This window comes from Fontimonas sp. SYSU GA230001 (assembly GCF_040066175.1).
GTDB lineage: Bacteria > Pseudomonadota > Gammaproteobacteria > Nevskiales > Nevskiaceae > Solimonas.
The window spans coordinates 1-115,343 of record NZ_JBEAAM010000014.1; the positions used below are offsets into that span (position 1 = coordinate 1).

The following is a 115,343-nucleotide window of genomic DNA, read 5'->3' on the forward strand; positions in this document are numbered from 1 at the left end:
AATCGGTCCATGCCGTAAACAACAGCATAGTCCCATTTTACACTACATCGCAACATCTGCATGCAGGGCGTCCAACAACACGATATTCCTCATACCCTTCTTTTTTTGCGCACCTCGCTTTTAGGACGGCGGATAGCGGAAGCCGCGGCGGCCCGGCAGGCGTGGCGTGCCGGGCGCCGCGCGTAGAACGTCGCTCCATGCATTGCCGCGCAGCAGGCGGTTGCGCCAGTCCCAGTGCGCGGCGGCGTCGGCTTCCATCCGGTAGTGCACTTCGCCGCCGACCAGCGCCGCGGCCGGCACGCCGGCACGCAGCAGCACGCGATGGCCGGGTAACGCCGGCACGCGCTCGCCTGGCAGCAGCGTGCCGGTGAGGTTCAGTGGATCGCAGCCGGCGACGACGACCAGGGCCGGATCGGCGTCGTCGCGGAAGCGGCGCAGCATCGCCGCGGCGTCGGCAAGCGCGAACTGCTCGCCGGCGCAGCCGCTGACGAAGCGGCCACCGCGGATCTCGCCGCGCGCTTCGAGCCGGCGCAGCACGTAGTGCAGCTCGCGCCACGGCGGCAATTGCGGCTCGCGCTCGACCAGCTTGCGGAACACGACGCCGTAGCGGCGCAGCAGGACGCGCGCGACGTACTCGACTTCCGCATCCGGCGCGGCATCGTCGCGAGTCGCTGTCCGCCGTGCGCGGGTCAGCGACCAGCGCCCGGCGCTTTCCAGGTTCTCGAAGGCGGCGCGCACGCCGCCGCGGCGCAGCCTCCGCGCCTTGAGGTCCGCCGGCGCGATCAGCGCGCGCAGGCCGGCGAATCCGTCCGCGGTGATCAGGCCATGGCTGACCAGTTCGCCGAGTGCTTCCTCGACCTGGCTGCGCAGCAGCCCGGTATCGGCGACCAGATCGACGAAGAACGACGCGCCGTGTGCACGCAATACGCCGAGCACGGCCCTCGCTGCGGCCGACAGCTCGGGCTCGGCGTCGGCCTGTGTCTGCCAGTGTGCGGCCTGCTCGCGCAGCAGCAGCATGATCGGGGTCGTGCGCACCGGGGCGGCCTTGCGTACATCGCCGTCCGGCGGGCGCTGCCAGAGCACGCGGCCGCTGGCACACAGCTGGTCGAGCCAGCCGGGGTCGTAGTGGCGCAGCCGCGCGGGCAGCACGTCCGCTTCCCAGGCTGCGGCCGCGACCGGACAGCCTTCGAGCTGTGCGAGCACGGCTTCGAGCGCCACCGGACCTTCGCGCTGCTCGCCGCCGGCGAGGCCGTGCCAGGCGAGCAGGAAGCGCATGAACGCCGCCGGGGCCACCGGCTCGAATTCCGCGCGCCGGCGATCGCGCGTGTAGCGATGGATGCGCGCGAGGCGCCGCCGTTCGCACCATTCCAGTTCACCGTGCCCGGTGAAGTCGCCGCGCATCACCGCGCCCTGCGCTTCGAGCGCGAGCAGCGCTTGCTCGACCTCGGCCGCGTCGATCGGCGCGAGCGGCACGGCGAGCTCGGCAGCGGTCACCGGACCGAGCAGCTCGAGTCGGCTGCGGATCAGTTCGCGCAGCGCGGTGGTCCGATCGACTGCTGCGCCCAGCGCCGGTGCGTCGCCGTGCAGCTCGGCGTCCGGCAGCGCGGTGCGCAGTTCACGCAGGCGCTCGGCGGCGACCCAGATGGCGCCGGAACCCGGCGCCGTCACCCGGGCCGCGCGCCGCGCGGCGAGCAGCGCATCCATCATCGGCGCCCAAGGCTTCATCTCGTCGCCGGTGAGGAAACCGTGCACGACCAGTGCATCGTGCAGTTCGTCGGCGTTGGCGGGCTCGGGCCACAGTTCGACGCGCACGCGCGCGATCGCGTCGGGATCCAGACGGCCGAGATCCGCGGCGCTTTCCGGTTCGTGGACGCCGCGCGTCCTGACGGCGAGCGTGCGCCGCTCCTCGGCGGCGCCGTCGTCGAGGAAGGCGTAGGGGCGTGCGTTGAGGATCGACTCGGACAGCGGCGACGGTGCAGTCAGGTCGCGGCAGACGATCTGCGTCGCACCGGATTCGATGCGGCGCAGCAGCGCGAGGAAACCGTCGAGGTCCATGACCTCGTGCAGGCAGTCGGTGAGCGCCTGCAGCACCAGCGGGTGGTCCGGCACCTCGCGGTCGCCGGGCAGGTTGTCCTGGCAGGCGACGGCATCGGGAAAGGCGTGCGTCAGCAGATCCTCGGCGTCCGAGCGCTGGAACTGCGGCGGCACGCGCGTGCCGTTGCGGTTGCGTGCCACCGCGAGCGCGACCGAGGCGACCCAGCGCCAGCGCGTCGGGAACATCGGCGCCTGCAGCACCGCCTGGATCAGCACGTCGCGCGCACTGTTGGAATGCAGGTAGCGGGTTACGTCCTCGAGCGGGAAGCTGTGCGTGGGTCCCAGCGACAGCACCAGAGAGTCGTCCAGTGCCGCGGCCTGCAGCTCGAAGTTGAACTGGCGGCAGAAGCGCTTGCGCAGCGCCAGGCCCCAGGCGCGCATCACGCGCGCGCCCAGCGGCGCGTGGATCACCAGGTGCGTGTCGCCGACCTCGTCGAAGAAGCGTTCGAAGACGATGCGCTCGCGGGTCGGCAGCAGGCCGAGCGCAGCCGTCGCGCTGCCGTAATAGGTCGCCAGCTGCTGCGCCGCCGCCGGCGCCAGGCCGAGGTCGGTCTGCAGCCCGTGCGCGCAGGACGCGACACCGTCGCGCAGCCGTTGCATGGCGGTTTCGCGCAGCCGCGACAGTGCGGCCGACAGTTCATCGCTGCGGCCGGGGGCTTCGCCGAACCAGAACGGCATGTTCGGCGGCTGGCCTTTCGCATCCTCGACGATGACGCGGCCGGTCTCGACCTTGAGGATGCGATACGAGGTGTTGCCGAGCTGGACGATGTCGCCGGGCAGACTCTCGAAGGCGAAGTCCTCGTTGAGTGTGCCGATGCGCAGGTCCTCCGGCGCGAGCACCACGTCCGAGTCGAACTGGTCGGGGATGGTGCCGGCATTGGTGACGGCGACGAGCCTCGCGCCGCGGCGTCCGCGGATCCGATGATTGACGGCGTCGTAGTGCACGAGTGCGCCGCGGCGTCCGCGGCGGGTGCTGTAGCCGTCGGCGAGCATGCGCACCAGCGCCTCGAAGCGTGCCAGCGGCAGGTCGCGGTACGGCAGGGCGCGCACGAAGCGCGCGTGCAGTTCGTCGAGGCGCCATTCCCGGCACGCGGCCTCGGCGACGATCTGTTGTGCCAGCACGTCGAGCGGCGCCTGCGGGATATGGATGCGGTCGAGTTCGCCACGCCGGGCGCAGTCGAGCAGCGCGGTGCACTCCGCCAGATCGTCGAGCGAGATCGGGAACAGCCGTCCCTTGGGGATCGCGCGCACCGCGTGACCGGCGCGGCCGACACGCTGCAGCAAGGCGTTGATCGAGCGCGGCGAGCCGATCTGGACGACCAGATCGACGTCGCCGATGTCGATGCCCAGTTCCAGCGACGCGGTCGCCACGAGCGCCTTGAGCTGGCCGGACTTCAGGCGCTGCTCGGCGTGCAGGCGGTGCTCGCGCGCGAGGCTGCCGTGATGCGAGGTGACGTGGTCCTCGCCGATGCGCTCGGCCAGATGGCGCGCGGCGCGTTCGGCCAGCCGGCGCTGGTTGACGAAGATCAGCGTCGTGCGGTGCGCGGCGACCAGTTCGGCGATGCGGTCGTAGATTTCGCTCCACACCTCGCTGGCCATCACCGCGCTCAGCGGCGAGCGCGGGATCTCGATCGCGAGGTCGCGCTGGCGGACATGGCCGGTATCGACGATCTCGCACGGCCGGTCGGTGGTGCCGACCAGGAGTTCGGCCATCGTCGCGATCGGCTTCTGCGTCGCCGACAGGCCGATGCGCAATGGTGGCTTCTCACAGAGCGCGTCGAGCCGCTCCAGACTCAGCGCCAGATGGGCGCCACGCTTGTTGCCGGCGACCGCGTGCAGTTCGTCGATGATCACGCTGCGCGTGGTCCGGAGCATGTCACGGCCCGAGTCGGACGTCAGCAGGATGAACAGCGATTCCGGCGTCGTCACCAGGATGTGCGGTGGTGCGCGGCGCATGCGCTCGCGTTCGAGACTGCTGGTGTCGCCGGTGCGCACGGCGTCGCGGATCGCGACGTCGCCCAGGCCCATGGCCTTGACGCGCGCACGGATGCCGGCGAGCGGTGCCTGCAGGTTCTTCTGGATGTCGTTCGACAGCGCCTTGAGCGGCGAGACATAGACGACGTGCACCGCGTCGTCGAGCCCGCCTTCGAGGCCTTCGACGACGAGGTCGTTGATCGCCGAGAGGAAGGCGGCCAGCGTCTTGCCCGAGCCGGTCGGCGCGGTGATCAGCGCGTTGCGCCGGCGCGCCGTGACCTGCCAGGCCTGCTGCTGGACCGCGGTCGGCTGGCCGAAGCAGTCGCTGAACCAGCCGGCGACGGCGGGGTGGAACAGCCCGGCCATCGGACCATCCGTGACGTTCCGGTTCTCGATCAGGGGGAGGTGTTGCTGCAACGGCATCGGGCGGGAGATCGGCGGTCCGCGGGCGGGCACTGTGCCACGCCCGTCGTCGCCGTGCCCAGGCCGGATACACCGGGCAGTATCGGATTCGACAAGCCCGGGCGTTTCTCGTAGTTTATGCTCCGCAGTCGTTTCAAGCAGCGCGCACCGTGCGTGGGTTCGCCCGGTTCATCCCGGCCGGATTTTGCCGATGCCTTCCTTGATCTCTGCACCCCGCAGGCGGGATTGCCTGTATTCACGCAAGGAATGTATTCATGAGCAACGTTTCCACCGGCACGGTGAAGTGGTTCAACGAGACCAAGGGCTTCGGCTTCATCACGCCTTCCGACGGCGGCGAAGATCTCTTCGCGCACTTCAAGGAAATCCAGGGCACCGGCTTCAAGACCCTCAAGGAGGGCCAGAAGGTCGAGTACAAGCCGCAGCGCGGCCCCAAGGGCATGCAGGCGACGCAGATCCGCGCGCTCTGACCAGTTCTTTCATGAAAAAACCGCGGCCAGCGCCGCGGTTTTTTTGTGCGCGTCGCCCGGTCGTCAGTGACGGCGTCCCTTGACCCGGACCTTGAAGTCCATGGCCGGGCCGGGTGTCGGTGCGGTCTTGGTCTTGAGTTCGTAGTTGGGCGGATCGAGTTCGAGGTCGAGCTTGTAGAACAGCCGTGCCATCGTCAGCGCGATCTGGATCTCGGCGAGGCTCTTGCCCAGGCAGGTGTGCGGACCGCGGCCGAACGGCGAGTAGGCGCCCGGCTGCATGTGCTCGGCGCGCGGCTTGGCGTAGCGATCGATGTCGAACCTGCGCGCGTCGGGGAAATACTCGTCCATGAAGTGCGGCACGCTGGTGGCGATATAGACCATCTCGCCGGCGTGGATCTGGTGGCCTTCGAAGACGAAGTCCTTGGTGGCCGTGCGCATCTGCGCGACCGCGATCGGGTACAGGCGCATGGTTTCGAGGATCGCGCCCTGCAGCGAGGGAATGCGCTTGAGCAGGTCCTCTTCCTCGATCGCGCCGTGGGCGAACAGTTCGTCCACTTCCTTGAGCACGCGCGCCCTGACGTCGGGGTGCTTGAGCACCGTGTAGGTGATCGCCGCCGTGGTGTTGGCGACGGTGTCGAGACCGGCGACGTAGGGGCCGGTCAGCGACACGATCAGGTCGGAGGCCGGCATGACGTGCGGCGTCTCCATGTGCGCGGCGAAGATGTCGTCGATCAGGTTCTTCTGGTCTTCCGGCACCTTGCCGTAGCGGGCCCGCGCCTGCTCGATCATCTTCTGGCCCAGCTCGAACACGCGCAGCTTGGCTTTCTGGTAGCGCGGATTCTTCAGCAGGAACTTCGGCCGCTGGCGCGTCACCAGCACGTTGAGGATGTACAGGATCATCGTGCGGATGTCCTTGACGTACTCCAGCGGCGCCGCGCCGGTCAGGATCGTGCCGAGCTGGTCGGTGACCATGTACTGCATCGCCTCGACGACCGGCACCTTGCGGCCGAGCTTCCAGTCGCGGTCGAGCACCCGGTCGGTGATCTCGATCAGCTCGTTGTAACGGCCCTTGATCGACTCCTTGGAGTAGCCGCGACGCATGATGTCGCGCAGTTCCTTGTGGCTCTCGCCGTCTTCGCCGGTGAGGATGCGCGTGGCCTTGTACTCGCCGACCAGGCCTTCCCAGAACTCCTTGGAACGCAGGCACTCCTTGCCTTCGCGCGTGCCGAGGAAGTTGGCGGCTTCGATGCCGGCGATGACCACGTACTTGTTGCCGAGGATCTCGAGGCGGAACACCGGGCCATACTTGCGATAGCACTCGACGAAGTACGCGGCCGGGTCCTTGGCCATGCCGACCAGGTTGCCGATGAACGGCAGACCGGGGACCCGCGGCGTCTCCTTGGTCGCGGACTTGTGGGGGGCCACGGTCTCGGTTGCGGCGGTCACAGGCGGTCTCCGGCTCGGCTTCCCGAATTTCGAGAAGCCATTTCGATAATTGCTGGGGCTGCGTTTTAGCAGACCGGTCGCGCCCGCGGACTCCCCCGAGTGGATGAGGCCGCGCCGGCGGCGGCCGTGCGTCCGCCGAACTATGGGACACTGCGATGCTCCAATGCGTACCTACGGACATGGGCGGAACATGAACAAGAGGACCTGGGCGGGCCTGATCATCGGCCTGGTGCTGTTGACGGCCGGTGCGGTTTATTTCTGGTCCCGGCCGCCGGTGCCGCCGCTGCCGTCGGCGCCGGTGCCCGCACTGCCCACGCCGGAGCCGGCGCCCGTCGCCACGGCGCCGGCACGGTCCGATGCGGCCGTTGCCGAAGCGGACGCGCCGGCGGAGCTGCCCACGCTGGAGGCCAGCGACGCGTCCGTGCGCGGCGCGCTGATCGAGGTGTTCGGTGCGCCGCCGGTCGAGGCCTATCTGGTTCCCGATCGCATCGTGCGGCGGCTGGTGGCCACCATCGACAGCCTGGACGCCGATCCGGTGCGTCCCAAGTCGCGTCCGCTGCCGCCGGTCGAAGGGCGGGTGCTCGTCGAGAAGGTCGGCGACACGCTGCTGCTGAGCCCGCGCAACGCCGAACGCTACGAAGCCTATGTCTCCGCGCTGGATGCGGCCGATGCGCGGGCCATCGCCCGCTTCTACCGCCGCTATGCGCCGCTGTTCCAGCGCGCCTACGAGGAACTCGGCTATCCGGGGCGGCGTTTCGACGACCGCCTGCTGGCGATCATCGATCACCTGCTGGATGCGCCGGAACCGCCGGAACCGGTCGAGCTGCTGCGGCCGAAGGTGCTCTACCAGTTCGCCGACCCCAAGCTCGAAAGCCTCTCCTGGGGGCAGAAGACGCTGGTGCGCATCGGCGCATCCAACGCGGCGGTCGTCAAGGCGAAGCTGCGCGAGCTGCGCGCGGCGCTGCTCGCTGGCTGACGGGTCGGTCTCAGGCCTGGCGCCGCCGTTCCGACCAGATCGCCAGAAAGGCGCGCAACTTGGCGCGCGCCGGCAGTCGCTCGTCCGACAGCGCGTCGAGAAAGTCCGACAGGCGCTTGGACTTGACGATCGTGTAGAGGGTCAGCGTCATCGTCGGCACGAACACGATGGCGAAATACAGCAGCCGGCGCAGCGCCGTTTCTTCCGTGTGGTCGAACAGGTTCATGCCGAGGAAGCCGGTGGCGACCGTGCCGATCAGGCCGAAGATCGTCACCACGGTCAGGCGCAGCACGGTGTTGGCCTGGCGGCGCAGCGAATCGCTGTCCAGATAACGGTTCATCTCCTCGATCTCGTCGCGCAGTTCCGCGTACAGGCGCTCGGTGCCGAGGTGCTCGCAGCACTGTCGATACAGCCCCTTGGCGAGCACCTGGTCGGAGACTTCGTGGAACCAGTAACGGTGCGTGAAGCGCAGGAAGATTTCCTTGAGCGCGCGGATGTCGCGCTTGAAACGGCGCACCGTCTCCGCGTCCTGGATATCGAGACGGTTGAGCGCCTGCAGCAGGCGGTCGGACAGCATGAACAGGGCCGCCTTGTGCAGGTGGGCGATCAGGAACACGAGGAAGTACTGGTGGCGAAACTGCTCCAGCAGCGAAGGTCCGCCGGCGATGAACGAGCTGTCCGTCGCGCCGGTGACCATCACGAAAGCCTCGCCACTGCACAGCACGCGCGTGCCGGCGCGGCCGGTGGACTGCGGGCTCCAGTAGCGGTCGAGGCAGTGACGGAACTCGAATTCGTAGAGTTCGCGTTCGCCGAACGGCAGCTGGTCGGAAGGGCCGGGCGGCGTGACGAAGGCCAGGCGCACGAAATCGGCGCGCGTCAGTGTGCGCGGATCGTCGAGGCTCAGGAAGGCGCACAGCGGCATGCGGTGGTATTCGACCAGCCGGTAGCGGATCGCGCCCTTGCGGTCGGAGTGGTGCAGCACCAGCGGGTCGAGCAGGAACTCCCAGTGCGAGGCGATGCACGGCGAGCGGAAGCGGCAGACGTAGGACAGGTATTTCCCGCGGTTGCCGAAGTCCGACGCGGCCAGCACCCGTCCTTCGGCATCGAGGCATTCGACCCGCCGCGGGCAATGTCCGCCGAGCCCGTCGGGCGTCCAGTAGGTCGGGTATGAGCGGCCCAGGCTGTAGAGGACTTCGTGGGCACGGGCGTAGCCGAGATCGTCGGCGCTGACCTCGACGACCAGCAGCACGATGTCCAGGTCGTAGAAGAAGTAGAGATCGATGTGCGCGACCTTGAGCGTCAGAAGCGCGCCGTCCCCGGCGGCGGTCACGCGCAGCGCCGCGACATCGCTGCGCCGAAACAGGCGGATCGGCGATTCTCCCGGCGTGGTCGCGCGGCCCTTGCCTTCGCCGTAGAGCATGCGCTGCACGTAGGGCAGAAAGGTCACGAATTCGCTGTAGTGCCGCTCCTGGAAGGCGTCGGGATCATCGGTGAACTCGTCGGCCACCGCATGCCAGGGGTTGTCCGGCGCGGGTTGCTCCAGCAGTTCCCAGTGGTTCTGGATCTGCGCGTCCTCGCGCAGCGGCATCAGCTGCAGCGGCCAGACGAGGATCTGCCGCAGGTGTCTGACCACGCGTGCATCGGGCTCGGCTGCTTCCGGCATGGCCCCCTCCATGTGCGTCGATGGCAGCATGGAATGCCGGCGCCAGGCTGACAAGCGTTCACGTTCCGGGCAGCTTGCGGCCCAGCATCTCGATCAGCCGGCGCTTGGTCGGGATCACCCAGTTCTGCTTGAGCTGCGGCGACAGCAGACCGGCGTCCTCCAGCTCGTCGCACAGATGCATCTGGTGGGCGAGGTCGAACAGATCGAGCTGGGCCGTGAACAGGCCGTCGTCGCCGACGGTGATGAAGGACACACCCGGGGTCTGGAAGTAGCCGCCGTCGGGCCGGCGTCCAGGGCCGCGGTTCCACCAGTGCGTGATGATGCGGTTGCCGTGCGTGGCGTAGCGCTCGATCGGGAAGCTCCAGCCCTCCCAGCCGACCCGCATGTCGCGGCCGTAGTGTGTCGCGCGGATCTCGTCGCGCGTGGACGCGCGCACGAGCATCGTGCCGGCGTATTCGCAGACGTACTCGCAGCGCTCGGCGTAGAACGCGTCAGCGATCCATTCCCACTCGTTGCGTCGCGCCGCCTCGACGAAGGCGTCCTGCATCGCGCGGGCGCGGGCCTCGACCTGCTCAGGGTTCAGCGGCATGGGTTCAGGCTCCCGCTTGTTCGAGTTCTTCGAGCGCGTCGCGGCTGTACACGGCAAGCCGCTGCAGGTGCGGCACGGTGTCGCGGCAGCCGATGAAGCCGAAGTTGAGCGTGTCGATGTAGCTGACCACGGTGATGTTGAGACCATAGCCGTGGAACGGGATGGACAGCGGGTAATAGGCGTCCATGCGGCAGCCGCGGAAATACAGCGGCTTGTTCGGGCCCGGCACGTTGGAGACGACCAGGTTGAAGGCCGGCCGCACGCGTCCGACCGCGCCGGGAATCTGCGACAGCAGCATCGGCGCCATCAGCAGCGAGCTGTACTGCATGATGCCGGCCGCGGTCATGCCCTGCAGCTGTTCCTTGGCTTCGCGCGTCGAGGCGACGATCGCGCGGAAACGTTCGACCGGATCGGCGATGTCGGTGCCCAGCGACGCGAGGATCGCACCGACGGCGTTGCCGCCGCCCGGATCGTCCTTGGGACGAATGTTGACCGGCAGCATCGCCGTCAGCGGCTGCGCCGGCAGCGCGCCCAGCTCGGCGAGCAGGCGCCGCAGCGCGCCGCCGCACAGCGCCAGCACCAGGTCGTTGAGCGTGCCGCCATGGCGATGCGCGACCTTCTTCAGGCGTTCGACGCCGAACTGCTGCGTGGCGAAGCGCCGGTTGCGGCTGATCTTGCTGTTGAGGATCGAGCGGGGTGCCTGCATCGGCGCGACCAGAGCGCCGCGCCTGCGGCTGAGCGTGTGCGACAGCGCGCGGGTGATGTTGCGCGTCGTGCCGGCCTGCTGGCGGACCAGGCCGAGCAGGTGTTCGAGGGTCGGCGCGCCGCCGGCCGGCTTCGCTTCGCGCGCCGGCGGCTTGAGCGCGAAGAACATCGGCTTATCACGGTCGCCGGCATCGTCCGACAGGCTGCGTGACAGCAGGCGGATGCCGGTGTAGCCGTCCACCAGCGCGTGATGCACCTTGAAGTACATCGCGAAGCGTCCGCCTTCGAGCCCTTCGATGAAGTGCACCTCCCACGGCGGGCGGTGGAAGTCGATGCTGTGGCTGTGCAGGCGCGACACGAGGATGCCCAGCTCGCGTTCGTCGCCGGGACTGGGCAGCGCCGAGCGGCGGATGTGGTACTCGACGTCGAAATGCTCGTCCTCGACCCAGGATTGCAGCGGGTGGGCGAGCAGGCCCGGATGGCGCAGCTTCAGGTTCCACGGTGGATAGGCCTTGGCTTCCGCGCGGATCTCGTCCATCAGGCGGCGGAACAGGTCGGGCGGCGCGTCCGCCGGCGGCGTGAACGGCATCAGCGCGCCGACGTGCATCATCGACTCGCGCGTCTCCGCCGCGAGGAAGGTCCAGTCGAGCGGATTCAGGCGTTTGATGACGGCCATGGCTTGGTCTCCCCGGGGCGGCGGATGCTGCCGGGTCGATCATAGTGCAGTGCCGCGGGGCGCGACGGTCGGCGCAGCGGGTTGCGGATCGCGCACGAAGCCGAGGCGGCCCGGCGCGTCCGCCGCATCCAGGCGCAACACCGGCAGCGCGCGCGCACCGCACTGGAGCCGCAGGTCGGTGAGCGCACCCGACGGCAGCATCAGCGCCGCGGCGAGTTCGTCCTCGCCGGCTGCGCGGTCGCCGAGGCGCAGGCGCTGCAGCACCCAGTCGAGGTCCTCGCCGTCGATCAGGCCCGGGCCATGCTCGGTGTCCAGCAGCACCGCGCCTTCCTCGTCGAGATACGCGGCGCGCAGGTTTTCGACCGCCCGGCCGGTGTGGGTCACCAGATGGCCGCGTCCGTCGTCACGCAACACCCACGGCGCATACTCGAGTTGCACGTAGGCGCGCTGCGGTCCGTTCTGGAAGTACCAGCACCCTAGCGCGTCGGCCGCGTAGTTGCGGTTGATCGCGTCGATGATCTGCGTCCGCGTGATCGGCTCGCCGCGGAGGCGCCAGCGGCCACGGCGGTCGAGGCCGAGCCAGCCGTACACGGCCGGCACGTTCGGCCATTTCGCCAGCGCGCGGACGACCCAGTCTTCCATGCGGTAAGAATTTCCTAGTGCCCGGACCCGCGCGGATGCTGGCGGGTTCTGCGAAATTTCGCTACAAACGCAGACACAAGACAGCATTCGGGGGGCAGGTCGAGATGTCCGACCGCACGACACTCAAGATCCCATCGCGTCCGGCCAGCCACTGGCCGGCGGGTATGCGGCTGCGCTTCCGTCCGGACGCCCAGCTGGCCGAGGGCCGGGAAGTATTGCGCGGTCGCCCGGTGCTGGTGCTCTCGGGCCTGCGCCTGATCGGTCCGACCGCGTCCGGCTACTCCTGGCGGCAGCAGGTGCTGGTGCTGACCACCGGCCAGATCGGCTGGGCACGCCCGGATCAGCTCGACTTGCCGATCGACGAGGCGCCGGCGGAACCATTCTGAGGCCGCTGCACGCGCGCCGCGGCGTCGGGCATGCGTTACCCTAGGGTGGCCTCACGACCACCCGTTCCGAGGAGTGACTCATGCCGACCTACACCCCGCCGCTGCGCGACATGCGCTTCGTCCTGCACGAGCTGCTCAACGTCGAGCGCGAACTGCGCGAGATCCCCCAGCACGCCGACATCGACGCCGCGACCATCGACTCGGTGCTCGAGGAGGGCGGCAGGTTCTGCGCGGAGGTGCTGTTTCCGCTGAATCAGGTCGGCGACCGCGAGGGCTGCACCTACCAGGGCGATGGCGTCGTCACCACGCCGACCGGTTTCAAGGAGGCCTACGCGAAGTTCGTCGAGGGCGGCTGGGGCGCGCTGGGCATGGATCCCGAGTTCGGCGGGCAGGGCCTGCCGCACGTGATCCACAGTGCCTTCATGGAGATGATGAACTCGGCGAACCAGGCCTGGAGCATGTATCCGGGCCTGTCGCACGGCGCCTACAACGCGCTGCACGCCTTCGGCACGCCGGAACAGAAGAAGATCTATCTGACCAAGCTGGTGTCCGGCGAATGGACTGGCACGATGTGCCTGACCGAGGCCCACGCCGGGACCGACCTGGGCATCCTCAAGACGCGCGCCGAGCCGCGCGGCGATGGCACCTACGCGATTACCGGCACCAAGATCTTCATCTCCGCCGGCGAACACGACCTCTCCAAGAACATCATCCACCTGGTGCTGGCACGCCTGCCGGATGCACCGATGGGCACCAAGGGGATCTCGCTGTTCATCGTGCCCAAGTTCCTGCCGGACGCCCGCGGTGAGCCGGGGCAGCGCAACGCGGTCAAGTGCGGTTCGATCGAGCACAAGATGGGCATCCACGGCAACGCCACCTGCGTGATGAACTTCGACGGCGCGATCGGCACGATGGTCGGGGCGCCGAACAAGGGTCTGAATGCCATGTTCGTGATGATGAACTCGGCGCGCCTGGGCGTGGGCATGCAGTCGGTGGGTCTGGCCGAAGTGGCCTACCAGAACTCGCTGGCCTACGCGAAGGAACGCCTGCAGTCGCGTTCGCTGACCGGGCCCAAGCTCAAGGACAAGCCGGCCGATCCGATCATCGTGCACCCGGACGTGCGTCGCATGCTGCTGACGCAGAAGGCCTATGTCGAAGCGGCGCGCGCGTTCTCGTACTGGGCGGGCCTGGCCATCGACCGCGAGCACAAGCACCCCGACGAGAGGGTGCGCAAGGACAACGCCGACCTGGTCGCGCTGTTGACGCCGGTGATCAAGGGTTTCATCACCGACAACGGTTACGAATCGACGACGCTGGCGATGCAGGTGCTCGGCGGCCACGGCTACATCCGCGAATGGGGCCTGGAGCAGCACGTGCGCGACGCGCGCATCAACATGATCTACGAGGGCACCAACACCATCCAGGCGCTGGATCTGCTCGGCCGCAAGGTGCTCGGCGACATGGGCGCCAAGCTGATGAAGTTCGGCAAGGCCATGCAGGAGGCGCTCAAGCCGTTCGGCGAGATGCCGCAGATGCAGGAGTTCCTGGCGCCGTTCAATGCGCTGCAGAGCGAGGTGCAGCGCCTGACGATGGAGATCGGCCAGAAGGCGATGAAGAATCCCGACGAGGTCGGTGCGGCGGCCGTGCCGTATCTGCGCACCATCGGTCATCTGGTGTTCTCGTTCGCCTGGTGCGGTGCCGCCGGCGTGGCGATGCGCAAGCTCGCCGATCCGGCCACGGCCGACGATCCCTTCTACAAGGCCAAGATCGCCACTGCGCGCTTCTACTTCGCCAAGCTCTATCCGGAGTCCGCCGCGTTGATCGCGCAGGCGCGCGCCGGCAGCCAGGCGCTGATGGCCTTCGACGAGGCGATGTTCTGACCGGCGGCCACGCCCTGCCACAGTTCGGCGCGCGGCGCAAGCTAGCCGATCGGCTAGGTTCCTTCGGCGCCGGCGTTTGCCTACAGTGCTCCCAGGCAGCACCGGCGGGCGCAACGCAGGACGCGGCAAAGCGCCAGTCTCAAGGTCCCGGACGGACCCGCAGGGTTGCTCGAGCTGTGACATCGGGGGATGCCGCGCGGACACCCTGCCGCGATCTGAATGACGAGGGCGTCCCGATCCGCACTCCCCGGCCCCCGGGAGGGAATTTCAAGGCGAGCTCCGGCTCGCCTTTGTTTTGATCCAGCCCTGTACGGGTTTGGGGGAAACTCCCGTTGCCGGGCCGCCGGCCCTTGGTGCTACTATCCGCGGCTCTTGTCGAGAGCCGGGCGCCGACCGCGTCGCGGCTCGCTTTCGTTACCCATTCCCCAGTCATAGGAAGGCACACATGTCCGAGAGCCTGTTTCGAGCTGCGATCCTGGCTCGCAGCGGATGGGCCGTTGCCGGTCTGCTCGTCACGTCATTCGCATTCGCCCAATCGACGGTGACGCGGGCGGTCAACGAACAGGTCGCGGCGGAGCAGGCCGCGCAGCAGACCCAGGGGCGCATCAATCAGCTCGACGACGAGACGCGCCAGGCGGTGGCCGAGTACCGCGCGACGATCCAGGAGACCGCCAGCCTGCGCCGCTACAACGCGCAGCTGGAGCAGACCCTGAAGTCGCAGCTGGAGGAGATGCAGACCATCCAGAAGCAGGTCGTCGAGATCGAGACGACCGCCCGCGAGATCGTGCCGTTCATGCAGAAGATGCTCGCCACGCTCGAAGAATTCGTGAAGCTCGACATGCCGTTCCTGCCCGACGAGCGTGCGCGCCGCATCGCCGATCTCAAGGACATGATGGCGCGCGCCGACGTGTCGATCGCCGAGAAGTTCCGCCGCATCGTCGAGGCCTACCAGGTCGAGATGGAGTACGGCCGCACCCTGGAGACCTACCAGGGCAAGATCGGTGAAAAGACCGTTGACGTGCTGCGCGCCGGCCGCGTGTCGCTGATGTACCAGACCCTCGACGGCGCCGAGTCCGGCTACTGGGATGTCGAGAAGAAGCAGTGGGTCAAGGACAACGGCTACGGTGATGCGATCAAGGCCGGTTTGAAGATTGCCAGGAAGCAGGCCGCGCCCGACCTGCTGACCGTTCCCGTGAGCGCTCCCAAGGAGGCCAAGTAACATGCTGCGCCACACCCTGAAGGGCCTGCTGGGCCCGGTGATCCTCGCTGCCGCTGCCGCCGCGCCGCTCGCGGCCTTCGCGCAGGCATCCAGCCTCGACCAGCTGCTCGAACAGACGCGCACCGCACGCGCCCGCGAGGCCGAGCAGAACCAGGCGCGCATCAACAAGTTCCAGCAGGAGCGCAACAATCGCGCCGCGATGCTGGCCGAGGCCAAGGGCGAGCTGGCACGCGAGAACGCGCGGGCCAACGCGCTGTCCGCGCAGTTCGACGCCAACGAGAAGAAGCTCACTGAGCTGCAGGCGGCGCTCGACGCCAAGCTCGGCAACCTCGGCGAGATGTTCGGCGTGGTGCGGCAGGTCGCCGGCGACTTCGCTTCGGTGTCCTACAACTCGATGATCTCGGCGCAGTACCCGGATCGTGAGGCGTTCGCGCGCAAGCTGTCGGAATCGAAGTCGCTGGCGTCGATCGAGGAGCTCGAGCGCTTCTGGTTCGAGATGCAGCGCGAGATGACGGAGACCGGCCGCGTCGTCAAGTTCCAGGCCAAGGTGATCAGCGGCGACGGCAAGGAAGAAGTCCGTCCGGTCGTGCGCGTCGGCGGCTTCACCGCGGCGACCCAGGATGGCTTCGTCAATTACCTGCCCGGCGAGAAGGAGTTCGCCGTGCTCGGGCGTCAGCCGGCCTCGCGCTTCGTCAAGCGCAACGTCAACCTGCTCGACGAGACCTCGGGCATGCACCCGGCCACCATCGACCCGACGCGCGGCACGCTGCTGTCGATCCTCGTGCAGACGCCCAAGCTCGGTGAGCAGATCAAGTTCGGCGGACTCGTCGGCTATCTGATCCTGGCCATCGGGGCGATCGGCCTGATCATGGCGGCGATCCGCTTCGCCGTGCTCAGCAAGGTCGGCGCGCAGGTCAACGCGCAGCGCAAGGATGCGAGCAATCCGCGCGACGACAATCCGCTGGGGCGCGTGCTGAACATCTATTTCAAGGACCCCAAGGTCGATCACGACACCCTGCAGCTGCGTCTCGACGAGGCCGTGCTCAAGGAGATGCCGGACCTGGAGAAGTGGCTGCCGGCGCTCAAGCTGATCGCCGCGGTCGGTCCGCTGATGGGCCTGCTCGGTACCGTCACCGGCATGATCCTGACCTTCCAGCAGATCACGCTGTTCGGCACCGGCGACCCGAAGATCATGGCCGGCGGCATTTCGCAGGCGCTCGTGACCACCGTGCAGGGCCTGATCGTTGCCATTCCGATGGTGCTGATCCATTCCTTCCTGTCCGGGCGCAGCAAGAACATCGTCCAGATCCTCGACGAAGAGGCCGCGGGCATCATCGCGGAGCACGCCGAGAAGCAGAATGGCCGGACCGCTTGACCTGTTCGCGGACGTCCGCGACCTCCTCGAAGTCGGGGGTCCGGTCGTGCGCGTGCTGCTCGGCGCGGCGTTCCTGCTGTGGATCCTGATCATGGAACGCTGGCTGTTCTGCCGGCGCGAGCTGCCCGGCCTGGTCGCGCGCATCCAGTCGGAATGGGACGCGCGCAGTGACCACTCGTCGTGGTACGCACGCCAGGTCAAGCGCAAGCTGCTGTCGGAGGCCACGCGCCAGATCCGCGGCAGCCTCGGCCTGATCAAGGCCGTGGTGGCGCTGGCCTCGCTGATCGGCCTGCTCGGCACCGTCACCGGCATGATCCAGGTGTTCGACGTGATGGCGACGCTCGGCAGCGGCAATGCCCGCGCGATGGCGTCGGGCGTATCGGCGGCCACCATCCCGACGATGGCCGGCATGGTGGTTTCGATTTCCGGTCTTTATCCGATCCTGTGGTTCGAAAAGGTGCTGGCACAGGAAACCAGCCGCCTCAACGACCACATGATCACGCATTAAGGTGTGACATCCATGGCCCGTAGGCACCGCGGCACCGACGAAGACGCCCAGATCGACCTGACGCCGATGCTGGACATGTCCTTCATCCTGCTGATCTTCTTCATCGTCACCACGTCCTTCGTCAAGGAGGCGGGCATCGATGTCAGCCGGCCCAGCGCGAAGACCGCCGAACGCAAGGAGCGCGGCAACATCCTCATCGCCATCCGGCCCAACGGCGAGATCTGGATCGACAAGAAGGTCGTCGATCAGCGCGCGGTGCGCGCCACGGTCGAGCGCCTGCACGCCGAGAACCCGGAGGGTTCGGTGGTGATCATCGCCGACAAGTCCTCGCAGACCGGCATCCTGGTCGAGGTCATGGACCAGGTCCGGCTCGCCGGCGTGTTCAACGTCTCGATCGCGGCCGACCAGGGCGGAGGCGGCTGATGAAGCGCACCGGGCTCGCCGTCGCCCTGGCGGCGCTGATCGCGTTTGCGCTGTTCTGGGTGATGCACCTGCTGATCATGGGGCAGACCGGCGCGCTGAAGAAGGATGGCTCGAATGCGGTGATCGACTTCGTCCGCCTCAAGCGCGATTCGCAGGTCGAGACGCGTACGCGCAGCAAGCCGGAGAAGCCGCCGCCGCCCAAGCAGCCGCCGCCGCCGCAGATGAAGGTACAGGCGCAGGCCAAGCCGGACATGGCGCCGACGCCGTTCAACGTCCCCAAGATGAACCTGCCGAGCACGATCACCGGCGGGCCGTTCCTCGGCACGTTCTCGGCGGGCGATGTGCAGGGCGACGCCGAGCTGATCCCGCTGGTGCGCATCGCGCCGCAGTATCCACGCCAGGCGATGCGCGACGGCATCGAGGGCGAGGTGACGCTGGAGATCACGGTCGGGCCCGACGGCACGGTCAAGTCGGCGCGCGTCAAGAGCGCCAAGCCGCGCGGCTATTTCGAGTCCGCCGCGGTGTCCGCGGCCTACAAGGGGCGGTTCCGCCCGAAGGTGGTGGACGGCAAGCCGCAGGAAACCAACGGCGTCTATACCGTCAAGTTCAAGCTGGGCGAACAGTGATGAAGCCGCTACTGCAGACGACGATGTTCAAGCCCGTGCTGGCGGCGCTGCTCGCCGCCGCCGCGCTGCTCGCGGCGCCGGTGACGGCCGTGCACGCGCAGGACGCGGCGAAGGAAGCGCCCAAGAAGCAGCGCAAGGCCTCCGGCACCCTGTCCGAAGGCACCTACCGCCAGCTCGAGCGCATCCACGATCTGATCGGCAAGAACAAGAACGACGAGGCGCTGGAGAAGTCCAAGGCGCTGCTGGAGCGCGTCGGCAACGACTACGAGCGCGCGGTCGTGCGCCAGACGATGGCGTTCATCTACATCTCGCAGAACAACTACAAGGCCGCGATCGCCGCGTTCGAGGACGCGCTCAAACTCGACGCGCTGCCGCAGCAGCCCTACGAGCAGATGCTGTACAACATCGCGCAGCTGTATTTCCAGGACGGCCAGACCGACAAGGCGATCGAGCGGATGGAGCTGTACTTCCGCGAGGCGACCGTCGAGCCGGTGGCGGACGCGCACATCCTGCTGGCGAGCGCGTATTCGGACCGCAAGCGCTACCGCGATGCGCTGCCGCAGGTGGACAAGGCCCTGTCGAAGGTCAAGGAGCCCAAGGAGTCCTGGCTGCAGCTCAAGCTGGCGCTGCACTACGAGCTCAAGCAGTTCCCGCAGTGCGCAGAAGTCCTGCTGCAGCTGATCTCGGTCGCGCCGACCAAGAAGGACTACTGGAAGCAGCTGTCCAGCATCCTGTTCGAGATCCAGAAGGACAAGGAGTCGCTGGCCGTGCTGGCGCTGGCCGACCGCCAGGGCTTCCTGACCACCGAGCCCGAGGTGCGCAACCTCGCCAACATCTACCTGCTGCTGGACATCCCGTACAAGGCGGCGCAGATCCTCGAACGCGGCCTGCAGCAGAAGATCCTCAAGGAGGATGAGAAGACGCTGCAGCTGACCGGCGACGCCTGGACGATGGCGCGCGACTACGAGAAGGCCGAAGCCGTGCTCAAACGCGCCGCGGCAATCGCGGAAGGGGGCGAGATCTACTATCGCCTCGGCCAGATCTACGTCGAGGACGAGCGCTGGAAGGACGCGCTCGATGCACTGGCCAAGGCGCAGGCCAAGGGCGTCAAGAAGATGGGCGATGCGGCCTATCTCGAAGGCGTGGCGGCGTTCCAGTCCGGCAACCGCAAGCGTGCGGTCGAGACGCTGCGCAAGGCGCAGACCTATGACGACAGCCGCAACGCGGCGACGCAGTGGCTCAATCACATCGCGCAGGTCGAGGAAGCCGAGGCGCAGGCGGCGCTGGCGGCGGCGGAGGCCAAGGAACAGAAGGCCGAGGACGCGGCCAAGAACTGATCGGTCCGCGCGCGTGGCGTCCTCGGCCCGCTCCCTGCAGCTCGTCGCGGCCTTCGCGACGGTGTACCTGGTCTGGGGATCGACCTATCTGGCGATCCGCGTCGGCGTCGCCGACCTGCCGCCGGTGCTGTTCGCCGGCGTCCGTTTCCTGATCGCCGCCCCCCTGATGCTGGTCTATGCCTGGTGGCGCGGTGCGCGCCTGCCACGCAGCGCGCATGACTGGGCGATCATCGGCCTGACCGCGCTGATGATGCTGGTCGGCGCCAATGGCCTGGTGACCTGGGCCGAGACCTGGGTCGAGTCGAACCAGACCGCGCTGATCGTCGCCACCTCGGCGCTGTGGATGGCCTGGTTCGGCACCTGGGGCGCAAGCGGCGAGCGCTTCTCGGCGCTGACGCTGGCCGGTCTGCTGCTCGGTTTCGGCGGCGTCGCGCTGCTGGTCGGTGCGGGCCTGACGCGCCAGCTCGCACCTTGGTATGCCTACGCCGCGCTGCTGCTGTCGCCGGTGCTGTGGGCGGGCGGCTCGGTGCTGTCGCGGCGCAATCCGCTGGGCTGTGCGCCGCTGATGGTCGCTGCGCTGCAGATGCTGATCACCGGCGTGATCATGACGGCGCTCGGACTGGCGCTGGGCGATGCGGCGCGCTGGCAGCCGACATTCCCGTCGCTGTCGGCGCTGGTCTATCTCGCGCTGTTCGGATCCTGCCTCGCCTACGGGGCCTACTTCTGGCTGGTCCACGAGGTCACGCCGGCACAGCTCGGCACCTATGCCTATGTCAATCCGGCGATCGCGGCGCTGCTCGGCTGGTGGCTGCTCGACGAGCACATGCAGCCGGCGCAGGTCCTCGGCACGCTGATCGTGCTCGCGGGCGTCGCGCTGGTGACGGTCGCCGCGCGCCGCAAGCCGGGCTGAGGCGATGCGCGGGTTCGTGCTCGCGGTGCTGCTGGCCTGTGGGCTGCCGGCGCAGGCCAGCCCGCCGCTGCGCATCGGCAACGGACCGGAGCCGGAGACGCTCGATCCGCAGCGTGCCGAGGGTGTGAGTGCGGGCAACGTCCTGCGCGATCTGTTCGAGGGGCTGACGGCGATCGGTGCCGACGGCCGGCCGCGGCCGGCGGCGGCCTCCGGCTGGACCATCAGCGCGGACGGCCGCCTCTACACGTTCCGGCTGCGCGATCACGCACGCTGGTCCAACGGCGATGCGCTGACTGCCGACGATTTCGTGACCGGACTGCGCCGTGCCGTGACGCCGGCGACCGGTGCGCCGTCGGCGCAGCTGCTGCGGCCGATCCGCCACGCCGCGGCCATCGCCGATGGGCGCCTGCCACCGGAGCAGCTGGCCGTGCGCGCGCTGGATGCGCAGACACTGCAGATCGAGCTGGAAGCGCCGGCGACCTACCTGCTCGGCGTACTCGCGCAGCCGCTGGCGTTCCCGGTCCACGCGCCGAGTCTGCGCCGCCATGGTGACGGTTTCGCGCGGCCGGGGCGGCTGGTCGGCAACGGCGCCTACCGCCTCGAGGACTGGGTCGTGCAGTCGCACATCGACCTCGTGCGCAATCCGCACTACTGGAACGCCGCGCGCACCGCCATCGAGCGCGTGCGTTACCTGACCACCGAGGACCTCCACTCGGAATACAAGCGGTACCGCGCGGGCGAACTGGACATCACCTACGAGATTCCGCCGGGGCAGGCGGAACGGATCCGCCGCGAGCTGCCCGGTCAGCTGCGCGTGGCACCGTATCTGGGCGTGTACTTCTACGGACTGAACCTGACGCGCGCGCCGTTCAGGGGCCGTCCGCAGCTGCGCCAGGCCCTGTCGATGGTCATCGACCGCGAACTGATTGCCACCCGGGTGCTCGGCGGCCTGGCGCTGCCTGCCCATGGATGGGTGCCGCCCGGCACGGCGGGCCACGAGCCGCAGCGTCCGGCCTGGGCCGACTGGCCCTACGAGCGCCGGGTCGCGGAGGCGCGCGCGCTGTATCACGCAGCCGGTTACACGCAGGCTGCGCCGCTCGACGTCGAGATCCGTTACAACACGCACGAGAGCCATCGCCGTGTCGCCACCGTGATCGCCGCGATGTGGAAACAGACGCTGGGCGTGCGCGCGCACCTGCACAACGAGGAGTTCAAGGTCTTCCTGTACAACCGGCGCCTGCGCCGCGACACGCAGGTGTTTCGCGCTGCGTGGATGGCCGACTTCAACGACCCGCTGAGCTTTCTCGGGATCCTGCACAGCGCGCACGGCAAGAACGACAGCGGCTGGTCCGATCCGTCGTACGACACGCTGCTCGAACGTGCGTCCGCGATGGTCGATCCGGGCCAGCGCGCGCCGCTGCTGGCACAGGCCGAAGCGAAGATCCTTGCCGAGGTGCCCGTCATTCCGATCTACTTCTACGTGTCCAAGCATCTGGTCAGCCCGCGTGTGCGCGGCTGGACCGACAACGTGCTCGATTACCACTACAGCAAAGATCTGTCCCTGCACTGATGGCCTACGCGACCGTGCGCCGCCTCGCAGCCGGACTGCTGACGCTGTTCGTGCTGCTGACACTGAGTTTCTTCCTGCTGCGCGCGGCGCCGGGCGGGCCGCTGGACCGCGAGCGCGCGCTGCCGCCGCGCATCGAGGCGGCGATCGCGCAGCGCTACCATCTCGACGAGCCGCTGGCCGCGCAGTACACCCGCTATCTCGTCGGCGTGCTGCGCGGCGATCTGGGCCCGTCGTTCCAGTACGACGGCTACCAGGTCGCCGAGCTGATCGGTGCCGGTCTGCCGGTGTCGGCGCTGCTCGGCACGCTGGCCCTGCTGCTGGCACTGCTGCTCGGCGTCGGCCTGGGCGCGCTCGCTGCGGTCCGTGCCGGAAGCGGGGTGGATCGTCTGGTGTCGGCGCTGGCCATGACCGGACTGGCGCTGCCCAACTTCGTCGTCGCGCCGCTGCTGATCCTGCTGTTCGCGCTGGGGCTGGGCTGGTTGCCGGCCGGCGGCTGGCAGCGCGGCGCGGCCGGCGACCTGGTACTGCCGGTCGTCGCGCTGGCACTTCCGCAACTGGCCTACGTCGCGCGGCTGACGCGCAGCGGCCTGATCGGTGTCCTGGATTCCGGCTTCGTCCTCGCCGCGCGCGCGCGCGGCCTGCCGCCGGCGCGGATCCTGCTCCGCCATGCGCTGCCGCCGGCGCTGTTGCCGGTGCTGTCCTACCTCGGCCCCGCCGCTGCCGGACTGATCACCGGATCGGTGGTCGTCGAGCAGGTGTTCGGCATCCCCGGCGTCGGCCGCTATTTCGTGCAGGGCGCATTGAACCGCGACTACACGCTGGTGCTGGGCGTCGTGCTGGTCTATGGCGCGCTGATCGTGCTGTTCAACCTGCTGGTCGATCTGCTCTACGGGCTGCTCGACCCGCGGATCCGCAGCCGATGAGCCGCTGGCCGCGCACGGTGCGCATGGCCCTCGCCGTGCTCGGCCTGATCGCGCTGGCGACGCTGATCGGCCCCTGGTTCAGTCCACATGCGGTCGATGCGATCGACTTCTCCGGTGCATGGAGCGCGCCGCCGCGGCTGGCGGCGGCGCACTGGTTCGGCACCGACAGCCTCGGCCGCGACGTGTTCGTGCGCACGCTCGCCGGCGGGCGCGTGTCGCTGCTGGTGGGTCTGTCGGCGACGCTGGTGTCGGTGCTGGTCGGTGTCGCCTGGGGCGCGGTGGCCGGCTACTTCGGCGGGCGCGTCGATGCCTGGATGATGCGCGCGGTCGATGTGCTGTACGCGCTGCCGTTCATGTTCATCGTGATCCTGCTGATGGTCGCGTTCGGCCGCCACATCGTCCTGGTGTTCGTCGCCATCGGCCTGGTCAACTGGCTCGACATGGCGCGTATCGTGCGCGGCCAGACCCTGGCGCTGCGCACACGCAGCTTCGTGCTCGCCGCGCAGCTGTGCGGCGCGCCGCATCGCGCGGTCATTCTCCGCCACATCGTGCCAAATCTGCTGCCGACCGTGATCGCCTGCGCGGCCCTGACCGTGCCGCAGGTGATTCTGATCGAGTCCTTCCTGAGCTTCCTCGGCCTGGGTGTGCAGGAGCCGATGACCAGCTGGGGCGCACTGATCAACGACGGCGCGCGCGACATGGAGCAGACACCCTGGGCGCTGGCGTTCCCGGCCGGCTTCCTCGCGGTCACGCTGCTGTGCCTGCACCTGCTCGGTGACGGTCTGCGGGCGCGCGGAGCCGTTCCGTGACGGAGCCACTGCTGCAGGCCATCGGGCTGCGGGTGCAGTTCGGCAACCGCACGGTGGTTGATGCGATCGATTTCGAGCTGGCCGCGGCCGGCGCGCTGGGGCTGGTCGGCGAGTCGGGTTCCGGCAAGTCGCAGACGGCGCGTGCGGTTCTGGGCCTGAGCCCGCGCGGCGCGACGCTCGGCGGCCGCATCCTGTTCGAGGGCGAGGATCTGCTGAGCCAGCCGGAGGCTGCGCGCCGGCGCTGGCGCGGCAGCCGCATCGCCGCGGTGTTCCAGAATCCGTCCGCGAGCCTGACGCCGCATCTGCGCATCGGTTCGCAGATCGGCGAGGTGCTCGAAGTCCACCGCCGGCTCACGCGCGCGCAGTCGCGGGCCGAGAGCCTGCGCCTGCTCGACGCGGTGCGGCTCGGTGACGCGTCGCGCCGCCTGCGGCAGTTTCCGCACGAACTGTCCGGCGGCCAGTGCCAGCGCGTGGCGATCGCGCTCGCGCTGGCGGCGCAGCCCCGGCTGCTGGTCGCCGACGAGCCGACCACCGCGCTCGATGCCACCACGCAGGCGCAGCTGCTCGATCTGCTGCGTGCGCTGCGCCGCGACTTCGGTCTGGCCTTGCTGCTGATCTCGCATGACCTGGGCGTCGTCGCCGAGCTGTGCGACGACCTCGCGGTATTGCAGGCCGGCCGCCTGGTCGAGCGCGGTCCGCTCGTGCGGATCCTGGACGACGCGCGGCATCCCTATACCCGCGTGCTGCTGGCGGCTGCCGACCCGCGCCGTCGCTGAGGGATCGCCCGGGGCTGTTGCGCCTTCAAGCAATTCCTCCATAATCTGTCCAAAGCATTGATTGGCGTCGGGCATCTCCGCTCGCGTCAGCGTCGTGACAGCGGCCGGTAATCTGCGGCCGCGTGTTCGGTCGGGGGAGAAATTGATGAGCAAGTGGGCGAATCGCCGCATCGTCGTTTCAGCAGCGGCCGCAATGGCGGCGCTTTACGGGGCTGCGGCGCAGGCCGTCAGCTTCAGTCTGCCGTGGGGCGAGGATGCCTCCATCGATGGTGTGCTCAACACCACGATCACCGTCGGCGCGTCGATGCGCATGCAGGAGCGGCACACCGACTACCTGGGCAAGGCCAACATCAATCCGGACGTCTGCGGCGGCATCAACCAGTCCTGCCAGGGCCTGTTCCGCGATCAGGGGCATCCGGGTGCCGCGCTGGCGGCCGCGCCGGGTCAGTTCAGCCCGAATTACGACGACGGCAACTGGAACTACGACCGCTACGACCTCACCTCGGGCGTCGCCAAGATCACGCAGGACCTGACGCTGACCTACGACAACTTCGGCCTGTTCGTGAAGGGCCTGTACTACTACGACTGGGTCAACGCGCGCTTCGACGAATACCACCCGAACCTGATCACGCGCGCCAACAAGGACAGCGTGGGCACGACCGACACCACCTTCGGCGACCGCCAGTACGGACCGGGCCGTCCCGAGAAGGTGCGGCGCCGCAACGGCAGCCTGCTGGGCCAGATCGGCACCGAGCTGCAGCTGCTCGATTCCTATTTCTTCGGCACGCTGCCGCTGTGGGGCGAACAGGAACTGTCCTTCAAGGTCGGCCGGCAGGCGATCAACTGGGGCGAATCCACCCTGCTGGCGCTGAACTCGATCAACCAGGCCAATCCGGTCAACGCCAGCAACTTCTACCGCGTCGGCTTCCTCGTCGAGGAGGTGTTCACGCCGGTCGGCATGATCTCGGCGTCGTTCGAACCGTTCTCGGGCGGCACCTTCGAGGCGTTCTACCAGTACGAATGGCTGCCGGTGGAGGCGCCGGCGCCGGGTTCGATGCTGCAGCTGTCCGACACGGTCGGCACCGACAACGCGGTCAACTACGCCTACGTCCACTTCGGCGGCGGCGCCGAGGATCCGGACGGCGTCGGCTACCCGCTGTTCAACCCGCTGTCCGGTGTGACCAACACCACGACCAAGATCGACCGTCTGCGTGACCTGGAACCCAAGGACGGCGGCCAGTACGGCGTCTCGTTCAAGTACTACGCCGAGAATCTGAACAACGGCACCGAGTTCGGTTTCTACTACATGAACTACCACTCGCGGCTGCCGTACGCGAGTTTCTTTGCGACCGCCGCGAGCTGTGCACGCCGCGAGGGCAATGCCCTGGGCATCGACGCCTACGATCCGATCAGCTTCCTCGCCGCCTGTCCAGACCTGCCGGTGCTGGCGCAGGCCACCGGCGGTGACACGGCGCTGTCCACCAGCAACGCGGTGCCGCTGGATACCGTGAAGCTGCTGGTCGAGTATCCGGAGGACATCAAGCTGTACGGCATCAGCTTCAACACGACCGCATTCGGCTGGTCGTTCCAGGGCGAAGTCGCCTACCGCCCGAACCTGCCGCTGCAGGTCGATACCGAGGACCTGGTGTTCGCGGCGTTCGGGCCGACCCTGTCGCGCTGCCACGATCCCAACCTGCAGCGCTCGCTGATCCCGGCCGGCGCGCTCGGCAACGCGCTGGGCCAGACCAACCTGATCTTCGGTGCGGTCAGCCAGCTGACCGGCGGCATCGTCGGCATCCCCAATCTGGTGCCGGTCGGCGTCAACGGCTGTTCGGGTACCACGGCCGGTGTCGGCGCCTATGTGGACAACGGCTACGACACCGCCACGCCGCTGGGCGGCGGCGAGGGGGTCTATGCCCCCAGCGACTATGTCGTGGACGGCAACGGCACGCCCGGCGCGTTCCGCGACACCTTCGATCTGGCGATCGGCCACGCGCCGGGCTCGGCGCGCTCGTTCCCGGCCTTCGTCACCGCCTACCGCGGCACGCAGGTCGGCGAGAACGCGCCCTGCTCGCAGGAATACATCTACGACAATGCCATTCAGCAGACGACCGGCTACGGCGCGGTGAACCGCGACGCCATCGCCAGTGGCGACGCTTCGCTCAATCCGAACTTCATTCCCTACACGCCGTCGAATCCGTGCTACATCCGCGGCTACGAGCGGCTGGAGGTCTATCAGTTCAATTTCGGCGGCACGCAGGTGCTCGGAGCGACCGACAACCCGATCGGCGCCGACCAGATCCAGTTCGTGTTCGAGACCGGCGCGACCTGGGTACCGAACCTGCCGCCGCTGGACCTGCTGCAGTTCGAGGCGGCCGGCACCTACTCGCATGCCAGCGCCGGTGCCGATGGCACGGGTGCCTACTGGACCAGCGAGCGCGAGCAGCGCCTGGCCTGTTCCTACGATCCGGTGACGCGCGCGCCGCGGCAGTCGTGCTCCTACGGCATCGACGGCCTGCGCTTCAATCCGTCGCAGGCGAACCTGGACCTGTACCCGGACAAGTTTTCCTGGGGCTACGTGCTGATCGCCATCATCAAGTACGAGTCGATCCTGCCCGGCATCTCGATGGCGCCGCAGATCATCTGGAAGCACGACGTCAACGGCACCGCACCCGGACCGGGCGAGAACTTCATCGCCGGGCGCAAGACCGCCGACATCCAGCTGGAGACGCGCTACAAGTCCAACTTCGGTTTCTATCTCGGCTACACCTGGTACACCGGCGGCGGCATCGCCAACCTGTACCGCGACAAGGACATGGCGCGCGCCTTCGTCAAGGTCCAGTTCTAGATGTCGTCCTGACGAGCCGCAGCCGTTCGGCGGGACGAGCATTCACCGGATGCTCGTCTTTTCCGCCTCACTGGCCGCGACTTTCAAAACAAGCAAGTTCGTAGGGCGGGCAGGGCCCCGCCTTACGAACTGAGCATCGGTTTGAGAAAGCGCCCGGTGTGCGAGGCGGCGACTTTGGCGATGTCCTCCGGCGTGCCGCGGGCGACGACGGTGCCGCCGCCGTTGCCACCTTCGGGGCCGAGGTCGATGATCCAGTCCGCGCGCTTGATGACGTCGAGGTTGTGCTCGATGATCACGACGGTGTTGCCGTGGTCGCGCAGGCGTTCGAGCACGGTCAGCAGCTGCGCGACATCGTGGAAATGCAGTCCGGTGGTCGGCTCGTCGAGGATGTAGAGCGTCTGTCCGGTGTCGCGGCGCGACAGTTCCTTGGCCAGCTTGACGCGCTGCGCCTCGCCGCCGGACAGCGTGGTCGCGTTCTGGCCCAGCGTGATGTACGACAGGCCGACGTCCATCAGCGTCTCCAGCTTGCGGTGGATCGACGGCACCGGCTTGAAGAACTCGCGCGCGTCCTCGACGGTCATGTCGAGCACTTCGTTGATGCTCCTGCCCTTGTACCGGATCTCCAGCGTCTCGCGGTTGTAGCGCTTGCCCTTGCAGGTGTCGCAGGTGACGTAGACGTCCGGCAGGAAGTGCATCTCGACCTTGATCACGCCGTCGCCCTGGCAGGTCTCGCAGCGTCCGCCCTTGACGTTGAACGAAAAGCGCCCCGGCGTGTAGCCGCGCGCGCGTGCCTCCGGCACGCCGGCGAACAGCTCGCGGATCGGCGTGAACAGGCCGGTGTAGGTCGCCGGGTTGGAGCGCGGCGTGCGGCCGATCGGTGACTGGTCGATGTCGATGACCTTGTCCAGCCGCTCGAGGCCGTCGATGCCGTCGCAGTCGGCGTGCTCGGTGGCCGCGCCGTTGAGCTGGCGCGCGGCATAGCCGTACAGCGTGTCGTTGATCAGCGTGGACTTGCCGGAGCCGGACACGCCGGTCACGCAGGTGATGACGCCGACCGGGATTTCGACCGTCACATCCTTGAGATTGTTGCCGCGCGCGCCGCGGATCGTGATCGCCTTGCCCGGCTGCACCGGTGTGCGCAGGTCGGGGATCTCGATGCGCGAGCGTCCGGACAGGTAGCGGCCGGTGATCGATGCCGCACTGCGTGCGATCTGGTCCGGCGTGCCCTGGGCGACGATCTGGCCGCCGTGCACGCCGGCGCCGGGGCCGATATCGACGACGTGGTCGGCATGGCGGATCGCGTCCTCGTCGTGCTCGACGACGATCACCGTGTTGCCCAGATCGCGCAGGCGGAACAGGGTCTGCAGCAGGCGTTCGTTGTCGCGTTGGTGCAGGCCGATGCTTGGCTCATCCAGGACGTACATCACGCCAACCAGGCCGGCGCCGATCTGCGAGGCCAGGCGGATGCGCTGCGCCTCGCCGCCCGACAGCGTTTCGGCGCTGCGCGCCAGGGTCAGGTAGTCGAGGCCGACGTTGTTGAGAAAGCCCAGGCGCGCCGAGATTTCCTTGACGATCTTGGCGGCGATCTCGTTCTTGTGGCCGGGCAGCGTCAGGCTGCTGAAAAAGCCTTCCGCGTCGCGCACCGACAGCGCGGTCAGCGCCGGCAGGCTGCGGTCGGCGACGAAGACGTTGCGCGCCGCGCGGTTGAGCCGCTCGCCGCCGCAGTCCGGGCAGGGCTTGTTGCTGAGGTACTTGGCCAGCTCCTCGCGCACCGCGTCGGACTCGGTCTCGCGGTAGCGCCGTTCGAGATTCGGGATGATCCCCTCGAACTTGTGCGTGCGCTGGACCACGCGGCCGCGCTCGTCCGGGTATTCGAACTCGATGCGCTCATCGCCGCTGCCATAGAGCAGCAGATTGCGCACCTTGTCGCTGAGCTTGTGGAAGGGTTTCTCGGGATCGAAGCCGTAGTGTTTCGCCAGCGAGGTGACGAAGTGCCAGTAGTACGGATTGCGCTTGTCCCAGGAGCGGATCGCGCCGGCGGCCAGCGACAGCTCGGGATGCGCGACGACGCGCGCAGGATCGAAAGCCTGCAGCGTGCCCAGGCCGTCACAGGTGGGGCAGGCGCCGTGCGGCGCGTTGAACGAGAACAGCCGCGGTTCCAGTTCCTCCAGCGAGTAGCCGCAGTGCGGACAGGACATGCGCGCGGAGAATGCCAGTGATCCCGCATCGCCGCCGTGCGGCACGATGTAGGCCAGGCCATCCGACAGGCGCAGCGCGGTCTCGAAGGACTCGGCGAGGCGCTGCTTGAGGTCAGGACGCACCTTGAAGCGATCGACGACGATCTCGACATCGTGCTTGAGCTTGCGGTTCAGTGCCGGCACCTCGTCCAGCTCGCAGACCTTGCCGTTGACACGCACGCGCACGAAGCCCTGCGCACGCGCCTGCTCGAAGACGTCCGCGTGTTCACCCTTGCGCCCGCGCACCACCGGCGCGAGCAGCAACCACGCCGACTCGGGCGGCAGCGCGAGCACCTGGTCGACCATCTGCGACACCGACTGCGCCTCCAGTGCGACGCCATGATCGGGGCAGCGCGCGGTGCCGACGCGCGCGAACAACAGGCGCAGGTAGTCGTAGATCTCGGTGACGGTGCCGACCGTCGAGCGCGGGTTGTGCGAGGTCGATTTCTGCTCGATCGAAATCGCCGGCGACAGGCCCTCGATCACGTCCACGTCCGGCTTCTGCATCATCGACAGGAACTGGCGCGCATACGCCGACAGCGACTCGACGTAGCGGCGCTGGCCCTCGGCATAGAGCGTGTCGAAGGCCAGCGAGGATTTGCCGGAGCCGGACAGGCCCGTGATGACGATCAGCCGGTCGCGCGGCAGGTCCAGCGAGACGTTCTTGAGGTTGTGCGTGCGCGCGCCGCGGATGCGGATGGTTTCCATCGGGTGCGGATCGTGGGGGGGACTGCAAAACGGGTACTATATGCGGCCTTCACGATTCCGGACAAAGCAGGTTTTGCGTGGCCCCGCGCCTGACGCCTCCCGTCTCCCGCCTCACGTCATGAATGCACAGGAGTGGCGCGCCGTCTTCGCGCTCGGCGCGCTGTATGCGCTGCGCATGATCGGCATGTTCATGGTGCTGCCGGTGTTCGCGCTGTACGCGCGCGAGCTGCCGGTGCCGGCGCAAGCCTGGCAGGCCGGCATCGCCATCGGCATCTATGGCCTGACCCAGGCCATCGTGCAGATCCCGATGGGCATCGCGTCGGACCGCTACGGCCGCAAGCCGGTGATCGTCGTCGGCATGCTGATCTTCGCCGCGGGCAGTTTCCTCGCCGGCAGCACCCGCGAGATCGAATGGATCATCGCCGGACGTGCGCTGCAGGGCGCCGGTGCGGTGTCGTCCGCGGTCGCGGCGTTGCTCGCCGACGTGACACGCGACTCCGTGCGGACGATGGCGATGGCGATCCTCGGCGCCGGCATGGGTCTGGCATTCGTGTTTGCGCTGGTGCTCGGCCCGGTGGTCGCCGGCTGGATCGGCGTCGATGGCATCTTCCTGCTGACCGGTATTCTGGCGCTGCTGAGCCTGCCGGTCGTTCTGCTCGGCGTGCCGACGCCGCCGCGTACCGTCGAGCGCGAGGGGGACCTGCGCACCGTGCTCGCCGATGCGCAGCTGCTGCGCCTCGATGCTGGCATCTTTCTGCTACACGCCTGCATGACCGCGGTGTTCACCACCGTGCCGCTGGCCATCGTCGAGACCCTCGGACTGCCGAGCGCCGAGCACTGGAGAGTCTATCTGCCGGTGCTGGTACTGAGCCTGGTGCCGGTATTCCCGCTGATCCGCTCGGCGGAGCGCGCCGGCCATTTCAAGCCGGCCTTCGTCGGCGCCATCGGCCTGCTGGCCGTGGCGCTGACCCTGGCTGCCGCGGGACACCAGAGCGTGGTGATCCTGGTCGGCGCGCTGCTGCTGTACTTCACCGGGTTCAATTTTCTCGAAGGCGCCCTGCCGTCACTGATCTCGCGCATCGCACCGCCCGCACAGAAGGGCGCGGCGCTCGGCGTCTATTCCAGCGCGCAGTTCCTCGGCGCCTTCGCCGGCGGCACGCTGGGCGGATTCGCCTTGCAGCACGGCGGCATCGGCGGCGCCTTTGCGGCGGCCATCGCCTTGCCGGTAATCTGGCTCGGCCTGGCGGCGAAGCTGGCGGCGCCGGTGCGGCAGGCGGGCGAGGGCGTCAGGGTGTGAGCACAGACTGGAGATAGCGACATGGCACGCGGCGTGAACAAAGTGATTCTGATCGGCAACCTCGGCAAGGATCCCGAGACCCGCTACTTCCCGAGCGGCGACGCGGTGGCCAACGCGACACTGGCGACGACCGAATCCTGGAAGGACAAGCAGACCGGCGAGATGAAGGAGGCCACCGAGTGGCACAACCTCGTGTTCCCGGGCAAGCTCGCCGAGATCGCCGGCAAGTATCTGAAGAAGGGTTCGAAGATCTACGTCGAGGGCTCGATCCGCACGCGCTCCTGGGAGAAGGATGGCCAGAAGCGCTACACGACCGAGATCCGCGTGCAGGACATGCAGATGCTCGACGGCAAACCCGGCGGTGGCACCGGCGCGATGGGCGAGGAGCGCGGCAGCCACGAGCGCCGCCCGGCGGCCGGTCCGGGTCGCGCACCGGCGGCGGCCGCGCCGGCCGCCGACATGGATGGATCGTTCGAGGAGGACGACATTCCGTTCTAGCCGGCATCGCCGGTGCGCGCCCGGTGACGCGCAGCACATGCCGACCCGTGCCGGACTCGCGGAGCGGCAGTCCGTTCGGCTAAGGTGGGTGCCCCGATCGCGTCAGCGGACCCCGCATGTCGTCAGCGCAGACTTACAAGATCGCCATCGTCGGTTCCGGTCCGGGCGGACTGTCGGCGGCGTGTCGCGCGGCCGAGATGGGTGACTCGCACGTCCTGCTCGAAGCACAGCCGCACCTCTCCAACACCATCTACCGTTACCAGAAGGGCAAGCACGTCATGGCCGAGCCCAACGTGCTGCCCTTGCGCGCGTCGGCACGGTTCGAGGCCGGTACGCGCGAGAAGATACTCGGCGAATGGAACGAGGATGCAGCGGCGCGCAAGATCAACATCCGCCATCGCGCCGAAGTCACCAAGATCGAGAAGCTCGACGGCCATTTCCGGCTGACGCTGGGCTCGGGCGAGCACGTGCTATCCGAAGCGGTGGTGCTGGGCATCGGCGTACAGGGCAATCCGCGCAGGATGGGTGTGCCCGGCGAGGATCTGCCGAACATCCAGTACCAGCTGGATGACCCCGACGAGTACAAGGGCGAGACGATCGTGGTGGTCGGCGCCGGTGACGCGGCGATCGAGAACGCGGTGGCGCTGGCCAGGCAGAACAGCGTCCACATCGTCAATCGCAAGAACGAGTTCTCGCGCGCAAAGGACGGCAACAACCAGCTGATCCTGAGCGCGATCGAGCAGGGCAAGCTGCGCTGCCACTACAACAGCGCGCCGGAAACGATCGAGGCGCTGCCGCCCGGCCATCCGAGCGGCAAGCCGATGCTGCTCAAGCTGAACTCGAAGGAAGGCACCGTCGAGATCCCGTGCGACCGCATCATCGCGCGCCTGGGCGCGACGCCGCAGCGCGAGTTCGTCGAGGCCTGCGGCATCCAGTTCCCGAACAAGGATCCCGCCGCCATTCCGCAGGTGTCGCCGACCTACGAGTCGAACGTGCCGGGGCTGTACATCATCGGTGCGCTGGCCGGCTATCCGCTGATCAAGCAGGCGATGAACCAGGGCTACGAGGTCGTCGAGTTCATCTGCAAGCGGCCGGTCAAGCCGGCCGACGAACCGATCCTGCGCGAGAAGTTTGCAGCCTTCTCGAAGGACCCGGACGTCGAAGCCTTCCTCGACGTGCTCAACCGCCGCTCGCCGGTGATGGCGGCGATGAACCGCCTGCAGCTGCGCGAGTTCCTGCTCGAGAGCCGCATCTTCGCCCCCAGGGCCGGCGAGGTGCTTTACCAGGAAGGCGACTACGGCAATTCCGTCTTCATCATCGTCTCCGGCGACGTCGGCGTGCGGCTCGACCCGCAGGATCCGGCCAAGCTGCGCACGATCAAGGCCGGCCGCATCTTCGGCGAGATGGCACTGATCTCCGGCCGCCCGCGCGCCGCGGCGGTGGTCGCCGGCAAGGACTGCGTGCTGATCGAAGTGCCGCGCCGGGCGATGCTCAAGCTGATCGCCGGCAACGAGCGCGTGCGCGAGTACATCGACCGCGTGTTCACGCTGCGCGCGCTGGAGCGCTACCTGCTGCCCGGCGCCGAGGATGCCCAGCTCAAGGAGATCGTCGATACGGCGAAGCTGTGCCAGTTCAAGGCCAAGGATCCGATCTACGCGGCCGGCGACGCCGCCGAGCACATCCACCTGATCCGATCCGGTTCGGTGATGCTGTCCACGCGGGTCGGCGGGCGCGACGTTGTGCTGCAGTATCTCGCCGCAGGCCAGTACTTCGGCGAGCTCGACGTCATCGCCGGCACCAGGCGCAGCTACGGTGCGCAGGCCGCGATCAAGACCGAGACGATCCGCATCGAGGCGAAACCCTTTCTCGACCTGCTGGCGAAGAATCCCGACATGCAGGCCGAGGTGCGCGAGCGCTTCCGCGGCCAGATCGAGCAGCGCCTGCAGATGGAGCGCGACCCGGAACGCGGCGCGCGCATCCACTTCCTGCTCGGCGAGGGACTGGGCGAGGCCACCGACGCGCTGCTGATCGACGAGTCGCTGTGCATCCGCTGCGACCAGTGCGAGAAGGCCTGCGCGGCGACGCACGGCAACGTCTCGCGCCTGAACCGGGAGGCCGGTGCGACCTTCGACAACCTGCACGTGCCGACCTCGTGCCGACACTGCGAGCATCCGCACTGCATGAAGGATTGCCCGCCGGATGCGATCCACCGCTCGCCCAACGGCGAGGTCTACATCCAGAACACCTGCATCGGCTGCGGCAACTGCGAGCGCAACTGTCCGTACGGCGTGATCCAGATGGGCGTGCAGTCGCCCGAGAAGCCGAGCCTGTGGCGCTGGCTGCTGCTCGGCCAGGGCCCTGCGCCGGGCAGCGAGCTGCACGACTATCCGAAGGGCTCGATCAAGAAGGCGGTGAAGTGCGACATGTGCGGTCCGCGCGCGGCCGGTCCGGCCTGCGTGCAGGCCTGCCCGACCGGGGCGGCGATCCGCGTCGGCCCCGAGGAATTCTTCGAGGTGCTGTCCGGTGGCGGAAGGTAGTTCCATGATCACCCGCCTGCGCGGCCTCGTACTGCCGCCGCCGCGCGCCGCGCGCCACGAATCCTTCCTCGTCTATCGCGGCGCGTACTACCTGCGTGTCGCACTGATGCTGTGCATCCTGTCGATCGTGCTCTACGTGCTGCACGATCCGGTCGAAGGCAGGAGCGGCAGCACCTGGCTGGGCTACGCGCTGGGGATCCTGGGCGCCGGGTTGATCGTCTGGCTCGCCTGGCTGGGGGTGCGCAAGCGTCAGTTCGTCGAGGCGCGCATGCCGATGCAGGACTGGGTGTCGGCGCACGTGTACCTGGGCCTGTCGCTGCTGGTGATCGCGACGCTGCACGCGGCCTTCCAGGTCGGCTGGAACGTGCACACGCTCGCCTATGTGCTGATGGTGCTGGTGATCCTCAGCGGCCTCTACGGCATCCTCGCCTACGCGGTGCTGCCGACGCAGATCACGGCCAATCGCGAGGAGATGGAATTCCGCGCGATGCTCGAAGAGATCGAGCAGCTCAACGAGTCGGCGCTGACGCTGGCCGACCGCATCGACCCGGAGACCCATGCCGTGGTCGCCCGTTCGGTCGGCAAGGTGCGGATCGGCGGTTCGGCCTGGGAGCAGCTCAGCGGCCGCTATCGCGCGGCCGATGAACCGGGCGCGCTGGACTCGTTCTTTTCGGTCAAGCGCAAGCAGCTGCAGGCGCTGGCCGCGGCGCCTGCCGCCGCTGCGGCGATGCCGCAGCGCGGTGGTCGCCAGGCGACGATCGCCTTCGTCGCCGACCAGCTGTTCGCGATGGGCAGCGGGCGGGGCGGCAAGCCGGATGCCAGCAGCGAGACCTTGCAGAAGCTGCTGCAGACCATCGCCAAGCGCAAGGCACTGCTCGAGCGCGTCAATCGCGACATCACGCTGCGCGCACGCCTCGCGGCCTGGCTCTACATCCACGTGCCGCTGACGGTTGCCTTGCTCGCGGCGCTGTTCGTGCACGTCCTGTCGGTGTTCCTCTACTGGTAGCGTGACCCGCCCGCATGATCCTGATCCGACGCTTCGATCCCGAGGGGGCGCGCACCGAGCAGGGCTGCGAGGGGTCGATCTCGATCGGCCGGGCGACCGACAACACGATCCAGCTGCCGGGTCTGCTGGTGGCGCTGCACCACCTGCGCGTGTCCCCCGCCGGCGGCATGCGCCTGCAGATGGACGTGCTCAGCACGGCCGGCGTGATCGTCAATGGCGCGCCGGTCCAGGGCACGACCGAGCTACTGCCCGGCGATGAACTGGGCATCGGCGGTCATCGTGTCCACATCGGCGTCGATGACGCCCGGTCCGCGCCGGTGCTCGAGGTCCACGAACACGACGCCAGGGCCGCAGCGGAGCGAACGGGCGGGCAGTCGAGCCTGGACCGGGCCGGCTGGCGCATGCGCCGACCGGCGCTGATCGGTCTGGGGCTGGTCCTGGTGCTGACATTGATCGTGCCGCTGATCCTGAGGGCGCTGCCGTTGCCGGTCTGGGTCGGCGACTGGGCGCCGAGCGAGCGGCTGTGGTCGTCCGGACGCATCAGCAATGCGCACGCGCATTTTGGCCAGCAGTGCGGCGTCTGCCACGAAAGCCTGTTCGTGCGCGTGCGCGACCAGGCGTGCCTCGGCTGTCATGCGACGATCAAGCATCACGGCGACGACGCGCAGGGGATGGCCGCCGCAGGGCTCGACGATCGCCGCTGTGCAAGCTGCCATTTCGAGCACGGCGACGCACACGCGGTGCTGCCGCAGCATCCGGCCACCTGTACGGGCTGCCACGCCACTCCGCAGGACTTCGCGGCGCTGTCCGGTGTCGGCGCGGTGACCGATTTTGCGCGCAAGCACCCGCCGTTCAGGACGACGGCCACGGTCCTCCGCGATGGACAGCGCGAAACGCGGCGCGCCGAGCTCACGCCCGGCACACGTGACCAGTCGGGGCTGATCTACCCGCACGACCTGCATCTCAACCCGAAGGGCATCCGCGGCGAGAACGGCAAGGAAGTGCTGCAGTGCGCGGACTGCCACCGGCCGGGTGCGGGCGACGTCGGTTTTGCGCCCGTGCGCTTCGAGCGCGATTGCCAGCGTTGTCACCAGCTCGACGTGACCCTCGGCGGCCTGCCGTTCCGGCTGCCGCATGGCGACAGCGATGCGGTGCGCAGCTTGCTGGAAGGCGCCGTCGGCATGAAGCCCGTCGCTGCGCCCAAGGCGGCCGACGTGCAGGGCGAAGACCGCCGCCGTCCCGGCGTGCGCGCCGAGCGCGGCGACGACACCGGTTCGGCGAGCGAGATCGACGGCATCTTCGAGCGCCAGGTGTGCGCCAAGTGCCACGAGGTCACGCGGACCGAGGGACAGGTCGTCGCGGTGTCCGCGCCGGCGCTGCGCCAGACCTGGATGCCGATGGCGCGCTTCACGCACGCACCGCACCAGTGGGTGTCCTGTGAAGTCTGTCACGCGGCGAGCACGAGTTCGGACTCGAACGACCTGCTATTGCCGCAGATCGAGACTTGTCGCGGCTGTCATGGCGGCGTAGGCTCGGACGGCAAAATCCAATCCACCTGCATCGACTGTCATCGCTTTCATCAGGCGGCGACGCTGTCGATGAGCAAGTTGCCGGGGAAACTTGCCAATGCGCAGACGTCGGAGATGGTGCGGTAGCGGTCAGGGAACGCTATGGGCAACGGCGACGCTCGCGTTGCTGCTCGCGGGATGTTCCGGTGGCGATCGGCCGAGCGAAGTCGGTACGTCGCCGGGCGTCGATGCGCGGGGGCGCCCGTGCAGCGGACACTGCCAGACCGACAATCCCCAGCGGCTGGACGTCGCCGACGTGCAGCGCATCATCGCCCAGGGCGTCGCCGAGGCGAACGCGCGCGGCAGGCCGGCGACCTTCGTCGTCATCGATCGCGTCGGCAACGTGCTGGCCGCGTACCGCATGCCCGGCGCACCGCCGCGCATCAACGTCACGTCCGGCATCTACGCGCCCACCGGGACCTTGATCAGCGGCGGTCTCGACAACGTCGCCATCGTGCCGACCGAGCTCGGCTCGCTGGCCAAGGCGCTGACCGCGATGTACTTCTCGTCCGAGGGCAACGCGTTCACCTCGCGCACCGGCGGCCAGGTGATCCAGGAACACTTCAATCCGGGTGAACCGCGCACGCCGGGCGGCGCGCTGTTCGGTGTGCAGATCAGCCAGCTGCCGTGCTCGGACATCTCGCGGCGCTTCAATGGCATCGGTCCCGATCCCGGTCCGCACCGCTCGGCGATCGGCTTCGGCGCCGATCCGGGCGGACTGCCGCTGTACAAGCAGGGCGTCACGGTCGGCGCGGTCGGCGTCATCGCCGACGGCGTGTACGGCGTGGACAAGGTCATCACCGATGACGACCGCGACGCCGATCCCGACGGCAACATCGACGAGCTGATCGCCACGGCCGCGACCTTCGGTTTCGGCGCGCCGCGCGACCGGCGCGCCGACGTGATCACGCTCGAGGGCAAGACTGCGCGCTTCGCCGACGTCGATTTCGAGGATCTGCGGACGTTCGGCCAGCTGCTGGCGCAGCAGACGCCGGCCTTCGATCCCTTGCCGCCGCTCGATGACGATGTCGGGCTGATCGCGATCCGCGGCTACGCCAACGCGCAGGTCGCAGCCGGCACGCGCTTCGGCTTGCCGGAATCGGGGATCCGCGCTGCCGATACCGTGACGGATGCGCCGGGGCTGGCCGCGGCGGACGGCTTCGTCATCGTCGATGAGAACAACCAGAATCGCTTCCCGGCCAGGGCCGGTGCCGGCGCCGGCGGTCTGACGAAGGCCGAGGTCGAGGCGCTGCTGGTCAAGTCGGTCGCACTGGCCAACCGCGCCCGCAGCCAGGTGCGCAGGCCACTCGGCTCGTCCGCCGGGATCCACCTGGTGATCGTGGACATCAACGGCGACATCGTCGGCGCCGCGCGCACGCGCGACGCGCTGGTCGATGCGATCGACGTCAACGCGCAGAAGGCGCGCAGCGCGCTGTACTTCTCCAAGGCCGGCGGTGCGCCGCGTCTGGCGGCGCTGCCGCCGGCGGAATACATCAATGCCGGTCCGCCGGCGCCGGGCGGCGTGCTGCCCGATCCGCCGACGCTGCGGCGCGAGGCCATCGGCCAGTACGCGTCGAACTTCCGCAACTTCCTCGGCGCGGAGTTCGGCGACTTCGCCTTCTCGACGCGCGCGATCGGACTGATCGGCCGGCCGTTCTATCCGGACAACATCGACGGCAATCCGCCCGGGCCGCTGTCCAAGCCGGGCGGCGAGTGGAGCATCTTCTCCACCGGCCTGCAGCTGGACCTCGTTTACAACGCGGTGATCCGGCATCTGGCGTTCGTGCTCGGGGTCGCGCCCACCGATCTGCCGGCCGATCCGGATCGACCGCTGGTCGGTGCCGGCTGCACCGGATACAGCCCGATCACCGACATCCTCGACGGTGCACCGGAGCAGGCGAATCCCATCCCCGAAATCCGCAACGGCATCACGCTGTTCGCCGGCGGCTTTCCGATCTATCGCGGTAACCAGCTGATCGGTGCGATCGGTCTGTCCGGCGATGGCCTGGAGCAGGACGACTTCCTGCCGTTCCTGGCCATCGACCAGGTCGGCAAGGAACTGGGTCCCGGCAGCATCAACAACGCGCCGCAGGCGATCCGTGCCGACCAGCTCAGGCCCGGCGGCTTCGACGTCAACCTGCGCTACGTGATCTGTCCGCAGTCGCCCTTCCTCGATTCCGACGTCCAGGAGGTCTGCAATGGTCTCTAGAGTCGGGATGGGAATCGTGCTGGCCCTGTGCGTTCTCGCTGCGCAGGCGCAGGACGACCGTCGGCGTCCCGGCGAACGTCCGGGCCGTGAGACGGAGCTGCCCGCCGAACCCCGGCCGACGGCGAGCCCGAAGCCCGTCGTCGAGCCGAAGGAAGCGCTGCCGGCGCCGCGCATCGGCGTCGAGCGGCGCCGGCCCGGAGAAGCGGCGGCCAGCGTCGAGCAACCGGCCGGTGAAGCGACGGTGCCCGCCGAGTCGGTCTCGCCGCGCATCGGTGCGTCCGAGCGTCGCCGACCGGGCCAGCCGGAGTACACGCGGCCTGGTGCTTCCGGCGAGCGCGGCGAACCGGGTTCGCCGCTGCGCGGTCAGCGCGTCCCGTTCGCGCCCAACAAGGCCACCGGCTTGAAGCCGGTGGCCAAGCCGGGCTCCGACGCCGAGTTCCGCAAGGAGCCGGTGGCGGACCGCTGGCAGCTGACACGGGCGCTGGGCCTGACCGACTATCCCTGGTACGACCCGTATCACCAGAACACGCTGAAGGCCGACCGCCCGGTGTTCGGTGAGTACTGGTTCTTCAACGCCAACATCGTGTCGGACACGGTCGTCGAGCCGCGCCGCTTCCCGATCCCGGTGGCACCACAGGGCGAGAACGGACCCGGCCAGTCCGACCTGATCGGCAAGGGCGAGCAGCTCGTGCTGGCGCAGAACCTCGGGATCGGCCTGGTGCTGTACAAGGGCAACACCACCTTCATGCCGCCGGACTGGGAGTTCCGTTTCACCCCGGTGTTCAACATCAATTATGCGCAGGTCGAGCAGAACCGCGTGCTCAACATCGATCCGACCGAGGGCGACACGCGCGAGGACGGCCACATCGGCGTCCAGGATCTGTTCATCGACAAGCACCTGTGGGACAACAGCGCGCGCTACGACTTCAACAGCCTGCGCATTGGCATCCAGCCGTTCAATGCCGACTTCCGCGGCTTCCTGTTCCGCGACGAGAACCTGGGCATCCGCCTGTTCGGCAATTTCCACAACAACTACTACCTCTACAACCTCGCCTGGTTTCGGCGCATCGAGAAGGACACCAATTCGGGTCTCAACGATCTCGGCGAACCGCTGCGCAAGGACGACGTCTTCGTCGCGAATCTGTACTGGCAGGATCTGCCGGTGCTGGGCATGACCAGCGAGATCGTCGCGCTCTACAACCGCAACCGCGAAGGCGACGAGGCGTCCTACTTCAACAACAACGGCTTCATCGAGCGCCCGGCCTCGATCGGCATCGAAAAGCCGCGCAGCTACGATGCCTATTACCTCGGCCTCAATGGTGACGGTCATTTCGGCCGCCTCAACTTCACGGGCTCGGCCTACCTGCTGACCGGCAACCAGACGCGTGGAGCGTTCGTCGATCGGGCCACGGATCTGTTCGCGTACTTCCTCGCCGCCGAGCTGTCGATGGATTTCGACTGGCGGCGGTTCCGCATCAACGCGCTGTACGCCTCCGGTGACGACGATCCCTACGACGACCTCGAAAAGGGTTTCGACGCCGTGTTCGAGAATGCCCTGTTCGCCGGCGCCGACACGAGCTTCTGGTACCGGCAGAACGTGCCCTTGATCGGCGGCGGCGGCGTCGCCATCTCGGCGCGCAACGGCCTCCTCAATTCGCTGCGCAGTTCCAAGGACGAAGGCCAGTCGAACTTCACCAACCCGGGGACGGTGCTGCTCGGCATCGGTGCGGACCTCGACCTGACGCCGCAGCTGCGCCTTTCGACCAATCTCAACCAGCTCGCCTTCGCCGACACCGCGGTGATCGAGGCGGCGCGCCAGCAGGCGAACATCGACCGCGACATCGGACTCGACGTGTCGCTGGCCGCGATCTGGCGGCCGTTTTTCACGCAGAACGTCGTGTTCCGCGCATCCGGGGCGGTGCTCGTCCCCGGCGGTGGCTACAAGGCGCTGTACGGCGATGACGAACTGCCGTACTCGGTTCTCCTGAATCTCACGCTCACGTACTGACCATGAACCGGAACATCCTTCGGAGACTCTGCGCCCTGCTGCTCGGTAGTGCGGCGGTGCTCGTGAGCGGGACAGCGCCGGCTTCGTCCGGCGAGTCGCCCCGGCGCATCGACTACCCTGCCTATCCGCCGGCGCCACGCGTGCAGACGCAGGCCGAGGCCGACGCCAAGTCGGCCGGCTGCATGACCTGCCACACCGGAACCGACTCCAGGTCGATGCACCAGACACCGGGTGTGATTCTCGGCTGCACCGACTGTCACGGCGGCGATGCGGGGGTGAACAAGCCGGAAGGTTTCGACGCCGGCAGCTCGCCCTATGCCGGCGCGATGGCGCGCGCGCACGTGCTGCCGCTCTACCCGAAGACCTGGAAGTGGCCGGATTCGGCCAATCCCGAGCACAGCTATGCGCTGCTCAACAAGGAGAGTCCGGAGTACGTGCGCTTCGTCAATCCGAGCGACTACCGCGTCGCGCGCGAGGCCTGCGGCGCCTGCCACCTGCCGGTCATCGAGGCCGCAGAACGCAGCATCATGGCGACCAGCGCGATGCTTTGGGGCGGCGCCTCGTACAACAACGGCATCCTGCCGTTCAAGCGCTACATCCTCGGCGAGACCTACACGCGCGAAGGCGAGGCGGCGGTGCTCAAGGGACCGGTGAAGCCGGACGAGGACATGGCGGCCAAGGGCGTGCTGGAGCAGCTCTATCCGCTGCCGAGCTGGCAGACGACGCCGCCGGGCGACGTGTTCCGCGTGTTCGAGCGCGGCGGTCGCAACATCACCAACCTGTTCCCGGAAACGGCGGTGCCCAACGCCGTCGGCACGATCCAGCGGCTCGAGGAGCCCGGGCGCCCGGACCAGCGCCAGTCGAACCGTGGTCCGGGCACTGGTCTGCGCATCTCTGTGCCGGTGCTCAACGTGCACAAGTCGCGCCTGAACGATCCGCTGATGTGGTTCCTCGGCACCAACGACCAGCCCGGCGATTACCGCTCGTCCGGCTGTTCGTCCTGCCACGTGGTCTATGCCAACGACCGCGATCCGCGCCATTCCGGCCCCTACGCCAAGGCTGGCCACACCGGCCTGTCGCAGAGCGCCGATCCGACGATCCCGAAAGACAAGTCCGGTCATCCGCTGCAGCATTCGTTCACCTCGGCGATCCCGACCAGCCAGTGCATGGTCTGCCACATGCACCAGCCCAACGTGTTCGTGAACAGCTTCCTCGGCTACACGATGTGGGATTACGAATCCGATGCGCCGTTCATGTGGCCCGCGGAGGAAAAGAAGCCGAGCATCGACGAGATCCGCAAGATCAACCAGCGCAACCCCGAGGAGGCGGCGATCCGCGGCAAATGGGGTGACGTCGAGTTCCTCAAGCAGGTCTCGGAGCTCAACCCGCAGCTCAAGGACACGCAGTTCGCCGACTACCACGGTCACGGCTGGAACTTCCGCGCGATCTTCAAGCGCGACCGCAAGGGGCACCTGCTCGACAAGGACGGCAAGCGGGTCGCCGACGACGATCCGCAGAAATTCAAGAAGGCGGTACACATGTCGTCGATCCATGTCGATGTCGGCATGCACTGCGTGGACTGTCACTTCTCGCAGGACGTGCATGGCGACGGCCACATCTACGGCGAGGTCGCGCAGGCGATCGAGATCGAATGTGTCGATTGCCACGGCAATGCGGATGCCTACCCGTCGCTGCTGACCAGCGGCCCGGCGGCGCCTGCCGGCGGCACCGACCTGTCCCTGGCGCGCACGCCCTTCGGCCAGCTGCGCTTCGAGTGGGTCAACGGCAAGCTGATCCAGCGCTCCAACGTCACCGAAGGACTGGAGTGGGAGGTGAGCCTGGTCAAGGACTCGGTCACCCCCGGCAACAAGCATTACAACGAGAAGGCGGCGCGCGCCAAGCTGATGGCAGCCAATACCAGGACCCAGGAATGGGGCAGCAAGGTCAAGCCGGAGAATCGCGCGCACAAGGACGAGGAGATGATGTGCATCACCTGCCACACCTCGTGGACGACGAGTTGCGGTGGCTGCCATCTGCCGATCCAGGCGAACTGGAAATCGGACATGCAGCACTACGAGGGCAACACCACGCGCAACTTCGCGACCTACAACCCGCAGGTGGTGCGCGACGACGTCTACCAGCTCGGCAAGCACGGCCCGGCCAAGGGCGGGCGCATCGCGCCGGTGCGCTCGTCGAGCGCGCTGGTGCTGTCCTCGACCAACGTCAACCGCGAGAAGATCTACATCCAGCAGCCGCCGGTCGCTGCGAGCGGCTACTCGTCGCAGGCGTTTGCCCCGCATTACCCGCACACCGAGCGCAAGACCGAGACCAAGATGTGCGAGGACTGCCACCTGTCCGAGCGCAACGACAACAACGCGATCATGGCGCAGCTGCTGTTGCACGGCACCAACTTCATGAACTTCATCGGCTACAACGCCTGGTTGGGCATGGACGGCGAAGTCGGTGCGGTGACCGTGACCGAGTGGGACGAGCCGCAGGCGGTGATCGGCAGCTACCTGCACCGCTACGCCTATCCGGAGCGCTACATGCGCTTCGAGGCGCGCGGCCGCGAGCTGCCGGACGCCTACGCGCACGACACCGGCGACCGCGTCGGCTGCCTGCAGCTGCGCGGCGAGTACCTGTACGTCGCTCAGGGCAGGAACGGCTTCGAGGCCTACGACGTCAACGCGATCGCCAACAAGGGATTCTCGCAGCGCATCATCACCGCGCCGTTCTCGCCCATGGGGCACGACACACAGGTGAAGACCACCAACGCGACCTGCGTCGCGCTGCCGTCGAACCAGCCGATCGCGCCATATCGCAACCAGGGCACGCTGATGCGTGACGTCAACCTGGAGCAGCCCTTCCATCCGATCTACAACTACGCACTGATCAGCGACAGCGTCGAGGGCCTGATCCTGGTCGACGTCAATACGCTCGCGGACGGCGAGCCGCGCAACAACTTCCTCGAACGCGCGCTGACCTGGAACGAGGGCGGCGTGCTCGACGGCGCGCGCCACCTGACCGTGGCCGGTGACTGGGTCTATGTCGCCGCCGACGCCGGGCTGGTCGTGCTCAACCTCGCCGATCCGCTGCATCCGAAGCACGCCGCGACCATCCCGCTGCAAGGCGTGCGCGGCAGCGCGGTGCAGTTCCGCTACCTGTTCGCGACCACCGACGAAGGGCTGCGCGTCGTCGATGTCACGCATCCTGACCGGCCGCGTGTGATCGACAAAGCGCTGGTGCCGTTCAAGAACGCGCGGCGGGTCTATCTGGTGCGCACCTTCGCCTACGTTGCGGCCGGCGAGGAAGGTCTGGGGATCGTCGATGTCACCAATCCCGAAAAGCCGCAGCTCTACCAGCAGTTCACTGCAGACGGCCGGATCCGCGATGCCTGGGACGTCAAGGTCGGTGCGACCAACGCCTCGCTGTTCGCCTACGTCGCCGACGGCGCAGACGGACTCAAGGTGATCCAGCTGATGAGCCCGGAGACGCAGCCCGGGTTCTACGGCTTCTCGCCCGATCCCAAGCCGCAGCTGATCGCGTCGCGCAAGACCGGCCGGCCGGCGCTGGCGGTGTCCGAGGGCCTGCACCGCGACCGCGCAGTCGACGAGACCGGCGGCCAGATGGCGGTGTTCGGGCGCATCGGCTCGCGGCCGTTCACCCTGCCGGAGCAGCAGCAGCTGTACCTGGATGCGGAGGGCAAGCCCTGGTTCGTGAAGAACTGAGACGCAGGTAACGCAAGGCCGGGGTAGTGTGGCAGGCTTCACAGAAGCCTGGGCCGCAGCCGGTTAAAACGCTCCCGTACGGTCCAGGGATGACTACCGTGTCCACAGCAACGTACCTCATCGGAACCCGGTTTTCGGCCGCCCGCGCAGCGGGCCGTTCTGCGGCGCGCCGCCGGACCGAGGGACTGCTGTTCGCCGACGTCGCGGACGCGCACGGCGGACGCATCGCGGTGTTCCGCCGGGTCGGCCTGGCCGTGTTCGAAACGTGCGAGCCGCCGGCGGCCAAGCGCGCGTCGGCGCATGAGCGCGCGCAGGACCACCGTCCTGCGTAGGTATGATGGACGGTGGTGGCCAACTTTTCCTACATCAGTATGCTGCCGTCAGCCGACGGTCAGGTCGCGAGGGTATCCCGATGAAAGCGCAAGGTCTTGCTGCACCACTCCGTTCCGTGGTCCTGGCGTCCAGTTTCGGCGCCGTGTTGGCTCTCGCGGCCTGTGGCGGCGGAGGCGGCGGGGGCGGTGACAATCCGATTCCCCTGAGCGATCCGAATGCGGTGATGGCCTCGCTGGCGACCAAGGTGACCTCCAGCGGTGCGGGGGTGCAGTACGTCACCAACAGCACGCCTCCCGCGCCGACTCCGCAAGATCCCGAAACGCCAAAGGCCGAAGCGGGCGTTGCGCAGTCCACCGCCGTGCCGGGCGACACGATCAGCCTGCCGGTCAACGTCTCGGGCGGACAGCAGCTCACCAACCTGTTCGCCAAGGTGCCCGGCGCCAGCTCCTATTTCAACGCCCAGCTGACCCCGAGTGGCGGCAAGTCGATGGTGCGCCTGCACCAGACGAGCGCCAAGACCAGCGGCTCGTTCGTCGCCGTGCAGCTGGTCGATTTCAGAATCGAGCTGCCTGCCAACCTGCAGACTGGCGGTGAGTTCTGCCTCGACTTCACGGTCAAGACCGCGACCAACCAGGTGACGGTACCGACGCGCAGCTGCGTCACCGTCGTCGCGCCGCAGGACCGGCCGGCGCAGACCGCCGACGACCAGCCCGCGGCCAACCAACTGGGCAATGTCCTCGCCGGCGACTGGGTCAGCGAGTGTTTCGACATCGACGACTTCGATTCGAACGGCGATGGCGTCAACGACGTCAAGGCCGCCAAGGTCGGTGTCGGGTTCGGCGCCGGCAGTACCTATACCGAATTCATCCAGATCTTCGGCACGGACGTCTGCAGCGATGCGGCACAGACCTCGCCCTTCGTCGATGGCACCTACTCGGCCGGTGCGTCGGCGTACAACCCGCAGACCCGACTGTGGCAGCGCCCGTTCGACTTCCTGCCGGATGACCCGAACTCGATCGGCTTCCTGCCGTGCTACAACCTGCTGCGGCTGGCCGACAACAACGCGACGCTGCTGCTCGGCATCCCACTGACCTTCCAGTTCGACGACGGCGAGAATCCGCAGGAGGGTGACTGCAAGTCCCAGGATACGCGTCCGACGACGGTCATCACTTCACTGCCGTTCACGCGCTGATGGAATCGGCGCGACGGACGCGCGCGCCTGACTGACCAAGGCGACCGCACCACAGCTGCGCGTGGTGCGGTTCTGTTGGTGCGCCTGGACTCGTTGACGCGACGGGGGCACTTTAGGTTTGGCATTGGCGCTATGATGGCAGCGGCTGTGGCGCTTCCGCGCCTTGCGGAGTCAGGGGTATCGACGTGCGGCTTGTTTTCCGGAACTTCAGGGGGTTGATCATGCGAATTGCAGCAGCAGCAGCAGCGGGACTGTTGGGCATTGCAGGTGCCGCTCACGCGGAAGGAATGACCTTCAGTGCACGTGTCGGACCGACCGTGGGCCTGTACCAGGTCGACTCGACCGCAACGGTCACGAACCTGTCGACCGGAGAGTCGGCGACGGGCCGGTCGGACGACGCGTGGGAGTCGGCGTTCGGCTTGCAGGCCGGCTTCGGCGGCGGCATGGGCAATTTCTTCGGCGATATCGCGATCGAGTACCTCGACGTGAACTCCGACGCCGTGGACAAGCGCACCGACGTCCTGCTGACCGGTGGCTACCTCATCGGTCAGCACTGGTCGGCCTTCGCCGGGTATCGTCGCGGCATGCAGGGCGATTCGGCCTTCAACGACGACAACTTCGATGAGTCCGGATTCTTCGTCGGTGCCGGCATCGGTGGCGTCGAGATGGGACCGGTGCTGTTCGGTGCGTCGGCGGCCTATAACTTTTCCAAGGTGGACAATTTCGTGCCCGGCGAGAAGTTCGACTACCAGGGCATCAGCCTGAAGGTCAGTGCCGCGCCCAAGAGCATGCCGCAGCACAGCCTGCAACTGCGCTACCAGCGATTCAACGGCGACGGTTCCCCGAACTTCGATCTCGACGGGGATGGCGTCGACGACATCAACATCAACTTCGATCTCACCGAAAGCTACGTCCAGCTGACCTACGCCTACGCATTCGTCTTCTGAAGAGGCCGTTTGGCCGCCGGCGCGAGCCGGCGGCCGGTTTGACCACGTGAGTACCGACATCCAGCATCGTGCGATTCTCTTCGCCGACGTCGTCGGCAGCACGTCGATGTACCGTCGCTTGGGCGACCAGCGTGCGGAGGAGTTGATCCGCGCCGCGTTGGATCGCGTTGTGACCAGCGCCCGGCAGCAGGGTGGGCGCCTGATCAAGACCATCGGCGACTGCGCGATGTGCGAGTTGCCGGATGCCAACGCGGCGGCCCGGGCGGCGATGGAGGTCCAGCAGTTCGCCCGTCTGCCGGTCGCCAAGGGTGACGAGCCGGTGCTGTTCCGGATCGGCTTCATGGTCGGGCCCGTCGTGCCGCGTGACAACGACGTCTTCGGCGATGCAGTGAACATCGCCGCCCGCCTGTGCGACATGGCCAAGGCCGAGCAGATCCTGACGACCGAGTCGTCCGCGGCGGACCTTTCGCCGGATCTGCGCGCCAACGTGCGCATCTTCGACCACACGCCGGTCAAGGGCGTCACCGAGTCGCTGACCATCGTCCAGCTGCTGTGGGACACGCGCCGCGCGGCGACGCAGATCTTCATCGCGCCGACCGACGCCGCGCTGTCGAAGTCCAGCGGCCTTCTTCTCAAGTACGCCGACCACAGCGTCCTGTTGAGCGAGAAGGAACTGCCGTACACGATCGGCCGCGAGAACGGCTGCAGTCTCGTCGTGCCGTCGCCGTTCGCGTCGCGCGTCCATGCGCGCATCGAGATGCACCGCGGCAAGTTCACGCTGGTCGACGAAAGCACCAATGGCACCTACGTGCTGCCGGAGGGCGCCGAACCGGACAAGTTCGTCTATATCCGGCGCGAGGTGTTCACACTGCTGGGACGGGGCGTGTTCGCACTCGGCGAGAGGCCGGCGCAAGGCCTGCAGCATCTGCTGAGCTACGAGATCTCGTAACGCCGCGCGTCCTCGGGCGGAAGCGGCGGACGCGCTCAGAACCCGAACGGCCGGCGCAAGCGGTCGTCTTTCTTCTCTTCGGTCGGCTTGGGTGTCGGCGCAGGGGTGGGCGCGGGCGTGGGTTCTGCCGTGGGTGCCGGCGTCGGCGCGGGTGTCGGCGCCGGTGTGCGAGCCGGCGTGCGCACTGGCGTCGGCGCGCTCGTCGGCGCGCTCGTCGGGGCCGGCGTCGGTGCCGCGGTGCGCACCGGGCTCGGCGCAGGAGATGGCGCGGGGGTCGGCACTGCCGACGCGGCTGCGGTCGGCGCAGGGGTGCGCACCAGGGTCTGCGCCGGCGTTGGCGCCGCCGTTGCGGCTGCAGTGGCGCGCGGGGTCGCCGCGGCCGTGGGCGCCGGAGTTGCGACAGTCGGTGTGGCGACGGGCGTCTGCACTTCGGATTCCGGTGTCCGCGTCAGCCACCAGACCAGACTCGCGGTGCCAACCGCCGCAACAATGCCGCCGATGATCAGCGGTTTTCGATCGGCCAGCGGGGATGCGGCCGGCGCGCCGGGTGCCGCCTCGCGCCGACGCGCCTCGGCCTCGGCTTTCTGACGCTGCTTGTCTTCGGCTCGCTGCCGGCGCTCCTGCTCGGCGGCGAGGCGCTTGCGTTCGTCCTCCTCGGCCTTGCGACGTTTCTCCTCCTCGCGCCGCTGGCGCTCGGCCTCCGCCTCTGCCGCCTTGCGTGCGCGCTCGGCTTCCTTGCGCTCCGCCGCCTCGCGCGCCTGGCGTTCCTTCTCGGCCTTGCGCGCCGCCTCCTCTTCGGCCTTGCGCCGCCTCTCCTCTTCGCGGCGCTGGCGTTCGGCTTCCTCCGCCAGCCGTCTGCGCTCGGCTTCCTCGGCCTTGCGACGAGCGATTTCTTCCTGGCGGATACGTTCCTCTTCCGCGCGCTTGCGGGCCTCGTCCTCGCGGCGCTGGCGTTCCGCCTCCTCGGCGAGGCGGCGGCGCTCGGCCTCCTCGGCTTTCTGGCGCGCCAGTTCCTGTTGCCGGCGGAGCTCTTCCTCCTCCGCCTGCCTGCGCGCCTGTTCTTCCTCGGCGCGCCGTCGGGCCTCCGCCTCCTGGCGCTGGCGCTCTTGCTCGGCGCGTTGCCTGGCCTCGGCTTCCTGCCGCTTGCGCACTTCCTCGTCGGCGCGCTTCCGCGCTTCTTCCTGGGCGACGCGGGCGGCGTCCTCGGCCGCCTTGCGGGCCGCCTCGTCGGCCTCGCGCTGGCGCTGTTCCTGCTCGCGGGCCAGCCGCTCGGCCTGGGCGCCGGCGTCCGTGACGATCGTCGGCAGGCTGTTGCCGGTGGTGGTGTTGGTGGTCACCGCATTGAACGCGCCGGTGGCGTACTGCGGCAGGGTCGCGGTGCGCTGCAGCGGCAGCAGCGGGTCGATCAGCGCGATCAGCTCGGCCGCCGAGGATGGCCGCTGCGCCGGATCCTTGGCCATCAGTGAATCGACCAGCGGCTGGTACTTCGCCAGTTCTTCCGGCAGCCGCGGGATCGGTTCGGTGACGTGCTTGAAGATGACCGCGAGCGAATCCTCGGCGTCGAACGGCGGCTTGCCGGTCAGCATCTCGTAGAGAATCGCGCCGAGGCTGTAGAGATCGGCGCGGGCATCCACCGGCTTGCCGCGCGCCTGCTCCGGGCTGATGTAGCGGGGCGTGCCGATGGATACGCCGGTCGCCGTCATCTTCGATTCGGAGCTGATCGCCTTGGCGATGCCGAAGTCGGTGAGCACCGCGCGGCCTTGCTCGTCGAATAGGATGTTCTCCGGCTTGACGTCACGGTGGACGAAGCCGGCGGCGTGCGCGTGGACGAACGCGTCGGTGATCTCGCGCAGCAGCAGCAGCGCTTGCACGTCCGTCATGCCCTTTTCGATGCGACCGCGCAGGTCGCCGCCGGTGAGCAGGCGCATCGAGTAGTAGTGCACGCCCTCGGCGCGGCCGACCTCGAACACCGTGACGATGCCGGCATGATTCAACGAGGCCGCCGACCGGACTTCCTTTTCGAAGCGCGCGACCAGCTGCGGATTGCGGCCGAATTCGGGCGGCAGCACCTTGAGCGCGACGCGCCGGCCGAGCATCTGGTCTTCGGCTTCATAGACGTCGGCCATGCCGCCCGAGCCCAGGGGGCGCAGGATCTTGTAGTTGCCGAGTATGGTTCCCGCTGGCAGCACGCTGAGGACCCTAGGCCTCCACCGCCGCGCATACGGCAGTGACGTTGTCGCCGGCGTCAGTCTCCGTGAGCGTGCGCTCGATCAGGCGCTGCACGATGGCAGCGGGCTCTCCGCCCTGCCGGAGGCACTCGACGATCGAGGCTTGCGGCAGGTAGCCGTGCAGGCCGTCGGTGCACAGCAGTACGAGATCGCCTGCCTTCAACGGCAGCTTCGTCGAGTCCACCTTGAGGTCGAGGGTATCGCGGATGCCGACCGCGCGCGTCAGCACGTTGCGGTTCGGATGGTTCTCCGCCTCCGAAGCGGTGATCGCGCCGGCGTCGATCAACTCCTCGACGAAGGAATGGTCCTTGGTGATCTGCGTCAGCGCGCCGCCGCGCCACAGGTAGGCGCGGCTGTCACCGACCCATTCGACGGTCGCCTCGCCGTCGGCGATGCGCAGCGTGACCGCGGTCGAGCCCATGCGCTCGGACCCCGCTGCGATGCTCGCCTCGCGGATGCGCCGATGCGCTTCGAGTACACCCTCAGCGGCGCTCTGGCCCTTGCGCAGGGTTTCCGCAACGGCGGTGGCCACCATGCGCGCCGCGACTTCGCCACGTGAAAGGCCGCCCATGCCATCGGCGACGACCGCCGCGGACCACTCGGGCAGCACAACGAATGCGTCCTCGTTGTGGTCGCGGTGCTTGCCGAAATGCGTGGCTCCTGCCAGTACGGTCTTCAGGGGACGGCTCCCGCGGCGCAGAAAACGGAACATGTGGCGGCGGTCAGCGTAGGGGTTCTGCCGCGGTCCGCAGCTTGCGCAGTGCGCTGCGCAGGCTGTCCGGATTATAGGAGCGCGGCGCATCGACCGCAGCGAACAGCTCGTCGAGCGGCCCCTGCAGTGCCTGCTTGGCGACGCCATGTTCCTGGCGCAGATAGGCGGACAGGGCGTCGCTGGCGTAGTAGATCTGCTTGGCGGCCGTGTAGTTGCCGGCCTGCGTGTCGATGCCGATCTGGGCGACGCGCAGCATCAGCTCGACGGCCTGGGTCTTGCCGATGTCGCGCCGGGCGATCTCCGGCAGCGCCGCGCTGGCGATCTCGCGCAGCTTCTGCGCGGCTTCGCGGGTCTTGGGAACCGATTGCGCGGACGCGCGGTGCAGTTCGGCCAGCGCCGCAGTCCAGCGCGCCCCGGACTCCGGTTGCAGGACCGCCAGCACCGCACCGGACATCACCAGGTAGGCATCCGCCAGCCGCGGTTCGCCGGGGCCCAGCGGCCCGCCGACGCCGGCGTTCCAGCGCGGCTGCTGCATCGCGTGATGGCAGGCGTTGCAATCGAAGAACACCAGTTCCGGGAACATGCCGCGATCGGCGAAGCGCTCGCCGAGCAAGCCGCTGAGGAAAGTCTCCGCCGCGAGCAGCTGGCCGACGGCCCAGACCTTGGCCCCCGGCGCGTAGGTCTTGCGCTGGCGGTAGTCCTTGTCCACACGGAAATGCGCCGGCTGGATGTTGGTGAAGGTATCCAGCTCGAATTCCAGCGGCGGGTGTCCGGCGCCCATGATGCGGTGATCGATCGGCTTGTCCTTGGTGCCCATGTGGCAGTGCAGGCACAGCCGGCCGCGTGCGACCGGATCTTCCAGCGGATACAGCCCCTGCTCGATGTTCTGCGCATGCGTGTTGCCGGAGACGTGAGGTCCCAGCCAGGCCTTCGCGCCGCCGTGGCAGGCTTCGCAGCCGACCCCTTCGCTCATCGCGTAGCGGCGCCCACGCAGCTTCTCGGGCACGTAATCGGTGTGGCAGGTCAGGCACTCGGGCGCGGAAGTCGCGTCCTTCAGGCCGAGGTTGGCGGCGATGCGTTTGGCGTCCGCGGTCTGCAGCAGCTTGTAGGCATTGGAGTGCGCGTCGTCGCGCTGCCAGAGGAAATATTCGTTCTGCAGGACCGGCGAATCCTCGAACGGGCGCTGCGAGCCGTGGCAGTTGCTGCCGGCGCAGGTGGCGACGCCGACGTGCTCCCATTTGTCCTCGAACGGCATCAGCGGCGCCGCCGATGCCGTCAGGATGACGCACAGGCCCAGGGACAGCAGGCCAACCCGAGACCACGTAGAAACGTGCATCGCGTCCCCCTGTCTTACCGCGTCAATTCGCCTTGCCGGATGCCGGAGCGGCCGCGAGGCTGCGGATCAGCACGCAGCCTTGCGGCGTGACCAGCGCGTTGACCCACTGACCATTGGCCAGCTGCACCTGCGGCACCCGGATACCGGAACCGTCCGCCTCCCTGCGCGCGCCCGGAAACCGCAGGGCATCATCGTAGACCAGATTCCCGTCCGCGGTCAGCGCCGAGACGTGCAGCGCGCAGCGCTTGCGTTCCCGGGCGATGCGCTCGGCGCGGGATTCGGTGGCGGCGGCCTGGTTGGCATCGGCGGCGAGGTCCGCAGGCGATGCCTTCGCCAGTGGCGGCGGCGCGGCCTCGCGCACCGGCCACAGCCAGACCGCCAGGCCGGCCAGCAGCAGGAGCAGCGGCGCCAGCGCGAGCGGCCAGAGCGTGCGTCGCCGCGCGTCCGATCGCGGCGTTTCGGCCGCAGGGGCCTCTCGCGGGACCGGCGACGGGGCCGCGGCCGGCGCCGCGGGCAGCGGTTCCGGGCGTGGCGGCGGGGGCGGCGTGGATGCCGCGGCGGCAGCGGGCACGGCGCGGACGGGGGGCGGTGTGCCGCCGCCGAACTGCCGCAGCTCGCGCCGGATCAGCTGCTCCGTCTCGGCGGCCGAAGCGGGCCGCTGCCCCGGGTGCTTGGCCATCAGTTGGTCGACCAGGGGCTGCAGTGCGGCCAGCGACTCGGGCAGGCGCGGGATCGGCTCGGTGGCGTGCTTGAGCACGACCGACAGCGGATCGGCGCCGTCGTAGGGCGCCTGTCCGGTCAGCATCTCGAACAGGATCACACCCAGGCTGTAGAGGTCGGTCCGTGCATCGACCGCGCTGCCACGCGCCTGTTCCGGGCTCAGGTAGCGCGGCGTGCCCATGGCCGTGCCGATTGCCGTGAGCTGCTCCTGGGCGCGCAGCACCTTGGCGATGCCGAAGTCGGTCAGTACCGGCTGGTCGTCCTCGTCGAACAGGATGTTCTCGGGCTTGATGTCGCGGTGGACGATGCCCTGCTGATGCGCATGGTCGAGCGCCGCGGCGAGCGCGAGCAGGATCTCCAGGGCGCGGCGCGGCGGCAGGGCGGTGCCGATGCGCCGGCGCAGGTCGCCGCCGGGCAGCAGGCGCATCGCGTAGTAGTTCGCCCCGTCGGTTTCGCCGACCGAATAGATCGGGACGATGCCGGGATGGTTGAGCGCGGCGACCGCGCGCACCTCGCGCTGGAAGCGCGCCAGCATGTCCGGCGTGCGGCCGACTTCGGCCAGCAATACCTTGAGCGCAACCGAACGCTGCAACAGCGGATCCTCGGCTTCGTACACGTCGGCGAAGCCGCCCGATCCGAGCAGGCGCACGATGCGGTAATTGCCCAGGATGTCGCCCGCGTGCGGCATGTGCTGGATCGAGCCTCGACTGTGGAGCGCAGACTATAGCGCCGACGCCCCGGGCCGAACCGTGAACTGGCGCCGGGTTGGAAGCGGATAGAATGCGCGCCCCATGTTCAACCGGATCATCGTCATCTGCACCGGCAACATCTGCCGCAGCCCGATGGCCGAGGCGCTGCTGCGCGCGCGGCTGGGCGCCCGCGTGCAGGTGGTGGCCTCGGCGGGCACCGGCGCGCTGGTCGGCTACCCGGCCGATCCGCTGGCCGTCGAGGTGGCTGCCGAGCACGGCCTGGACCTCGCGGCGCACCGCGCCCAGCAGGCGACGCTGCCGCTTCTGGCATCGATGGATCTGGTGCTGACCCTGGATCAGACGCACAGTGACTGGCTCAACCGCCTCTACCCGCAGCTGCGCGGGCGGGTGCACAAGATCCTGCGCTGGCGCGGCAATGCCGATGTCGCCGACCCCTACCGCCAGCCGCGCGCGGCCTTCGAGCGCGCGTTCGACGACATCGAGGCCGGGGTCGAGGACTGGCTGGGGAAACTGTGATCCCGGCTTGGTGAAATCCGCCTGAAATCAGGCGCCAGGAGGCGTGCCTTATACTATGCGGCCGCCCCGCAGACGCTTTCGATGTCCAAGAAGCTGTACCTGATCAGCTACGGTTGCCAGATGAACGAGTACGACTCGGCCAAGATGGCCGACGTGCTCGCGGCTTCACACGGCTACCAGCGCACCGACAACCCGGACGAAGCCGATCTGCTGCTGCTCAATACCTGCTCGGTGCGCGAGAAGGCGCAGGAGAAGGTGTTTTCCGAATTGGGCCGCTGGCGCGAATGGAAGAACGCCGACCCTTCGCGCGTCATAGGCGTCGGCGGCTGCGTCGCCTCGCAGGAAGGCCAGGCGCTGACCGAGCGCCAGCCGCTGGTCGATATCGTTTTCGGGCCGCAGACCCTGCACCGGCTGCCCGAACTGCTCGATTCGACACGCGGCACGCGCCGGCCGGTCGTCGATGTCAGCTTTCCCGAGATCGAGAAGTTCGACCGCCTGCCGGAGCCCCGTGCCGAAGGCCCGAGCGCCTTCGTCAGCGTCATGGAGGGTTGTTCGAAATACTGCACCTTCTGCGTCGTGCCGTACACGCGCGGCGCCGAGGTCAGCCGCCCGCTCGACAGCGTGCTCGCCGAAATCGCCCAACTCGCCGGACAGGGCGTGCGCGAGGTGACGCTGCTCGGCCAGAACGTCAATGCCTACCGTGGCGCGATGGGCGACAGCGGCGAGGTCTGCGATCTGGCACTGCTGATCCACCACGTCGCGCGCATCCCGGGCATCGAGCGCATCCGCTACACGACGTCCCATCCCGCCGAGTTCACCGACGCACTCATCGACGCGTTCGCCGAGGAGCCCAAGCTGGCGAGCTACCTGCATCTGCCGGTGCAGTCGGGATCGGATCGGATCCTCGGCATGATGAAGCGCGGCTACACGCGCGCCCAGTTCCTGGACAAGGTGCGCCGCGTGCGCGTGGCGCGGCCGGATCTGTCGCTGTCCACCGACTTCATCGTCGGCTTCCCGACCGAGTCCGAGGACGATTTCGTGCAGACGATGGACCTGATCGCCGAGGCCGGCTTCGACTGCGCGTTCTCCTTCATCTACAGCCCGCGGCCCGGCACGCCGGCAGCAAACCTGCGCGACAGCGTGCCGGAGGCCGAGAAGCACCGGCGTCTCGACATCCTGCAGGGGCGCATCCGCGCGCTCGACGATGCCTTCAAGCGCAACCTGGTCGGCACCACGCAGCGCGTGCTGGTCGAGCGGCCGGCGCGCAAGGGTCGAGGCCAGCTCGCCGGACGCACCTCGACCAACCGCTGGGTCAACTTCGCGGCGCCGGACGCGCTGCTCGGACAGTTCGTCGAGGTCGAGATCACCGAGGCGCTGTCCAACTCCCTGCGCGGGCGGCTGCGCGGCGTGGAGCAGGCGGCATGAACGGCACTGCCCGCGTCGCCCAGGTGCGTGCCGATCTGTCGCTGGAGCCGGACGACGGCCAGCGCCTGGCCAATCTGAACGGGCCTTTCGACGCCCACCTGCGCCAGATCGAGCTGCGTCTGGGCATCGAGATCCGCAACCGCGGCAACCGCTACCAGCTCGTCGGCAGCCGCCGCGACGTCGCCGCCGGCGAGGCCGTGCTCGTGCAGCTGTTCAACCAGACGATCGACGACACCGTCACGACCGAGCACGTGCATCTGGCGCTGTCCGAGCAGGCGGCCGGGGAGGATACGAGCGAGGATGCCGCGCCGACCAGCAGCCATGACGAGGTCGTGATCCGCACCAAGCGCGGCGTCGTGCGCGGGCGCGGGCCGCAGCAGAAGGCCTACCTGAAGTCGATCGCCACGCACGACCTGAACTTCGGCGTCGGGCCGGCCGGCACCGGCAAGACCTATCTCGCCGTCGCCAGCGCGGTGCAGGCGCTGGAGCGCGACCGTGTGCGCCGCCTGGTGCTGGTGCGGCCCGCGGTCGAGGCTGGCGAGAAGCTGGGCTTCCTGCCCGGCGACATGGCCGAGAAGATCAACCCTTACCTGCGGCCGCTGTACGACGCGCTCTACGAGATGCTCGGTTTCGAGAAGGTCGCGCGGCTGGTCGAGAAGAGCGTGATCGAAGTCGCGCCGCTGGCCTTCATGCGCGGGCGCACGCTCAACGAATCCTTCGTGATCCTCGACGAGGCGCAGAACACCTCGGTCGAGCAGATGAAGATGTTCCTGACGCGTATCGGGTTCGGCAGCGTCGCGGTGGTCACCGGCGACATGACGCAGATCGACCTGCCGCGCCACCAGGCGTCCGGCTTGCGCCACGCGCTGGCGGTGCTCGACGGCGTGCCCGGGATCAGCTTCACGCACTTCCGCAAGGAGGATGTCGTGCGCCATCCGCTGGTGCAGGCGATCGTGCAGGCCTACGAAGAGCACGAGCAGAAGCATCCGGCTGCGTCATGAAGCGTTCCGAGCCACCGCCTGCGGGCGAGATCGTGATCCAGCGTGCGGTCGCCGCACGCGGCGTGCCGACGCCGGCGAGCCTGCGCGCGTTCGCCAGGGCGGCGCTGCCGGCGCGGCACGGCGAACTGACGATCCGCGTGGTCGGCGACGACGAGAGCCGCGCGCTCAACGCCGGCTATCGCGGCAAGGACAAGCCGACCAACGTGCTGTCGTTTCCCGGCAGTGCCGGCATTCTCGGTGATCTGGTGATCTGCGCGCCGGTGGTGGCACGCGAAGCGGCCGAGCAGGACAAGCCGCTGCGCGCGCACTGGGCGCACATGGTCGTGCACGGCTGCCTGCACCTGCGTGGCTACGACCACGAACACGAACGCGACGCGCAGCGCATGGAAGCGCGCGAACGAAGAATTCTCAAGGAACTGGGGTTTGCAGACCCTTATCAATGAACGAAGACCAAGACCATACGAAGGGTGAGGACAATGGGCTGGCGCTGTGGTGGCGCCGGGTGACGCAGCGGCTGGCGGGCGGCCCGCGCACGCGCGAGGACCTGCTCGACATGCTGCGCGAAGCGCGCGCGGCGGAGCTGATGGACGCCGATGCACTGACGATGTTCGAGGGCATCCTGCAGACCGCGGAGACGCAGGTGCGCGACGTGATGATTCCGCGTGCGCAGATGGTCGTCGTCGAGCACGACTGGCCGCTGGACCGCATCATCCCGGTCGTCGTCGAGTCCGGGCACTCGCGCTTCCCGGTGGTCGGCGAGTCCAAGGACGAGGTGATCGGCATCCTGCTGGCCAAGGATCTGCTCAAGTTCAGCGCCGGCGTGCCCGGCTTCGATCCGGCGACCTTCGACATGCGCCGCCTGGTCCGCCCGGCCGCCTTCGTGCCGGAGTCCAAGCGCCTGAACGTGCTGCTCAAGGATTTCCGCCGCAGCCGCAACCACATGGCGATCGTCGTCGATGAGTACGGCGGCGTCGCCGGTCTGGTGACCATCGAGGACGTGCTCGAGCAGATCGTCGGCGAGATCGACGACGAGTACGACGAGGCCGAGAGCGCGCCGATCCTCAAGCAGGACGAACGCCGTTTCCTGGTCAACGCGCTGACGCCGATCGCCGATTTCAACGCCTATTTCGGTACCGACTTCTCCGACGAGGAGTTCGACACCGTCGGCGGCCTGCTGATGCACCGCTTCGGACACATGCCCAAGCGCGGCGAGAGCATCCGCATCGACCGTTTCACGTTCATCGTGCAGCGAGCCGACAGCCGGCGCGTCTACCTGTTCCAGGTGACGCTGTCGCCGGCGTGATGCGCCGGGTCGGCGCGCGGCGTCGCGGCGCGTCCGTCGCGCTGGCGCTCGGTCTGCTGTGCGGGACGTTCGGCGGCCCGGCCGCGGCCCAGGCTGCACCGGAGATCAGCCTGCTCACCTTCGCGCCGGGCGAGATCTACTGGCAGCGCTTCGGTCACAACGCGATCCTGGTGCGCGATGCCGCGCGCGGCGCGGCGCGCGTCTACAACTACGGCATCTTCGACTTCCAGCAGAAGAACTTCTTCGTCAACTTCGCGCGCGGCCGCATGTTGTACCGGCTCGACGAGGCGCCGCTGGACTGGACGCTGCGCCTGTACGCCGCAGAGGGGCGCTGGGCGGTCGAGCAGCAGCTCGCGCTCAGCGCGGCACAGCGCCGCAGCCTGGCCGAGTTCCTCGCGTGGAACGCGCGGCCCGAGAACGCCGAATACCGCTACGACTACTTCGTCGCCAACTGCTCGACCAAGGCGCGCGACGCGCTCGATCGCGGTCTGGACGGCCAGCTGCGCGCGGCGCTGGAACCGCGGCCGGGCACGACGACGTTCCGCAGCGAGGTGCTGCGCCTGATGCGCCCGGAGCCGCTGCTGATGCTGGGCATGGACCTGGGGCTGGGACCGCGTGTCGATCAGCCGCTCAGCCAGTGGCAGGAAGGCTTCATCCCGATGCGCCTGATGGAGGCGCTGCGGGACGTGCAGGTGGATGACGGCAGTGGCGGGCTGCGTCCGCTGGTGTCGGCTGAGCGGCAGCTGCTGCCGGCGCGTCTGCCTGAAACCCCGGCACAGCCGCGCGTGCTCGGCTGGCCCAGCCTGCTGGCCGGTCTGGGCCTGGCCGCCCTGTTCGCGGTGACCTCCCGCGTGCGCCGGCTCGGCGCGGTGCTGGCCGGCTCCTACGTGCTGCTGTGCGGCCTCGCCGGTGCCGTGCTGCTGCTCGGCTGGCTGGCCACCGACCACTGGGGCATGGCCGCCAACCGCAATCTGCTGCTGCTCAACCCGCTGTGGTGGGCGCTATTGCCGGCGATGTGGCGCCGCGCGGCGGCTCCCGGCAAGGCGGCACGCGGCTGCGCCGGCCTGCTCGCGGGCCTGATCGTGGCGGCGATTCCACTCGCGGCATTCGGCCTGCAGCCCAATGGCCACTGGGTGGCGCTGTTCGCGCCGGGGCAGCTGCTGTTGCTGGCGCCGATCCTGTTCCGCCGTGCGCGCGCTCAGGTCTTGTACGACGGATCGAGCCGATCCAGTCGTCGCAGCAGGCCCGGCCAGGCCAGCTGACCGCCCAGGCCCCGGGTCACCGCGCTGGCCGCCTGCTGCACGCCGGCGACGATGCGCGGATCGACCGGCACCAGTTCGCCGCCGCCGGCCTGCGCGCGCACCTGGATCATGCACGCGGCCTCGAACACGTACATCGCCAGGAAGGCATCGGCCGGGCTCGCGCCGACGGTGAGCAGGCCGTGGTTGCGCAGCATCAGAAAGGTCTTGTCGCCGAAGTCGGCCACCAGCCGCGGTTTCTCGTCCTCGCGCAGAGCGATGCCCTCGTAGTCGTGATAGGCCAGCGAGGCCAGCACCAGCGTCGCCTGCTGCGAGATCGGCAGCACGCCCTGTTTCTGCGCGGACACGGCGACGCCGTTGAGCGAATGCGTGTGCATGACGCAGTGGGCGTCGTCGCGCGCGGCGTGGATCGCGCTGTGGATCGTGAAACCGGCCGGATTGATGTCGTGGGGTGCGTCCATGACCTTGCGGCCGGCGAGATCGACCTTGACCAGGCTGCTGGCGGTGATCTCGTCGAACAGCCAGCCGTAGGGGTTGATCAGGAAATGATGGTCCGACCCGGGCACGCGCGCGGAGATGTGCGTGAACACCAGGTCGTCCCAGCCGTAATGGGCGACCAGCCGGTAGGCAGCGGCCAGATCGACGCGCGCCTGCCACTCCTCGGGCGAAACGCGCTCCCTCACATTCAGGCTACTATCGCTCATCGCTCGGGCTCCTGATTGTGCTGCAGGTGTACGGTACCCTAACGCGCCGGACGGGGCCGGGCCCAGGATTAGGCCATTTTTTCGGAGGCGTCGTGGCACAGCTGGTGCTGGCGTCGGCTTCGCCGCGGCGGCGCGAACTGCTCGCGCAGCTCGGACTGCGGATCGCGGTACGCCCGGTCAGCGTGCCGGAAGGCGCGCGCCATGGAGAAAGCGCAGCCGATTATGCGCGCCGCATCGCGCTGGAGAAGGCGCGCGCGGGCGCTGCCGTCTCGGCCGACCTGCCGGTTCTGGGCGCCGACACCGACGTCGTGCTCGACGGTGAGATTCTCGGCAAGCCGTCGTCGCGACGACACGGCATCGACATGCTGCTGCGCCTGTCCGGCCGCACGCATCAGGTCTATTCCGCGGTGGCGATCGTGCACGAGGATCGCCGGGCCGTGCGCCTGTCGGTCACCGAGGTGAGTTTCGGCACCCTCAGCGCAGGACAGGCCGAGGCCTACTGGGCCAGCGGCGAACCCGCCGACAAGGCCGGTGCCTACGGCATCCAGGGACTGGGCGCGGCCTTCGTGCGCGAGATCCACGGCAGCTACAGCGGCGTCGTCGGCCTGCCGCTGTACGAAACCTGCGAACTGCTGCGCGAGTTCGGTATCGATGTGTTCGCGCTCGCGCCTTCCCAACGATGAGCACCGAGATCCTCGTCAACATCGGCCAGCAGGAGACGCGCGTCGCGCTGGTGGACGGCGGCGCCGTGCAGGAAGTGCACATGCAGCGCGCCTCGCGCCATGGCCTGACCGGCAACATCTACAAGGGCGTCGTGCAGCGGGTACTGCCGGGCATGCAGGCGGCGTTCGTCGAGATCGGCCTGGAACGCACGGCGTTCCTGCACGTCGCCGACATGGTGCCGATCCTGCCGGGCGGCGCCGACGCCGAGCCGAGCATCGGCCAGTTGCTGCGCGAGGGGCAGGAGGTCCTGGTGCAGATCCTCAAGGATCCGCTCGGCACCAAGGGGGCGCGTCTGACCACGCTGCTGTCGGTGCCGTCGCGGTATCTGGTGCTGCTGCCGCACGAGAAGCACGTCGGCGTCTCGGCACGCATTGAGGACGACGGCGAGCGGGCGCGGCTCAAGGCGGTGCTCGACGCGCTGCAGCAGCGCATGGCGCCCGAGTTCGGACTGATCGCGCGCACCGCCGCCGAGGGTGCGGACGCGCCCTCGCTGGAGGCCGATGTCGCCTTCCTGCTGCGGCTGTGGAAGGCGATCAGCGACAAGGCGGCGACCAGCCGGCCCGGCACGCTGGTGCACGGCGATCTGCCGCTGTCGATGCGCATCCTGCGCGACCTGCTCGGCACCGACGTCGAGCGCGTGCGCATCGACAGCGCCGAGGAGTGCCGGCGCGTCAAGCAGTTCGCGCAGCTGTTCGTGCCGCAGGCCGCGCCGCTGATCGAGCTCTACGAAGGCGCTGCGCCGATCTTCGATCTGTATGGCGTGGAGGACGACATCAACCGCGCGCTCAGCCGTCGCGTGGAACTCAAGTCCGGCGGCCATCTGGTCATCGACCAGACCGAGGCGATGACGACGATCGACGTCAACACCGGCGCCTACATCGGCCACCGCAATCTCGACGAGACCGTCCTCAAGACCAACCTGGAGGCGGCGCAGGCGATCGCGCGCCAGCTGCGTCTGCGCAACCTTGGCGGCATCATCATCATCGACTTCATCGACATGAAGTCGGAGGACCACCGCGCCCAGGTGCTGCGCGCGCTGGAACGTGCGCTGGCGGCGGATCATGCCCGCACGCAGATCCACCCGTTCTCGCCGCTCGGCCTGGTCGAGATGACGCGCAAGCGCACGCGCGAATCGCTGGGACACATCCTGTGCGAGCCGTGCCCGACCTGTAACGGGACCGGTCTGGTCAAGACCGTCGAGACCGTCTGCCACGACATCGCGCGCGAGATCCAGCGTGCCGCCCGCCAGTTCGAGGCGCAGGGCTTCCTGGTGCTGGCGTCGCCGCACGTGATCCAGCGGCTGGTCGAGGAGGAGTCGATGGGCCTGGCCGAGCTGGAGACCAGCCTCAGACGGCCGATCAAGCTGCAGGCGGAGAAGGCCTACGGTCCGGAGAGCTTCGACGTGGTGCCGCTATCGACGGCGCACGGTCCCTGACGGTCCTTGCACCGCGCGCGCTGGCACGGCCCCGCGCGCAGGCGCGACAATAAACGATTGGCCCTTGATTCCCGCCGCAGTCAGCCGCTGATCGCCGCTCGCCGATGGAACGCGTCAAACGCCGCTGGTGGACCCGGGCGATCTCGCTGATCGCCGTGGTCGTCGTCGCCGGCGCCGCGCTCAGCGGCGCCTTCCAGCTCGCCGTACTGGCGGTGCCGGGCTACCGCAGCGACCTCGCCGCCTGGGTCAGCGGCGTGGCCGGCCGGCCCGTGCAGATCGGCGGCATCGCGCTCACCTGGCGGGGGCTGGCGCCGCGCCTGGACCTCAGCAACATCACGCTGTACAGCGAGGACGAGAACGAGCAGCTCAGTGTCGAGCGCCTGAGCCTGGGCGTCGGCCTGCGCCGGCTGCTGGTCGGCGAGTGGGTGCCGACCCGGCTGGAGCTGTCGGGGCTGCGGATCTCGGCGTCCATCGACGAGCGCGGCGCGATCCGCGTCGCCGGCTTCGAGCCCGACGCGGCCGACGATGCGGTCGCGGGCCGCGAACGCTGGCTCGACGATCTCAACCGTTTCGAGTACGTGCGCCTGGTGGACTGCGAACTGCACCTGCGGCACGAATCGCTCGACGGGCGGCCGCTCACCCTGCGGCTCGACAGCGTGGACATCGACCGCACCGCGCAGGGCTTCCAGATCGCGGCGGAACTGCGCCTGCCGCCCGACCGCGGCGGCGAAGTGACGCTGGACGCCGAGATCGCCGGGCCGGTCAGCGAGCTGTCGCAGTGGAGCGGGCGCTTCGACATCAAGGCCGACGCCCTGCGCCCGCAGGGCTGGCTGCAGCCGTGGCTGCAGCCGGGCGCCCACGTCGCGGTCGCCGGGCTCAACGTTCGCACCACCGGCGAGATCGGCGCAGGTCGGGTGACGCGGGCACGGCTGGAGCTGGCGTCCGGGGCGCTGGTGCTGGCGCGCGCCGGCGTGCTGTCCAGTGCACGACAGGCGAGCCTGGTCGCCGACTATCTGCGCAATCCGCGCGGCTGGCGCGTCGATGTCAGCGACTTGAGCTTCGACGAGCGCCTGCTGCTGCGTGGCAGCCTGCGGCGCGACGACGTGGATGACGAGGCGGCCTGGGACTTCGACGCCGACCGGCTCGACCTCGATGCGCTCGGGCCGTGGACCGGCGTCTGGCGCGACGGTGCGGCATGGACGCGGCTGGCCAGTCGCGCCGCCGGCCGGGTCGAGGGTCTGGTCGTGCGTGTGCGCGGCGGCGTGCAGCCGGCGCGCTACTCGCTGCGCGCGCGCCTCGACGGTGTCGGGCTGCGCGCGGACCACCGCTTCGGCATCGCCGGCCTCAGCGGCACGCTCAGCGCCGACGAGACCGGCGGCCAGGCGCAGATCGACGGCGGCCCGGTGCGCCTCGAGCTGCCGGCGGCGCTGGACGTTCCCGCCGAGTTCTCCCGTCTGGGTGCCGATCTGCGCTGGCGCCGTGAGGCCGACGGCTGGCGCATCGGTGCCGAACGCTTCGAGTTTGCGGCGGCCAGCCTGACCGGCGACGGGCGCGCCCTCGTGCAGCTGCCGGATCTCGCGGACGCATCGCCGCTGGTCGATATCCAGGCCAACCTCGCGGCGGCCGACGCGCTCGACGCACGCCCCTACATGCCGCGCCACTGGCCCGACAGCCTCAAGGCGTGGCTGACGCGCTCGCTGATCGCCGCGCGCGTGCCGCGCGGCGAGCTGCGCATCCGCGGACCGTTGGCCGACTTTCCCTTCCACAGCCATCCGACCGGCGCCTGGAGCCTGGACCTGGACGTGGCCGACGCGGCGCTCGAATTCGCGCCGGGCTGGCCACGCCTCGACGACGTCCGCGCGCGCCTGCAGTTCCGCGGCAACGGTCTGACCATCACGTCGGATCGTGCCGGGCTGCTCGGCAACCGGCTGCAGTCGGCCGAGGTCCGCTTCGAGGACTTCGGCGATCACCTGATCGCCGTGCGCGGCAGCGTGCAGGGCGAGCTGTCGCGGCTGTACGCCTGGCTGCGCGCTTCGCCGCTGCGCCGTCCGTTGGCCGGACTGCTCGAGCGCACGGCGGCGCGCGGCGACGCCGAGGTGGACGTGCAGCTGCGCATCCCGCTCGACCATGCCGAGCAGACCAGCGTCAACGGGCGCGTCTCCGTCAGCGCTGCGCAGTTCCGCTACGCCGCGCTCGATCCGCCGGTCACCGCGCTTCGCGGGACGCTGGCGTTCACCGAGCACGGTGTCAGTGCCGAGGAGCTGCAGGGGCGCTTCGCCGACCTGCCCCTGCAGTTGCGCATCGACAGCGAGGAGGGCAGCCGTGGCGTCATCCGCGGCAGCTTTCCGTTCGCGCCGCAGGCGGACGGCAGCGGCGCATCGCAGTTCGTGCCCGCGTTCCTGCGTCCGCTGCTGCGGGGCCGCAGCCTGTGGCAGCTCGAACTGCCGCTGCGCGATGGGGACGGCGCCCTGCGCCTGCGGTCGGACCTGGTCGGCACTTCGGTGGACCTGCCGGCTCCGCTGGGCAAGCCGGCCGACGAGCCGGTCGATCTGAGGCTGCGCATCGGCGCCGATGACCAGGCGCCGGTCCGCGTCGGCGTCGGCTACGGCGAGCGCCTCGGCGTCGATCTCATCGTCGCCGCGGAGAGCGCCGGCTGGCGGACCGGCGCGCTGCATGCGCGGCTGGGCGCGGGCGCCGCACCGCCGGCCGTACCCGGCCGCTTCCTGATCGATGGTCGCCTCGATCGTCTGGACATCCCGGTCTGGCTGGGCCTGCTCGGCGGCGGCGGTGCGAACGGCATCGCGATCGATCGCGCGGAGCTCGATGCCGGCCGCCTGGTCTGGGGCAATCGCGAGACGCCGGCGGCGCACCTGCGCTACCGGCCGACGGCGGATGGCTGGCAGGTCGATCTGGACGGCGAGGGTGCCAGCGGGACCCTGGTGTGGCGCGGCGCCGACGGCGGCCATCTCGAAGCGCGGCTGCAGCAGCTCCGCGTCGACATCCTGCCGGCCGAGACGACGGCAGCCGCGACGGACGAGGCGGCGGCGGTCTTCGATCCCGCGCGTGTGCCGACGTTCGACCTGAGCTGCGAACGTCTGATCGCCGGTGGCGCCGATCTCGGCCGTGCGCACCTGCAGACGGCGCGCTTCGACGGCGGACAGGTGCTGCGCCACCTGCGCCTGGAGGGCGGCATCGCCGGGCTCGATGCCAGCGGTGCCTGGCGCCGTGTCGATGCGCGCTCGTCCGCCGAGCTGCGTTTCGACCTCGACAGCAGCGACATCGCCCGGCTGCTCGCGGCCTTCGGTTACGCGCGCAACCTGGAAGCACAGCGCGCCCATTTCACCGGCGAGGCGGCCTGGGCGCCGAGCGCCGACGGACTGCGCTGGGAGCTGGCCACCGGCGGCATCCATCTCGACATCGACGCCGGACAGTTGCGCGCGGTGCAGCCCGGCGCCAGCCGCATCCTCGGCCTGATCAACTTCTACGCACTGCCGCGGCGGCTGCTGCTGAACTTCGACGATGTCGTCGGCGAGGGTTTGGCGTTCGACCGCATCAGGGGCAACTTCGCGCTGGCCGGCGGTGCGGCGACGACAGCGGATCTGCACATCGAAGGGCCCTCGCTGCGCATGGACATCAAGGGTCGCGTCGGCCTGCTCGACCGCGATTACGACCAGCGCGTGACGGTGTATCCGGACGTGTCGGCCGGCGTCACGCTCGGCGCCGTGCTGCTCGGCGGTCCGGCGGTCGGCGCGCTGGTGCTGCTGGCGCAGGAACTGCTCGACAAGCCGCTCGACCAGGCCACGCAGCTCAGCTACCGCATCACCGGGCCGTGGGACAATCCGCGTGTCGAGCGCGCCGAGGGCGCCGGGTCGGGTCCCGGCGCGCCCGCCGCGACGCCATCGCCGGCTCCGCCGGTGCCACAAGCGATTCCGGTCCCCGGCTGAAATCCCATGTCCACCGCCCGAGCCGCCGTCGTGCAGATGACTTCCGGCGCCGACCGCGACGCCAACCTGGACGCGGCCGGCCGCCTGCTGCGCGCGGCCGCCGACGCCGGCGCGCGGCTGGCGGTGCTGCCGGAGAACTTCGCATTCATGGGCGCGCACGAGACCGACAAGCTCGCGTTCGCCGAAGCCGACGGCGCCGGTCCGATCCAGGATTTCCTCGCGCAGAGTGCGCGTGCCCTGGGGCTGTGGATCGTCGGTGGCACGATTCCGCTCGCCGTGCCCGGCGACGCGGCGCGGGTCTTTGCGGCCTGCGGCGTGTGGAACGATCGGGGCGAGCGTGTGGCGCGCTACGACAAGATCCACCTGTTCGATGTCGAGCTGCCGGACGGTCGCGGGGAGCGCTATCGGGAATCCGCCTCCATCGCGCGCGGTGCGCCGCAGCCGGTGGTCGTTGACACGCCGCTCGGACGGCTCGGCCTGTCGGTCTGCTACGACCTGCGCTTCCCGGAACTGTACCGGCGGCTGACCGCCGCCGGCGCCGACGTGCTGTGCGTGCCGTCGGCATTCACCGAGCGCACCGGCGCCGCGCACTGGGATCTGCTGCTGCGCGCGCGCGCCGTCGAGAACCTGTGCCACGTGCTGGCGAGCGATCAGTGCGGCACGCATCCGGGCGGGCGCCGCACCTTTGGACACAGCTGTATCGTCGAACCCTGGGGCGAAGTCAGCGCCGCCTGCGGTGCCGAACCGGGCATCGCCGTCGCCGAACTGGACGCCGAACGTCGCGCCGCGCTGCGCCGCGGTTTTCCCGTGCTCGATCATCGTCGCCTATCCTGACGCCTCCCGCCCCGCGCTCCCGCCCATGACCGACCGCCTTGCCCTCGCCCGCCGCAGCCTGCTCGAACCCACCGGGCTCGACGAACGTTCGATCGAGCAGGTGCTCGACCGGCTGATGAAGCCCGGCGTCGATGCCGCCGACCTCTATTTCGAACAGGCCCTGACCGAAACCTGGTCGCTCGAGGACGGACTGGTGAAATCCGGCGCGCACCATGTCGAGCAGGGCGTGGGCGTGCGCGCCTGCGCCGGCGAGAAGCAGGGACTCGCATACTCCGACGCGATCGAGCTGCCGGCGCTGGTCGATGCCGCGCAGGCGGCCGGTGCGATCGTGCGCCACGGCCAGCAGGGACGCGTGCAGGCGCGCGGCACGCGGCAGGCGCAGCCGCTGTATCCGGCGCTCAATCCGCTGCACACCCTCGAAGCGCCCGCGAAGCTCGACCTGCTGCACCGCGCCGACCGCGCAGCGCGCGCCGCGGACACGCGCGTGATCCAGGTGATGGTGTCGCTGTCCGCGAATGCGGAGACCATCCTGGTCGCCGCGACCGACGGCACCTTCGGTGCCGACATCCGTCCGTTGGTGCGCATGGACGTCAGTGTGATCGTTGAACACGCCGGCCGCCGCGAGCAGGGTCATGCCGGCATGGGCGGGCGCGGTGCGTATCTGGATTTTCTCGGCGGCGATGCCCCGGAGCGCCTCGCCCGCGAGGCGGTGCGGCTGGCGCTGGTGCAGCTCGAAGCCGTCGCCGCGCCGGCCGGTACGATGACGGTCGTCCTCGGCCCCGGCTGGCCGGGCGTGCTGCTGCACGAGGCGATCGGCCACGGCCTCGAAGGCGATTTCAATCGCAAGGGCACGTCGGCGTTCTCCGGGCGCATCGGCCAGCCGGTGGCCTCGAGCCTGTGCACCGTCGTCGATGACGGCACGCTGCCCGGACGGCGCGGCTCGCTGTCGGTGGATGACGAGGGCACGCCGACGCAGTGCACGACGCTGATCGAGAACGGCATCCTGCGCGGCTATCTCCAGGACAAGCTCAATGCGCGGCTGATGGGCATGGCACCGACCGGCAACGGCCGCCGCGAATCCTACGCCGCGCTGCCGATGCCGCGCATGACCAACACCTACATGCTGCCGGGCGCGCACGATCCGCAGGAGATCATCGCCTCGGTGGAGCGCGGCCTGTACGCGGTCAACTTCGGCGGCGGTCAGGTCGATATCACCAGCGGCAACTTCGTGTTCTCGACCTCCGAGGCCTACCTGATCGAGAACGGCCGCGTCACGCGCCCGGTCAAGGGTGCGACGCTGATCGGCAACGGGCCGGACGTGCTCGGTCGCGTGTCGATGGTCGGCAACGACCTCAAGCTCGATGCCGGCGTCGGCGTCTGCGGCAAGGACGGCCAGAGCGTGCCGGTCGGCGTCGGCCAGCCGACGCTGAAGATCGACGGCATGACGGTGGGCGGGACGGGCTGAGAAGCGGCTGCAGGGTGCAGGTCGCAGCAACGGCTCCTGCTGCGGTCTGCGGACCGCAGCCGCCGTCGAGGCCTGCCGGCGGTTGACGTTGCCGTCCGCGCCGCTAAAGTCGGCGGCATGGCAACCCGAGCGGAAGGAAAGCTGAGAGTCATCGGCGGCCAGTGGCGCTCGCGCGTCATCGACTTCGACGCTGCCGATGGCGTGCGCGCGACGCCGGATCGTGTACGCCAGACCGTCTTCGACTGGCTCGCGCCGGTGATCGAAGGTGCACGCTGCCTCGACCTGTTCGCCGGCAGTGGCGCGATGGGCATCGAGGCGCTGTCGCGCGGTGCCGCGCACTGCACCTTCGTCGATCAGGGTGCGCGCCAGTGCCAGCGCATCAAGTCGAGCTTGCTGACGCTCAAGGCACAGCACACCGACGTGGTGCCGATGGACGCGATCTATTTCCTGCAGCAGACCTGGCACCGCTATCACGTGGTGTTTCTCGACCCGCCGTTCGAATCTGATCTGCTCGGCCGCGCGCTGGTCGAGCTGCCCAAGGTTCTGCATCCGGAGAACCGGATCTTCATCGAATGGCCGCTGCGCAAGCCGCCGACGCTGCCGGAGGGCTATGGACCGTTGCGCGAGAAGCAGGCGGGCCAGGTCGGGTTCGGCCTGTGGACGTACCATGCACCGGGCGGCCACAAGGCCGCGCACGCCTGATCGCTGCGCGCGATCGCCGTCTGGGAGATTCCATGATCAAGGCTGCGTACAGCGGCACCTTCGACCCGATCACGTACGGGCACTTCGACATCATCGGCCGCGCCGCGCGCATGTTTCCGCGCCTGATCGTCGCCGTTGGCCTCAATCCGGCGAAGAATCCGCGCTTCGATCTCGACGAGCGCGTCGCGCTGATCCGCGAAGTCGTGCGTGACCTGCGCAACGTCGAGGTCAAGGGCTTTTCCGGCCTGGTGGTCGATTTCGCGCGCGACAACGGAGTGTCCGTACTGGTGCGCGGCGTGCGCACCGTCGGCGACTTCGACTACGAGAAGCAGATGGCGGTGATGAACCGCGATCTGTATGCCGATCTGGACACGGTGATGCTGGCGCCGTCGCCGCAGTACGCGCACCTGTCGTCGTCGCTGGTGCGCGAACTCGCCGGCCTCGGCGCGCCGGTCGAGAAGCTCGTGCCGCCGGCGGTGGTGTCGGCGCTCAAGGCACGGGTCGGACGCAAATAGGGCGCTGCTGTCCGGCGCGCACCGGTAAACTGGCGCCATGGCGCTGAAGATCACCGACGAATGCATCAACTGCGACGTCTGCGAGCCGGTGTGCCCGAACCACGCGATCGCGCAGGGGCCGGTGATCTACGAGATCGATCCGGCGCTGTGCACGGAGTGCGTCGGCCACTTCGACAAGCCGCAGTGCCAGCTCGTGTGTCCGGTCAACTGCATTCCGCTCGATCCGGATCACGCCGAAACGCGCGAGCAGCTGATGGACAAGTACCGCCGACTGATGACGCTCGATACCGGGGGATCACGATGATCCGCCGTGGCCTTGCAGCGCTGTGCATCGCGCTGGCCTGGACCGTCGCGCAGGCGACGCCGGCCGAGCCGCTGCCGCCCGGATCGGCCTGCGCGACTGCGCATCCGCTGGCGACGCAGGCCTGCCTGCGCGTGCTCGGCGACGGCGGCAATGCCTTCGACGCGGCCGTCGCGGCCAGTGCCGCGCTCGCGGTGGTCGAGCCGACCGGCTCGGGCCTGGGCGGCGGCGGCTTCTGGCTGCTGCATCGCGCCGCCGATCGCCTCGACGTGTTCGTCGATGGCCGCGAGACCGCGCCGGCACGCGCGACGCGCGACATGTACGTGGGCACGGACGGCAAGCCGGACGACCGGCGCTCGCGCGATGGCGCGCTTGCCGCGGCGATTCCCGGCGAGCCGGCGGCGCTGGAGCACATCGCACGCCGCTACGGCAGCAAGCCGCTGGCCGAGCTGTTGCAGCCGGCGATCGCCTACGCACGCGACGGTTTCACCGTGGACGCCAAGCTCGCGCAGGCCATCACCGCGCAGCAGGCGCGCCTGTCGTGGGCTGCGAAGAAGGTGTTTGCGCCGGACGAAGTGCCGCTGGGCGAGGGCGCGCTGCTGCGTCAGCCGGATCTGGCGTGGACGCTGGAACGGCTGGCCCGGGACGGGCGCCGCGGGTTCTATGAAGGCGAGGTCGCCGAGCGCCTGCTGCAGGCGGTCGAGCGCACCGGCGGCATCTGGAGCGCGGAGGATCTGCGCCGCTACACGGTGGTCGAGCGCGAACCGCTGGTGACGTACTTCCGCGGCTATCGCATCGTCGGCGCGCCGCCGCCGTCGGCGGGTGGTGTCGCGCTCGCGCAGGTGTTCCAGCAGCTCGAAGTCCTGGGCTGGCGCGACGACGGCAGCCTGCGGTCCCGGCACCTGCTGATCGAGTCATTGCGCCGGGCCTATCGCGACCGCGCCGAGTTCCTCGGTGATCCCGATTTCGTGCCGATCCCGCTGCAGCGCCTGACCGGGCGCAGCCGCGCGATCCGCCTGGCGTCGGGCATCGTGCCGGATCGCGCGACGCCCAGCGCCAGCCTGACCCCGGCGCCGCTCACCGTCGAGGGTACCGACACGACGCACCTGTCGGTGCTTGACGCGCAGGGCAACCGCGTCGCCGCGACGCTGTCGATCAACCTGCCGTTCGGATCCGGCTTCATGGCGCCGGGCACCGGCGTGCTGCTCAACGACGAGATGGACGACTTCGCGACCGCACCGGGGCAGCCCAACGCCTACGGGCTGGTCGGCGGCGAGGCCAACGCGATCGCGCCGAACAAGCGTCCGCTGTCGTCGATGACGCCGAGCTTCGTCGAGGGGCCGCGCGGCTTGCTGATCATCGGCACGCCCGGCGGCAGCCGCATCATCACGATGGTCATCCAGGGCATCCTCGGCTGGATCGGTGGGCTCGATGCCGCGGCGATCGTCGCGCAGCCCCGCCTGCATCACCAGTATCTGCCCGATATCGTGCAGATCGAGCCGGGCTATGCCGGCGACGTCGAGGGTCTGCGCCAGCTCGGCCACGATCTGCGGATGCTGGAACAGCCCTGGGGCAACCTGCAGGTCGTGGCCTGGGACGTGCAGGCCGACCGGCTCGAGGCGGCCAGCGATCCGCGCGGCGTCGGCGCGGCCGGCGTGCAGCGGTCCATGCCGGTCGCACCACCGGAGCCTTAGCGATGCTGCTCGAATGGCTGCGGCTGGGCGGATTGCCGATGGCGCTGCTGCTCGTGCTGTCGCTGGCGGCCGCGACGGTGGCGATCGTCAAGTTCTGGGAACTGTGGGAATGGCGCTACACGCGCCTGTCGCCGGCGTGGCGCCATGCGCGCGTCGATCTGGCGCTGGCGCAGCTGGGCGCCGAGCGTTCGCCGCTGGCTGCGGTGCTCGCGGCCGCGCTGGCCGCGCTCGCCGACCCCGGGGTCAGCGAGGCGCAGGCGCGTGAACGCACCGAGCAGGCTGCGGCCGCGGCGCTGGAGCGCCTGCGCAGGGGCCTGCGCCTTCTCGAAGTCATCGCCCAGCTCTCGCCGCTGCTGGGCCTGTTCGGCACCGTACTGGGCATGATCGACTCGTTCCGCGCGCTCCAGGATGCCGGCGGCGACGTGCAGCCGGCGCTGCTGGCTGCGGGCATCTGGCAGGCGCTGCTGACCACCGCGGCCGGGCTGGCGATCGCGATCCCGGTGATCGCGGCGCTCGGTGCGCTGGAGCGGCTCGTCGATGACCAGCGCCTGGCGCTGGAGATGGAGCTGACCCGGCTGTTCACGCAGCCGCGCGCGCAGTGGCGCCATGCGGCTTGATCGGGGCGCGCAGCGCCGCGTGGTCCCCGGACTGACCGCGCTGGTGGACGTGGTGTTCATCCTGCTGTTCTTCTTCATGCTGGCGGCGCGGCCGCCGCCGCCCCGCGCGCTCGATCTGCAGATGGGCCCGTCCGTCGATCCGGCGGCCGCCGCGCCCGCGGAAGCCGTCGTGCTGCGCGGCGGGCGCCTGCGCTGGGCGGGCCGCGAGTGGGCGGCGGCCGAACTCGCCGCCGAGCTGCACGCGCGGCGCGCACGGAGCGTGCCGCTGGCGGCCGAGCCGGCGGCGCGGCTGCAGGATCTGTTGCAGGCCTTCGATGCCTTGCGCGCCGCCGGCCTCGGCGTCGAGCTCGCGGGGGCGGCATGAGGCTGCGCCGGACGCTGCGGCCGCGCCCGGTGGCCGACATGCTGCCGATCCTCAACGTCGTCCTGTTGCTGCTGGCGTTCTTCCTGATGCTGGTGCGCTTCGCGCCGGCTGGGGTGCGCGGGGCCGAGCTGCCGCGCAGCGCCGCCGGCGCGCCCGACCGCAGTGGCCTGCCGCTGCTCACGCTGGACGCGGACGGGCGGCTGGCCGCGGGTCCCGATCCGCTCGCGGACGCGCAGCTCGGCGAGTGGCTGCGGCGCACGCAGGCGGATGGCGTGCGGCTGCAGGCGCATCCCTCCGTGTCTGCGGTGCGCACGATCGCGGTCATCGGCATCCTGCACGCGGCCGGTGCGCGGCGCGTACTGATGCTGGTGACGAACGCGCCATGACGCGGACGATCGATCGGCGCTGGCCGCTGGCCCTGGGCATCGCGCTGCTGCTGCACCTGCCGCTGCTGCGCATCGGCGCGCCGGACGGGCGGGCCTACGGCCAGGACACGCCGGGGACGGGGCGCGGCGCCGGCCGCGACAGGGTCACGGTCTACGAGCTGCGCTTTTCGGCACCGGTCCAGCGTCCGGGGGCGGTGTCAATCGCGGCGCCGGCCGCGGACACCCCGACGGCGGCCGCGGCGCAGCAGATCCGCGATGCGGGTGGCGGCGGTCGTGGCGGCTATTACGCGGAGCTGCGCGTCCACCTGCAGCGGTTCCGGCGCCCGCTCCAGGCGCAGACGGCAGGCCCGCGCACCGCCGTCGTCCGTTTCCGCGTCGATGGCGACGGCGCTGTGGCGGCACTGGCGCTGCAACAGAGCAGCGGCGATCCATACCTCGATGCCGAGGCGCTGGACCTGCTGCGGCGTGCGGCGCCGGTGCCGCGTCCGCCGCGGCCGCTGCAGCTGACCGTGCCGATCGCGTTCGAGTGAGCCTTACGCGCCCCGCGCCAGTGTCGCGGTACGCCGTGGCGCGGCGCGCAGCGGGCGTCGCGGCCGGCTACTGCCGACGATCCGGCGCAGGCGCTCGGCATTGATCGCCTGCGGACGCCGCCGGAGATCGCCGAGCCGCCCCTGCCGTGTCAGACGTGCCACCCGTTTCAGGTGCTCGTCGATCGTCTGCACGTAGGGGTTGGGGCCGCCGAAGTGCGCGTCCAGATAGCGGTGGATGCCCTGGAAATAGCCGTCGAGGCGTTCGTCCCACAGCCTGCGGTTGAATTCCGGCGTCTTCTCCAGGAGATCCTGCGCCGAGCGGTAGATCGAGCGATGGCCATCGCCGGCCAGCCCGCACAGCGAGAATTCGCGGAACAGGAAGTCGCGGCATTTCTCCAGGTAGCAGCGGTCCGCGGTCTGCGCGAGGATGTCGGCAGTGCCGAGCATGAAGCCGAGCAGGCGGTCCTTGTGCGCCGCGACGCGGATCTGGTCGAGCGCGATCTCGTAGCCGGTGAAGTGCACCAGCCGTGAGGCCAGGCGCGCCTCGGCACCGAAGCCGACCGTCGGCAGGAAGCCGGCGAGGAAATCGCCGCTGCGCCGCACGTGGGTCAGCGTGTACTCGGCGCCGTTGCGGGCAGCGTCGTCGGTGCGGCGGATGTACCCGGCGTCGTGGAACAGGGCGATGATGATGCCCAGTGTGGCGCGGCGCGGTCCGAGCCGTTCGCTGGCCGGTACCTCGCGCTCGTAGCCGTCGAGCAGGCGCGCCATCGCCAGCGCGCAATCCAGGCTGTGCTGCGCATCGTGATACCAGGTGTCGCAGCCGACATAGCCCGGCAGCGTGCCGGCGTACAAGCTGGAAAAAGTGTCGAAGGCGCGCTGCAGTGGCGCCAGCGGCAGGTCGGGATAGAGCGCCGTCAGCAGCCGGCCGACGGCTGCGTACACGTCGCGCGGATGCGAGATGCGCACCGTGTCGGTGACGTCGTAATGGTTGCGCCGCCGCTGGGTCATCGCGCGCCTCCGGCGCTTCGCGGTGTGAACCCGGTCAATGTTAGACCTGCCGGCGTCGGCGTGAACAGTGAACTGCTGCTCAATTCGCGCTTGACGGTGTCGGAAATTCGGCGATCACCGGCGCGTGGTCGGAGGGCCGTTCCAGCTTGCGCGGCGCAACATCGACCGTGCAGGCCGTGCAGTGCGCCGCCAGCGCCGCGGACACGAGGATGTGGTCGATGCGCAGGCCCATGTTGCGGCGGAAGGCGGCCTGCCGGTAGTCCCACCAGGTGAAGCTCGCCGGCGGCTGCTCGAAGAGGCGGAAGCAGTCGCGCAGGCCGAGCGCCAGCAGCGCGCGCAAGCCCTCGCGCTCCGCTTCCGAGCACAGGATCTGTCCCTCCCAGAGCTGCGGATCGTGGGTGTCCTCGGGCGCCGGGGCGATGTTGAAGTCACCCATCACCACGAGCTGCGGATGGCGCGCCAGCTCGCCGGCGAGGTAGTCGCGCAGCGCCGAGAGAAACCGCAGCTTGTATGCGTACTTGTCGCTGCCCACCGCCTGGCCGTTGACGACATAGACGTTGACCACGCGCACGCCGCCGATGGTGGCCGCGATCACACGCTTCTGCTCGCCATCGAATCCCGGCAGATCGCGGGCGACGTCCTGCAGGGGCTGGCGCGACAGCAGGGCGACGCCGTTGTAGGTCTTCTGGCCGTTATGGACCGCGTCGAAGCCGGCGGCCTTGAGTGCATCGAAGGGAAAGGCGTCATCGACGAGCTTGGTCTCCTGCAGTCCGATCACGTCGATCGGCTGCTGCCGGAGCCAGTCGAGCAGGTGCGGCAGCCGCACGCGCAGCGAGTTCACGTTCCAGGTCGCGATCTTCATCAGACAAGGATAGCCGCGCAGGCTGCCGTTGGTCAGGTCGGCATGGCCTTGCGGGGGATCGCCGATGAACCCGCCCGGAAATTGCATGTCTGCTATCGCGGACGGGCGTGATCGTTCGCGAGCGTGCAGGGTTTGGCACGGAAACCGCATGTCCGCATTGGACGCGGGCGCGTGCACGGAGTTCCGAGGCGGCGTACTCTGATAGCCACTCGCGAAGTCGGAATCGCCTTCGAATGGAGGTCGCTGATGAGCATTGTGGAAAGCTTTCGCAGTCACTATCTGAAAGCGCGCGAGGAGGAGATGTCGCTGCTCGACTATCTCCAGCTGTGCAAGCGCGATCCGATGGCCTACGCCACGCCGGCCGAGCGCATGCTCGCGGCGATCGGCGAGCCCGAGGTGATCGACACGCGCAACGACGCCCGGCTGTCGCGCATCTTTTCCAACCGCGTCATCCGCCGCTATCCGGCGTTCCGCGAGTTCTACGGCATGGAGGACGTGATCGCGCAGATCGTCGCGTACTTCAAGCATGCGGCGCAGGGACTGGAAGAGCGCAAGCAGATCCTCTACCTGCTGGGTCCGGTCGGCGGCGGCAAGTCGTCGATCGCCGAGCGCCTCAAGAGCCTGATGGAGGTGCATCCGATCTACGCCCTCAAGGGCTCGCCGATCAACGAGTCGCCGCTGGGGCTGTTCTCGCCGGAGCGGGATGCGGCGATGCTGGAGAAGGAGTTCGACATTCCGCGGCGCTACCTGACCGGCATCGCTTCGCCGTGGGCGATCAAGCGCCTAGGCGAGTTCGACGGCGACATCAGCAAGTTCCGGGTGGTGCGCGTGCAGCCTTCGGTGCTCAAGCAGATCGCGATCACCAAGACCGAACCGGGCGACGAGAACAACCAAGACATCTCGTCGCTGGTCGGCAAGGTCGATATCCGCAAGCTCGAAACCTATGCGCAGGACGATCCGGACGCGTATTCCTACTCGGGCGGCCTGTGCCTGGCGAACCAGGGCCTGCTCGAGTTCGTCGAGATGTTCAAGGCGCCGATCAAGATGCTGCACCCGCTGCTGACCGCGACCCAGGAGGGCAATTTCAAGGGCACCGAAGGATTCTCGGCGATCCCGTTCAACGGCATCATCCTGGCGCACTCGAACGAGTCCGAGTGGCAGTCGTTCCGCAACAACAAGCACAACGAGGCCTTTCTCGACCGCGTCTATATCGTCAAGGTGCCCTACTGCCTGCAGGTCTCCGAGGAGGAGAAGATCTACGAGAAGCTGCTGCGCAACAGCTCGCTGGCCAACGCGCCCTGCGCCCCCGGCACGCTGGAGATGATGGCGCAGTGGTCGGTGCTCACGCGCCTCAAGGAGCCGGAGAATTCCAGCATCTACTCGAAGATGCGCGTCTATGACGGCGAGAACCTGAAGGACACCGATCCGGCGGCGAAGTCGCTGCAGGAGTACCGCGACTACGCCGGCGTGGACGAGGGCATGGACGGCATGTCCACGCGCTTCGCCTACAAGGTGCTGTCGGCGACCTTCAACTACGACCAGACCGAGGTCGCCGCCAATCCGGTGCACCTGATGTACGTGCTGGAGCAGCGCATCCTGCGCGAGCACCTGCCCGAGGACAAGCAGCGCCGTTACCTGGAATTCATCAAGGCCTGGCTCGCGCCGCGTTACGCGGAGTTCATCGGCAAGGAGATCCAGACCGCCTACCTGGAGTCCTACGGCGAGTACGGCCAGAACATCTTCGACCGCTATGTCACCTTCGCCGACTACTGGATCCAGGACGAGGATTACCGCGATCCAGAGACCGGCGAGTCCTTCGACCGCGCGGCGCTGAACACCGAGCTGGAGAAGATCGAGAAGCCGGCCGGCATCGCCAACCCCAAGGATTTCCGCAACGAGATCGTCAACTTCGTGCTGCGCGCGCGCGCGCAGTCCGGCGGCAAGAAGCCGGAATGGACCAGCTACGAGAAGCTGCGCGAGGTGATCGAGAAGAAGATGTTCTCCTCGACCGAGGAACTGCTGCCGGTGATCTCGTTCAACGCCAAGGCCTCGGCCGAGGATCAGAAGAAGCATCAGAATTTCGTCGGCCGCATGGTCGCCAAGGGCTACACCGAGAAGCAGGTGCGCCTGCTGTCGGAGTGGTACCTGCGCGTGCGCAAGTCGCAGTAGTCGCCGGCCGCGGCGGCCATGTCGATCATCATCGATAGGCGGCTCAACGACCGCAACAAGAACGCGGTCAACCGCAGCCGTTTCCTGCGGCGTTACAAGTCGCAGATCCAGCACTCGGTCGATGAGATGGTGTCGAAGCGCTCGATCACCGACATGGAGCAGGGCGGCAAGGTCAACATCCCGATCAAGGACATTTCCGAACCGACGTTCCGGCACGGCCAGGGCGGCGACCGCGAGGTCGTGCATGCCGGCAATCACAGTTTTTCTCCTGGTGACCGCCTGCCGCGACCGCCGTCCGGGGCGGGCGGGGCCGGCGGCCACGGCGAAGGCGAGTCGGAAGACGACTTCGTCTTCAGCCTGTCGCGCGAAGAGTTCATGAACCTGTTCTTCGACGACCTCGAGCTGCCGCGACTGGCGCGCAACGTGCTCGGCGACGTGCGCGAGTATCAGTGGCGGCGCGCCGGCTACACGCCCAGCGGCGTGCCGGCGAATCTGGCGATCCTGCGTTCTCTGCGCAACGCCAGCGCGCGGCGCATCGCCGTGCGTGGCGCGGTGGCGCAGGAGCTGGCGGACGTCGAGGCGCAGATCGAGTCCGCGCCGACACCGCAGCTGCTCGAACGCGCCGAACTGCTGCGCAAGAAGCTGGAGCACGTCCCGTTCCTCGACGAGTTCGACCTGCGTTTCCGCCATCGCGTGCGCGAGCCGCAACCGGTCGCACGCGCGGCGATGTTCTGCCTGATGGACGTGTCGGCGTCGATGACCGAGGAGAAGAAGGACCTGGCCAAGCGTTTCTTCACGCTGCTGTACCTGTTCCTGTCGCGCAAGTACGAGCGCGTCGAGCTGGTGTTCATCCGCCACACCGACAATGCGCAGGAGGTGGACGAACAGACCTTCTTCTATGGCACCCAGAGCGGCGGCACCGTGGTGCTGTCGGCGCTCAAGCTGATGGACGAGATCATCGAGGCGCGCTACGACCCGTCGAGCTGGAACATCTATGGCGCGCAGGTGTCGGACGGCGACGCCTTCGGCGCCGACCCCGAGAAGAGCCGCGCGTTCCTCAACGACCGTCTGCTGCCGCTCCTGCGTTACTTCGCCTATGTCGAGGTGCCCGACGAAGCCGATCATGCCGGTCCGCTGGCGCATGCCTATGCGCGCATCGACGATCCGCGCTTCGCGATGAAGAGCGTGATCGCACGCAACGAGATTTATCCGGTCCTGCGCGAGCTGTTCCACAAGGAGACGGCCTGATGGGCGGCGCGCTCGCGGCGCGGCCGCTGTCCACCGGCTCGGAGTGGACCTTCGAACTGCTCGACAGCTACGACCGCGCGATCAAGGAGATCGCGGTCGGCGAGTTCGGCCTGGACTGCTATCCGAACCAGATCGAGGTGATCGCCTCCGAGCAGATGCTGGATGCCTACGCGTCGCTGGGCCTGCCGATCGGCTATCCGCACTGGAGTTTCGGCAAGGAGTTCATCCGCAACGAGCATTCCTACCGCAAGGGTCATCAGGGTCTCGCCTACGAGATCGTCATCAACTCCAATCCCTGCATCGCGTACCTGATGGAGGAGAACACGATGCCGATGCAGGCGCTGGTCATCGCGCACGCCTGCTACGGACACAACTCGTTCTTCAAGGGCAATTATCTGTTCCGGCAGTGGACCGATGCCTCGGCGATCATCGACTACATGGTGTTCGCCAAGAAATACGTCACGCAGTGTGAGGAACGCTACGGCGAGGAGGCCGTCGAGGAGATCCTCGACTCCTGCCACGCGCTGATGAGCCACGGCGTCGATCGCTACCACCATCCCGCGCCGCTGTCGGTCGAAGAGGAGCAGCAGCGCCAGATCGAGCGCGAGAAGCACGCCTGGAAGCAGTTCGACGAGATCTGGCGCACGGTGCCGAAGCGATCGCGCAATCATGACCGCAAGGGGCACCGCGCCGAGCGGCCGTTCCCCGCCGAGCCGCAGGAGAACCTGCTGTACTTCGTCGAGAAGAACTCGCCGCGCCTGGAGCCGTGGCAGAGCGAGATCGTGCGCATCGTGCGCAAGATGGCGCAGTACTTCTATCCGCAGGGCCAGACCAAGGTCATGAACGAGGGCTGGGCCACGTTCTGGCACTACACCATCCTCAACCGCCTGTTCGACAAGGGCCGGGTCGATGCCGGCTTCATGCTCGAAGTGCTCACTTCGCACACCAACGTCATCACCCAGCGCGGCTACGACCAGCGCGGCTATGGCGGCCTCAATCCCTACGCGCTCGGCTATGCGATGTTCACCGATCTGCGCCGCATCTGCGAGAACCCGACGGAGGAGGACCGGCGCTGGTTCCCCGATATCGCCGGAGGCGAGTGGCGCAAGGTGCTGGACTTCGCGATGCGCAACTACAAGGACGAGTCCTTCATCGGCCAGTACCTGAGTCCCCGCCTGATGCGCGAGTTTCGTCTGTTTGCGGTCGCCGATCACGAGGATGAGGACGAACTGGTGATCGACGCGATCCACAACGACGAGGGCTACCGTCGGCTGCGCCGGCTGATGGCCGCGCAGTACAACCGCGACAACCAGATTCCCGACGTGCAGATCGTGCACTACGCGCGCCGCGGCGACCGTTCGCTGACGCTGCGGCATCGCCAGCATCGGGGTCGTCCGCTGGACGACGCCGCCGAGGAGGTGCTCAAGCATCTCGCGCGGCTGTGGGGGTTCACCGTGCGGCTGGTCACCGTCGATGACGAGGACCGGGAAATCGCCGCGCGGGAAGTGCGGCCCGCATGACCCGCGACCGCCCGCAGGTAGATTTGGCCTAATCGCCCAAGTAGTTGATTGAAAAGGGTGCCGTGACCCGCCGCGGCTTGACCGGGGGCGGTGCCGGCGGGCACAGTACACAGGCCGCGGGATAAAACATCTAGGGCGTGTGCCGCGGGACTGCCGGTCCCGGGCCGCGGAAACCGAGAGGGAGTGCCCGCAGCGGCAGGTTGGGATGGATCGAGGACGTGTGGAATGAGCAGCCTGCTCGGGCGCTGGTGCGCCGCTTTGTTCGTGTGTCTGCCGCTGCTCGCAGTCGCGGCGCCGGAATCCGCGGATCTGGACGCCGCCCGCGATGCGCGGCTGCAGACGGCGCTCAGTGGCGCGGTCGAGCGCCTCGGCCTCACGCACGCGATCGCGCGCAGGCAGCTGTCGGTGGCGCTGGTCGATCTCGCCGATCCCGCGGCGCCGCGCTATGCCGGCCTCAACGACGGCGACATGGTCTATGGCGCGAGCCTGCCGAAGATCGCGATCCTGCTCGGTGCGTTCGCGCGCATCGAGGACGGCACGCTGACGCTGACGCCGGAACTGCGCCGCGACCTGGAGGACATGATCCGTCGCTCGTCGAACACGGCGGCGACCCGCGTGTTCGAGCAGGTCGGCCCCGACTATCTCGCCGAGCTGCTCAGCTCCGAACGCTACGCGCTCTACGACCGTGACCACGGCGGCGGCTTGTGGGTCGGCAAGCCCTATGGCCCCGGCGAGGCGTACCGGCGCGACCCGCTGTTCAATCTTTCGCACGGCGCCTCGGCCTACCAGGCCGCGCGCTTCTATTACCTGCTCGAAACCGGACGTCTGGTCTCGCCCGCGGCTTCGCACGCGATGAAGGAGATCATGGGCAAGCCGGCGATCGACCACAAGTTCGTCAAGGCGATCAAGGCCAGCTATCCGCAGGCGGCGCTGTACCGCAAGTCCGGCACCTGGCGCGACTATCACTGCGACAGCGCGCTGGTCGAGCACGACGGCAAGCGCTACATCATCGTCGCACTGTCGCACGCCGAGCAGGGCGCGCAGTGGCTGGAGCAGCTCGCGCTCGCCGCCGACGCGCTCATCGCTCCCGGTTCTGCGCCTCCTGTGCGGTGAGCGCGCGGTACGGACGCGCCAGGCTCAGCACCAGTGCGATCCACAGCAGCGCCGCGGGAATCGTGAAGTAGCTGTACGCCGCTGGCGCGACCAGCCAGTGCGTCCATTCGGTCAGCAGCAGAATCGCGCTCGCTCCCAGCACCTTGAAGGCGCGGTAGCCGAACATGTCGATCCAGGCCTTGAGCTTGAAAATCAGATCCGGCGCTACCGGCACGTAAAGCAGTTCCTTGGCCGCGCGGTTGAGCGAGTACGACAGGCCGCGGTCGGAGATCTTCATCGCGGCGCCGCTGTTCAGTCCGGGCTGCAGCAGGTACAGGAAGGAAAACAGCCCGAGCGTCAGCGGCTGCGCGAGCAGGCCGCCGATCGCGCCGAGCGCGCGCAGCACCAGCGGCGTGACCACCAGATTGACGCCCAGTGCCACCGCGTTGAGCAGCGACAGAAAACCGGACAGGTACGCGGTGCGCGTCTCGCGCTCCGGAAACTCGTGCTGCACGTAGTGCATGAACTGGTACTCGACGATCGGTTCGACGACCTGGGCCAGCAGCAGCACCGCGGTGATCGTCAGCAGGTAGCGGTTGCCGAGCCAGTCGCGCAGGGCCGGGCGCTCGGGCAGGCCCGGCAGCGCGGACGCGCCCGGCTGCTCGGCGAGTACGCCGCTGCGCACCAGAACCGCCGAGAATGCCGCGACCAGCACGATCAGCGCCGCGGAGACGAACAGCAGATCGACCGTGCTCAGACCCGCCTGCGTCAGCAGTGCCTGCGCGAGCCAGCCGCCGGTCATGCCGCCGACCAGGCCGCCGGCGCCGATCGCGCCGAACCAGCGGCGGCCCTGACGCGTCGGGAACGCGGCATTGGTCAGGCTCCAGAACTGCTCGACCAGTGCGACGGACAGGATGTCCACGAACACGTAGAAGCATACCGCGGCGACCGGTCCGCCGATCCACAGGCGGAACACCAGCAGCAGCAGCGCGAAGCCCAGACAGGTGCCGACCACCAGCCGCGGCCGTGACACCCGGCTCACCAGCTTCGCATACGCGGGCATCAGCGCGCCCAGCACCAGCGCCGACAGCACCCAGACATAGGGTAGTTGCGCGGCGGAAAAGTGCTCCAGGTACAGCGAGCGGCTCGCCGGCTTGATCTGGTAGTAGGCCAGGATCACCAGCAGGAAGTCGGCGAACAGGGCCAGCGCGCGCAGTCCGCGCGTCCGGCTTTCAGTCTTCATCGGCACCGCGCCCCTCCGCGTCCGCCTGCGTCGCCGGTGGCAGGTCCGCGGCTGGCACGTCCCTGAGCGCCGCGGCGTGGCGGGCTTCGACCATGCGGTGGATGCGCAGCGCCAGCGTCTGATGCGCGACCGCGGAATTCTTGCGCAGCACGTTCGACATCACGGCGACGGCGTAGCGCAGCTTCGGCGCCTGCGCCGGATACTCGACCAGCGCCAGCGACGCGAGCTGGTTGATCTTGTTGCCGCGGTACTTGCCGCAGACGTAGCCGGGCTCCGGTTCGCAGATGTAGAGCGAGCCCGACTTGAAGTAAACGGCCGCCGGGTTGAGCACCGGATGCGAGGCATAGCGGATGCGCTTCTGCGTGGTATAGAGCAGGCGCTTGGCTTCTCTGCTGCTCCAAGGATCGACGAAGCGCTTGGCTTCGATCAGCGCCAGCAGCTGCAGCAGGTCGCGCGGTGTCGCGTAGCTCGACTGTCCCGGCATCAGCCGCTTGCCGCGGTGGGTGAACAGGCTGGTCTGGCGGATGCGCTGCGGATCGAGCCCGACCGCGGCGAGCGGCCGCAGCATGGCGTCGAGCATCGCACGGCCGCGCGCGGCTGCGCTCAGTGTCGCCAGACGCGCGGCGGCCGGCTCAGCGCCGCTGGCGAAACCGGGGCCGAAGCGCTCTGCCGCGGCGAGCTGCTGCATCACCATGCTGCCCGCGGCGTTCGAACTGGCCGAGATCATCCAGTCCATGTACTCCCACAGAGAACCTTCGTCACCGTGGTGCAGCGTGCGCCAGCGCGCCGGACCGGCGCCGACGGTATGGATCGGCACCTTGTGCACGTCGTAGTCGATGTAGCCGTCGGCGACGACACGGGTATCGCGCAGCACGCGTTCGCGCGCGGCGATGTCCTGCGGGTACCAGTCGGCGAGCTTGTGCATCCACGCCAGCAGCACCAGCACCTTGCCGACGCTGCCGACGTTGGCGCGATAGTCCGGCTGGTGTGCGGCATAGCGCAGGTGCGCAGGATCGCTGAGGTCGAGCACCGCGACGCCGTAGCGGTCCGCATCGTCGCCGAGCATGCGCGTCAACTCCGCGCTCCAGTCCGGATCGGGCGCGGGCAGCGTCGTCGCGTCGATGCCGCTGGGAACGACGGCATCCATCGGCAGCGTCGCACCGGGCGGCAGCACGGCACGCTGCGCCTGCAGCGTGCGCGTGTGTTCGAGGCGGCGGATGCCGGTGTAGTCATAGCCGTCGAGCGGATAGCCGATGCCGACCGCCGCCGACGTGCTCAGCAGCGTCAGCGCGGCGACGCGCAGTGCGGCGTTCATGGCGGCTCGTCCAGTGCGACGGCGTTGTCGCGCGCCGCGACCAGGCTGGCGTCGAGGGCGCGTAGCAGCACGTGGCGCTGTGCCCGCGCGCCCTGCAGGAAAGGACGCATCTGCAGCAGGTAGAGCCTGCCGCCGGCGAAGGCGAATTCGACGTCCGCCGGTGCCGGGCCGCCGGCGGCGTCGCGCAGTTCCGGGCTGTTGCGGGGGATGTCCCGCGCGAGCCGCATCAGCTGGTTCATCTCGGCCTGCGTGAGCAGGAAGTCGTCGCCGCTGGCCGGCACATCGCGCAGGCCGCCCTCGCGCAGCGTGATCCGTCGTGTCGGCTCGGTGGCGGAGGCGACCAGATCGACGCGTCCGTCCACCAGGCGCACGCGCAGGCTCTCCGCGGACTGTCCATCGACCGCGCCGCCGGCGCCCTCGTTGGCGCTGACGAAGATCGTGCCGGGATCGCCGCTGTCCGGATCGGCGGTGACCATCACGCCGGATTTTTCGCTGGCGACGGTCTTGTGCAGCAGCACCGAGACATAGACCTGCTCCGGGCGATCCATCGCCAGCTGGCGCCAGCTGTAGGCGCGTTCGGTGAACGGCGAGGCCCAGACGTTGCGGATCGCATCGAGCACGGCGTCGAAGCCGACGACGTTGGGCACCGTGCGGTTGAGGCCGGCCCCGCTGAAGGCCGGCAGGTCCTCCAGGTTGGTGTCCGAGCGCACGTACACGCCGTAGCCGCCATCGGCGCCGAACAGGGCCTCGGCATCGGTGCGCAGCCGATCGACCAGGCCGGCCGGGAACTCGACCTGCGCGAACCAGTCGCGCGCGGTCTGCAGGAAGGCGCGCAGTGCCGCCGCCCGCTGCGCGGGATCGTCGATCTCGGCGATCAGGCGGTGCTGCAGCTGCAGCCAGTCGAACATGCTCTGCTGGCCATCCGGCGCGGTGCGGTCGAGCAGACTGCGATAGACGCCGAACGGGATCGCCAGCGCGGGCGACACCTGATCCGGGTAGCGTGCGGCGAGCTCGCCGAGGTGCGCGGCCTTCGGTCCGACGATCCGTCCGGCATCGGCGGCGCGCAGTTCGGCGAGCGCGACCGGGCGGCGCAGCTCCAGGTCCAGTCGCGTCGTATCCACCTCGATGCGCGCCGGCCGCTGTGCCGCTTTCGGAAACCAGGGCTCCCAGTCCGGGCCATCGGCGGCGATGCGTACCGTGCCGCCGGGGCTGGCCACCAGCACGATGCGCGTGCCCAGCTGCCTGCGCAGCGCAGCGAGGTGCTGCGTAGCGACGACGACGTTGGGCAGGCCGAGGTTGCGCGCAAGCATCTGGACGTGCGACAGCGCGTTGCCCGCCGATTCGGTGAGGATGCCGGCGACCGCCGGCAGCTCGGCGGTCGTCTCCGCCGCCAGCACGATCGGCAGTTCCGCGCCGGTGTCGCGCGCTTCGGCCAGTGTCCGCAGCGGGCCGCGTGCCACGCCCGGGTTGAGTGCACGCAGGCCGCCGGATACCGGTTGTCCGAAAAGCTCGTGTTGTACGCCGGCGAGGCGGTCGCCATCGGCGATCAGAGGTTCCAGGCGCTCCCCGTAGCCGAGCATCAGGCTGGCGTGCAGGCGATCGGCGATGTAGTCCTCGGCGCGCGGCTCGACGCGCGCGAAGCTGCGCAGCATCGGCTGGAAATGGAAGCTCAGGCGCCGCATCGCCCAGCCGGGCGCGCGGCCGAGCACCGCGAGCGCGTCGCGGTAGCCGCCGACGCTCACCGCCTGCGCCTCGGTCAGCGTCCGCAACGCCTGCCGCAGTTCGCGCCGCTCGCGCTGCGTGAGCAGGCCGCTGCCATACAGGCCGTCCACCATCGGCAGCAGCGCGCGCAGCCGGGCGCGCCGGCTGTCCGCGCCCGGGCCGGCCGGCTGGCGCGCGACGGCAAAGGCCGCGTCCTCGGCCGCCAGCGACAGCTCCATCGCGCGCAGCCGCCGTGCGGCGGTATAGCCCGGCATCGCGTCGCGGATGCGCGCGAGGATGTTGGTGAGGGTCTCCAGCTGTTGCTGCGCATCGACGCTGCCGTGGTAGCGCGCGGCCAGTGCCTGCAGTCCGGAGTCGCCGAGCGCCGCGGCGCTGCGTTCGAGCTGCGCGGCCAGTGTCGCGTGGGCGAAGGCCGCGTCGATCGCGCGGGCCAGCGTCTCGAATCCCTGGCGCAGCTCGTCCTGCGCATGGCGGCGCGCATGTTCACGCACGCGTTGCGCCTGGTCGGCGGCCGGGCGCGAATGGATCAGGTTGCGCAGGTCGATGAAGTCGGCGTCGCGTCGTCCCAGTTCGTCGGCGAGCGCACGCACTTCGGTGAAGCTGCCGGACGCGATCGGGCGTGGCAGCAGGCGCACGGCCTCGCGCAGCAGCGGGTAGCGCGCCTCGGCCACGCGTGGATCGCGTGCCAGTTCGAGCAGGATGCCGCGCGCGGCGGCCGCCTCGTCCTCGGCCTGGAACACGCCGCGCACGTAGCGCGCGCGGCGCAGGATCCAGCCGTCATCGATCGCGACCAGGAACTGTTCGACCAGCGCGGCCTTGAGCAGCCGGGCGTCGTCGGCCAGCGCGGCTTCCGGCGTCAGTTCGGACAGCACGTTCGCCAGCGGGATGCCGGCGGCGCGCATCGTCTCGGCGCGCACGTCGCGCTGTCCCGACTGACGGCCGCCGCCGTGCTCGCGGCAGGCATACTCGCGCGGCGGCTGGATCGTGCCGTCGGCGCAGAACCAGCGGACGCCCTGGAACGGGCCGAGCGGTTCCGACTTCATCGCGCGCACCCACGCCGCGAACTGGGTGTCGTCGGGTGGCGGCGGCGGTGCTTCGGCCGCGCGTGCCGGCATTGCCGCGATGCAGGCCAGCAGCAGCCAGCGGGTCAGGTGCTTCTTGTTCTGGCCAGGAAGGTGCGCCGGATCCATGCGCACACCCTAACGCCGCCGGCGTCGCCGGCGACATGATCCAGGTCAGGGGCCGCGGGTCAGGCGGTCGCGGTCTCGGCCAGGCCGCTGTGGCGCAGCAGCGCGTCGATGCTGGGCTTGCGGCCGCGGAACTCGATGAACAGCTCCATCGCTTCCCTCGAACCGCCCTGCGCGAGCACCGTGTCGCGGAAGCGGATGCCGGTCTCGGGCGAAAAGCCGGTCTCCTCGAAGGCGGCGAAAGCATCCGCCGACAACACCTCGGCCCACTTGTAGCTGTAATAACCCGCCGCATAGCCGCCGGCGAAGATGTGCGAGAAGCTCCACGGCATGCGGTTGAACGCGGGGGGCTTGAGCACCGCGACCTCGTCGCGCACCGCGTCGATGGTCTCCAGCACGCGCGCGCCGCGCGCCGGGTCGTAGTCGCGGTGCAGGCGCAGGTCGAACAGGGCGAACTCGAGCTGGCGCAGCGTCGCGAGACCGGACTGGAACATGCGCGAGGCGCGCAGCTTGCCGATCATCGTGTCCGGCAGCGGTTCGCCACTCTGCCAGTGGCGTGCAAAGCCGCGCAGCGTCGCCGGGTCGTAGCACCAGTTCTCCATGAACTGGCTCGGCAGTTCGACCGCGTCCCAGGCCACGCCGCGGATACCGGACACCGAGGCCTCGTCCACCTGCGTCATCAGGTGATGCAGGCCGTGACCGAACTCGTGGAACAGGGTCACGACTTCGTCGTGGGTCAGCAGCGCCGGCTTGCCGGCGAGGGGCGGGGTGAAGTTGCAGACCAGATAGGCCGACGGATGCTGCAATGTGCCGCCGTTGCGGCGCCGGCCGAGGCATTCATCCATCCACGCGCCGCTGCGCTTTTCCTCGCGCGCATAGGGATCGAGATAGAACAGGCCGAAGCGTTCGCCGCTGGCATCCTGCAGCGCCCAGGTCGTGACGTCCGCATGCCAGGTCGGGATGCCCGGCACCGCCTCGATGTGGATGCCGTACAGGCGTTCGACCAGCGCGAACATGCCGCGCAGCACCGCCGGCAGCGGGAAATAGGGCCGGAGTTCCTCCTCGGAGAGTCCGAGCGTCTCGGTCTTGAGCTTCTCGGAGTAGTACGCGGCGTCCCAGGGCTGGAAGTCGGTCAGGCCATCGCGGCGCCGGGCGAAGGCGCGCAGCTCCTCGAGCTCGGCCTGAGCGCGCGGCTTCGCGCGGCGCGCGAGGTCGGCGAGGAAGTCATCGACCTGCTGTGGCGACTCCGCCATCTTGGTCGCCAGCGACAGCTCGGCGTAGTTGCCGAAATCGAGCAGGCGCGCGAGCTCGTGGCGCAGCGCGAGGATCTCGGTCATCAGCGCGCCGTTGTCGAAACGGCCGGCCTGGGGGCCCTGGTCGGAGGCGCGCGTCGCGTAGGCGGTGTAGATCTCCTGACGCAGCGCACGGTCGTCGGCATAGGTGATGACGGCGTCGTAGCTGGGGAAGTCCAGCGTCAGCAGCCAGCCTTCGAGACTCCTGGCCTGCGCCTTCTCGCGCGCGGCCTGCTTCGCCGACTCGCTCATGCCGGCGAGTTGCGCCTCGTCGGTGACGAGCTTGCTCCAGGCCTGTATCGCGTCCATCAGATGTTCTTCGAACTTCGTCTGCAGCTCCGACAGGCGCAGCGACAGTTCCTTGTAGCGCGCCTTCTGGTCCTCCGGCAGGCCGATGCCGGACAGCCGGAAGTCGCGCAGCGCGTCGGTGACAACCTTGCGCCGCGCCACCGTCAGGGACGCGAATGCCGGGCTGTCGGCCAGCGCCTGGTAGGCGCGGAACAGCGGTTCGGACTGCGACAGCTCGATGCTGTAGGCGGTCAGCTTGGGCAGGCCGTCGTTGTAGGCCTTGCGCCATTCCGGCGTGCTGCGCACGCTGAACAGGTGGGCGACCGGGCCCCAGACGCGCTGCAGGCGGTCGCCGAGTTCTTCCAGGGGTTCGATCAGGCCGTCCCAGGTCGGGGGCCAGCCCGGCGCGCCGGCGCGCCCGAGCAGTTCGGCGAGCGCGGCGCGATTGTTCGCGAGGATCGCGTCCAGCGCCGGTTCGGCGTGTTCGGGGCGGATGCTGTCGAAGGCCGGCAGACCATTGCCGGTGGCGGCGGAAAGCAGGGGATTGTCCATGGCGGCCTGGACGAAACGGCGGGGGCGGGGTCGCTATCGTGGGGACGGCGGCCGTGCTTTTCCAGTGATTTTTTCCTAAGCCGCTGATTGGCGGAAGCTTTGGATGCTCAGAACAGGCCGCGCGCAGTCAGCGAGAAGATGCTGCCCGCACCGGCGAGGATCGAGCCGGTGAGCGCGGCCGCGGCGATCCAGCGGTGGCGGCGCACGAGGTCCTGCTGCGCCAGCGTCGAGAGCAGAAACGGCCGCCCGTCGCCGGGACGTGACAGCACGTGGATGTCCGGGTCCAGCGAACGTTCGAGATGCGCCTGGCGGACCTGCGCGATTGCGGCGCGGCGCGCGGTCTCCCATTCCCGCGCGTCGATGCGGCCGTCGCCGTCGGCGTCGAAGCGCGCCAGCAGGCCCTTCTGATCCGCTTTCCAGTCGCGCAGCAGTTCGTTGACGTCGGCGGTCTCGTCGAGCTGCAGGTGCGCCGTCTGCGTGCGGAATGCGCCCAGGGCATACAGCGGATCGCCGATCTGCAGACGCTCCTCCTCGTACTGGTAGTCGCCGAACTGCAGCCAGGGGATCTTGTCGGGCACGAAGTTGGGCCGCGGCGTGTGGCCGCGCCAGGACTGGCGGATGCTCGGCTGCACACTGGCGCCGTGCGGATCGACGATGCAGTCGCCGGTCGGGTCCGACAGCAGGAACAGCGCATCGGAGGTGCCGGAGTCGATCGTGCGCCACTCGCCGCTGCGCCGGCCGTTGCGCCAGCGCGACTCGTATTTCTGTACGCGGTACCGCCACCAGCAGCAGGTCCTGCCGCTCAAGGGTGCGCGGATCTCCTCGCCCGGCAGCAGGCGGGCGGTCCCTTCCAGCTCGACGTAGCCCTGCGCGGCGGAACGGATGCGCGAGGTCGGCGTGTTCTCCATCAGCCGCGCCTTGTGCAGCGCGATGAACGCCGAGGCGAAGCCGATCACCGCGGCAGCCAGGCCGGCGGCGGTCCACAGCCAGAATTCCTCGGCGGGCAGCGCCGCGATCCGCTGCGCCAGCGCGACCAGCGTTCCGTCGTAGGCGGCCATGCGCGGGCCGGGGCGTGGATCAGGAGCGGAACAACTCGCGCAGGTCCACGTCCTTCTTCTCCTCGCTGCCGAACACCAACAGGTCGGCCGCCTTGAAGCCGAACAGGCGCGCGATGATCACGTCGGGAAACTGCTCGATGCGGACATTGTTGATGTTGACCGCCTCGTTGTAGAACTCGCGGCGGTCGGCGATCGCGTTTTCGAGGCCGGTGATGCGGCCGAGCAGTTGCTGGATCGACTGGTTGGCCTTGAGCTCCGGATAGGCCTCGACGGTGGCGACGATGTTGCCCAGCCCCAGGCGCATCGCGCTTTCGGCCTGACCGACGCCCTTGACGTCGCCGTGCTCGCGCGCGCTGTTGGCGGCGGCGCGCGCCGCCATGACCTTCTCCAGCGTCTCGCGCTCGAACTGCATGTACTGCTTGCAGGTCTCGACCAGCTTGGGCAGCTCGTCGTGCCGCTGCTTGAGCAGCACGTCGATGTTGCTCCAGGCCTTGCCGATGCCGTGCTTGAGCGTGACCAGACCGTTGTAGAGGATGACCACGTACACGCCGAGCGCGGCCAATACGGCGATCCAGATGAAAGTCGTGAGCATGAGAGACCAGCCCCCACCGGTCGTATCCCTGTAAAGCGCGACAGCATGCTTCAATTCGCCCGCACGCGCTACCATACTCACGCCATGAAACGACGCAACCCGATGATTTCGCACTGGCTCGCTCCGCTCGCGCTGCTGTTCCTCGTGCTGTCCGGCTGCAGTTCCCCGCAGGTCGTGAACCGTTTTGCCGCCGATACCGGCTACAAGGGCGCGGTGAACCTGCCTTACGACCGCAAGCTCGGACTCGACCTGGATGTGTATTACCCGCCGCAGGCCAGCGCTGCGCCGGTGATCGTGTTCTTCTACGGCGGCCGCTGGACGCTGCGCGACAAGTCCGAGTTCGAGTTCGTCGGCCAGGCACTGGCCTCGCGCGGCTTCGTCACGCTGATTCCCAACGTGCGCAAGTATCCGGACGTGCGCTTCCCGGAGTTCGTCAACGATGCCGCGCGTGCGCTGCGCTGGGCGCGCGACAATGCGGCGACCTATGGCGGCGACCCCGACAAGCTGTTCGTCATGGGACATTCGTCCGGCGCGCACATCGCCGCGCTGCTCGCGCTCAACGAGGAGTACCTGAAGAAGGTCGGCGGCAGCCGCGCGTGGCTGCGCGGCATGATCGGCCTGGCCGGCGCTTACGACTTCATGCCGATCACCGCGCCCGACCTGCGCGACCTGTTCGGTCCGGTCGATCGCTTCCAGTACTCGCAGCCGATCTTCTATGTCGATGGCCGGAACCCGCCGCTGCTGCTGATCCACGGCCGCAACGACGAAGTGCTGTCCGTCAGCAACACCGAGAACCTGGCTCGTTCGGTGGCCAAGGCCGGCGGGCCGGTCGAGACCGTGATCTACGACTCGCTGTCGCACAACATGGTGATCGGTGCGCTGGCGTCCTATCTGCGCGGGCGTGCCGACGTGCTCGACAACATCGAGGAGTTCGTCGTGCGCATCTCCAAGCAGCCGCGCAGCGCGCGGCGGCAGCTCGACCTGCGCGCGACGCCGTTGCAGCAGGACGACGTCGATGGCGTCGAGGCGCAGCCGCTGCCGACGCCGGAGCCGGTGCCCGACAGCGAGCCCGTCACCCCCATGCTGCTGACGCCGGTGCCGGCCTCCAGTCCATGATCCGCGCCTATCGCGGCCGCCGGCCCCGGCTCGGTGCAGCGGTCTGGGTCGATCCGTCGGCACAGCTGATCGGCGACGTCGAGCTGGGCGATGACGCCTCGGTCTGGCCGCTGGTGTCGATCCGTGGCGACGTCAACCGCATCGTCATCGGCGCACGCAGCAACGTGCAGGACAACAGCGTGCTGCACGTGACCCACGATGGTCCCTATTCACCCGGCGGCGTGCCGCTGCGTATCGGCGACGACGTGACCGTCGGCCACAACGTGATCCTGCACGCCTGCACCGTCGGTCACCGCTGCCTGATCGGCATGGGCGCGATCGTGATGGACCGGGCCGTGATCGAGGACGAGGTGCTGCTCGCGGCCGGCAGCGTCGTGACGCCGGGCAAGACGCTGCGCTCCGGCTGGCTGTACCGCGGCGCGCCCGCGCAGCCGTCGCGTGAACTGACCGCGCAGGAGCGCGACCACTTCCTCTATTCGGCGCAGCACTATGTGCGGCTGAAGAATCACTATCTGGAAGAAGACGGGAATCGGGAATCGGCCGTGGAGAATTGATCGGAGAACGACCGCCATGTCCGACGTTTCCACGATTCCCGGTTCGCGATCCCCGATCCCCGACAGCGTGCGCGTCGTCGAAGTCGGTCCGCGCGATGGCCTGCAGAACGAAGCGCAGGCCGTGCCGGCCGCGACCAAGATCGAGCTGATCGAACGCCTCGCGGACTGCGGGCTGCGCACCGTCGAGGCGACCAGTTTCGTTTCGCCCAGGTGGGTGCCGCAGATGGCCGATGCGGCCGAGGTGCTCGCCGGCCTGACGCGCCGCGACGGCGTCGCGTATCCGGTGCTGGTGCCCAATGTCCAGGGTCTGGAGCGCGCGCTCGCGGCGGGCGCCGGCGAGATCGCGGTGTTCACCGCGGCCAGCGACGCGTTCAACCGCAGGAACATCAACGCCTCGGTCGATGAGTCGCTGACGCGGCTGGCGCCGGTCGTCGAAATGGCGCTGGCGCACGGCCTGAAGGTGCGCGCCTACGTCTCCACCGTGCTCGGCTGCCCGTACCAGGGCGACGTGCCGCTGGCGGAGGTCGTGCGCGTGACACGGGCCGTCGCGCGGATGGGCTGTTACGAGATCTCGCTCGGCGACACCATCGGCGTCGGTACGCCGGGCAGGGCGCGCGCGATGTTCCGGGCCTGTGCCGAAGCGGTCGGCGCGGAGCGGCTCGCGCTGCACTTCCACGACACCTACGGCCAGGCGCTCGCCAATGTCTATGCCTGTCTCGAAGAGGGCGCGCGTGTCGTCGATGCCAGCGTGTCCGGGCTCGGCGGCTGCCCGTACGCGCAGGGTGCGTCCGGTAACGTCGCCACCGAGGATCTGGTGTACATGCTGCACGGTCTGGGCATCGCCACCGGCATCGACCTCGACCGGCTGATCGACACCGGGCGCTGGATCAGCGCGCGGCTCGGCCGGGCGCCGGCGAGCAGGCTCGGCCGCATCGGCGGCTCCGGCGGCAGCGCGTCATGAGCCACGCCGACACGCCGATCTGGGCACCCGACGCGGCACGCATCGCCGCGGCCAATCTGACGCGTTTTGCTGCGCCACTGGGCTTCGCGCCGCCGGACTACGGCGGCCTGTGGCGCTGGTCCATCGAGCATCCCGCCGAGTTCTGGCGCGCGGTCTGGTCGTTCTGTGGCATCGAGGCCAAGACGGCGCCGCGGACCGTGCTCGAGGATGCGCAGCGCATGCCGGGTGCGCGCTGGTTCCCGGGTGCGCGGCTCAATTTCGCCGAGCACCTGCTGCGTCATCGCGGCGCGGTCCCGGCGATCATCGCCACCGACGAGCGCGGCCGCCGCCGCGTCCTCGGCCGCGATGCGCTGCGCACGCGCGTCGCTGCAGTCGCGGCGGCACTCGCGGCCGACGGTGTCGTCGCCGGCGACCGCGTCGCCGGCTTCCTGCCCAACACGCTCGAAGCGGTCGTCGCGATGCTCGCGGCGACCAGCCTGGGCGCGGTGTGGTCGTCGTGTTCGCCGGACTTCGGCGAAGCCGGCGTGCTCGAACGCTTCGGGCAGATCGAGCCCAAGGTGCTGTTCGCCTGCGACGGCTACACCTACGCCGGCAAGGCGATCGACACGCGCGACCGCGTCGCCCGGATCCGCGCCGCACTGCCGAGCCTCGTGCGCCTGGTGATCGTGCCGTTCCTCGAAGACGTGCCGGACCTGGCGCCGCTGCCGGATGCGGTCCTCATGCCCGATTACGGTCTGCCCGACGCGGCGCTGCGCTTCACCCCGGTGGATTTCGATGCGCCGCTGTACATCCTGTATTCGTCGGGCACCACCGGCAAACCCAAGTGCATCGTCCACGGGGTCGGCGGCACGCTGCTGCAGCATCTCAAGGAGCTGGTGCTGCACGCGGACATCAAGCCCGGCGACCGCCTGTTCTTCTTCACGACCTGTGGCTGGATGATGTGGAACTGGCTCGTGTCCGGGCTGGCGGCAGGTGCGACGCTGGTGCTCTACGACGGTTCACCCTTCCATCCGGGGCCGGAGGTGTTGTGGACGCTGGCCCAGGCCGAACGGCTGACGCAGTTCGGCACCAGCCCCAAATACCTGTCCGCGCTCGACAAGGCCGGCTATGCCCCGGCCGCGCACCACGACCTGTCCGCGCTGCGCACCGTGTTCTCGACCGGCTCGCCGCTGGCGCCCGAGCAGTTCGATCATGTGCATCGTGCGATCAAGACCGACGTGCAGCTCGCGTCGATCTCCGGCGGCACCGACATCGTGTCCTGCTTTGCGCTCGGCAATCCGTGGTCGCCGGTGTACCGGGGTGAGTTGCAGGGGGCCGGGCTGGGCATGGCGGTGGACGTGGTGGACGACGCCGGCCGGTCGCTGCGCGGCGCGCCGGGCGAGCTGGTCTGCACGCGGCCGTTCCCGTCGATGCCGGTCGGCTTCTGGAACGATCCCGACGGCAGCCGCTACCGCGCCGCCTACTTCGAGCGGTTTCCGGGCATCTGGCACCACGGCGATTTCGCCGAGATCACCGCGCATGGCGGCCTGGTCATCACCGGGCGCTCGGACGCGACGCTCAACCCCGGCGGCGTGCGCATCGGCACCGCGGAGATCTACCGCGTCGTCGATGCACAGCCGGAAGTCCTGGAATCGGTCGTCGTCGGCCATCGCCACGACGGCGACGAGGACGTGATCCTGTTCGTGCGTCTGCGCGACGGGCAGACGCTGACCGAGGAACTGGCGCGCCGGATCAAGGGCGCGATCCGCGCCGAGCTCACGCCGCGCCATGTGCCGGCCAAAGTGCTCGCGTGCCCGGAAGTGCCGCGCACGATCAGCGGCAAGATCACCGAGCTCGCGGTGCGCAACCTGCTGCATGGAGAGCCGGTGAAGAACACCGAGGCGCTGGCCAATCCGCAGGCGCTCGACTACTTTCGCAATCTTCCCGCCGCGGCACTGCGCTGATGGCGGTGTCCTCCGACGAAAACCACGTAACATGACTGCAACACGCACAGGGAGCGCGGCCATGCGCAAGCTCGTTCTACTCCGCCACGGCCAGAGCCAGTGGAATCTCGACAACCGCTTCACCGGCTGGGTCGATGTCGATATCACCGAGCAGGGCCGCCAGGAGGCGGTCAAGGCCGGCGAGCTGATGCGCGACGAGGGCCTGCTGTTCGACGTTGCCCATACCTCGGTGCTGCGGCGCGCGATCAACACGCTCCACACCGCGCTCGACGTCATGGACCAGCAGTGGCTGCCGGTGCAGAAGACCTGGCGCCTCAACGAGCGCCACTACGGCGCATTGCAGGGGCTCGACAAGTCCGAAACGACCGCCAAGCACGGCGAGGCGCAGGTCAAGATCTGGCGCCGGTCCTACGACATCCCGCCGCCGCCGCTGGACGATCACGACGGCGGCCATCCCAAGTACGACCGCCGCTACGCCAAGCTCGACCAGGCCGTGCTGCCGGCCACCGAGTCGCTCAAGACCACGCTCGAGCGCGTGCTGCCGTACTGGCACGACGTGATCGCGCCGCAGCTCAAGTCCGGCCAGACGGTGCTGGTCACCGCGCATGGCAACTCGCTGCGTGCGCTCTACAAGTACCTGAACCAGGTGTCCGACAAGGACATCATCGACCTCAACATCCCGACCGGCATCCCCTTGCTGTTCGAGCTGCGCGAAGACCTGACGGTGAAGTCTTACCGCTACCTCGGTGACGCCGAGGCGGCGAAGAAGGCGGCCGAGGCGGTCGCCAACCAGGCCCGGGCACGCTGAGCGCAGCGCAGCCCGGTTTGGCTGGCTGCTTCAGTCCAGCAGGTGCTTCTGCCAGAACAGTACCGACGCCGCGCCGAACCAGTCGGCGTTCGGTTTCTTGCGGAAGCCGTGGCCTTCGTCGTCGAACAGCAGGTACCAGACCGGCGCGCCGTTGCCGCGCACCGCGGCGACGATCTGCTCGGCCTCGGTCCACGGCACGCGCGGATCGTTCCGCCCTTGCGCGACGAACAGCGGCGTGCGGATGCGCTGCGCGTTCTTCAGCGGCGAGATGCGCTCGAACAGGGCCTGGATCGCCGGGTCGCGCTCGTCGCCGTACTCGGCGCGCCGCAGGTCGCGGCGGTAGCTCTCGGTGTTGGTCAGGAAGGTCGTGAAGTCGGAGATGCCGACCACGTCGATGCCGGCGCGGATGCGTTCGCCGTAGTGCATGAGTGACGCGAGCACCATGTAGCCGCCGTAGCTGCCGCCGGACACGCCGACGCGGGTCGCATCCAGGTCCGGCTGCAGCGCGACCCAGTCGAGCAGCGCGCCGATGTCCTTCACCGAGTCCTCGCGCTTCTCGGCGTTGTCGAGCGAAAGATAGGTCTTGCCGTAACCGGCCGAGCCGCGCACGTTCGGCACCAGCACGGCCACGCCCAGTTCGTTGACCAGGAACTGCGTGTGCGCGTTGAACGCAGGCAGCGCCTGGCTCTCCGGGCCGCCGTGGATGCTGATGATCACCGGAAACCTGCCATCCCGCCGCGCGGCCGGCTTGTAGAGAAAGGCCGGGATCGTGCGCGGCCGGCCATCCACGCTGTCGAAGGTCGGATAGCGGACCAGCGTCGGCGATGCGAAGCTCGACGTGTCGAGTCCGCCGACCTCGCTGCGCGTCCAGCGTTGCAGGCGGCGCGTGGCCAGCTCGATCACGTACACGTCGCTGGGCGAGGTCGCGGTGTTGAGGGTCACGGCGATGCGTCTGCCGTCCGGCGAGAACGCGAAGCCGCCGAGCACGCCGACCGGCAGCTCCGGCAACTGCACCGGCCTGTGCCGCGGCAGCGACAGCACGTGCAGCCGGCCGATGCCGTCCTCGTTGCTGGAGAAGGCCAGATGGCGGCCGTCGTCGGCGATCGTGAAGTCCTCGATGTCCCAGTCGATGGCGCGCGTCAGCACCTCGGTCCGGTCGTTCTTCGGCTCGTGCCGGCGCAGGCGCAGGAACTCGCTCGGCCGCCCGTCCACGGGTTCGTCGGACACGAAGTACACGCTCCTGCCGTCCGGCGCGTAGCGCAGGCCGCCGAAGGCCGCCTTGCCGCCATCCACCGGCCACAGCGTCAGCTCGCCGCTGTCCAGATCCACCTGGCCCGGATATGACTCGCTGATCGAGACGTAGCGCGACACCAGCAGGCGGCTGCCGTCCGGCGAGAAATCCAGCGGATTCCAGGTGCCGCCGGCGGTGACGACGGCGCGCGCCGCGCCGCTGCGCATGTCACGCACCCAGACATCGCGGTCGGTGCCATTGCGCGCCGTGCTCGCGTACGCCATGAGCCGGCCGTCGCGGCTGAACACGGCACTGCCGTTCTGGCTGCGCCGGCCATCGGTCAGCAGGCGGGCTTCCCGGGTCTGCGCGTCGAACCAGTACAGCTGCGAGAACTCGTCGCCGCCCTTGTCCTTGGCGAAGACGAAACCGTCGCGCGCGGCATTCGCCGGTGCCGGCGTCAGCGCGGCGACCGGTTCAGGGTAGAAGGTCAGCTGCTCGCGCATGCCCAGCGGCTGGCAGACGCGGTGCGCCTGCGTGGTGTCGGCGAAGCGCGTCGAGATCAGCAGGCAGCCGTCCTTCGTCCAGCCCGCCAGCGCGGCGCCGCGCGTGTTCTGGTAGCGGTTGAGACGCTCCAGCAACTCGGCCGGAATCGGCGGGATGTTCTCGCTGCTGCGGTTGCCGATGACCTCGCGCAGGATCGTGCCGTCGGCGGCGACCGCACCGCCGCACACGCCTGCTGCCAGCAGCAGGCCCGGCGCCAGCCGTGCCAGCCGCATCATTCGCCCCAGTTCCAGCCGAACAGCGCGCTGACCACGGTCGAGTCGGCATCGGTGCTGCGGCCGAACAGTTCCAGATCGGTGCCGGCGATGCGGCGCACATCGGCGCCGACGTTGAACTGTCCGAAACGCACCAGCACGCCGATGCCGTAGTAGTAGCCCAGCGAACCGTCGTTGTCGTCGTCGTCCGGCCCGTAATCGTTCTCGACCTCATAAGCCGCGCCGACCGAGGCGATACCGGCGCCGACGTAGGGGCGCACCTGCCCGCGCGCGGGCATGAACTTCATGCCCAGCGAGAAATCGACGACCGAGCCGGTGTCGCTGCCGCCGCTGACCGATCGTTCCCGTCCCGAGATCTGGATGCCGCCGGCCAGATAGAACGGTCCCGGCCCGATGCGCAGATCGGCGAGCACGCCGATCTGCCCCTGGTCTTCGACCGGACCCCATTCATTCCGGTCGAGATAGCGCGCGCCGATCGACGCGACGACGTTGCCGCCGGCCGCGAAGGCGGAGGTACTCAGGCCGAGCAGTGCGACGAGCAGAATCCCGGGAATCGCGTGCATGTGATCTCTCCGTTGGGGGTGTCCATCCTAGCGTCCCGCGTGACCCCGGCGGTGTCGGAACTTTCCGGCCGCGGCTTCACCGCGTGAGCGCGTAGTAAACGACGTAGAACCACGAAAAGACGCCGTGCAGGATCGCCCACAGGATCGACTTGTTCACGCTCCACGAGATCGCGATGGCGAGGGCGGAGCCGAAACCGATTCCGGAGCGTGCGGCTTCCCGGGTCGTGATCATGATCATCTGCATTCTCCCAAGGTTATCGCGTATGCAAGCGTGTCCGACCTCATTGATTCCCCTTGCTTCCGGCGTGCCGCAGCCTGACGGGCCGGGAATCAGACTTCGGTGCGAGCTGCGCCGCGCACGACGAGGCTGCCCAGCGTCAGCACCGCCAGCACGCAGACGATGAACGGCCCCGCCGGCAGATCGAAGGGCACGGATAGCCACAGGCCGAGACCGTAGCCGGCCGCGGCGAGACCGTAGCCGACGACGAGGCCGCGCCGTTCGCCCAGGCCGTGGGTGGCGATGGCGGGCAGGATCAGCGTGGCGAAGACCAGGTACACGCCGACGAGCTGCACCGATGCGGTGACGACGAAGGCGAACAGCACGTAGAACGCCCTGGGCTCGTGCCTTGCCCACAGCAGCCAGGCGGCGAGCACGGCGGCGTAGAGCACGGCGACCGGCCAGATCTGCGCAGCATTGACCCACAGGATCTGGCCGGCGAGCAGTTCCTGCATGTGTTCGGCGCCGTGCGGGTTGCGCGCGAGCACGAGCAGCGCCACGCAGGCAGAGACGACGTAGAGACTGCCGATCAGGGCTTCCTGCAGATGGCGGAAGCGGCGCTCGGTCCAGGTCAGCAGGCCTGCAGCGAGCAGCGCAGCACAGCCGGCGGCGAGCTGCGTGATCCAGCCGCCTTCTTCTTCGCCGTGAATCATCAGCGCGATGACGGCGCCCAGCGCAGCGACCTGGGCGATGGTCAGGTCGATGAAGATGATGCCGCGCTCGAGCACGCGGCGGCCGAGCAGCACGTGCGTGGCGGCGACCAGCAGGCCCGCCAGCAAGGGCGGGCCCAGGATCGACCAGTCGAACGCGAAGCCGGCCGCGCTCACTGCTGCGATCCGTTCAGTGCCGCGAGCAGCTGCCGCACGGTCACGTCGAAGGTGCCGAACAGGTCGTCCGTGCCCTTCATGCCGCCGGGCGAGAACGGCAGCTGCACGCCGGGCAGGCCGCTGCGCGCGCTCATCCATTCGACCGGCTTGGGATCCTGGTAGGCGGCATAGACGATCATCTTCACCGGCTGCTGCTTCACGACATCGAGCAGTGCCTGCAGCTGCGCGCCGCTGGGCGGGATGCCGGGCTTGGGTTCGAGCGTGCCGACCTCGCGCAGGCCCAGCCAGTCGTACAGGTAGGTCCAGGACTTGTGCGCGCTGATCACGGACACGCCCTGCAGCGGCGCGGCGGCGGCGCTCCAGCGCGCGAGGGCCGCACTCCAGCGCCGATCGAAGTCCTGCTGGCGTCGTGCGTACTCGGCGGCATTGCCGGGGTCGAGTTCGGCGAGCTTGTCGGCGAGCGGCCGGGCCACCTTCGCGATGTTGCGCGGATCGGTCTGGATGTGCGGATTGCCGTAGGGATGCACGTCGCCCTGCGCGCGATCGAGCGTCGCCGGCACCTCGCGCATCTCGACGTATCGGCTCGCCTCGAAGTAGCCCGGTGCGCCGGGATTGAGCTTCGGGTTGTTGCCCTTCTGCGCGAGCGCCGGCAGCCAGCCGGTCTCCAGTTCCGCGCCGGTGCAGACCAGCAGGTCCGCCTTGCGGTACTGCGCGATCAGGCTCGGTCGCGCCTGGATCTTGTGCACGTCCTGCAGCGCGGTGGTGGCGGTATAGACCTCGACATGGGGGCCGCCCAGTTCGCTGGCCAGCGCGCCCCACTCGGCTTCACAGGCGAAGACCTGCAGCGCCGCATGGCCGGGCACGGCGGTGGCGAGCGCGGCCGTGGCTGCGACGAGGATGAGGAGTCGTTTCATGGCACGTCCCTAGAACTGGTGCGCCGGGTGTGCACCCAGGCTGACGGTGTACTGGACGAAGACCTGGTTGTCGGCCTCGCCGTCCGGGCGCGAGCGGTCGCGGTTGAACTGCAGGCGCAGGCGCGAAAACTCGCTGTTGGAGAAATCGACCATCGCCGACCAGCGCTGCGGGTCGCGTGGGTCGTCGGCGAGCAGTGCGAGCGACGTGTCTTCGGCCGGGTTGTCGAGATCGTTGCGCGCGCTCAGGCGGTCGTAGCGCAGGCCGACGCGCCAGCGCGGCACGAACTGGTACACCGCCTGCACATAGCCGCCGAACTGGCGGCCTTCGTAGGTGCTTTCGTCGGCACTGCCGTCCGGATCGTGGACGACGGTGCCGCGCTCGCGGCGCCGCATCGCCTCGGCCTGGAACACGAAGTTGCGCAGCTGCGGGTTGCCGTCCGGTGCCCACTTGTAGACGAAGTCCAGGCCAATGATGCGGCTGTCGCCGGTGAAGCCGGTTTCGACATCCTCGCCGCTGCGGCGGTCCCGGGCGTCGCCGTCGTAATGCCACAGCCCCGCGCGCCAGGCGCCGCCGCGGCCGATGTCGCCACCGACGTGCGCGAACGCGGTCCAGGCTCCGACGCCGCTGCGGTCGTCGCCGCCGGCCGGAAACGCCGCGCCGCGCAGCGCCTCGGCGCCGACTTCGACGAACAGGTCGGTCGGCGCGACCCAGCGCAGCTGCGCGCCGTCGTCGCCGAGCTGGCCGGCGAAGAACGCGCGGTAGGCCAGCGGCGCATCGGCGAAGTCCCAGGCATGCGGGTGCTGGCGGTTGAGCGTGCCGATGTCGGAGTAGAAGCGGCCGAGCTTGGCGGCAAACCCGTACGGCAGCGCCAGCGTGTCGATGTAGGCCTCCTCGACGGCGACGACGGTCTCGCCGTTGTCGTTCTCCAGCGCGATCGTGGTCCAGCCGTGGAGCTGGTCGTCGATGTTCGACTCGATCACCAGCTCGCTTTCGCCGATCGAAAAGCCGTCCGGCACGAAGCCGGTTTCGGCGCCGAGCAGGAAGCCCGGCACGTCGGCCGGGGCGTCGCTGCTGTAATGCGCGTAGCGGCCGTCGAGAATCAGGCTGATCTTGGGATTGAAGCCCTGGCCCGACTGGGCCAGCGCAGCGGGGATGAAGCCGACGGCGGAAACGGCGCCGAGCGCCAACAAGCGGATGCGTTGCATGAAATCCTCAGACTGAAAACAAATGCACGAAGCCCGGCATGCGAGGTGCCGGGCGCGACGAGCGGTTCAGGCGAGGATGGACGGAGGACCGCGGATGCGGATGCGCTGCTGCGGCGCGATGGCAGCGGCGCGGACGACGGCGGGTTGCGGCGTCTCGACGGCCGCGGCCTGCGGCAGCGCCGCCGGCGTGCCGGCCAGCGCACCGCTATCGAGGCCCGGTGCGTGGATACAGAACTGGCAGTTCGCGTCCAGCGTCAGCGCCGGGTGTGAGACCGCGTGCGCGAACACCAGCCACTGGCTGATCACCAGGGCCAGGATCAGGGCGATGTTCTTGATCAGCGGTCTGCGCATGGAGGAGGCATTCTAACGCCGCCGGGCCGGTGTCAGGTCAGGCGCCGGCTGCCGGTGGCCGCGCCAGCGGCATCGATCAGACCATGCTTGCGCAGATAGTTCCGCGCGTCCTCGCTGTCGCGCTCGAACCAGGCCGCCGCGCTGCCGAGCACGAAGCTGTAACCCCAGGCTTCCATGTCGGCGAAGCAGCGTGCGCGCGAGTAGCCGGGCAGGCGGTCGGCGAGCAGGCACTGCAGATAACAGGTGGCATTTTCCTCGACGTCGTCGCCGACCGGATGCGCGTCGGTGTGCAGCGCGGCGCGGCGCCGCGGCTCCATGCACAGCCAGTGGCAGAGCTCGTGCAGCAGCGAGTGCACCGGCGTGTCGGCGCGCAGGTACAGGTCGTCGCCGATCAGCCCGGCCTCGTCGTCGCCCCAGTAGCTGCCGGGGATGGCCGCGCCGTCGGCGACCCAGACCACGCGCATGCCCTGCGCGGCGACGAAAGCCTCGATGTCCGCGGTCCGCAGCCGCGCGCAGCGCAGCACGTCGGCGGCCTCATGGCGCGCCGGCGCGGTGCCGGTCTGGGCTAGAGTAGGCACAGAATACGGTGCAGGGTGGAGAACACGATGAGACAGTCTAGAACGGCACGGCTCGGTGCGGTGCTGCTGGCCCTGGTCGTCGGCGGCTGCGGTCACAGCGATCCGATCGCAGGGTCCACGACCGGCGGCACGACCGGCGGCACCACGGGCGGCAGTACCGACGGCGACAGCGTCTATCTCAACGCGATGCCGCCGGGCAGCAACGGCAACTCCGCGGGCGGCATCGGCCTGCCGCAGCAGGAGCCGCAGGTGCCGCCGGCGAACTTCAACGACCAGTTGCAGCTGTACGGCAATCTCGCCTACGCACGGCCCAACCTCAAGGCCGCGCCGTGCATACCGCCGACGAACCTCGACGAGCACGTCGAGAAATCCGACCTCGCCTGCAACTACTACAAGCACGAGGGCCTCGATCCGGACGTCGTCGTCTCGACGCTGGAACTGACCACGCCCGAGGGCAAGAAGGTCACGATCCGGCGCGATGGCTGGGGCGTGCCCTTCGTCGAGGGCGAGGACCGCGACGCCGCGCAGTTCGGCTTCGGCTATGCGTCGGCACAGGACCGGCTGTGGCTGCACGACCTGCTGCGCCAGATCGGCCGCGGGCGCTTCTCGGAGTACCTCGGCGGCTTTGCTGACACCTATGCCTTCGACGCCGATCTCGCCGTCGTCGCCGGCTACTCGGAGGACGAGCTGACGGCGATGGTGGCCAACGCGCGCGCCAAGTTCGGTCCGCTCGGCGACCGCATCATCCGCGACGTGGACATGATGGTCGCCGGCATCAATGCCTACATCGACGACGTCGCCAACACCGCGGCGGTGCCGCCCGAGTATGCGAGTCTCGCCGTGCAGGTGCCCCCGGTGGCCGCGCCGCGCTTTCCGCCGGCGCCGTGGACGCGCAACGACATCGTCGCTTCGGCGATCCTGATCCAGTCGATCTTCGCGGTCGGCGGCGGCGGCGAACACCAGAACCTGCGCCTGCTGCAGCATCTCGACGCGGGCATCGGTCCGGGCACGACCAGCCTGCCGCAGGCGGCCTGCGAGCTGTGGCGCGACCTGCGCCATGCCGACGTGCCGGAGACGCCGCGCACGATCACGCAGACCTTCGCGTCGCAGTCGCCGGCCAATGTCAGTGAAACCTGCCCGCAGGCGCTGCCCGCCGGCGCGGCGATCTGGGACGTCGGCAGTCTGCGCACGCGCGAGGTGTTCCGTGTCGGCGGTGCGGCGCTGCCGATCGAGCTGCCGCTGCCGGGCGGCCTGCCCCTCGGCCTGCCGGGCTTGTCCGGCGTCGTTCCCGCGAAGGCGGGACTCCAGATCCTTGCCAGCGCACGGGATGGCCGCCCTTCGACTGGCTCGGGGGACGGTCGGCGCGGGCATGAGGTGGCTTCGTGGAGCGTTCCGCTGCGACTGCCCGCGCCGCGCGTGCTGCGCGCCTCGCTCGATCCCTTCGAGGGCGCGCGCCTGGCCTTTGCGCGTGCCGGCTTCCCGATGCCGCGGCGCATGTCCAACTTCATCGCCGTGACCGCGAACCAGACCCAGGACGGCCATCCGATCGCAGTGATGGGGCCGCAGGCCGCGTACTTCCTGCCGCAGCTGCTGTGGGAAGTCGCGGTGAAGTCCAACGGCGGCACCGACCTGGATTTCGCCGGACGCGGCGTGGTGTTCGGCGACCTGCCGTACATCAACATCGGCCGCGGCATCGACTATGCGTTTTCGGCGACCTCGGGTAGTTCCGACCTGATCGACATCCGCGTCTCGCGCCTGTGCAACCGCGATGGCTCGACACCTTCGCGCGACGACAACGACGGCGACGGCTTCCCCGACGCCGACGGTTATCTGTTCGATGCCGGCGCCGGTGAACAGTGCCGCCGCCTGTACCGCCGCGTCGATCAGTGGACCGCGGTGCCGACGGTGGCCAGCGGTGCGTCCGGCGGCAGTCCCGTGCCGGAGCAGGTCGAGCGCTACATCCTGCGCACGCACTACGGCCCGGTGTTCGCGACGGCGACGGTCAACGGCGTGCCGGTGGCGCTGTCGATCCAGCGTTCGACCTTCTTCGGCGAACTGGAGACCGCACCGCCGTTCGCGCTGGCGACGACGCGCACGGTGAAGAACGCGCGCAGCTTCCAGCAGCTGTTCAACAGCGTCACCGGCACCTTCAACTGGCTCTACGTGGACAAGAACGACGTCGGCTACCTGCACAGCGGCCTGTACCCGGTGCGCCATCCGCAGGCGCACCCGGAACTGCCGGTGTGGGGCGACGGCCGTTTCGAGTGGGCGTCGATGCAGACGCTGCCGACCGGATTCTTCGACACCTATGGCGGTGACACCGCGTATCCGAACCTGGCGACGCCGGTCGCGCAGGGCGATCCGCTCAAGGGTTATTTCGAGTGGCAGAACTATCTGCCGCTGGCCGCGCATCCGCAGGTGATCAATCCGCCGTCGGGCCTGATCCACAGCTGGAACAACGCGCCGGCACGCGGCTGGTGGGCGGCGGATGCGAACGGCTCCTATGGCCCGACGCACCGCGCCGACCTGCTGCTCAAACGCCAGCAGGCTTTCCAGGCCAGCGGCCGCCGGCACGACATCGCGACGATGACCGAGATCGCCGCCGACGCCGCGTTCGCCGATCTGCGCGCGCAGGAAGTGCTGCCCGAACTGCTCGCGCTGATGCGCGCCGGGCCGCTGAGCGCGGATCAGCAGGCCGTCGCCGACCTGCTGCAAGCCTGGCTCGACGACGGTTCGCAGGCCTGGATCGGCAACGGCGCGCCCGGCGGCCTCCAGCTCGGCGGCTACCGCCGCGACCGCGATCACGACGGCCGCTACGACCATCGCGCCGCGGTCGTGCTGATGGACGCCTGGTATCCGGAACTGCACAGGACGATCATCCCGCAGGTGCGCGCGCTCGCCGACGCCGGCATCCCGGTGCTGCAGGGCGAGTACGACGCGCCGCGCCAGCAGGGTTCCGCGTTCCAGTACGGCTGGTTCCAGATGCACAAGCGCGTGCTGCAGATGGCGCTGAACACGCCCGGACACACCGACTACCGCGCGCTACGCTGCGCCGGCAGCGGCACGGCGCAGGCCTGTCGCACGGCGGTGCTCGCCGCGCTCGACGCCGCGCTGGCGACGCTGGGCGGCGTGTCCAACCAGGCCAACTGGGACGGCTCGCAGCTGCCCAATCACGCCGGCAAGGACGGCGCCGTGGTCGAGGACTACGACGCCGTCGAACACACCGCAATCAGTTTCTACAAGGTCGCGCCGATCCACTGGACCAACCGGCCGACGGTGCAGCAGGTCGTGCAGGTCCGGAAGTCGCGCAACGACTGATGCGCATCGGCATTGACCTCGGGGGCACCAAGACCGAAGGTGTCGTGCTCGGCGCCGGCTCGCGCGTGCTCGCGCGCCGGCGCGTGCCGACACCGCCCGACGACTACGACGCAGCACTGCGCATCATCGTCGAACTGGTGGCGCAGCTCGAAGCGGACGTCGGCCGGCGCGGGCTGCCGGTCGGCGCCGGCACGCCGGGCGCACGTTCGAAGCGCAGCGGACGCATGAAGAACTGCAATTCGACCTGCCTCAACGGCCGGCCGCTGCTGGAGGATCTCGAAGCGCGGCTGGGTGCGCGCGTGCGCATCGCCAACGATGCCGACTGCCTGACGCTGTCCGAAGCACACGACGGTGCGGCGGCCGGCGCGCGCTGCGTGTTCGGCGCGATTCTCGGCACCGGCGTCGGCGGTGGCATCGCCGTCGATGGCACGCTGCTGTCCGGGCCCAACGCCATCGCCGGCGAGTGGGGTCACAATCCGCTGCCGTGGCCGCGGCCGGAGTGGGACGAGGTGCCCGGCCCGCTGGGCTGGGACGGCCGCTACGGCTCGATCGAGGTCTGGTGCTGCGGGCCGGGGCTGGCGCTCGATCACGAGCGCGTCAACGGCGTCTATCTGCGCGGCGAGGAGATCGTTGCCGCGGCAGCGGCCGGCGACGCGGCCGCGGAAGCGACCCTGCAGCGCTGGGAGGATCGCCTCGCACGCGCCTTCGCCAGCATCATCAACGTGCTCGATCCGGACGTGATCGTCGTCGGCGGCGGTCTGTCGAAGATCGAGCGCCTGTACCGCAACGTGCCGCAGCGCTGGGGCAGCTGGGTGTTCTCGGACAGCGTCGACACGCGGCTGGTCCCGGCGCTGCACGGCGATGCGTCCGGCGTGCGCGGCGCCGCCTGGCTGTGGCCGGACCCGGACGCTTGAGCCCGCAACCGCTGCTGCTGGTGCTGATCGGCCTGCCCGGCGCCGGCAAGTCCACGCTGGCCGGATTGCTCGCCGCGCGGCTGCCGGCCTGCGTGGTCAACCGCGACGCCATCCGGGCGCGCCTCTGTCCCGGCGCGCCGGCCGACGCGCGCAGCAACGCGCTCGCCAATGCCGAGATGGCGCGCGAGGTCGGCGCGCGCCTGCGCGACGGCCAGAGCGTGATCGCCGACGGGCGCAGCTATGCCCGCGACATCGAGCGCTGCCGCATGGCCGAGCTGGGCATCGCCGCGGGTGCGCGCACGCGCTTCGTCTGGATCGACGTGCCGCCGGACATCGCCGAGCAGCGCGTCGCGCACAGCCGCGCGACGCACCCGGCGAGCGATCGCACGCCGGCGCTGGTGCAGGACGTCGCGGCGCGCTTCGAGCCGGTCGAGGACCGCGTGCTGCGGCTCGACGGCCGCGGCGCGCCGGCGGCGCTGGCCGACGAAGTGCTGCGCTGGCTGGCCTGAAGCACCGGCGCGGGCGCGGCTGGCCATTGTCCATACGCGTACGTAAAATTGTGTAGGGCTGTGGGATGGGGCGTGCGATGAGTGCAATCCGGCAGGGCGGCGCAGGCACGATGCCGGCGCTCGAATGGGGCGGCGTCACGCGCCGCGGCTTCATGAAGGGGCTCGCGGCGGTCGGTGCGCTGGCCGGAGGCTTTGCGGCGGGCGGCTGCGAGCGCGGCGCCCAGATCGGCGCCGACGGCCGGCCGCTGCTGGCGCTGTCCGCCGCGCAGGCGCGCACGCTCGGCGCCGTTGCCGAGGCGGTGATTCCGACCCAGCCCGGATTCCCGGATGCGCGGCAGGCCGAGGTCGTGCGCCGCTTCGACGAGGAACTGAGCTTCGTGTCGCCGTCGATCCGCAGCGATCTGCAGGCGGCTCTGGGCGTGCTCGAATACGCGCCCGTGCTGTACGGCCAGCTCTCGCGCTTCGCCGCGCTCGACATTCCGGCGCGCCGGGAGGTGCTGCAGGCGATGAACACCAGCCGCGTGGAACTGCTGCGCGCGGTCGGCAACAACGCCAAGATCCTCGTGCAGTTCTTCTACTTCGGCCATCCGTCGGTGTGGGCGGCGATCGGTTACGACGGCCCGTTCGGGAAAATGCCGGAACAGATCAGCGAGCAGCGTGCCTGGTATGCGCAGCACACCGCCGGAGGCCCGGCATGAGCGGGCGCCCGGAAGGACGGATCTACCAGTGGAGCGACCTGACGCAGTCGCAGACCATTCGCGCCGAGGTCTGCGTGATCGGTTCCGGCTGCGGCGGCGCGACGGTGGCCAAGAAACTCGCCGAGGCCGGCCGCGACGTCGTCATTCTCGAACGCGGCGGCTACTACCCGGAAAGCGCGTTCGACCAGAGCGAGATCGGCATGAACGCCAAGCTGTCGGCCGATCGCAGCATGCGCGCGTCCGCCGACGGCGGCACGCTGTTGCTGTCCGGCCACAACGTCGGCGGCGCGTCGGTGCATTACTGGGCGGACTCGTATCGCACGCCGCAGGACCGCCTGGCGCTGTGGGCGGACCGTTATGGCGTGCAGGGCCATGACCTCGCCGCGCTGATGCCGGCCTGGGACGAACTGACCGCCACGCTCAACGTGCATCCGGCGACGGACGAATACCACAACCGCATGAACCAGCTGCTGCGCGAGGGGGCGCACAAGCTCGGCTGGGAGGGGCATCCGGTGCCGCAGGCGCGCAAGCACTGCGTCAAGTCCGGTCACTGCATGCAGGGCTGCGTCTATCGCGCCAAGCAGTCGCAGCTGGTCACGCACATCCCGCAGGCGGTCGCACTGGGCGCGCGCGTGTACGCGGACGTCGAGGCGCACGAACTGCTGCGCGAGCAGGGCAAGGTGCGGCGGCTGGTCGCGCGCGTCGTGCACCGGCCGTCGAACCGCGTCTCCGACATCGAGCTGACGATCGACGCGAAGGTCTTCGTCGTCGCCGCCGGCGGTTACTACAGCGCGCCGTTCCTGATGAAGCAGGGTCTGGGCAGGCAGTTGCCGATGCTCGGCAGGAGTTTCGGCATGAATCCGACCGCGATGGTGCACGGCCTCTACGACGAGGACATCGTGCTCTGGCGCAACATCCCGGCCGCGTTCGGGGTCGAGCAGTTTCGCCTCGCGCGACACGACGAGGCCGGCCGCTACGTCGAGGGCGGATACTTGCTGATGGCCAACCAGATCCAGCCGGGACTGCTCGGCTCGATGATGCCGCTGATGGGCGCGACGCTGGGTGAGTGGATGGGCCAGATGAAGCGCGTCGGCGGCACGATCGCGTGGATCGACGATCCGGCCGACGAGCTGGGCGAACTCAAACTCGCCAAGGACGGCACGCCCAAGGTCGAGTATCCCTATGGTCCGAAGACGCAGGCGATCCTGCGCGACACGATCAGGAAGCAGGCGCAGATCCAGTTCGCGGTCGGCGCGCGCAGGCTGCTGGTCGCCGGCGCCGATGCGCTGTTGCTGGAGAGCGAGGCGGATCTGGCGAAGATCGACGCGCTGCCGATCCGCGCCGGCGGGTTGTACATGGCCGCGCCGCATCCGTCCGGGGGCTGCATCATGGGCCGCAGCGCGAAGGACTCGGTGACCGACTCGACGCACCGCGTCCACGGCTTCGACAACCTGTTCGTCGCCGACAGCTCGGTGTTTCCGACGCCGGTGTCGGTCGATCCGAGCTTCACGATCATGGCGTTCAGCTACGTCGCGGCGCGGCACATCGACGAGCACTTGGACTGAAACGAAAGAGGCGGCGCGAACCCGGGGTTCGCGCCGCCTCCGGCGTGCGTGCCGCGTCGATCAGAAGTTCGGCTTCTTCTTCGCGTTGTTGAACAGCTCGATGCTGGCCTCGATCGCCTTGATCGAGTCCTTCGGGCCGTGCCAGCCCTTGACCTTGACCCACTTGCCCTTCTCCAGATCCTTGTAATGCTCGAAGAAGTGCTGGATCTGGTCGCGGATCAGGTCCGGCAGTTCGCGCACGCTGGTGATGTGCTTGTACAGCGGGAAGATCTTGTTGTTGGGCACCGCGACCAGCTTCTCGTCGGAGCCGGACTCGTCTTCCATCTCCAGCATGCCGATCGGGCGGCAGTTGATCACGCAGCCCGGGATCAGCGGCATCGGCGTCATCACCAGCACGTCGAGCGGATCGCCGTCGCCGCACAGCGTGTGCGGGACGTAGCCGTAGTTGCAGGGATAGCGCATCGGCGTGGTCAGCAGGCGGTCGACGAAGATCGCGCCGGAGGTCTTGTCCACCTCGTACTTCACCGGCTCGCTGTTCATCGGGATTTCGATGATGACGTTGATGTCGTTGGGTGCATCCTTGCCGGTCGGCACCAGATCCCAGCCCATGAATCGCTCCTGCTCGTCGCCAAAAAAGGGGCGCAATTATAGCGATGGGCATGAAAAAGGGCGCCTGCGAGAGGCGCCCTGCGCAAAAAACGACCCTTACAGCAGCGGGATCATCAGCAGCGCGACGATGTTGATGATCTTGATCAGCGGGTTGATCGCCGGGCCGGCAGTGTCCTTGTAGGGATCGCCGACGGTGTCGCCGGTGACCGCGGCCTTGTGCGCGTCGGAGCCCTTGCCGCCGAAGTTGCCCTCCTCGATGTACTTCTTGGCGTTGTCCCAGGCGCCGCCGCCGGTGGTCATCGAAATCGCGACGAACAGGCCGGTGACGATGGTGCCGATCAGCAGGCCGCCGAGCGCGGCCTTGCCGAGGATGAAGCCGACCAGCACCGGGACGAGGATCGGCAGCAGCGAGGGCACGATCATTTCCTTGATCGCCGCCGTCGTCAGCATGTCGACCGACTTCGCGTAGTCGGGCTTGGCGGTGCCTTCCATGATGCCCTTGATCTCCTTGAACTGGCGCCGCACCTCGACGACGACGGCGCCGGCCGCGCGGCCGACCGCCTCCATCGCCATCGCGCCGAACAGGAACGGCACCGCGCCGCCGATCAGCAGGCCGATCAGCACCATGTGGTCGGACAGCGAGAACGCGACCAGCTTGCCGGCCGCTTCGAGGTTGTGCGTGTAGTCGGCGAACAGCACCAGCGCGGCCAGGCCCGCCGAGCCGATCGCGTAGCCCTTGGTCACCGCCTTGGTGGTGTTGCCGACGGCGTCGAGCGGATCGGTCACCGCGCGCACGTCCTTGGGCAGCTCGGCCATCTCGGCGATGCCGCCGGCGTTGTCGGTGATCGGGCCGTAGGCGTCGAGCGCGACGATCATGCCGGTCATCGACAGCATCGAGGTCGCGGCCACCGCGATGCCGTACAGGCCGGCCAGCTCGAAGGCGCCCCAGATGCTGGCGCAGACCGCCAGCACCGGCAGCGCGGTCGATTTCATCGACACGCCCAGGCCGGCGATCATGTTGGTGGCATGGCCGGTCTGCGAGGCGGCGGCGATGTGACGCACCGGGCTGAACTCGGTGGCGGTGTAGTACTCGGTGATCACCACCATCGCCGCGGTCAGCGCCAGGCCGATCAGCGCCGCGCCGTACAGTTTCATCGCGCCCGCGCCCATCATCGCCATCGTGATCGGGTAGAACGCGACCGCCGCGATGACGCCCGAGACGATCACGCCCTTGTATAGCGCGGTCATGATCTTGCCGCCCGGCGTGGCCTTGACGAAGAACGTGCCGATGATCGACGCGACGATCGACACGCCGCCGAGCACCAGCGGGTAGAGCACGCCGTTGGGACCGACCGTCGCCGCCATCAGGCCGCCGAGCAGCATCGTCGCGACCACCGTGACCGCGTAGGTCTCGAACAGGTCCGCGGCCATGCCGGCGCAGTCGCCGACGTTGTCGCCGACGTTGTCGGCGATGACGGCCGGATTGCGCGGATCGTCCTCGGGAATGCCGGCCTCGACCTTGCCGACGAGGTCGGCGCCGACGTCGGCGCCCTTGGTGAAGATGCCGCCGCCCAGACGCGCGAAGATCGAGATCAGCGAGCCGCCGAAGGCCAGGCCGACCAGCGCGTGCAGCGCCCTGTCGCTGCCGGCGACCTTGGCCGCGACCAGGTAGTAGCCGGCGACGCCGAGCAGGCCAAGGCCGACGACCAGCATGCCGGTGACCGCACCGCCGCGGAACGCGACCGCCAGCGCCGGATCGAGGCCCCCGCGCGCGGCTTCCGCGGTGCGCACGTTGGAGCGCACCGAGACGTTCATGCCGATGAAGCCGGCGGCCCCGGAGAGCACCGCGCCGATCAGGAAGCCGATGGCGGTGAGCGCGTCGATCGCGACGAACAGCACGACGAACAGGACTGCGCCGACGATGCCGATCGTCATGTACTGGCGTTTCAGGTAGGCGGCGGCGCCTTCCTGCACCGCCGCGGCGATCTGCCGCATGCGGTCGTTGCCCGTCGGCTTGGCCAGAATCCACTGCACTGAAACGACGCCATAGACGAGCGCGAGGATTGCGCACGCGATGGCGATCCACAGACCGTACTCAACCAACATCGGAGAAACCTCCTGTGATGTGCGTTCGGAACGAGAATCGAGCTGTTTTCAGTTGCCCGCGGCATCTTTGCCGTCTTCGGCTGTTCGTGTTGTTCTTGCAGCTCCCCGGAGAAAAGTTCAGATCGAGGCCCCGGCGCTGCCGGGGCCGGCCGACTATGGCACGAAGGCCGAGACAGCGGCAATCGCGCGTTTTCCCTCAGTCTTTCGCGGTCAGCTTGAACTCGCGGCCGGTCTTTTTCGGCACCGGCGCGTTCTTCAGACGCACGTAGCGCGGCAGGCCGTTGTCGTAGGGCGGATAGTCCTCGCCGGCGATCAGCGGCGCGAGGTAGCGGCGGCAGGCCGCGGTGATGTGGAAGCCGTCGGCGCTGATGTAGTCGCGCGGCATCTTCTTCTCGACGTTGGCGACCTGTTCCAGCGGCGCGGTGCCGGTGGTCCAGCGATACGGCGCGTCGGATTGCCGCTCGATCGTCACCATCACGCCGGTCCTGCCGGCCAGCGCCAGCTCGACCGCAGCCTGGCCGACCGCGTAGGAGTGCTCGACGTCGGTCTTCGACGCGACGTGGCGTGCCGCGCGCATCAGGTAGTCGGCGATCGCGTAGTGGTACTTGTGGCCGAGCCTGTCCTTGACCAGCTGCGCGAGCTGTGGTGCCAGTCCGCCGAGCTGGGCGTGGCCGAAGGCGTCGGTGGTGCCGGCCTCGGACAGGAACTTGCCGTCGGCATTGCGCAGGCCTTCGCTGGCGACGATCGCGCAATAGCCCTGGGTTTTCACCGAACGGTCCACGGCGGTGAGAAACTTGGCCTCGTCGAAGACGATTTCCGGGAACAGGATCACCTGCGGCGCGTCGCCGTCCTGCTCGGCGGCGAGGCCGCCGGCCGCGGCGGTCCAGCCGGCGTGGCGGCCCATGACTTCGAGGATGAACACCTTGGTCGAGGTCCTGGCCATGCTGGCGACGTCGTAGCCGGCCTCGCGGATCGACACCGCCGTGTACTTGGCCACCGAGCCGAAACCGGGACTGCAGTCGGTCAGCGGCAGGTCGTTGTCCATCGTCTTGGGGATGTGGATCGCCTGCACCGGGTAGCCGAGCTTGTCGCCGAGCTGGCTGATCTTGAGGCAGGTGTCGGCCGAGTCGCCGCCGCCGTTGTAGAAGAAATAGCCGATGTCGTGCGCCTTGAAGACTTCGATCAGCCGCTCGTACTCGGCGAGATTCTTGTCGAAGCCCTTGAGCTTGTGCCGGCACGAGCCGAACGCGCCGGACGGCGTGTGGCGCAGCGCGGCGATGCTCGCGTCGGATTCCTGCGCGGTGTCGATCAGATCCTCGGTCAGCGCGCCGATGATGCCGTTGCGGCCGGCATAGACCGTGCCGATGCGGTCCTTGTGCCGGCGCGCGGTCTCGATCACCGCCTGCGCGGAGACGTTGATCACTGCGGTCACGCCGCCGGACTGCGCGTAGAAGGCGTTGCGGGGCTTGCTCATCGGATGGACTCCTGATCGTGGGCGGTGTTGGCGCAGGACGCGGTGAGTGTATGCCGGCCGTGCAGCCCGGCGTCTGATGCAGATCAGCGCTGCGGCGGCGTTCCGGCGTCGATTGACGCCGCACCCGCCGCGCGGGTACTTTTGCCGGTCCGCGCGCGGCCCGGGGGATGCGGCGGCTGACCGCGAACACTATTCATTTCAGAGGCTTATCCACGATGAGAATGGTTCTGCTGGGCGCACCCGGCTCCGGCAAGGGGACGCAGGGCGAAAAACTGGTCGCCCACTTCGGCATCCCCAAGATTTCCACGGGGGATGCGCTGCGCGCAGCGGTGGCGGCGGGCACCGAGCTCGGCCGCAAGGCCAAGAGCGCGATGGATGCCGGCCAGCTCGTCGCCAACGAGATCGTCATCGGCATCGTCGAGGAGCGCCTCGGCCAGCCGGATGCGCAGAAGGGATTCATCCTCGACGGCTTCCCGCGCAACACTGCGCAGGCGCGGGTGCTCGACGAGATGCTCGTGCGCCTCGGTCAGCCGCCGATCGACAAGGCCGTGCATCTGGCGGTGGACGACGAGGAGATCATCCAGCGCCTGCTCGACCGTGCGCAGAAGGAAGGCCGCGCCGACGACAAGGAAGACGTGATCCGCCACCGCATCAAGGTCTATAACGACGAGACCCATCCGCTGTTGGATTACTACGCGGCGCAGCACAAGGTCGTGAAGGTGGATGGCGTCGGCAGCCTCGACGACATCTTCCAGCGCATCCTCAAGGCGCTGAAGTAGGTTCCGGACGACGTGATGCCCGCTGGCGCGGGCATCACGGCCGGGATCTGGCCGTCCGCCGCCTGCCTACGGCAACAGGTCCAGCAGCCGGTGCCCGCAGACCTCGCGGCGCCAGCCGCTCAGCACGGTGACGTGCGCATCGCCGCCTTCGCGGACCAGGCGCAGCAGCTCGGCCCTGGGAGCCAGGAAGCTGGCCGGAACGCCGAGCCGACCGGCGGCGTCCTGCACGGCC

Annotated in this window: 94 protein-coding genes (1 of these 94 running past the window's edge); 62 read left to right on the top strand and 32 right to left on the bottom strand. The window is 68.9% G+C overall.

Annotated features, from left to right (window positions below; all coding sequences use genetic code 11):
• Positions 1-120 precede the first annotated feature (120 nt).
• Complete coding sequence (locus tag AAG565_RS08595) at positions 121-4,434, bottom strand: DEAD/DEAH box helicase (protein ID WP_348819168.1); 4,314 nt, start codon at positions 4,432-4,434, stop codon at positions 121-123.
• A gap of 311 nt (positions 4,435-4,745) precedes the next feature.
• On the opposite strand from AAG565_RS08595, the gene AAG565_RS08600 reads away from it, so the two are divergent.
• The gene (locus tag AAG565_RS08600; protein ID WP_348819169.1) at positions 4,746-4,958 is read left to right on the top strand and encodes a cold-shock protein; all 213 of its coding nucleotides are present in this window, start codon (positions 4,746-4,748) and stop codon (positions 4,956-4,958) included.
• Positions 4,959-5,021: 63 nt separating this feature from the next.
• On the opposite strand, the gene AAG565_RS08605 is transcribed toward AAG565_RS08600, so the two are convergent.
• Positions 5,022-6,404 carry a cytochrome P450 gene (locus AAG565_RS08605; RefSeq protein ID WP_348819170.1) on the bottom strand — a complete coding sequence of 461 codons (1,383 nt, stop codon included), beginning with the start codon at positions 6,402-6,404 and terminating at the stop codon, positions 5,022-5,024.
• 190 nt (positions 6,405-6,594) lie between these two features.
• On the opposite strand from AAG565_RS08605, the gene AAG565_RS08610 reads away from it, so the two are divergent.
• Positions 6,595-7,380, top strand: a complete 786-nt coding sequence (locus tag AAG565_RS08610) for a DUF3014 domain-containing protein (RefSeq protein WP_348819171.1) — start codon at positions 6,595-6,597, stop codon at positions 7,378-7,380.
• Between the two features lie 10 nt (positions 7,381-7,390).
• On the opposite strand, the gene AAG565_RS08615 is transcribed toward AAG565_RS08610, so the two are convergent.
• From AAG565_RS08615 to AAG565_RS08630, 4 genes are read right to left on the bottom strand one after another with little or no spacing between them, the layout of a single operon-like run.
• Positions 7,391-9,043: a hypothetical protein gene (locus AAG565_RS08615; protein ID WP_348819172.1), complete on the bottom strand. Its 1,653-nt coding sequence runs from the start codon at positions 9,041-9,043 to the stop codon at positions 7,391-7,393.
• Positions 9,044-9,101: 58 nt separating this feature from the next.
• Positions 9,102-9,632 carry a nuclear transport factor 2 family protein gene (locus AAG565_RS08620; RefSeq protein WP_348819173.1) on the bottom strand — a complete coding sequence of 177 codons (531 nt, stop codon included), beginning with the start codon at positions 9,630-9,632 and terminating at the stop codon, positions 9,102-9,104.
• Between the two features lie 4 nt (positions 9,633-9,636).
• Positions 9,637-11,013, bottom strand: a complete 1,377-nt coding sequence (locus tag AAG565_RS08625; protein ID WP_348819174.1) for a wax ester/triacylglycerol synthase family O-acyltransferase — start codon at positions 11,011-11,013, stop codon at positions 9,637-9,639.
• 39 nt (positions 11,014-11,052) lie between these two features.
• Positions 11,053-11,655, bottom strand: coding sequence for a DUF2946 family protein (locus AAG565_RS08630; RefSeq protein ID WP_348819175.1), 603 nt, complete (start codon positions 11,653-11,655; stop codon positions 11,053-11,055).
• A 104-nt stretch (positions 11,656-11,759) separates the two neighbouring features.
• Between AAG565_RS08630 and AAG565_RS08635 the strand changes: the two genes are divergently transcribed.
• The 14 genes from AAG565_RS08635 (at position 11,760) to AAG565_RS08700 (ending at position 27,245) form a co-directional block, all read left to right on the top strand.
• Entirely contained in the window at positions 11,760-12,041 is a 282-nt protein-coding gene (locus AAG565_RS08635) for a hypothetical protein (protein WP_348819176.1), read from the top strand.
• An 80-nt stretch (positions 12,042-12,121) separates the two neighbouring features.
• Positions 12,122-13,921, top strand: a complete 1,800-nt coding sequence (locus AAG565_RS08640; protein ID WP_348819177.1) for an acyl-CoA dehydrogenase C-terminal domain-containing protein — start codon at positions 12,122-12,124, stop codon at positions 13,919-13,921.
• Between the two features lie 445 nt (positions 13,922-14,366).
• Complete coding sequence (locus AAG565_RS08645; protein ID WP_348819178.1) at positions 14,367-15,140, top strand: DUF3450 domain-containing protein; 774 nt, start codon at positions 14,367-14,369, stop codon at positions 15,138-15,140.
• 1 nt (position 15,141) lies between these two features.
• Positions 15,142-16,515, top strand: coding sequence for a MotA/TolQ/ExbB proton channel family protein (locus tag AAG565_RS08650; protein WP_348819179.1), 1,374 nt, complete (start codon positions 15,142-15,144; stop codon positions 16,513-16,515).
• On the top strand, positions 16,499-17,023 hold the full coding sequence (locus AAG565_RS08655; protein ID WP_348819180.1) for a MotA/TolQ/ExbB proton channel family protein: 525 nt from the start codon (positions 16,499-16,501) through the stop codon (positions 17,021-17,023). The genes AAG565_RS08650 and AAG565_RS08655 overlap by 17 nt, the downstream gene beginning before the upstream one ends.
• A gap of 12 nt (positions 17,024-17,035) precedes the next feature.
• Positions 17,036-17,446, top strand: coding sequence for a biopolymer transporter ExbD (locus AAG565_RS08660; protein WP_348819181.1), 411 nt, complete (start codon positions 17,036-17,038; stop codon positions 17,444-17,446).
• Positions 17,446-18,072: an energy transducer TonB gene (locus AAG565_RS08665; RefSeq protein ID WP_348819182.1), complete on the top strand. Its 627-nt coding sequence runs from the start codon at positions 17,446-17,448 to the stop codon at positions 18,070-18,072. Before AAG565_RS08660 ends, AAG565_RS08665 begins: the two co-directional genes overlap by 1 nt.
• Entirely contained in the window at positions 18,072-19,409 is a 1,338-nt protein-coding gene (locus AAG565_RS08670) for a tetratricopeptide repeat protein (RefSeq protein WP_348819183.1), read from the top strand. Before AAG565_RS08665 ends, AAG565_RS08670 begins: the two co-directional genes overlap by 1 nt.
• A gap of 13 nt (positions 19,410-19,422) precedes the next feature.
• Complete coding sequence (locus AAG565_RS08675; RefSeq protein ID WP_348819184.1) at positions 19,423-20,319, top strand: EamA family transporter; 897 nt, start codon at positions 19,423-19,425, stop codon at positions 20,317-20,319.
• Positions 20,320-20,323: 4 nt separating this feature from the next.
• The gene (locus AAG565_RS08680; protein ID WP_348819185.1) at positions 20,324-21,889 is read left to right on the top strand and encodes a peptide ABC transporter substrate-binding protein; all 1,566 of its coding nucleotides are present in this window, start codon (positions 20,324-20,326) and stop codon (positions 21,887-21,889) included.
• Positions 21,889-22,812 carry an ABC transporter permease subunit gene (locus tag AAG565_RS08685; protein ID WP_348819186.1) on the top strand — a complete coding sequence of 308 codons (924 nt, stop codon included), beginning with the start codon at positions 21,889-21,891 and terminating at the stop codon, positions 22,810-22,812. Before AAG565_RS08680 ends, AAG565_RS08685 begins: the two co-directional genes overlap by 1 nt.
• Positions 22,809-23,621, top strand: coding sequence for an ABC transporter permease subunit (locus AAG565_RS08690; RefSeq protein ID WP_348819187.1), 813 nt, complete (start codon positions 22,809-22,811; stop codon positions 23,619-23,621). Before AAG565_RS08685 ends, AAG565_RS08690 begins: the two co-directional genes overlap by 4 nt.
• The gene (locus AAG565_RS08695; RefSeq protein ID WP_348819188.1) at positions 23,618-24,397 is read left to right on the top strand and encodes an ABC transporter ATP-binding protein; all 780 of its coding nucleotides are present in this window, start codon (positions 23,618-23,620) and stop codon (positions 24,395-24,397) included. Before AAG565_RS08690 ends, AAG565_RS08695 begins: the two co-directional genes overlap by 4 nt.
• Before the next feature lie 145 nt (positions 24,398-24,542).
• Entirely contained in the window at positions 24,543-27,245 is a 2,703-nt protein-coding gene (locus AAG565_RS08700; RefSeq protein WP_348819189.1) for a DUF1302 family protein, read from the top strand.
• Positions 27,246-27,367: 122 nt separating this feature from the next.
• On the opposite strand, the gene uvrA is transcribed toward AAG565_RS08700, so the two are convergent.
• A complete protein-coding gene (uvrA, locus tag AAG565_RS08705) occupies positions 27,368-30,190 on the bottom strand; it encodes an excinuclease ABC subunit UvrA (RefSeq protein ID WP_348819190.1) in 2,823 nt (940 codons plus the stop codon).
• A gap of 118 nt (positions 30,191-30,308) precedes the next feature.
• Between uvrA and AAG565_RS08710 the strand changes: the two genes are divergently transcribed.
• From AAG565_RS08710 to AAG565_RS08765, 12 genes are all read left to right on the top strand, one after another.
• Positions 30,309-31,487, top strand: a complete 1,179-nt coding sequence (locus tag AAG565_RS08710) for an MFS transporter (RefSeq protein ID WP_348819191.1) — start codon at positions 30,309-30,311, stop codon at positions 31,485-31,487.
• A gap of 21 nt (positions 31,488-31,508) precedes the next feature.
• On the top strand, positions 31,509-31,985 hold the full coding sequence (gene ssb, locus AAG565_RS08715) for a single-stranded DNA-binding protein (RefSeq protein WP_348819192.1): 477 nt from the start codon (positions 31,509-31,511) through the stop codon (positions 31,983-31,985).
• Between the two features lie 116 nt (positions 31,986-32,101).
• Positions 32,102-34,522, top strand: coding sequence for a cyclic nucleotide-binding domain-containing protein (locus AAG565_RS08720; RefSeq protein WP_348819193.1), 2,421 nt, complete (start codon positions 32,102-32,104; stop codon positions 34,520-34,522).
• Between the two features lie 4 nt (positions 34,523-34,526).
• Positions 34,527-35,528, top strand: coding sequence for a hypothetical protein (locus AAG565_RS08725; RefSeq protein WP_348819194.1), 1,002 nt, complete (start codon positions 34,527-34,529; stop codon positions 35,526-35,528).
• A gap of 14 nt (positions 35,529-35,542) precedes the next feature.
• On the top strand, positions 35,543-37,183 hold the full coding sequence (locus tag AAG565_RS08730) for an FHA domain-containing protein (protein WP_348819195.1): 1,641 nt from the start codon (positions 35,543-35,545) through the stop codon (positions 37,181-37,183).
• Positions 37,184-37,220: 37 nt separating this feature from the next.
• Positions 37,221-39,305 (top strand): heme-binding protein, encoded by a 2,085-nt coding sequence (locus AAG565_RS08735; RefSeq protein WP_348819196.1) that lies wholly within the window; start codon positions 37,221-37,223, stop codon positions 39,303-39,305.
• Positions 39,295-41,313: a hypothetical protein gene (locus AAG565_RS08740; RefSeq protein ID WP_348819197.1), complete on the top strand. Its 2,019-nt coding sequence runs from the start codon at positions 39,295-39,297 to the stop codon at positions 41,311-41,313. The genes AAG565_RS08735 and AAG565_RS08740 overlap by 11 nt, the downstream gene beginning before the upstream one ends.
• Before the next feature lie 2 nt (positions 41,314-41,315).
• The gene (locus AAG565_RS08745; RefSeq protein ID WP_348819198.1) at positions 41,316-45,041 is read left to right on the top strand and encodes a hypothetical protein; all 3,726 of its coding nucleotides are present in this window, start codon (positions 41,316-41,318) and stop codon (positions 45,039-45,041) included.
• Between the two features lie 98 nt (positions 45,042-45,139).
• Positions 45,140-45,373 carry a hypothetical protein gene (locus AAG565_RS08750; RefSeq protein ID WP_348819199.1) on the top strand — a complete coding sequence of 78 codons (234 nt, stop codon included), beginning with the start codon at positions 45,140-45,142 and terminating at the stop codon, positions 45,371-45,373.
• Positions 45,374-45,453: 80 nt separating this feature from the next.
• Positions 45,454-46,566: a hypothetical protein gene (locus AAG565_RS08755; RefSeq protein WP_348819200.1), complete on the top strand. Its 1,113-nt coding sequence runs from the start codon at positions 45,454-45,456 to the stop codon at positions 46,564-46,566.
• Positions 46,567-46,853: 287 nt separating this feature from the next.
• A complete protein-coding gene (locus AAG565_RS08760; RefSeq protein WP_348819201.1) occupies positions 46,854-47,513 on the top strand; it encodes a hypothetical protein in 660 nt (219 codons plus the stop codon).
• A 46-nt stretch (positions 47,514-47,559) separates the two neighbouring features.
• Entirely contained in the window at positions 47,560-48,462 is a 903-nt protein-coding gene (locus AAG565_RS08765; RefSeq protein ID WP_348819202.1) for an adenylate/guanylate cyclase domain-containing protein, read from the top strand.
• Positions 48,463-48,497: 35 nt separating this feature from the next.
• Here AAG565_RS08765 and AAG565_RS08770 read toward each other — a convergent pair whose 3' ends face one another.
• From AAG565_RS08770 to AAG565_RS08785, 4 genes are read right to left on the bottom strand one after another with little or no spacing between them, the layout of a single operon-like run.
• Positions 48,498-50,651 carry a protein kinase gene (locus tag AAG565_RS08770; RefSeq protein WP_348819203.1) on the bottom strand — a complete coding sequence of 718 codons (2,154 nt, stop codon included), beginning with the start codon at positions 50,649-50,651 and terminating at the stop codon, positions 48,498-48,500.
• Positions 50,652-50,661: 10 nt separating this feature from the next.
• A complete protein-coding gene (locus tag AAG565_RS08775) occupies positions 50,662-51,402 on the bottom strand; it encodes a protein phosphatase 2C domain-containing protein (RefSeq protein WP_348819204.1) in 741 nt (246 codons plus the stop codon).
• 10 nt (positions 51,403-51,412) lie between these two features.
• Entirely contained in the window at positions 51,413-52,738 is a 1,326-nt protein-coding gene (locus AAG565_RS08780; RefSeq protein ID WP_348819205.1) for a multiheme c-type cytochrome, read from the bottom strand.
• 22 nt (positions 52,739-52,760) lie between these two features.
• Entirely contained in the window at positions 52,761-54,146 is a 1,386-nt protein-coding gene (locus AAG565_RS08785; RefSeq protein WP_348819206.1) for a serine/threonine-protein kinase, read from the bottom strand.
• Positions 54,147-54,249: 103 nt separating this feature from the next.
• Between AAG565_RS08785 and AAG565_RS08790 the strand changes: the two genes are divergently transcribed.
• The 6 genes from AAG565_RS08790 to AAG565_RS08815 all read left to right on the top strand — a co-directional run bounded on the left by AAG565_RS08790 (position 54,250) and on the right by AAG565_RS08815 (position 59,675).
• Positions 54,250-54,684 carry a low molecular weight protein-tyrosine-phosphatase gene (locus AAG565_RS08790; protein WP_348819207.1) on the top strand — a complete coding sequence of 145 codons (435 nt, stop codon included), beginning with the start codon at positions 54,250-54,252 and terminating at the stop codon, positions 54,682-54,684.
• 81 nt (positions 54,685-54,765) lie between these two features.
• Positions 54,766-56,109, top strand: coding sequence for a tRNA (N6-isopentenyl adenosine(37)-C2)-methylthiotransferase MiaB (miaB, locus tag AAG565_RS08795; protein ID WP_348819208.1), 1,344 nt, complete (start codon positions 54,766-54,768; stop codon positions 56,107-56,109).
• Positions 56,106-57,110 carry a PhoH family protein gene (locus AAG565_RS08800; protein WP_348819209.1) on the top strand — a complete coding sequence of 335 codons (1,005 nt, stop codon included), beginning with the start codon at positions 56,106-56,108 and terminating at the stop codon, positions 57,108-57,110. Before miaB ends, AAG565_RS08800 begins: the two co-directional genes overlap by 4 nt.
• Positions 57,107-57,553, top strand: coding sequence for an rRNA maturation RNase YbeY (gene ybeY / locus AAG565_RS08805; RefSeq protein WP_348819210.1), 447 nt, complete (start codon positions 57,107-57,109; stop codon positions 57,551-57,553). Before AAG565_RS08800 ends, ybeY begins: the two co-directional genes overlap by 4 nt.
• Complete coding sequence (locus tag AAG565_RS08810; protein WP_348819211.1) at positions 57,550-58,413, top strand: transporter associated domain-containing protein; 864 nt, start codon at positions 57,550-57,552, stop codon at positions 58,411-58,413. The genes ybeY and AAG565_RS08810 overlap by 4 nt, the downstream gene beginning before the upstream one ends.
• Complete coding sequence (locus AAG565_RS08815; RefSeq protein ID WP_348819262.1) at positions 58,413-59,675, top strand: DUF4105 domain-containing protein; 1,263 nt, start codon at positions 58,413-58,415, stop codon at positions 59,673-59,675. Before AAG565_RS08810 ends, AAG565_RS08815 begins: the two co-directional genes overlap by 1 nt.
• On the opposite strand, the gene AAG565_RS08820 is transcribed toward AAG565_RS08815, so the two are convergent.
• Complete coding sequence (locus tag AAG565_RS08820) at positions 59,612-60,376, bottom strand: class II aldolase/adducin family protein (protein WP_348819212.1); 765 nt, start codon at positions 60,374-60,376, stop codon at positions 59,612-59,614. The genes AAG565_RS08815 and AAG565_RS08820 overlap by 64 nt on opposite strands.
• Positions 60,377-60,468: 92 nt before the next feature.
• On the opposite strand from AAG565_RS08820, the gene AAG565_RS08825 reads away from it, so the two are divergent.
• The 13 genes from AAG565_RS08825 (at position 60,469) to AAG565_RS08885 (ending at position 73,886) form a co-directional block, all read left to right on the top strand.
• A complete protein-coding gene (locus AAG565_RS08825; RefSeq protein ID WP_348819213.1) occupies positions 60,469-61,059 on the top strand; it encodes a nucleoside triphosphate pyrophosphatase in 591 nt (196 codons plus the stop codon).
• Positions 61,056-62,534: a ribonuclease G gene (gene rng / locus AAG565_RS08830; RefSeq protein ID WP_348819214.1), complete on the top strand. Its 1,479-nt coding sequence runs from the start codon at positions 61,056-61,058 to the stop codon at positions 62,532-62,534. The genes AAG565_RS08825 and rng overlap by 4 nt, the downstream gene beginning before the upstream one ends.
• Before the next feature lie 104 nt (positions 62,535-62,638).
• Positions 62,639-66,478, top strand: coding sequence for a YhdP family protein (locus tag AAG565_RS08835; RefSeq protein WP_348819215.1), 3,840 nt, complete (start codon positions 62,639-62,641; stop codon positions 66,476-66,478).
• Positions 66,479-66,484: 6 nt separating this feature from the next.
• Complete coding sequence (locus AAG565_RS08840; RefSeq protein WP_348819216.1) at positions 66,485-67,312, top strand: carbon-nitrogen hydrolase family protein; 828 nt, start codon at positions 66,485-66,487, stop codon at positions 67,310-67,312.
• Positions 67,313-67,337: 25 nt separating this feature from the next.
• Positions 67,338-68,777, top strand: a complete 1,440-nt coding sequence (gene tldD / locus AAG565_RS08845) for a metalloprotease TldD (protein ID WP_348819217.1) — start codon at positions 67,338-67,340, stop codon at positions 68,775-68,777.
• A 117-nt stretch (positions 68,778-68,894) separates the two neighbouring features.
• Entirely contained in the window at positions 68,895-69,479 is a 585-nt protein-coding gene (gene rsmD / locus AAG565_RS08850; RefSeq protein WP_348819218.1) for a 16S rRNA (guanine(966)-N(2))-methyltransferase RsmD, read from the top strand.
• Between the two features lie 32 nt (positions 69,480-69,511).
• Positions 69,512-69,994, top strand: coding sequence for a pantetheine-phosphate adenylyltransferase (gene coaD / locus AAG565_RS08855; RefSeq protein ID WP_348819219.1), 483 nt, complete (start codon positions 69,512-69,514; stop codon positions 69,992-69,994).
• A gap of 37 nt (positions 69,995-70,031) precedes the next feature.
• Complete coding sequence (locus AAG565_RS08860) at positions 70,032-70,298, top strand: YfhL family 4Fe-4S dicluster ferredoxin (protein ID WP_348819220.1); 267 nt, start codon at positions 70,032-70,034, stop codon at positions 70,296-70,298.
• Positions 70,295-71,989 carry a gamma-glutamyltransferase gene (gene ggt / locus AAG565_RS08865; RefSeq protein ID WP_348819221.1) on the top strand — a complete coding sequence of 565 codons (1,695 nt, stop codon included), beginning with the start codon at positions 70,295-70,297 and terminating at the stop codon, positions 71,987-71,989. The genes AAG565_RS08860 and ggt overlap by 4 nt, the downstream gene beginning before the upstream one ends.
• Positions 71,990-71,991: 2 nt before the next feature.
• Entirely contained in the window at positions 71,992-72,606 is a 615-nt protein-coding gene (locus tag AAG565_RS08870) for a MotA/TolQ/ExbB proton channel family protein (protein WP_348819222.1), read from the top strand.
• Positions 72,596-72,970 carry a biopolymer transporter ExbD gene (locus tag AAG565_RS08875; RefSeq protein ID WP_348819223.1) on the top strand — a complete coding sequence of 125 codons (375 nt, stop codon included), beginning with the start codon at positions 72,596-72,598 and terminating at the stop codon, positions 72,968-72,970. The genes AAG565_RS08870 and AAG565_RS08875 overlap by 11 nt, the downstream gene beginning before the upstream one ends.
• Complete coding sequence (locus tag AAG565_RS08880; RefSeq protein ID WP_348819224.1) at positions 72,967-73,356, top strand: biopolymer transporter ExbD; 390 nt, start codon at positions 72,967-72,969, stop codon at positions 73,354-73,356. Before AAG565_RS08875 ends, AAG565_RS08880 begins: the two co-directional genes overlap by 4 nt.
• On the top strand, positions 73,353-73,886 hold the full coding sequence (locus AAG565_RS08885) for a TonB family protein (RefSeq protein WP_348819225.1): 534 nt from the start codon (positions 73,353-73,355) through the stop codon (positions 73,884-73,886). The genes AAG565_RS08880 and AAG565_RS08885 overlap by 4 nt, the downstream gene beginning before the upstream one ends.
• A 3-nt stretch (positions 73,887-73,889) precedes the next feature.
• Here AAG565_RS08885 and AAG565_RS08890 read toward each other — a convergent pair whose 3' ends face one another.
• Positions 73,890-74,894, bottom strand: a complete 1,005-nt coding sequence (locus AAG565_RS08890) for an HD domain-containing protein (protein WP_348819226.1) — start codon at positions 74,892-74,894, stop codon at positions 73,890-73,892.
• A gap of 79 nt (positions 74,895-74,973) precedes the next feature.
• Positions 74,974-75,756, bottom strand: a complete 783-nt coding sequence (gene xth / locus AAG565_RS08895; RefSeq protein WP_348819263.1) for an exodeoxyribonuclease III — start codon at positions 75,754-75,756, stop codon at positions 74,974-74,976.
• 246 nt (positions 75,757-76,002) lie between these two features.
• Here xth and AAG565_RS08900 point away from each other — a divergent pair, with 246 nt between their 5' ends.
• From AAG565_RS08900 to AAG565_RS08915, 4 genes are all read left to right on the top strand, one after another.
• Entirely contained in the window at positions 76,003-77,925 is a 1,923-nt protein-coding gene (locus tag AAG565_RS08900) for a PrkA family serine protein kinase (RefSeq protein ID WP_348819227.1), read from the top strand.
• An 18-nt stretch (positions 77,926-77,943) separates the two neighbouring features.
• The gene (locus tag AAG565_RS08905; protein WP_348819228.1) at positions 77,944-79,173 is read left to right on the top strand and encodes a YeaH/YhbH family protein; all 1,230 of its coding nucleotides are present in this window, start codon (positions 77,944-77,946) and stop codon (positions 79,171-79,173) included.
• Positions 79,173-80,693 (top strand): SpoVR family protein, encoded by a 1,521-nt coding sequence (locus tag AAG565_RS08910; RefSeq protein ID WP_348819229.1) that lies wholly within the window; start codon positions 79,173-79,175, stop codon positions 80,691-80,693. Before AAG565_RS08905 ends, AAG565_RS08910 begins: the two co-directional genes overlap by 1 nt.
• A 225-nt stretch (positions 80,694-80,918) precedes the next feature.
• The gene (locus AAG565_RS08915; RefSeq protein ID WP_348819230.1) at positions 80,919-81,806 is read left to right on the top strand and encodes a serine hydrolase; all 888 of its coding nucleotides are present in this window, start codon (positions 80,919-80,921) and stop codon (positions 81,804-81,806) included.
• Here AAG565_RS08915 and AAG565_RS08920 read toward each other — a convergent pair.
• The 6 genes from AAG565_RS08920 to AAG565_RS08945 form a co-directional block, all read right to left on the bottom strand.
• Positions 81,772-83,034 (bottom strand): ATP translocase, encoded by a 1,263-nt coding sequence (locus AAG565_RS08920; protein WP_348819231.1) that lies wholly within the window; start codon positions 83,032-83,034, stop codon positions 81,772-81,774. The two genes, AAG565_RS08915 and AAG565_RS08920, sit on opposite strands and share 35 nt — an antisense overlap.
• Entirely contained in the window at positions 83,018-84,343 is a 1,326-nt protein-coding gene (locus AAG565_RS08925) for a serine hydrolase (protein ID WP_348819232.1), read from the bottom strand. The genes AAG565_RS08920 and AAG565_RS08925 overlap by 17 nt, the downstream gene beginning before the upstream one ends.
• Complete coding sequence (locus AAG565_RS08930) at positions 84,340-87,255, bottom strand: PEP/pyruvate-binding domain-containing protein (RefSeq protein WP_348819233.1); 2,916 nt, start codon at positions 87,253-87,255, stop codon at positions 84,340-84,342. Before AAG565_RS08930 ends, AAG565_RS08925 begins: the two co-directional genes overlap by 4 nt.
• Positions 87,256-87,314: 59 nt before the next feature.
• A complete protein-coding gene (locus AAG565_RS08935) occupies positions 87,315-89,384 on the bottom strand; it encodes a M3 family metallopeptidase (protein ID WP_348819234.1) in 2,070 nt (689 codons plus the stop codon).
• A gap of 107 nt (positions 89,385-89,491) precedes the next feature.
• Positions 89,492-90,442: a GIDE domain-containing protein gene (locus AAG565_RS08940; RefSeq protein WP_348819235.1), complete on the bottom strand. Its 951-nt coding sequence runs from the start codon at positions 90,440-90,442 to the stop codon at positions 89,492-89,494.
• A gap of 19 nt (positions 90,443-90,461) precedes the next feature.
• Complete coding sequence (locus tag AAG565_RS08945) at positions 90,462-91,034, bottom strand: LemA family protein (RefSeq protein ID WP_348819236.1); 573 nt, start codon at positions 91,032-91,034, stop codon at positions 90,462-90,464.
• Between the two features lie 84 nt (positions 91,035-91,118).
• Here AAG565_RS08945 and AAG565_RS08950 point away from each other — a divergent pair, with 84 nt between their 5' ends.
• The 5 genes from AAG565_RS08950 to gpmA all read left to right on the top strand — a co-directional run bounded on the left by AAG565_RS08950 (position 91,119) and on the right by gpmA (position 96,416).
• Positions 91,119-92,150, top strand: a complete 1,032-nt coding sequence (locus AAG565_RS08950) for an alpha/beta hydrolase (RefSeq protein WP_348819237.1) — start codon at positions 91,119-91,121, stop codon at positions 92,148-92,150.
• Positions 92,147-92,704 (top strand): gamma carbonic anhydrase family protein, encoded by a 558-nt coding sequence (locus AAG565_RS08955; RefSeq protein ID WP_348819238.1) that lies wholly within the window; start codon positions 92,147-92,149, stop codon positions 92,702-92,704. Before AAG565_RS08950 ends, AAG565_RS08955 begins: the two co-directional genes overlap by 4 nt.
• Before the next feature lie 55 nt (positions 92,705-92,759).
• On the top strand, positions 92,760-93,665 hold the full coding sequence (locus tag AAG565_RS08960) for a hydroxymethylglutaryl-CoA lyase (RefSeq protein WP_348819264.1): 906 nt from the start codon (positions 92,760-92,762) through the stop codon (positions 93,663-93,665).
• Complete coding sequence (locus AAG565_RS08965; RefSeq protein WP_348819239.1) at positions 93,662-95,608, top strand: acetoacetate--CoA ligase; 1,947 nt, start codon at positions 93,662-93,664, stop codon at positions 95,606-95,608. The genes AAG565_RS08960 and AAG565_RS08965 overlap by 4 nt, the downstream gene beginning before the upstream one ends.
• Before the next feature lie 61 nt (positions 95,609-95,669).
• Complete coding sequence (gene gpmA / locus AAG565_RS08970) at positions 95,670-96,416, top strand: 2,3-diphosphoglycerate-dependent phosphoglycerate mutase (protein WP_348819240.1); 747 nt, start codon at positions 95,670-95,672, stop codon at positions 96,414-96,416.
• A 30-nt stretch (positions 96,417-96,446) separates the two neighbouring features.
• On the opposite strand, the gene AAG565_RS08975 is transcribed toward gpmA, so the two are convergent.
• The 8 genes from AAG565_RS08975 to AAG565_RS09010 all read right to left on the bottom strand — a co-directional run bounded on the left by AAG565_RS08975 (position 96,447) and on the right by AAG565_RS09010 (position 103,025).
• Positions 96,447-98,426: a prolyl oligopeptidase family serine peptidase gene (locus AAG565_RS08975; RefSeq protein ID WP_348819241.1), complete on the bottom strand. Its 1,980-nt coding sequence runs from the start codon at positions 98,424-98,426 to the stop codon at positions 96,447-96,449.
• Positions 98,423-98,986 (bottom strand): outer membrane beta-barrel protein, encoded by a 564-nt coding sequence (locus AAG565_RS08980; protein WP_348819242.1) that lies wholly within the window; start codon positions 98,984-98,986, stop codon positions 98,423-98,425. The genes AAG565_RS08975 and AAG565_RS08980 overlap by 4 nt, the downstream gene beginning before the upstream one ends.
• A gap of 76 nt (positions 98,987-99,062) precedes the next feature.
• Positions 99,063-99,224 (bottom strand): hypothetical protein, encoded by a 162-nt coding sequence (locus tag AAG565_RS08985; protein ID WP_348819266.1) that lies wholly within the window; start codon positions 99,222-99,224, stop codon positions 99,063-99,065.
• Between the two features lie 92 nt (positions 99,225-99,316).
• Positions 99,317-100,090 (bottom strand): metal ABC transporter permease, encoded by a 774-nt coding sequence (locus tag AAG565_RS08990; protein ID WP_348819243.1) that lies wholly within the window; start codon positions 100,088-100,090, stop codon positions 99,317-99,319.
• Complete coding sequence (locus AAG565_RS08995; RefSeq protein WP_348819244.1) at positions 100,087-101,004, bottom strand: zinc ABC transporter substrate-binding protein; 918 nt, start codon at positions 101,002-101,004, stop codon at positions 100,087-100,089. Before AAG565_RS08995 ends, AAG565_RS08990 begins: the two co-directional genes overlap by 4 nt.
• Positions 101,005-101,013: 9 nt before the next feature.
• Positions 101,014-102,210: a hypothetical protein gene (locus tag AAG565_RS09000; RefSeq protein WP_348819245.1), complete on the bottom strand. Its 1,197-nt coding sequence runs from the start codon at positions 102,208-102,210 to the stop codon at positions 101,014-101,016.
• 66 nt (positions 102,211-102,276) lie between these two features.
• Complete coding sequence (locus AAG565_RS09005; protein ID WP_348819246.1) at positions 102,277-102,561, bottom strand: hypothetical protein; 285 nt, start codon at positions 102,559-102,561, stop codon at positions 102,277-102,279.
• Between the two features lie 32 nt (positions 102,562-102,593).
• Positions 102,594-103,025, bottom strand: a complete 432-nt coding sequence (locus AAG565_RS09010; RefSeq protein ID WP_348819265.1) for a hypothetical protein — start codon at positions 103,023-103,025, stop codon at positions 102,594-102,596.
• Between the two features lie 141 nt (positions 103,026-103,166).
• Between AAG565_RS09010 and AAG565_RS09015 the strand changes: the two genes are divergently transcribed.
• The 5 genes from AAG565_RS09015 (at position 103,167) to AAG565_RS09035 (ending at position 110,143) form a co-directional block, all read left to right on the top strand.
• Entirely contained in the window at positions 103,167-106,457 is a 3,291-nt protein-coding gene (locus AAG565_RS09015) for a penicillin acylase family protein (protein ID WP_348819247.1), read from the top strand.
• The gene (locus AAG565_RS09020; protein WP_348819248.1) at positions 106,457-107,371 is read left to right on the top strand and encodes an ROK family protein; all 915 of its coding nucleotides are present in this window, start codon (positions 106,457-106,459) and stop codon (positions 107,369-107,371) included. The genes AAG565_RS09015 and AAG565_RS09020 overlap by 1 nt, the downstream gene beginning before the upstream one ends.
• On the top strand, positions 107,368-107,880 hold the full coding sequence (locus AAG565_RS09025; RefSeq protein ID WP_348819249.1) for an ATP-binding protein: 513 nt from the start codon (positions 107,368-107,370) through the stop codon (positions 107,878-107,880). Before AAG565_RS09020 ends, AAG565_RS09025 begins: the two co-directional genes overlap by 4 nt.
• A gap of 77 nt (positions 107,881-107,957) precedes the next feature.
• A complete protein-coding gene (locus AAG565_RS09030) occupies positions 107,958-108,578 on the top strand; it encodes a twin-arginine translocation signal domain-containing protein (protein ID WP_348819250.1) in 621 nt (206 codons plus the stop codon).
• On the top strand, positions 108,575-110,143 hold the full coding sequence (locus AAG565_RS09035; RefSeq protein WP_348819251.1) for a GMC family oxidoreductase: 1,569 nt from the start codon (positions 108,575-108,577) through the stop codon (positions 110,141-110,143). The genes AAG565_RS09030 and AAG565_RS09035 overlap by 4 nt, the downstream gene beginning before the upstream one ends.
• A gap of 60 nt (positions 110,144-110,203) precedes the next feature.
• Here AAG565_RS09035 and ppa read toward each other — a convergent pair whose 3' ends face one another.
• The 3 genes from ppa to AAG565_RS09050 form a co-directional block, all read right to left on the bottom strand.
• Complete coding sequence (ppa, locus tag AAG565_RS09040) at positions 110,204-110,752, bottom strand: inorganic diphosphatase (protein WP_348819252.1); 549 nt, start codon at positions 110,750-110,752, stop codon at positions 110,204-110,206.
• Positions 110,753-110,848: 96 nt separating this feature from the next.
• Positions 110,849-112,858 (bottom strand): sodium-translocating pyrophosphatase, encoded by a 2,010-nt coding sequence (locus tag AAG565_RS09045; RefSeq protein ID WP_348819253.1) that lies wholly within the window; start codon positions 112,856-112,858, stop codon positions 110,849-110,851.
• 196 nt (positions 112,859-113,054) lie between these two features.
• On the bottom strand, positions 113,055-114,332 hold the full coding sequence (locus AAG565_RS09050) for a 6-phosphofructokinase (RefSeq protein WP_348819254.1): 1,278 nt from the start codon (positions 114,330-114,332) through the stop codon (positions 113,055-113,057).
• A 215-nt stretch (positions 114,333-114,547) separates the two neighbouring features.
• Between AAG565_RS09050 and AAG565_RS09055 the strand changes: the two genes are divergently transcribed.
• Complete coding sequence (locus AAG565_RS09055; RefSeq protein WP_348819255.1) at positions 114,548-115,111, top strand: adenylate kinase; 564 nt, start codon at positions 114,548-114,550, stop codon at positions 115,109-115,111.
• 66 nt (positions 115,112-115,177) lie between these two features.
• Here the strand turns inward: AAG565_RS09055 and rnd are convergent, their stop codons facing one another.
• Positions 115,178-115,343 carry the final stretch of a ribonuclease D gene (rnd, locus tag AAG565_RS09060; RefSeq protein WP_348819256.1) on the bottom strand. The gene runs 941 nt beyond the window's last position, so 166 of the gene's 1,107 nt are visible here — the last part of the coding sequence; the start codon falls outside the window, past its right edge; its stop codon occupies positions 115,178-115,180.

Coding starts and splice junctions, on each gene's coding strand:
- AAG565_RS08885 (WP_348819225.1), top strand. CDS start 73,353: ATGACGCGGACGATCGATCGGCGCTGGCCGCTGGCCCTGGGCATCGCG.
- AAG565_RS08740 (WP_348819197.1), top strand. CDS start 39,295: ATGGTCTCTAGAGTCGGGATGGGAATCGTGCTGGCCCTGTGCGTTCTC.
- AAG565_RS09020 (WP_348819248.1), top strand. CDS start 106,457: ATGCGCATCGGCATTGACCTCGGGGGCACCAAGACCGAAGGTGTCGTG.
- AAG565_RS08610 (WP_348819171.1), top strand. CDS start 6,595: ATGAACAAGAGGACCTGGGCGGGCCTGATCATCGGCCTGGTGCTGTTG.
- AAG565_RS08800 (WP_348819209.1), top strand. CDS start 56,106: ATGAACGGCACTGCCCGCGTCGCCCAGGTGCGTGCCGATCTGTCGCTG.
- AAG565_RS09035 (WP_348819251.1), top strand. CDS start 108,575: ATGAGCGGGCGCCCGGAAGGACGGATCTACCAGTGGAGCGACCTGACG.
- AAG565_RS08790 (WP_348819207.1), top strand. CDS start 54,250: ATGTTCAACCGGATCATCGTCATCTGCACCGGCAACATCTGCCGCAGC.
- AAG565_RS08630 (WP_348819175.1), bottom strand. CDS start 11,655: ATGGAAGACTGGGTCGTCCGCGCGCTGGCGAAATGGCCGAACGTGCCG.
- AAG565_RS08650 (WP_348819179.1), top strand. CDS start 15,142: ATGCTGCGCCACACCCTGAAGGGCCTGCTGGGCCCGGTGATCCTCGCT.
- gpmA (WP_348819240.1), top strand. CDS start 95,670: ATGCGCAAGCTCGTTCTACTCCGCCACGGCCAGAGCCAGTGGAATCTC.
- AAG565_RS08600 (WP_348819169.1), top strand. CDS start 4,746: ATGAGCAACGTTTCCACCGGCACGGTGAAGTGGTTCAACGAGACCAAG.
- AAG565_RS09010 (WP_348819265.1), bottom strand. CDS start 103,025: ATGCGCGTGGTCTGGGTCGCCGACGGCGCGGCCATCCCCGGCAGCTAC.
- AAG565_RS08810 (WP_348819211.1), top strand. CDS start 57,550: ATGAACGAAGACCAAGACCATACGAAGGGTGAGGACAATGGGCTGGCG.
- AAG565_RS08730 (WP_348819195.1), top strand. CDS start 35,543: ATGATCCTGATCCGACGCTTCGATCCCGAGGGGGCGCGCACCGAGCAG.
- AAG565_RS08745 (WP_348819198.1), top strand. CDS start 41,316: ATGAACCGGAACATCCTTCGGAGACTCTGCGCCCTGCTGCTCGGTAGT.
- AAG565_RS08625 (WP_348819174.1), bottom strand. CDS start 11,013: ATGGCCGTCATCAAACGCCTGAATCCGCTCGACTGGACCTTCCTCGCG.
- ssb (WP_348819192.1), top strand. CDS start 31,509: ATGGCACGCGGCGTGAACAAAGTGATTCTGATCGGCAACCTCGGCAAG.
- AAG565_RS08615 (WP_348819172.1), bottom strand. CDS start 9,043: ATGCCGGAAGCAGCCGAGCCCGATGCACGCGTGGTCAGACACCTGCGG.
- AAG565_RS08980 (WP_348819242.1), bottom strand. CDS start 98,986: ATGCACGCGATTCCCGGGATTCTGCTCGTCGCACTGCTCGGCCTGAGT.
- AAG565_RS08955 (WP_348819238.1), top strand. CDS start 92,147: ATGATCCGCGCCTATCGCGGCCGCCGGCCCCGGCTCGGTGCAGCGGTC.
- AAG565_RS08915 (WP_348819230.1), top strand. CDS start 80,919: ATGAGCAGCCTGCTCGGGCGCTGGTGCGCCGCTTTGTTCGTGTGTCTG.
- tldD (WP_348819217.1), top strand. CDS start 67,338: ATGACCGACCGCCTTGCCCTCGCCCGCCGCAGCCTGCTCGAACCCACC.
- AAG565_RS08940 (WP_348819235.1), bottom strand. CDS start 90,442: ATGGCCGCCTACGACGGAACGCTGGTCGCGCTGGCGCAGCGGATCGCG.
- ggt (WP_348819221.1), top strand. CDS start 70,295: ATGATCCGCCGTGGCCTTGCAGCGCTGTGCATCGCGCTGGCCTGGACC.
- AAG565_RS08655 (WP_348819180.1), top strand. CDS start 16,499: ATGGCCGGACCGCTTGACCTGTTCGCGGACGTCCGCGACCTCCTCGAA.
- ybeY (WP_348819210.1), top strand. CDS start 57,107: ATGAAGCGTTCCGAGCCACCGCCTGCGGGCGAGATCGTGATCCAGCGT.
- AAG565_RS08880 (WP_348819224.1), top strand. CDS start 72,967: ATGAGGCTGCGCCGGACGCTGCGGCCGCGCCCGGTGGCCGACATGCTG.
- AAG565_RS09005 (WP_348819246.1), bottom strand. CDS start 102,561: ATGCGCAGACCGCTGATCAAGAACATCGCCCTGATCCTGGCCCTGGTG.
- AAG565_RS08725 (WP_348819194.1), top strand. CDS start 34,527: ATGATCACCCGCCTGCGCGGCCTCGTACTGCCGCCGCCGCGCGCCGCG.
- AAG565_RS08870 (WP_348819222.1), top strand. CDS start 71,992: ATGCTGCTCGAATGGCTGCGGCTGGGCGGATTGCCGATGGCGCTGCTG.
- AAG565_RS08780 (WP_348819205.1), bottom strand. CDS start 52,738: ATGCACGTTTCTACGTGGTCTCGGGTTGGCCTGCTGTCCCTGGGCCTG.
- AAG565_RS08660 (WP_348819181.1), top strand. CDS start 17,036: ATGGCCCGTAGGCACCGCGGCACCGACGAAGACGCCCAGATCGACCTG.
- AAG565_RS08945 (WP_348819236.1), bottom strand. CDS start 91,034: ATGCTCACGACTTTCATCTGGATCGCCGTATTGGCCGCGCTCGGCGTG.
- AAG565_RS08755 (WP_348819200.1), top strand. CDS start 45,454: ATGAAAGCGCAAGGTCTTGCTGCACCACTCCGTTCCGTGGTCCTGGCG.
- ppa (WP_348819252.1), bottom strand. CDS start 110,752: ATGGGCTGGGATCTGGTGCCGACCGGCAAGGATGCACCCAACGACATC.
- AAG565_RS08815 (WP_348819262.1), top strand. CDS start 58,413: ATGCGCCGGGTCGGCGCGCGGCGTCGCGGCGCGTCCGTCGCGCTGGCG.
- AAG565_RS09050 (WP_348819254.1), bottom strand. CDS start 114,332: ATGAGCAAGCCCCGCAACGCCTTCTACGCGCAGTCCGGCGGCGTGACC.
- coaD (WP_348819219.1), top strand. CDS start 69,512: ATGATCAAGGCTGCGTACAGCGGCACCTTCGACCCGATCACGTACGGG.
- rsmD (WP_348819218.1), top strand. CDS start 68,895: ATGGCAACCCGAGCGGAAGGAAAGCTGAGAGTCATCGGCGGCCAGTGG.
- AAG565_RS08965 (WP_348819239.1), top strand. CDS start 93,662: ATGAGCCACGCCGACACGCCGATCTGGGCACCCGACGCGGCACGCATC.
- miaB (WP_348819208.1), top strand. CDS start 54,766: ATGTCCAAGAAGCTGTACCTGATCAGCTACGGTTGCCAGATGAACGAG.
- AAG565_RS08680 (WP_348819185.1), top strand. CDS start 20,324: ATGCGCGGGTTCGTGCTCGCGGTGCTGCTGGCCTGTGGGCTGCCGGCG.
- AAG565_RS08925 (WP_348819232.1), bottom strand. CDS start 84,343: ATGAACGCCGCACTGCGCGTCGCCGCGCTGACGCTGCTGAGCACGTCG.
- AAG565_RS08645 (WP_348819178.1), top strand. CDS start 14,367: ATGTCCGAGAGCCTGTTTCGAGCTGCGATCCTGGCTCGCAGCGGATGG.
- AAG565_RS08930 (WP_348819233.1), bottom strand. CDS start 87,255: ATGGATCCGGCGCACCTTCCTGGCCAGAACAAGAAGCACCTGACCCGC.
- AAG565_RS08620 (WP_348819173.1), bottom strand. CDS start 9,632: ATGCCGCTGAACCCTGAGCAGGTCGAGGCCCGCGCCCGCGCGATGCAG.
- AAG565_RS08995 (WP_348819244.1), bottom strand. CDS start 101,004: ATGAAACGACTCCTCATCCTCGTCGCAGCCACGGCCGCGCTCGCCACC.
- xth (WP_348819263.1), bottom strand. CDS start 75,756: ATGAAGATCGCGACCTGGAACGTGAACTCGCTGCGCGTGCGGCTGCCG.
- AAG565_RS09000 (WP_348819245.1), bottom strand. CDS start 102,210: ATGCAACGCATCCGCTTGTTGGCGCTCGGCGCCGTTTCCGCCGTCGGC.
- AAG565_RS09045 (WP_348819253.1), bottom strand. CDS start 112,858: ATGTTGGTTGAGTACGGTCTGTGGATCGCCATCGCGTGCGCAATCCTC.
- AAG565_RS08635 (WP_348819176.1), top strand. CDS start 11,760: ATGTCCGACCGCACGACACTCAAGATCCCATCGCGTCCGGCCAGCCAC.
- AAG565_RS08985 (WP_348819266.1), bottom strand. CDS start 99,224: ATGATCATGATCACGACCCGGGAAGCCGCACGCTCCGGAATCGGTTTC.
- AAG565_RS08890 (WP_348819226.1), bottom strand. CDS start 74,894: ATGACCCAGCGGCGGCGCAACCATTACGACGTCACCGACACGGTGCGC.
- AAG565_RS09055 (WP_348819255.1), top strand. CDS start 114,548: ATGAGAATGGTTCTGCTGGGCGCACCCGGCTCCGGCAAGGGGACGCAG.
- AAG565_RS08840 (WP_348819216.1), top strand. CDS start 66,485: ATGTCCACCGCCCGAGCCGCCGTCGTGCAGATGACTTCCGGCGCCGAC.
- AAG565_RS08640 (WP_348819177.1), top strand. CDS start 12,122: ATGCCGACCTACACCCCGCCGCTGCGCGACATGCGCTTCGTCCTGCAC.
- AAG565_RS08785 (WP_348819206.1), bottom strand. CDS start 54,146: ATGCCGCACGCGGGCGACATCCTGGGCAATTACCGCATCGTGCGCCTG.
- AAG565_RS08835 (WP_348819215.1), top strand. CDS start 62,639: ATGGAACGCGTCAAACGCCGCTGGTGGACCCGGGCGATCTCGCTGATC.
- AAG565_RS08935 (WP_348819234.1), bottom strand. CDS start 89,384: ATGGACAATCCCCTGCTTTCCGCCGCCACCGGCAATGGTCTGCCGGCC.
- AAG565_RS08700 (WP_348819189.1), top strand. CDS start 24,543: ATGAGCAAGTGGGCGAATCGCCGCATCGTCGTTTCAGCAGCGGCCGCA.
- AAG565_RS08710 (WP_348819191.1), top strand. CDS start 30,309: ATGAATGCACAGGAGTGGCGCGCCGTCTTCGCGCTCGGCGCGCTGTAT.
- AAG565_RS08910 (WP_348819229.1), top strand. CDS start 79,173: ATGGGCGGCGCGCTCGCGGCGCGGCCGCTGTCCACCGGCTCGGAGTGG.
- AAG565_RS08690 (WP_348819187.1), top strand. CDS start 22,809: ATGAGCCGCTGGCCGCGCACGGTGCGCATGGCCCTCGCCGTGCTCGGC.
- AAG565_RS08860 (WP_348819220.1), top strand. CDS start 70,032: ATGGCGCTGAAGATCACCGACGAATGCATCAACTGCGACGTCTGCGAG.
- AAG565_RS08775 (WP_348819204.1), bottom strand. CDS start 51,402: ATGTTCCGTTTTCTGCGCCGCGGGAGCCGTCCCCTGAAGACCGTACTG.
- AAG565_RS08975 (WP_348819241.1), bottom strand. CDS start 98,426: ATGATGCGGCTGGCACGGCTGGCGCCGGGCCTGCTGCTGGCAGCAGGC.
- uvrA (WP_348819190.1), bottom strand. CDS start 30,190: ATGGAAACCATCCGCATCCGCGGCGCGCGCACGCACAACCTCAAGAAC.
- AAG565_RS08720 (WP_348819193.1), top strand. CDS start 32,102: ATGTCGTCAGCGCAGACTTACAAGATCGCCATCGTCGGTTCCGGTCCG.
- AAG565_RS08900 (WP_348819227.1), top strand. CDS start 76,003: ATGAGCATTGTGGAAAGCTTTCGCAGTCACTATCTGAAAGCGCGCGAG.
- AAG565_RS08665 (WP_348819182.1), top strand. CDS start 17,446: ATGAAGCGCACCGGGCTCGCCGTCGCCCTGGCGGCGCTGATCGCGTTT.
- AAG565_RS08760 (WP_348819201.1), top strand. CDS start 46,854: ATGACCTTCAGTGCACGTGTCGGACCGACCGTGGGCCTGTACCAGGTC.
- AAG565_RS08950 (WP_348819237.1), top strand. CDS start 91,119: ATGAAACGACGCAACCCGATGATTTCGCACTGGCTCGCTCCGCTCGCG.
- AAG565_RS08670 (WP_348819183.1), top strand. CDS start 18,072: ATGAAGCCGCTACTGCAGACGACGATGTTCAAGCCCGTGCTGGCGGCG.
- AAG565_RS09030 (WP_348819250.1), top strand. CDS start 107,958: ATGAGTGCAATCCGGCAGGGCGGCGCAGGCACGATGCCGGCGCTCGAA.
- AAG565_RS08595 (WP_348819168.1), bottom strand. CDS start 4,434: ATGGCCGGGCTGTTCCACCCCGCCGTCGCCGGCTGGTTCAGCGACTGC.
- rng (WP_348819214.1), top strand. CDS start 61,056: ATGAGCACCGAGATCCTCGTCAACATCGGCCAGCAGGAGACGCGCGTC.
- AAG565_RS08685 (WP_348819186.1), top strand. CDS start 21,889: ATGGCCTACGCGACCGTGCGCCGCCTCGCAGCCGGACTGCTGACGCTG.
- AAG565_RS08875 (WP_348819223.1), top strand. CDS start 72,596: ATGCGGCTTGATCGGGGCGCGCAGCGCCGCGTGGTCCCCGGACTGACC.
- AAG565_RS08820 (WP_348819212.1), bottom strand. CDS start 60,376: ATGAGCGATAGTAGCCTGAATGTGAGGGAGCGCGTTTCGCCCGAGGAG.
- AAG565_RS08905 (WP_348819228.1), top strand. CDS start 77,944: ATGTCGATCATCATCGATAGGCGGCTCAACGACCGCAACAAGAACGCG.
- AAG565_RS09015 (WP_348819247.1), top strand. CDS start 103,167: ATGAGACAGTCTAGAACGGCACGGCTCGGTGCGGTGCTGCTGGCCCTG.